Raw genomic sequence first — 114513 nt, forward strand, 5'->3', positions numbered from 1 at the left:
TGCGCAGCCTTTCGTAAGCGCTACGATAACGCCCTCTCCCGCCTGCGGGAGGGGGCTGGGGGGTGGGCCCCCGGCCTCCGCGCGGGGTGCACGAAAATGGATAGCGGGGGCCCACCCCCCGGCCCCCTCCCTAGCGCGGGCGGGGGAGAGGGGACCGCCATGACCAACCCGTTCGATCTTACCGGCCAGGTGGCCGTCATCACCGGCGCGAATACCGGCATCGGCCAGGGCATCGCGCTGGCGCTTGCCGCGGCCGGCGCGGACATCGCGGCCGTCGGCCGCACGCCTGCGGAGGAAACCGTGCGCAAGGTGCGCGATCTCGGCCGCCGGGCCGAGATCCTTTCCGCCGATCTCTCGACCATCGAGCCTGTGCAAAGGGTTGTGGACGAGGCTGTGGATAAGCTGGGGAAAATCGATATCCTGGTGAACAATGCCGGGATCATCCGCCGCGCCGACAGCCTTGATTTCACCGAGGAAGACTGGGACGCGGTGGTCGACACCAACCTGAAGTCGGTGTTCTTCCTGTGCCAGGCCGCGGGCAAGTTCATGGTCCGCCGCTTCGGCGAGACCGGCGAGCGGGGGCGCATCATCAACATCGCCTCGATGCTGACCTTCCAGGGTGGCATCCGCGTGCCGAGCTACACCGCGTCCAAGTCGGGCATCGGCGGCCTCACCAAGCTGCTGGCGAACGAGTGGGCGGCGAAGGGCGTGAACGTGAACGCGATCGCCCCGGGCTATATCGCCACCAACAACACCGCGGCGCTGCAGGCCGACGAGACCCGCAACCGCCAGATCCTGGAACGAATCCCGGCCGCGCGCTGGGGCGACCCGGAGGATCTGGGCGGCGCGGCGGTCTTCCTTGCCTCGCGCGCTTCGGACTATGTGCAGGGCCATGTTCTCGCGGTCGACGGAGGCTGGCTGGCACGATGACCTTCGCATTCTTCGGGGAAATGATGCTGCGGCTGTCGCCGCCGGGCCGGGAACTGCTGCTGCAGACGCCCAAGCTCGACGTGGCGATCGCCGGAGCGGAGGCCAATGTCGCGACCGGGCTCGCTTGCCTGGGCCACGACGTGGCGATGATCAGTGCGGTGGCGGACAATCCGCTGGGCGCCGCGGCGATCGGCGAGCTGCGCCGGCGCGGCGTGGATACGCGCCAGGTGGTGTCCGAAGCCGGTCGCATGGGCCTGTATTTCCTCACTCCCGGCGCCGGGCTGCGCGCGTCGGAGATCGTCTATGACCGCGCGCATTCCGTGTTCGCGGACCGGCCGGCTGCGGCATGGGACTGGGATGCGCTGCTGGCCGGCGTCACCCGGCTGCACCTGTCGGGCATCACGCCCGCACTGGGCCCGAACACCGCCGCTGCCGCCATTGCCGCGGCGGAGGCGGCGAGCGCGCGGGGCATTGCCGTGTCGTTCGACGGCAATTATCGCGCCAAGCTCTGGGAGGCGTGGGACAGCGATCCCCGCGGCGTGCTGACCCGGCTGATCGGCCATGCCGAGATCCTGTTCGGCAATCACCGCGACATCTCGCTGCTGCTCGGCGAGCATTTCTCCGGCGACGGCTCCGAGCGGCGGCGGGAAGCAGCGGAAGCGGCATTCGCGGCCTTCCCCAAGCTGCAGCTGATCGCCTCGACCGCGCGGCATGTCGATGATGTCGACAGCCACCGGATCGCTGCGCGCGTCGACACCCGCGAGGGCCATCACCAGACCGAGGAACTGCGCGTCAGCGGCATTGTCGACCGGATCGGCGGCGGCGACGCCTTTGCGGCCGGCGTGCTTCACGGCCTGCTGGAAGGCGGCGACGCTCGCGCCATGGCCGAAGCGGGGCTGGCGCTCACCGCGCTCAAGCACTCGCTGCCAGGCGATGCGAGCCTGTTCACCCGCGCCGACCTCGCCGCCTTCGCCGAGGGCGGTCTGGACGTGCGGCGGTGACCAGCCGGCGCGCGGTGCTGGCGGGCGGCGTGGCGCTTGCCCTTCCGCTGCGCGCCTGGGCGGCCGGCGACCCCGTCGTCGATGCCCCGGCGGGGCGGTTCACGGGGGCACGGGACGGGGGGCTCTCGCGCTTTCTCGGCATCCGCTATGGCCGGGCGGCGCGGTTTTGTGCGCCGGTCGCCGAACCGCGCGCGGCGCGCGCGACGGCGCAGGCCTTCGGGCCGATCTGTCCGCAGCGTGGGCTGAAGGACGAGCCCCAGTCCGAGGATTGCCTGTTCCTGAACGTCTGGACGCCCGGCGCCGAACGCGCCGTGCGGCGCCCGGTGATGGTCTATTTTCACGGCGGGGCCTATTCCAATGGCAGCGTCACCGATCCGCTGAACGACGGTGCTGCGCTGGCCCGCACCGAGGACGTGGTGGTGGTGACGGTGAACCACCGCCTCAACGCCTTCGGGTATCTGTATCTCGCCCGGCTTGACCCGCGTTTCCCGGACAGCGGTAATGCCGGCCAGCTCGACCTGATCCTCGCGCTGCGCTGGATCCGCGACAATATCGCGGCATTTGGCGGCGATCCGAGCCGGGTGTTCGTGTTCGGCCAGTCGGGCGGCGGTGCCAAGATCGCGACGCTGATGGGCATGGAGGCGGCGCAGGGGCTGTTCCACAGCGCTGCGACGATGAGCGGCCAGCAGGTCACCGCATCGGGACCGATGAACGCCACGGCGCGGGCCCAGGCGTTTCTCGATCGCGTCGGCGGGCTGGAGGCTGCCACCACGCTCCCGGCGGAGAAGCTGGTCGAGGCGCAGGATGCCCGCGATCCGATTCTCGGCGGCGGCGTCTATTTCGGGCCGGTGCTCGACATGCGCTGGCTGGTGCGTCACCCCTTCTGGCCGGATGCGAACCCGCAGTCGCTGGCGATACCGATGATCCTCGGCAACACGCATGACGAGACGCGCGCTTTCATCGATCCCGGGTCCGAGCGTATCCGCACCTTGACCTGGGACAATCTTGCCGCGCGGATGGCGCCCGAGCTGAAGATCGACGTGCTGCCCGAATGGGTGGTGGCGCAGTATCGCGTGCGGTTTCCCGGCGATACGCCGCAGGACCTCTTCTACCGCGCCACCACCGCGGGTCGCAGCTGGCGGGGGCAGGTGATCGAGGCGGATGCACGCGCCGCCGCGGGCGCGAAGGCGACCTGGGTCTATCAGGTGGATTTCGCGTCCCCGACCCACCCTGAACGCGGCGCGCCGCACACGATGGACATCGCGCTGGCCTTCGGCACGCTATCGGCACGTGGCGCCTTCACCGGCACAGGTGCGGCCGCGCAGCGGCTCAGTCGGCAGGTCATGGGCGCCTTTGCGTCGCTGGCGCGCAGCGGCGTGCCCGCGGCACCGGGCCTGCCGGCCTGGACCCCCTATGCGTTGCCCGACCGCGCGACGATGCTGTTCGACGTCGACAGCCGGATGGCGAACGATCCGCGCCGCTGGGAGCGGGAGCTGTTCGCGCGCATCCCTTACATCCAGCCGGGCAGCTGAATGGAACGCCGGTCCGCCGCGCTGGCCCGGCCCCGCTCGGCTATCGCAATCGTTCGCGCCGCCGTGTAGCATCGCGCTATGGAAAAGACGGGAAAGCCCACCATCAACGACGTCGCCCGGCTCGCCGGAGTTTCGAAGAAGACGGTCAGCCGCGTCATCAATCGCTCGCCGCTGCTGAACGAGGATACGCGCGCCAAGGTGGAAGCGGTGATCGCCGACCTGGGCTATGTCCCCAATGTCCAGGCCCGGGCGCTGGCGTTGCGGCACAATTTCCTGCTCGGCCTGATCCACGACAATCCCAACGCGCAGATGGTGATGAACGTCCAGGCGGGCATCCTCGAGGCGATACGCGATACCGAATTCGAGTTGATCGTCCGCCCGATCGATCGCGGTTCCTCGACGATGCTGGCGGATGTGCGCGCGTTTCTCGAGCGGCAGCGACTGTACGGCGTCCTGATCCTGCCGCCCGTTTCCGAGAACGACATGCTTGCCGAGGTGTGCCTCAGCCTGGGCACGCGCTATGTCCGCATGGGATCGGCGCCGCTCGACACGCCCGAGCACATGGTCGCGTCGAACGACAGCGAAGTCGTGGTGGAGGCGGTGCGCCATCTCGTCTCGCTTGGCCATCGCCGGATCGGGCTGATCGCCGGACCGCACGGCTTCCGCTCGGCGCGCGAGCGGCGAAAGGGATTCGAGCAGGCGCTGAGCGATGCCGGGATCAGGCTGCCACGCAGCCTGATCGCCGACGGCAACTACACGTTCGAGAGCGGCCTTGCGGCAGCGGACCGGCTGCTGGACCTCTCGCCGCGCCCGACCGCGATCTTCGCCTCCAACGACGAGATGGCGGCGGCGACGCTGCACGCAGCTCGGCGTCGCGGCATGAGCGTGCCGGAGGATCTGTCGATCATCGGCTTCGATGATACCGCCATTGCGTCGCATATCTGGCCGCCGATGACGACCGTGCACTGGCCGATCATCTCGATGGGCCGCTCGGCGGCGCTCAAGCTGCTCGGCGACTTCTTCGGTGACGATCAGGCGGTTGAGGAGCCCTCGCTGTTCCCCTCGACGCTGATCCACCGTGCCTCGGTCGCGCCGCCGCGCGCGGACTGACCTGCCTGATACGTGTTGCCGCACAGCCGCGCTGGCCAAAAATGTCTCAAGATGGCTTATGACACCGGTTGACATAGGCCCGGACCCTGCAACAATGCACGTCAATCAAGCGTGACGCAACGCTTGCGCCAAGACGAACGCAAGATTCGCGAGGGCGTGGGAGAGGATTGTCGCGACCCTGTTCTTGAGTCGATCGTCGGCGATGGCCGTCTTTCGAATCCTGGTCGTTCAACCACTTGCCCGCCATCCGGTGCAGCCGCGCGCATGCTCAGGCACGAGGACAGGGGAGGTTCGAATGGCGAATTCCGGCGATTTTGGGATCCGTGAGCGCATTGGCTTGCAGTTTGGCGCGTCGATGGGTGCGCTCGGAATGGCGCTCGTGCTTGCCGGTACGGCCCATGCGCAGGCACAGCAGGGCAACCCCGTTGCCCAGACCGACGCGGCGCGCGACGCCAGCGTGCAGGAAGAGCCGTCTCCCATTGATCCGCAGACCAGCGACGAAATCGTTGTCACCGGTTTCCGCGCATCGTTGCAGAACGCCTTGAATCTCAAGCGCCGGTCGAACCAGATCGTCGATGCGATCACGGCCGAGGACATTGCCGACTTTCCGGACGCCAACCTGGCAGAGTCGATCCAGCGCCTCCCGGGCGTGTCGATCGACCGTGACAATGGCGAGGGGCGCTCGATCACCGTCCGCGGCCTGGGCGGCGATTTCCAGTCGGTGCGGCTGAACGGCGCCGATGCGCAGAACGTCGCTGGCGGCAACCAGTCCGACGCGGGCGCCAATCGCAGCCGCGGCTTCGATTTCAACACCTTTGCCTCCGAGCTGTTCGGCGGCGTGAAGATCACCAAGTCCACCGCGGCCGAGAATGACGAAGGCTCGCTGGGCGCGATCATCGACCTGACCACCGGCCGTCCGCTCGCCTACAAGGGCAATCGCTTCGCGCTGGGCGGCGAGGCCGAATATCGCGAAAACGGCAAGACGTGGAACCCGCGCTTCACGGGGCTGGCCTCGGTCAAGCTGAGCGACAATTTCGGCGTGCTCGTCTCCGGCGCGTACCAGAAGCAGGAACAGCAGATCGACTCCTACCGCCGCGGCATCGGCGTGTTCGATTACGTGTACCGGAACTCGCAGATCAACGGCGTGACGCCGCCGGTCTATGGCTTTGCGCGGCCTGGCGGCACCGGGGCAACCTTCGGGTCGGACCCGGCCGCCTATGCGCTGCTGACGCCGACCACGATTATTCCGGGGCTTCCCTCGATTAACCGGCAAAAGCTCAACTACGAGCGTCTCGGCCTGACCGCGACGGCACAGTGGCAGCCAACCGAGCGCACCGAGATCATCCTCGACGGCGTCTATTCCAAATATGATCAGGACAGCGAGCTGGCCGGCATCACGCCGATCGGCCTCAACCGCAACGGGACCAACACCCGCGTCACCCAGAACACGCTCCGCCCGGTGGGCACCACCAACGGCAATGCGGATCGGGTCGCGCTCTATCCCAACTGCGTGCAGAGCGCGATCGTCGATTGCGGCCAGCAGCTCAACGGCACCAGCGTGCTGCCCGGCTATTTCAACAGCTACAATCCCAACAACCTGAGCGCGTTCGACTATTACAACAACACGCGCTCGCCGGGCTATGTCGCGACAAGCAATCAGACCGGCTATTACAACCAGCTCATGGGGCGCCCGAACACGGTGGTGCGCGCTGCCAATGTGAATGCCGCAGGGCAGGCCGATTACCTCCAGCTCGACCGTGTCGATTGGCGCAGCTCGATCGACACCCAGAGCGGATCGACCGAGTTCAAGCAGGCCACACTCAACCTGCGCCAGGATTTCGGCGAGCGGCTGACGATGGAAGGCACGCTCGGCTGGTCGAAATCGGTGTTCAATGCGACGGGCTATCTCGCCGAGGTGAACGCGATCGATCAGAATGGCTACATCTTCGACGAGCGGAGCGGCGGCAAGATGCCGGTGTTCACCCCCGGCTTCAACGTCTCCGATCCAAACGCGTGGACCCTGGTGAAGGGGCTTTCGACGATCCGCGTGTTCAAGAACCAGGTGACCAACGAGTATCGTGTCGGTCGGCTGAACTTCGCCTTCGAAGCGGTTCCGGAGATGACCATCCGGTTCGGCGGCACCTACAAGAAGTTCAAGTATTTCGCCGATCAGCAGCGCCGCGCCCAGTCGATCGAGGCACTGAATCCGACCCTGGCGGAGGCCAAGCTCAACGTTACCGATCTCGGCAGCGTCTATGGCTTTGGCCAGGGGCTGAACGTGCCGGCGGGCACGCCGACCAGCTTCTTCGCGCCGGAAATCGGCAAGTTCGTCAACGCTTTCGGTATCAACTGCAACTGCGTCAACAAATGGGGCGACTTCCGCGTCGTGCCGGACGGTCGCCAGGGCGGCGGGGTCGACGAGCGGGACATTTCGGGCTTCTTCCAGGTCGATTACGACCTGACGCTGTTCGGCGGCCCGCTGCGCGGCAATGCCGGTCTCCGCATCGCCAACACGCGGGTCAACGGCCGCGGCAATGTGGGCGGCGCGGACGGCATTCCCGGCATCGCGGTGGTGGCCAAGAACGAATATTGGGACTGGCTGCCTTCGACCAACATCAACTGGGAGGCGAAGCCGGGCCTGCTGATCCGCTTCGCCGCGGCCAAGGTGATGTCGCGCCCGCAGCTTTCCAGCCTCACGCCGGGCACTACCTCCTTCTCCAGCACGCTGGCGGTCAACGGATCGGCGCCGTCGCTTACCGTCGGCAACCCTTATCTCAGCCCGTTCCGCGCGACCAATCTCGATCTCAGCATCGAGAAATACTTCCGGAACAACGGCCTGATCGCGGTCGCGCTGTTCAAGAAGAACCTGGACAGCTTCCCGCAGCAGCTGGCCGGCGAGGCGCCGCTCTCGACCGTGTTCGAGCCGGCGATCTACAACCAGATCGTCGCTTCGATGACCGATCCGCTACTGCGCGCCTATACGCTGAACGGCGGTACCTGGGGTGTGCGCCAGTTCAAGGATGCGCCGGGTGGCACGATCAAGGGGGTCGAGGTCAATGTGCAGACCGATTTCTGGTTCCTGCCGGCGCCGTTTAACAAGATGGGCGTCACCGCCAACTACACCCACATCGATTCGTCGCTGAGCTACCTCACCGGCACCGTATTGGCGACGACCCAGGCAGGCGGGGCGGCAACCGCGCAGAACAGCTATGCCACCGCGCCGTTCCTCAACACGTCGCCAGATGCGTTCAACGCCACGCTCTACTACGAGAACGAGCTGTGGTCGCTGCGCTTCTCGGGCGCCTATCGCACGCGCTACGTCAATCGCTTCCCGCTGGCGACCGGCACCTGTTCGGTGGGAACGACGACCAATGCCGGCGCTGCGTGCAACTCGCCGGTGTTCGCGGACTTCGGCTACAACGAGAACCAGTTCAATCTCGACGCCGCCTTCGCGATCAACATGACCAAGTTTGCGCGCTTCTCGCTGGAGGCGCGCAACCTGACCAACCAGCCGCAATATCGCACGATGTATGCCGCGAACCCGGTGTCGCAAATCTATGGCAGCACCGGCCGGATCGTCACCGCCGGCGTGCGGCTGAGCTTCTGATGCGGCGGGCGGCGCTTGCGCTGCTGCTGGCCGCGCCCGGACCCGCCCTCGCGCAGGCGAGGGCGGCGGTTCCCGCCTTTCCGGGCGCCGAGGGGGCAGGCGCCCACGCGCTGGGCGGCCGGGGCGGCAAGGTGCTGTTCGTCACGACGCTGAATGATCGCGGCCCCGGCAGCCTGCGCGAGGCGGTGGAGACTTCGGGCCAGCGAACGATCCTGTTCCGCGTCTCCGGCACGATCCAGCTGGAGAAGCCGCTGCGAATCCGCGAGGGGCGGGTGACGATCGCCGGCCAGTCGGCGCCGGGGGACGGCATCACGCTGCGCGACCATCCTCTGGAGGTCGCGGCGGACGATGTGGTGATCCGCTATATCCGCTCGCGGCTGGGCGACGAGAGCCGCACCGAATCCGACGCAATCTGGATCCTCGGCGGCCGCCGCATCATCCTCGACCATGTCTCGGCGAGCTGGTCGGTGGACGAGACGCTGTCCGCCTCGGCCAATTACCGGGAGGCAGGTCAGGGCTTCTGGGATCTGACCGTACAATGGTCGATCATCGCGGAATCGCTCACCCATTCGCTCCACGCCAAGGGCGAGCATGGCTATGGCAGCCTGATCCGCGGCGGGCGGGGGGCGCGGATCAGCTTCCACCACAATCTCTGGGCCAATCACGAAGCCCGCATGCCACGGCCCGGCAACTATAGCGGACCGGAGATCGATCCGGAGGGCGCCTTCTTCGACTTCCGCTCCAACGTCTTCTACAACTGGGGCAAGAGCTGGTCCGGCTACAATGCCGACAAGGCGACGCTGGCGCGCTACAACTTCGTCGACAATGCCTATGTCATGGGGCCGCAGTCGGAGAAGGCGATCGCCTTTCACGAGAGCAACACGCTGGCGAGGGCGTGGTTCGCCGGCAACAGCATGAACGGCACGATCCCCGCGGACCCGTGGAGCCTCGTCGACGGCTTATCGCCGGAGGGCTATCGCCTGACTGCAGCGGTGCCGATGCCGCCGGTGACGCGCGATCCGGCAGCGACCGCGTATGAGCGGGTGCTGGCCAGCGCGGGCGCATCCCGGGTGCGCGACAGCGTCGATGCGCGCGTGGTCGCAGGCGTCCGCGACCGGACCGGCCGGCAGATCGACAGCCAGCGGGACGTGGGCGGCTGGCCGGTCCTCCGGAGCGCGCCTGCGCCGCGGGACAGCGATAATGACGGGATGCCCGATGCCTGGGAGGTCGCCCACGGCCTGAACCCCCACGACCACCGCGACGGCAATGCGGACCGCAATGGCGATGGGTGGACCAACTTGGAGGAATGGCTGGCCGAATGCGCGGCGCCGCACGCCTGACCGCGCCTGCTGCCGGCGGCGCGGCGGCGCGATCCTGGCGCATTGCCGGACTCAAGAACATCGGTTAGCCCTCTGATTCTCTGCGGAAGCAGCCGGGGCAAGGCTGCTGATGTGCGGGAACATTCAAGGGGGAGATTGCATGAAAGTCACTGGATGCGCGCTCGTTGCGCTGGCTGTAGCGCTGGGCGGTTGCAGCGGCGGAGGCGGCGGCGGCGGCAGCAGCGGGCCGGGCTTCATCCCGGTGCCCGCCGCGCCAACGGACCAGCGCAACACGACGCTTACCGACCTGCGCTTCACCGAAGGCTTCGCCGGAGCCGCGGGGCGCATCCGCTACGCGGTCTCGGGGACCGGATCCGCGAGCGACTTCGACGGCACGGTGCCCGTCTCGTCGAACACGGTCGCCGTGCGGTACGACGCAGCGGCGCAGAGCTACACGATATCGCTGTCGCCCTTCACCTCGCCCAGCTTCGGGCCCGGCGATCGGACGTCCAGCTCGAACACGCTCACCAATTACGAAAAGCGCTCGGGCAGCCGGCAGGAGAACCTGTCGCTGTTCAATCCCGGTTCGGGCAATCCCCGGCTGGTGCTCACCTATGCGAGCTATGGCGCCTATCAGGCGATCACCCAGGGAAGCCCGATCGGCGTCGACACGATCTTCTTCGCCTATGGCATCCGCACCGCGCCGTCGGACATGCCGAAGACGGGATCGGCCAGCTATACCACCATCGTCGACGGGCAGTTTGCCGGCGCCAGCGGCGTGTATGCGATGGGGGGCGACAGCAGTTTCACGGCAGATTTCGCCGCCGCCACGGTGCAGGCGACGCTGCAGCTGCGCGGACAGAATGTCGTGACGAACGGCCTGCGCGATTTCGGCATCCACGCGCTCACCGGTACCATCCGTTCGGAGACGACCGGGGCGGTCTTCTCGGCCGCGGGTGGCTCCAACGGGGCGACGGTGTACATGCAGGGCGCGTTCTTCGGCCCGGGTGCGGCCGAAGTCGGGGCGAATTTCGGCATCGTCAACGCCGACGGCCGCGGGGTGGGTGCGCTTGTCGGGCGCAAGAACTGATCGGACCGGAACGAGGCGCGGGGCCTGCAATTGCGCGGCGGCAGGCCCCGTGCCAGACATGCGCGGTCCATTCGTTCCGAGCCATTTGGGGGTACACATGCGCGCACTTCGTCTGGGGCTTCTGCTCGCCACCGCTGCGGTGCTGCCGGCAGCAGCGCAAACGCAAAAGGCCGATCTGCTGACGCCGCCGGCCGAGGCGCGGCATTTCACCATTACCTCCACCGCGGGCAAGCATGGCGACGTCTGGTCCTGGACCTTGCCCGACGGGCGCATCGCCTATCGCATGTCGATGTCGCTGCGCGGCTGGATCACCGAGACCGACGAAGTGGTGCGGCTGGGGCCGGACCAGCGCCCGATCGACATCGCGGTGCGCGGCTTCACCGACACCGGCGACGCCACGGAGACCTTCACTGTCGATCCGGCGGGCATCGCACACTGGAAAACCGCCGTGGATGCGGGCGACAAGCCCTTCGGCAAGGCGCGCTACAGCAGCTATGGCGGCCCGTGGCTGGCCTTCGAGAACGACGTCGATGCCCTTGTCGCGGCAGGACCGGCGGGGATCGACCTGCTGCCGGGCGGCCATGCCAGCATCACCATCGGCAAGGCAGTGGAAATCGACGGGCCGGCCGGCAAGAAGACGGTGAAGCTCGCCTATGTCACCGGCACGGGTTTTTCGCCCTCGCCGGTCTGGCTTGACGCACAGAACCGGTATTTCGGGTCCGCCGGGGGCATGTCGCTGCTTCCCGAAGGCTATGAGGCTGCCGGGCCCAAGCTGAAGGACATTCAGGACAAGGAAGCCGCCGAAATGGTGCGCGCCGTCGCGCATCGTTTCCTCGTGCCCGCCAATCGCACGCCGACGCTGGTGGACCATGTGCTGCTGTTCGATTCCGTCGCCGGCAAATATCTGCCCGACCAGGCCGTGCTGATCGCCGATGGCAAGGTGGCGAAGGTGGGGCCGGCGGGCAGCATCGCCGCGACGAGGGCGATGACCGTGATCGACGGCCGCGGCCGCACGCTGCTGCCGGGGCTGTGGGACTCGCATCAGCATGTGGGCGACGACTGGAATCTGCTGCAGAACGTCGCCACCGGCATGACCAACTATCGCAGCCCCGGCTCGTCGATCGAGGACGCGCAGAGCATCTTCAAGCGGCGCGCAGCGGGCGACCTGCTCGCCCCGGACGGCAAGGTTTCGGTGATCATCGACAAGAAGGATCCGCTGGCGGCACAGGGCGCGCTGACGGTCTCGTCGGCGGCGGAAGCCGTGGCAGCGGTCGACAAGATCAAGGCGGCGGGCATGTGGGGGGTGAAGTTCTACACCTCGATGGACCCGGCCTGGATCGCCCCGGCGGCGGCCGAGGCGCACAAGCTGGGGCTGCACGTCCACGGCCATGTGCCGGCGCGCATGCGGCCGCTCGACGCGGTGCGGGCGGGCTATGACGAGGTCACCCATATCAACTTCATCCTGATGCAGGCGATGCCGCAGGACGTGGTCGACAGGGCCAACACCGCCGCGCGGCTGGAAGGGCCGGCGCAGTATGGCAAGGACCTGAACCTGGATTCGCCCGAGCTGCGCGCCTTTTATGCAGAGCTCGCCAAGCGCAAGACGATCATCGACCCGACGCTGACCGTATGGGAGCCGCTGCTCACCTCCGACGGCAGCACCGTGCCGCCGGAATATGCAGCCTATACCGACATCGCGCCGCCTTCGGTCGCGCGCGGGTGGAAGATCGGCGGCTATCCACTGTTCGCCGGGCTGACCCGCGCCGATTTCCGCAAGAGCTTCGGCAAGATGGTCGAGGTGGTCGGGCGGTTGCACAAGGCGGGGGTGCCGATCGTCGCCGGTACCGATGGCTACGGCCTGGAACTGGTGCGCGAACTCGAGCTTTATCAGGAAGCCGGGCTCACCAATGTCGAGGCGCTGCAGACCGCGACGATCGTGCCCGCGCGCATGGTGGGCATGGCCGATCGGGTGGGCGCCATCGCGCCCGGCAGGACCGCCGACATCATCCTCGTCGAAGGCGATGTTTCAAAGGACATCGGCAACCTGCGCCACGTCCACACCGTGTTCCTCGACGGCTACCGCCTGGAGGGCGACGCGCTGCGCAGGGCCAGCGGGCTGAGCGGCATGCCCAAGTAACATTTCGTTACGGCACCATCACGCAACCGGTGCGTTGGGCGCGTGATGGTCCGTTTCTCCACCTGTGTGCTCGTCCCGGGCAGGAACCGGCGCCTCGCGCTGCCGGTGGCGGTGTGGACTTTCCTATTCGCGCTGCTGTTCGGGGCGATTGCGCCGCTCGGCCCGCCGGAGACGCTGGTGCACGGCGCCGCGTTCAATCCTGCGACGACCAGTGTAGCGATCACCGGCAAGCGCAGCGAGCAGAGCGTCACGCTCGTGGGCGGTCTGCGCGAATCGGGGTTTGATGGGGCGAGCGGCAGCGGCCTCCCGTCGTTCGCACCGGCGCTGGATGCGGTACTCGTCCTTTTCGTCCTCCTCTTTGCCCGGGAGGCCAGCCTTCCGCTCCGCCCGGTGGAGTGTCACGCACACCGCGCGAGGGCGCCCCCATCGCATCGACATGACGCGCTCCCGCGCCTTCGCGCCTGAACTTCGTCATCATCGCCGCTAGACGGCGGAGGAGGACACCATGCGCAAAAATCGAGGCAAGCGGCCCCCTTGGTGGTTCGTCATCGTCCTCTGGTCCGGCATCGCCGGCGCCGCGGCGGTGGTGGCAGCCGCCATCGGCACGGCCCAGCCCTGACGCGCATCGACATCGGCCGCCGTCTGGCGCGGCCGATGTCGAACCAGTATATCCGTGCAAAGGAGAATCGATGCCGCATCATGCGCCCTTGATCGCCACCATCGTGGCCGGACTCGTCGTCGCATTCATTTTCGGGGCGATCGCGCACCGGATCAAAGTTTCGCCGATTGCCGGGTATCTGCTCGCCGGCGTGGCGGTGGGGCCGTTCACGCCCGGTTTCGTCGCTAACTCAGGGCTTGCCAACGAGCTCGCCGAGATTGGCGTGATCCTGCTGATGTTTGGCGTCGGGCTGCATTTCTCGCTGCGGGACCTGCTGTCGGTACGCAAGATTGCCGTGCCGGGTGCCGTGGTACAGATTGGTGCCGCCACTGCCATGGGCATTGGGCTGGCCCATATTGCCGGCTGGGGATTGCAGGCCGGCATCGTCTTCGGCCTGGCGCTGTCCGTAGCCAGCACGGTGGTGCTGCTCCGCGCGCTGCAGGGGCATGACATCGTCCAGACCGCGCGCGGGCGCATCGCGGTCGGCTGGCTGATCGTCGAGGATCTGGCGATGGTCGTGGCCCTCGTGCTGCTGCCAGTACTGGGGGAGGTGATGAGCGGTGAAGGCGGCGGATCGCTGCTCGAGCCCTTGGTCTCCACCTTCCTGAAGGTCGCCGGCTTTGTTGCGCTGATGCTGGTGGTCGGCCGCCGGGTGATCCCGTGGACGCTGCAATGGGTGGTCGGCACCGGATCGCAGGAGCTGTTCCGGCTGGCGGTGCTGGCGATCGCGCTGGGCGTGGCATTCGGTGCGGCGCTGGCGTTCGACGTGTCGTTCGCGCTGGGCGCCTTCTTCGCCGGCATGATCTTGGGCGAGACCTCGCTCAGCCGGCGCGCGACCGAGGAAACGCTGCCGCTGCGCGACGCCTTTGCGGTGCTGTTCTTCGTCTCGGTCGGGATGCTGTTCAATCCCTCCGTGCTGGTCGATCAGCCCTTGGTGCTGCTGGCTGCGGTGGCGATCATCCTCGTCGGCAAGTCGCTGGCAGCCTACGCGATCGTGCGGCTGTTCGGCTATTCCAACCAGACCGGGCTCACCGTCGCGGTGAGCCTGGCGCAGATCGGCGAATTCTCGTTCATCCTTGCCGGCCTCGGCACGGACCTGGGGCTGATGCCCGCGGCGGCACGCGACGTGATCCTCGCCGCGGCGATGTTCTCGATCTTCCTGAACCCCTTCCTCTTCAACTGGGTCGCCACGCGCTACGAGAAGGCGGAGCCGGACAGAGGGGCAATTGCGCCGGTGGACCTGCCGCCGGGCCATGTGATCCTGATCGGCTATGGGCGGGTCGGCAAGATGATCGCGGAGAATCTCCAGCAGCACGGCAAGGCCTTCGCGCTGATCGAGGATCAGGGCGACATGGCCGAGCAGGCGCGCAAGGCGGGCATCACTGTCGTCGAGGGTAATGCGCTGGAAGCGCGGACCCTCGTCGCCGCCGGGATCGGGCAGGCAAGCAAGCTGCTGATCGCGATCCCCGGCGGATTCGAGGGTGGGGCGATCATCCAGCATGTTCGCCTGCTCGCCGCAGGCGTGCCGGTGGTGGTGCGCGCGCATTCGGCCGATGAAGTAGCCCATCTCGAAGGTCTTGGGGCCGACGAGGTGGTGATGGGCGAGCGCGAGACGGCCAACCGGATGATCGAACTTGCGCGGGGGATGCCGGCGGGCTCCGATCAGCCGGCGACGAGGCCGGCGTAACCCGGAAGGTGGTGGAGCGTCGCGCCGTTCAACGCCTCCACCACCGCCAGCCCGTCGAACAGGGAAGGAGGCAGATCCACCGGATCCGCCGCAAGGTTGAAGGCGCAGACGAGCCGCTGGTTTCCGGTGCTGCGCGCGAAGACGAGCAGGGCATCATCCGCGTGCAGCACCGCCATCGCGCCTTCCACCAGAGGCGGATGCTGGCGGCGCAGGGCGATCAATCGGCGCGTCAGCCGCAGCAGGGAAGCGGGGTCCGCCTCCTGTGCGTCGACGGCGCGGCCGAGATGGTCGGGGCCGATCGGCAGCCAGGGGCGGGCAGTCGAGAAGCCGGCATGGTGCGCGTCCGCCACCCAGGGCATCGGGGTGCGGGCGCCATCGCGGCTGAGGGTCAGCGGCCAGTTGGCGATTGCCTCGGGATCCTGCAGGTCCTCGAAGCCGATCTCGACCTGGGTGAGGCCCAGCTCCTCGCCATAGTACAGGATCGCGTTGCCGCGCAGGGTGAGCAGCAGCAGCATCTTCAGCGCGGCGAAGGTGCCGCGGTGCTCGGGCGCTACCCAGCGCGAGAGGGCGCGGGGGGCATCGTGGTTCTCGAACGCCCAGCTCGGCCAGCCGACGCCCGCAGCATCGGGCCATTCGGCGACCGCGTCGCGTACCAGCGCGGGCGTCAGGCGATCTGCGTAGAGGAAGTTGAAGCCATAGGCGCTGTTCAGGCGGGTCTCGCCGGCAGTGAACAGGTGCATCTCCGCCTCGGGCGCAGGGCCGCCGACTTCGGCGACGGTGAAGCGGCCGGGATAGCGATCTGCCAGCGCACGCAGCTTCTCCAGCAGCAGCGGAATGTCTGCATGGCTCTGGTTATAGACATGCTGCTGGAAGTCGAACGGGCGGCTGCGCGGGGCACCCGTGTCCGGCGCGGGCGGATTATCGCGCAATTCCGGATCGTGCATTGTGAAGTTGATCGCATCGAGCCGGAAGCCGTCGACGCCGCGATCGAGCCAGAACTTGGCGGTGGCGAGCGTGGCGACCTGCACTTCCGGGTTGTGGAAGTTGAGGTCGGGCTGCTCGCGCAGAAAGTTGTGGAGATAATATTGGCCGCGCCGCGCGTCCCAGGTCCAGGCGGGGCCGCCGAACACCGACTGCCAGTTGTTGGGCGGGCTGCCGTCCGCCTTGGCATCGGCCCAGACATACCAGTCGGCGCGTGCGTTGGTGCGGCTGGTGCGGCTCTCCTGGAACCACGGGTGCTGGTCCGAGCTGTGCGAATAGACCTGGTCGATCAGCACCTTGAGGCCCAGCGCATGGGCGCGGGCAACCAGCGCGTCGAAATCCGCCAGCGTGCCGAAGACGGGATCGACATCGCAGAAATCGGCGATGTCATAGCCGAAGTCTCGCATCGGTGACGTAAAGAAGGGCGAGATCCACACCGCGTCCACGCCCAGCGCCGCGACATGATCGAGCCGCGCGGTGATGCCCGGCAGGTCGCCGACGCCGTCGCCGTTCGAGTCCGCGAAGCTGCGGGGATAGATCTGGTAGATGACCGCGCCACGCCACCAGGGTCGCGTTTCGGTGGAAAGGGCATGCATCGACATCAGGTTCACTTGGGTGCTCCGGCCGCGCAGACCCAGTAGCCGAACGCGGGAAGGGAAAGGGAGAGGCTGCCGGGGGCAGCGGCGCTGGTGGGGCAGGCGCCCGCCAGGGTATGGAAGGCGGTGGAGCCGGTCTCGACCTGGACGTTGCCGGTCCAGGGCTCCGCGCTGGTGTTAAAGGCGATCACGGTCTCCGCGCCGGTCTTCGGATCGAAGCGCGAGACGGCGAACAGGCCGGGCTTGTCGCTGGCATAGCGGGTCACCTGGCGACCGCGGGTCAGCGCCGGATGGCTGGTGCGCAGCCGGGCGAGCGTGGCAATCTCTCGGAACAGCGGGTGGTCCGCGTTGAAGCTGGGCGTGGCAGTGGTCGCGTCGGTGCCGAGCAGCACGTTGTCGTTGTAGCTCGCCACCTTGCTCCCGAACATGTCCTCGCGGGCATCCTGGTCGTTGCCGTCGCTGACGAAGCCCTGCTCGTCGCCCGCATAGATGGTCGGAACGCCGCGCAGCAGCAGCAGCATCGCCTGGGCGAGCTGGACGCGCTGGAGCAGCTCGGCCTGGCTGATCTTCGGATTTGCCTGCCGGATGAAGGTGGCGGCGCGGCCGGCATCATGGTTGCTCACGAAGGTGGGCAGGCGGTGGGCGGTCTTCTCGCCGCCCTCATACAGCACGTCCGCCGCGAAGACCTTGGCGAGCCGATCGGTGCCCTTGCCCCCGGCGACGTCGATCACCGCCTGGTTGAACGCGAAGTCGAGCACCGCGGGGAATTTGTCGACGCGGGTGTGCTGGGCCAGCGCCGCCACGTCGGGATCGGCGACTTCGCCGAAGATGTGAAAATTGGGGATGCCCCTTGCCTTGGCGCGCGCGAGCATCGCGGGCACGAAGGCCTGCCAGAATTCGGGGTTCACGTGCCGGGCGGTATCGACGCGAAAGCCGTCGACGCCGAAGCGATCGATCCAGCCGCCGAAGATGTCGATCATGCCGGCGACGACCCGCGGATGCTCCGTCATCAGATCGTCCAGCCCGACAAAGTCGCCCATGGTCGAGCTCTCGCCCGTAAAGGTCGAGTTGCCGCGATTGTGATAGTAGATCGGCTCGTTGAGCCAGGCGGGCACCTTCACGTTCCGCTCCGCCTCCGGGACGACGGGCGTATAGGCATAGTCGGGACGGGTGAACCTGGCGAAGTTGGCGGCGCTGTGGTCGTCGTCGCCGGCAAAGCCCGGGTTGATCGCGGGCCCGGCGAGGCCCCCCTTTCGACCGTACGGATAGTCCGCGCGGCCGCGATAGCTGCAGTCGCCGCACTCGCGATACTGGATCACGTCCGCCGTGTGGTTCACGACGATGTCCATATACACCTTGATGCCGCGCTTGTGGGCGGCGTCCACCAGCGCCTTGAAGTCTGCATTGGTGCCGAAATGCGGATCGACCTGCGTGAAGTCGGTGATCCAATAGCCGTGATAGCCGGCGGATTCCTGCCCCTTGGGCCCCTGCACGGGCTTGTTCTTGAAGATCGGCCCGACCCAGATCGCGGTGGCGCCCAGCGCCTGGATATAGTCGAGCCGGTTCAGCACGCCCTTGAGATCGCCGCCATGGTAGAAGCCCTTGGATGCGGGGTCGAAACCGGTGACAAGCCGGTCGCCGGCCAGCCCGCCGCGATCGTTGGCGGTGTCGCCGTTCTCGAAACGATCGGGGAGGAGGAAGTAGAGTATGTCGTCCTCGGGCAGGCGGTCGCGATAGGTTTGCGCCGCAGCCGGCATTGCGGCGAGCGCGGCGGCGAGCAGGGCGAGGGCGGTCGAACGGATCATGCGGCAATCTCCGCGTCCGCGGCGCCATGCGCGCGGACGAAGTCGCTATGGGAGGGCATCTGCGCGAATTCGCGCGCATTGAGCTTGGCGAGAAGGTCGAGATATTCGGCGATCTGCGCGACCGGCGGCTGGTCGGCGAGGGGATGATGTCCCTCTGCGGGGATGCCCTGGCCGGCGAGCACCTGCAGCCAGGCGACGTCGCTGAACAGGTCGCCATCCTCGCGGACGATCTCGCCGCTCCCGCGCCACAGCGCGATCTTTTCGGCCAGGCCGTCGGGCAGGGGCGCTTCGCGGCGTTCGCGCCAGAAGGGCTCGTCCCGGTCGTTCGCGCAGTAATGCAGGATGAGGAAGTCGCGGATGCGGTCCATCTCGTGTGCCGCCTGGCGGTTGTAGCTGGCGCGCAGCGGCGCAAGGGGGCGGGGGCCGGGCAGCAGCTTGAGCACGCGCTCCACCGCCGACTGGATCAGGTGGATGCTGGTCGATTCCAGCGGCTCCAGGAAGCCGCTGGAAAGGCCGAGCGCGATGACGTTGCCGGCCCAGCAGACCTCCCGCCGCCCCGCCAGGAAGCGCAGCGGGCGCGGATCGGCGAGCGCGGGCTCGTCCAGTCCGGCGAGCAGCCGCGCGGCGGCCTCGTCGTCGGAGAGATGCCGGCTCGAATAGACGATGCCGTTGCCGGTGCGGTGCTGGAGCGGGATCCGCCACTGCCAGCCGGCATCGTGCGCGGTGGCGCGAGTATAGGGGGTGAAATCGCGGAGGCGGGCGCTGGGCACCGCGAGCGCCCGGTCACAGGGCAGCCAGTGCGACCAGTCCTGATAGCCGACGCCCATCGCCTCGCCGATCAGCCGGGCGTGGAAGCCGGTGCAGTCGAGGAACAGGTCGCCTTCGATGCGGCGGCCGTCGTCGAGGTGGAGCGCCTGCACATCGCCGTCCGCACCCGCCCGAGCGATGGTTTCGATCCGCCCCTCGTGCCGCACCACGCCGCGCGCCTCGGCATAGTCGCGCAGGAAGCGGGCATAGAGGCCCGCGTCGAAATGGAAGGCGTAGGGCATTTCCGGCAGCACGCGGGCGGTCCGCGCCGGTCCGCGCTGCATCCGGTTGGCCAGCGCGGCGACATTGTTGAGCGCATAGGCGGCGAGCGGCTCGGCCACGCCCTCGGCTACTCCGCGCAGCCAGGTGTGGCGGAAGGCGAGCAAGCCGTTGTCGCGGCCGACATCGCCAAAGGCGTGCATGTAGCGCCCGCTTTTGGTCCAGCCGACGAACTCGATCGCGAGCTTGTAGGTCGCCTGGGTGGCGGCGACGAAGGCGTCTTCGTCGATGCCGAGGCCGGCGTTGAACATCCGGATCTGCGGGATGGTCGCCTCGCCTACGCCCACCGTGCCGATGGCGTCGGATTCGACGAGCGTCACGGTGAAGCCCGGCCCGAGGAAGCGGACCAGCGCCGCCGCGGCCATCCATCCGGCCGTGCCGCCGCCTGCGACGACGATGCGATATGGTGCTGCGGTTGCCATGGCCTACCCCCTCCGGTGCCGATGGAGCGGCCCGGTTCCCGCGCGGGGAACCCGGCCACCGAACATCAGAACTTGTACGTGATGCCGAGATAATAATCGCGGCCGTAGCGCTGATATTCGCGCACCAGGCGGGTATCGCCCGCCTCGGTGGTGATGAACGGCGCGTCGGTCAGGTTCTTGGCCTGCGCCAGGATCGCGAGACCCTTCAGCGGACCGGACTGGAACTCATAGCCGATCTGCGCATCCAGCACGCCTTCGGACTTGCCGGTACGGAACTCCGGATTGGCCGAGAGGCCGGCCAGCTCCGCGAGGAAGCTGTCGCGCCAGCGATAGGTGGCGCGCGCCTGGAAGCCGTTCTTCTCGTAATAGGCCGTGCCGGTGGCGATCCACTTGGACTGGCCGGGCAGGGTGACCGGGCTGTTCGGGTTGCTGCCATAGACGACCCGGCTGTCGACGTACGAGCCGCTGGCGAACACGCCGAACCCGTCGAGTGCCTGTGCGAACATGCTGAACGGCACCGACGCGGTGGCTTCCACGCCGAGGATGTCGCCGCGGCCGGTATTGTCCGGCGTCTTCACCAGGCCGAACTGCGCGTTCTGCGCCCGCACGATCGCCTGTGCGGCCGGGGGCAGGGCGCTCAGCAGCGCGGAGAAGTCGTACAGCGTGCTGTTGTTGGGATCGACGAAGTCGGTCAGGTGCTTGTAGAAACCGGCAACCGACAGATAGCCGCCGCCGCGCAGATACTTCTCCAGCGAGATGTCGATATTGGTCGACTGGTAGGGGCGCAGGCGGAAATTGCCGCCGTCCGAGCTGAACGGGCTGTTCTGCGGCAGGCTGCCGAGACCGAGCTTGGCGAAATCGATGTTCACCGCCTGGGTGATCCGCTCCTGGTCGAGGCGCGGGCGCACCATCGTCTGCGCCGCGCCCATCTTCACGTAGAAGGTGGGGACCAGTTCCAGGCTGAACGTCGCCGAGGGCAGGAAGTTGGTGTACTTGGTGTTGTCGGCAACCGGCGCGGTAGTAACCACGCCCCCCTGCAGCGCCGCAATCGCGCCCGACGAGCCCTGGTCGGTATGCACCACCTGCAGGCCTAGTGTGCCCTTGAGCGACTTGCCGCCCACCGTGCCGTCGATCGTCAGCTTGGCATAGCCGGTATAGACCTTCTCGGTCACCGTGTTGTCGCGCACCAGCGAGCCGGGGCGGTTGTCGAACACCGGGCGGAGCAGGCCGTAGACCTTGAGCGGGTCATAGGTCAGCATCTTCGGCACGCCGAGATACGCAAGCGCCACCTGCTCCCCGAGCACCGCATCGGCCGGAACCGCGAAGCTGGTCGGCGTGCCGCTGGCGATCGTGCAGCCGGTGCCCGCGCCCGGCGGGCAGAGGAAGTAGGAGGTGTAGCGGCTCTGCTTCTCGCGACGGCTGAAGTTCGCGCCGACCTCCCAGCGCGTGAGAACGCTGCCGCTGATCTCACCGTTGAAGCTGGCGCGGAGCGATTTCAGGTCGTCCTCGAAGTCCGGGCGGTTGAGGAAGCCGGCCTGCACCACCGACTGGGTTCCGTTATAGCCCCAGCCGCGCGGATCGGTGAGGCTGATCACGCCCGTGTTGCTGTAGTCCAGCGTCGGCACCATGCTGTAGGTGCCGTTCGCATTCTGGCTGATCTTGATCGTGTCCTTCGCGCCGGTCTGGTTGTAGCCAGTCCCCGAATAGGTCTCGAGCAGGAAGTCGGTGCGGGTCGCGTGGCTCCAGCTCGCGTCGACGACGAAGTGGATGCTGTCGCTGAGCTTGAAGTCGTTGTTCCAGCCGAGCGAGATGTTCTCCGCCTTGCGCTTGTTATAGTCGTTGCGCTGCACGGCCACGACGTTGGAGATCGTCGCGCTCGTCACCAGGCCGTTCTGCACGGTGTACCCCGGCTGGATCGTCGCGTTCGAGCCATAGGCCGGCGCGATCGGGAATTCGATGCCGCGCAGCCGCTGGGTTTCCTCGAAATGCGAATAGAGGCCGTCCAAGGTCGAGTGGAAATTCTCGCTCGGCTGCCATTCCACCGTCGCCACGCCGCCATAGCGCTTGAGCAGGTTGGATTGCACATAGGGCTTGGCACCGCCGAGGAAGAGGTTGTTGCCGGCGTTGGATTCAGCGGGGAAGCCCCAGGCGGCATAGCGCTCGATCTGGGTCGGCGTGTTCTGCGCGGAGACGCCGACGGCAATGCCCAGCGTGTCATTGGCGAACTTGTCGACATAGGTTGCCGAGGCGCGATAGCCGTAGCGCGTGCCATCGGGATTGAGCTTCTTCTGCTCGTTCATCTGGCCGCGGGCAGCGACGACGAAGGTGCGCTTCTGGTCGAGCGGGCGCAGCATGCGCAGGTCGACCGTGCCGGCGATGCCGGCGGCGATCAGCGAGGCGTCGGCCGACTTGTAGACATTGACGTTCTTGAAGAATTCCGAGGGATACTGGTCGAACTCGACGCCCCGATTGTCGCCGACCGTCACCTGTTCGCGGCCGTTGAGCAGCGTGGTGGAGAAATCGGGGCCGAGGCCGCGGATCGAGAGGCGCTGGTCGCGGCCTTCGAGGCGCTGGGCGGTCACGCCCGGGATGCGGGCCAGCGAGTCCGCGATCGAGACGTCGGGCAGCTTGCCGATGTCCTCGGACGAGACCGAGTCCACGATCATCGTGTTGTTGCGCTTGATGTTCGCCGAGCTCTCCAGCGCTGCGCGGAATCCGGTGACGACGATCGGCTCGGCGCTATCCTGCGCCGACGCGTCCGCTGCGGAAGCAGCGTCCTGTGCGAAGGCGGCGGTGGTGAAGCTGAAGGCGATCGCGGCAGCGCTGGCGCCAAGGGCGATGCGGGCGGCTCGACGGCCGCGGAACGTGCTGAATACCATGTCTCTCCCCAATCTTGTCTCTACTCCCGGCTCTTGGGTGGCCGGATGATGCCCGCCCCATGCGGGATGCGCTGAACCTGCGCTGTGCGGCAACCAATCTTGCAAAAGGGGGTATGGAGGCCAGTCGCTCACATACGTATTCAGGCCCGTCGAAGGCCCGCTATGGCCTTTTGGCACCACCGCCGCGATTGACGCGGTGCCCCGTCCGCGCCCATGCATAATATGCGATGCGGCGAAGACGGCCGTACGCGGGGAGGAAGCAGGATGGGCATGCAGCGCAAGCCTACATCGTTCGACATCGCGCAGCTTGCGGGGGTTTCGCAGCCGACGGTGTCGCGCGCCCTGCGCGGGGAGGCCGGTGTCAATCCAGCGACGCGGCTGCGTATCGAATCGATCGCCAAACAGTTGAACTACCGTGTCGACAAGGCGGCTTCCAATCTCCGTACGCGCCACTCACAGACGCTGGCGCTGCTGTTCTTCGAGGATCCCACGTCGGACGATTCACTGATCAATCCCTTCTTTCACTCGATGCTGGGCTCCATCATCCGTACGTGTGCAGAGCACAACCATGATCTGCTGATCAGCTTTCAGCAACTATCCAGCGATTGGCACACCGATTACGAGGATGCCCGCAAGGCAGACGGCCTCATCCTGCTTGGCTATGGCGATTTCGAGCTGTACCGCACGCGGCTGAAGGCGCTGCAAGATGCGGGCACGCACTTCGTACGCTGGGGATCGGTGCTGTCCGAGGGCGCCGGGCTGACGATCGGGTGCGACAATCGCGGCGGCGGCGGCGAAGCGACGCGGCACCTGCTCGGGCTTGGCCGAAAGCGGATTGCATTTCTGGGTACGGCCTCGAGCCATTATCCCGAGTTTCACGAGCGCTACCGCGGCCACGTCGCGGCGCTGGAGGCGGCGGGCTTCGCCGCCGATCCGAACCTGCAGATCGATGCGATCACCACGGAGGAATCCGGGGCGGCCGCGGCACAGGCGCTGCTCGACAGCGGCGCAGATTTCGACGCGATCCTCGCGGCGAGCGACCTGATCGCGATCGGCGCGATGCGGGCGCTCCAGGCGGCAGGCAAGCGCATTCCAGAGGATGTTTCGGTGATCGGTTTCGACGATATTCCGGCGGCCAGTTCGGCGAACCCGCCGCTGACCACCGTGATGCAGGATGCCCGCCTCGCGGGGCGTACGCTGGTGGAGACGCTGATAGGGCGGATCCGTGAGCGGCCGGTGGGTCCGGCGCTACTCTCCACCAAGCTGGTCGTGCGCAAGTCGTGCGGGGCATGAGCGTGGAGAAGCCGCGCCAGTCCTTCGCGGGCCTGTGGAACATCAGCTTCGGCTTTTTCGGCATCCAGATCGGCTTCGCGCTGCAGAACGCGAATATGAGCCGGATCTTCCAGTCGCTCGGTACGCGATTGGATGACCTGCCGGCCCTGTGGGTGGCGGCGCCGCTCACCGGCCTGCTGGTCCAGCCGATCATCGGGCATCTGAGCGACCGCACCTGGCTCGGGCGGCTCGGGCGGCGGCGGCCCTATTTCCTCGGCGGCGCGATCCTTGCGGCCCTTGCCCTGCTGCTGATGCCGGAGAGTCCGGCGCTGTGGTTCGCGGCAGGGCTGCTCTGGGTGCTGGATGCCTCGCTCAACATCTCGATGGAGCCGTTCCGCGCCTTTGTGGGCGACATGCTGCGCAAGGACCAGCACAGCGCCGGCTATGCGGTGCAGACCGCATTCATCGGCATGGGCGCGGTGCTGGGGTCGATCTTCCCCTGGGCGCTCGAGCATCTCGGCGTGTCGAACGCGGCGGTTGCGCACGGCGTGCCGGACACGGTGCGCTACGCCTTCTGGTTCGGTGGGGCGGCGCTGTTCTGCTCGGTTTTGTGGACGGTGCTCACCACGCGCGAATACAGCCCGGCGGAGATGGCCGTGTTCGAGGGCCCCGCAGCGGCAGAAGAAGGCGCGTCGGTGCAGCTGCTCGCGGCCCGCCACCCGGCGGTGGGCGTGCCCTGGATCGTCGCGGGCGGGCTGGTCGTGCTGGCGGTCGCGCGCTTCGGGCTGGAGAAGGAAGTGTATCTGCTCGGCGGGCTGCTCGCTGCCTATGGCCTGGCGCAGATCGTCGCGATCCTCCGGGCGCGGGCGGGCAGGGCGAGCATGCTCGGCCATATCGTCGGCGACTTCGCCGGCATGCCGTCGCTGATGAAGCGCCTTGCGGTCGCGCAGTTCTTCAGCTGGTCGGCGCTGTTCATCATGTGGATCAACACCACGCCGATCGTCGCCGGCGCCTTTTACGGCGCGCCCGATCCGAAGAGCGCGGGCTATCAGGAAGGCGCCAACTGGGTGGATGTGCTGTTCGCGACCTATAACGGCGTGGCGGCACTGGCGGCACTCACCCTGCTGCCGCTGCTTTCGGCGCGGTTCGGCAAGGCGCGGACGCATATCTTCGGGCTGCTCTGCGGGGCGGCCGGCTTTGCCAGCTTCTTCCTGGTGCATGATCCGGCCTGGCTGATCGCCAGCGAGATCGGCATCGGCATCGCCTGGGCGTCGATCCTTGCCATGCCCTACGCGATCCTCGCCTCCAGCCTGCCGCAGGCGAAGCTGGGCATCTATATGGGGCTGTTCAACGTCTTCGTGGTGGTGCCGCAGCTGCTGGTCGCCACCGTGATGGGTTCGATCATGAACCGCTTCTTCCCCGGCGAGCCGATCTGGACGATGGCATTCGCGGCGACCACGCTGCTCCTGGCGGCGGTGGCGATGCTGCGGGTGGCGACACTCTCGCGCGACTGATGAGGGGCGTGGTGCCGGTTGCAGGAATCGAACCCGCGACCTTCGGTTTACAAAACCGCTGCTCTACCAGCTGAGCTAAACCGGCGCTGATGCTGGAGCTGCATCTGAAAGCTTTGGCGCCCGCGGTCAAGCCGGAAGCGCCGGTGCGGAAGGTGGGTCGGCCTATAAAAGTCGTGCTCGCCCACACAGGTGGGCGAGCACGGATAGTTCAGTTTGCAGGGAAGATCAGAACTTGACGGTGGCACCCACCGCTACCTGGCGACCCAGCGAGTCATAGCGGGCCGACAGCGTGTTGTTGCGTGACAGGCCGTAGTTGTACGAGTTGGCAAGGATCGGCGGATCCTTATCCAGCAGGTTGTTGGCCGAGATGCGGAACGAATAGATCTCGTTCACGCGGAAATTCACCGCCAGGTCGAAGTAATTATACGGCGAGATGCGGTAGAAGGTCGTCCGCGCATTGGCGGCCGTTCCACCGAGCGCCGCATCACCCGAGTTGGTGGTGTTGGTCAGCGGGCCCAGGTAGCGCCAGTTCAGCGAGAGCTGGAACTTCTGGTCAGGCGTGGTGTAGGTCGTGCGCAGCGTGTGCGACCATTTCGGGATGAACTGGCTGCAATTGTCGCCGAAATAGCCTTCCGCACAGTTCTTCACCGGGAGGATCGGCGAGTCCTGGCCTCCAAGCAGCGTCGACAGCGAACCGTTGAAGTCGAAGTCCAGCTTGCCGATGCGGTCGCCTAGACGCAGCGCATACTGTGCCTGGAAGTCCCAGCCATGCGCCTTCGACTTGTAGTAGTTGGTCGTGCCCTGACGGATGAAGCCCGTCGAGGGGTTGGTGTTCGGGTTGCTGTACAGCGTGCCGTCCGCATTGCGCACGAACGCCTTGCAGAAGAAGTCGCTGGCAGTCTGGGCGCAACCTGCCGAGAAGTAGGAGTAATCGTTGTAGCCGATCGAGTTGTTGAGATCGATCAGGTAGCGATCCGCCGACAACGTCAGGCCCGGGATGAACCGCGGGCGCAGCACCACGCCGACCGTCTTGGTGTATGCCGTTTCCGGATCCACCGTGAAGCCGCCGCTGCGATAGGTGCAGCCGACGTCGGTCGGGCAGAGCAGCGTCGCGCTACCATACTGGTTGTCGGCAAGGCCGGTTGCACGGCACGCATCACGCGAGGCCTGCGGCGCGCCGTAGACCGGCACCTGCTGCCCGGTGCTCGGGTCGGTCGTCATGCGGACGAGCGTGGGGGCGCACGGGTCGCTATAGGCGGTGGTGATCCGGCCATAGCTGATGTTTGCACCCTGGCTGGCTTCCACCACGGTCGGCGCACGCTGGGCGCGGTTGACGGAGCCGCGGAAGGTGATGTCCCGCACCGGCGCCCAGACCAGTTCGGTCTTCCAGGTCGAGAAGGTCTTCGGGTTGGTGTTGTACTTGGAGAGGCGGAAGGCGCCGTTGAACTGCAGCGTCTCGGCGAACGGCTTGTGTTCCACCAGCGGCGCCTGGATCTCGGTCATGCCTTCCCAGACGTGCTGGCTGAGGCTGGAATCGGTGCCGCCATTGAAGCTGCGATATACCGGGTCAGCGTAGCTCTTGAACCTGTCTTCACGATATTCGGCGCTGAACGCGATCGCGACGCCCTGTTCGGCGAACGGGCTCTTGATGCCCATCTTGCCTAGGTCGCCCTGCACGGTCGCGACACCCTGGTACATCGTGTTGATCGTGGTGGTGGTGCCGTAGGTGCCCTGCGAGAGGTAATTGAACAGCGCCTGGTTGTTGGTTGCCGAAGCCGCGCTGAACGGATCGAAGGGCAGGCAGCCGTCCGCGGTGCCCGAGGCGCATGCCGCCGCGCCGTTGACGAGCACCGTGTCGAGCGACTTGTTCACGCGGCTGAAGTCGACGGCACCGGTGGTGAAATCCTGCCGGTTGCGAGCGTAGACACCGCCAACGTCGTAGCTCCAGCCGTCCGCGAAGTTGCCACGGACGCCGCTGCTGATGCGAAGGCCCTGGTTGATATAGGTGTCGTCCTGGTCCGGCACGCCCGAAAAGCGATAGCGCAGCTCGATCGGGACGGCAGTGGCGGTGCCGGCATTCGCGCCGCAGATCGCCTGCGACTGTGCAGCCGACATGAACGGGTTGTTGCACTTCACCGTGTAGGGCGTCGTGCCCAGGGCGGTGTAGCTCAACACCCGCGCCGGGTAGCCGTTGACCGACTTGTCGCGGAACCACATCGCATCGGTATAGAGCGTCGCTGCGTCGGAAATCTCGAACTGGGCGAAGCCGCCGGCATTCCAGCGCTGCGAATTGCGCTGGAAGGAATAGCCGTCATACGGATTGGCAGCCAGCGCGTCAGAATAGGGCAGGAAGTTACGGCTGCCATCGGGATTGTTCACATAGCCGCTGCCGTTATTCGGGCCGGAAAGCGGCGAGACATACCCCGTCTTGGTGTAGGTCGACGTGGTGCAGCCGAGCGGGCCGTCCTTCACCGACTGGATCAGCTGACAACCGGAGCTTTCGCGCGCCGAATAGGGCACGAGATCACCCTGGCGATAGTTCACATAGCCCTGCAGGCGCAGGCGATCGTCGAACAGCTTCTTGCCGACCGTGAGGTTCACGTCTGCGCGGCCGCCGTCAACGGCAAGCCCGCGCGCGGGCTGCGCGAAGTTGTAGTTGCGGGCAACCTCCGAGATCAGCCCGGGCGTGTTCTGGTGGACGTAGAAGTTGTAGTTACCGTCAAGACGGATGCCCGTGAAGTCGCGGTCCATCACGAAGTTGACGACGCCGGCGACCGCGTCCGAGCCGTAAACGGCCGAGGCGCCGCCAGTGAGAACGTCGATGCGCTTCACCAGCGCGGTCGGGATCATGCCCGTGTCCTGGCCGTTCATCGTGCCAAGGCGCTTGCCATCGACGAGCACCAGCGTGCGCTCGAAGCCGAGATTGCGCAGCTTGATGCGCTGGCGACCGTCGGAGTCCTGATAGTTCTGCTGGCTGTCCGGCGCGACCTGGGGGAGGCGGTTCAGCACGTCTTCGATGTTTACTGCGGCCTGGAGCTTGATCGCTTCCGAGGTGACCGAGGTAATCGGCGCGGCAGCGGCGATGTTGGGACGGCTGATCCGCGACCCGGTGACAACGATGGCGTCCCCGGCCGAGGCCGCGGCCTCGTCTGCGGGCGCCGCATCCTGTGCCATCGCGGGTGCCGCCATGAGCGCGGCGAAGCAGCTGGTGGTTACCAGCAACTTTTGAATGGTACGCATGTAATCCCCTTTACTTCACTGACAACTGGCGCATCGCTGGTGCGACACGCAAATATCGGGAGCGCCGATCCTAGGCGCTGAGCACGTTGACGATCGAGTGGGCCTTGCGCTTCGTCATGATCGAGCCCGCGATGTTCTTGCGGGTGCCAATGACGACAGTCGCCGCTGCGACAGCGGAATTCTGCAGTGGAACCTTGAACGTCATAGTCTTTTCACTCCCCAGAGATCAGTTGTGGCCCGCGCCTCGCAAGCTTTGCGCCGGCAGGACCTTCGTCGCGCCGGAGAGATCGGTAACCGCGTAGGTAAAGCCCGGCTGGAGCGCATAGGCGCCGACTTGGCCATCGCGATCGATTGCGAGGAACGCGACCTGCGCGTCCTTCACGGCATCTCCGCGCAGCTTGGCGATGTGCAGCACCGCCTCGCGGCATGCGGCCATCGGATCCATGCCGGCGCGCATCGAAGAGACGACGCGTGCCGAACCGGCGATCCGCGTCACTTCCTCGCCCACCCCGGTCGATGTCGCAGCACCGACCCCGGGCTCGACCATCAGCCCGCAGCCCGCCTGCGGTGAGTCCCCGACCCGCCCGCGAAGCTTGTATGCCATGCCGGACGTGGTGCAGGCGCCGGCCAGGCGACCATTGGCATCACAGGCGACGATACCAATGGTGTCGTGATCGAGCGACGAACCGCGCTGGTTCTCGATATTGGCAATAGGCTTGTACTTGGCGGTCTTCAGCCATTCGCGCCAGGCGGCTTCCGCCTCCGGCGTGAGCAGGCGCGTCTTCGGGAAGCCCTGTTCGATCGCGAACTGGCGCGCGCCTTCCCCCACCAGGAAGGTGTGCGGCGTCTTTTCCATGACGCGTCGCGCGACCGAGATAGGATGGAGAATGTCTTCGAGCGCGGCAACGGCGCCGACATTGCCGCGATCATCCATGATAATCGCGTCCAGCGTGACATGGCCGTCGCGGTCCGGATAGCCACCCAGACCTACCGAGTGGTTTTCGGCATCGGCTTCGGGCACCCAGCCGCCGGCCTCCACCGCATCGATCAGCGAGCCGGTCTTCTTCCACTGGGCGTAGGCAGCCGCGTTGGCGGCTGCGCCGAAATCCCAGGTGGAAACAATAAGCGCGCGGGGCGCTTCAGCGCGCGCCAGTGCCGAACCTGCGGGTAGCGCCGCTGCGCCCGCCAGCCCCAATCTCAAAGCTTCGCGTCGACCCATTCCCATCGATGCATCCCCCATACGGCGCCGTTGCGCCGCTGTCCCAGCTGAAGGCGGTGCGTCATGATTTCGTCACCGCTTAGAAGGGATGCTGTCATAGGTTCCATTGGTATACAATACCAAATTTGGAAAGTGGTTTTACATATGGCAGGTGCTGGTCTTACCGCCTCCACTTTTCCCGCCGTTGTTGCTCAAACGCAACGCGCCGGAGCTCGGCGGATGGCAGCCCCGGCGCGATCGAGTGTGCAGACGTTTGACGCGGTCACCGCGGCGCGGTGAAGCCGCCGATCTCGGCGATTGCAAGCCTTGGCTGCGGCAGCGCCGTCTCGGCGAAACGAAGACGCAGATACCGCGCGGCTCGCGCTTCCGAGAAGGCGATGCGCTGCGTCGACAAGGCATAGGCGATGTTGCCGAACTCGCCGGTTGCCGCGGGCGTCCACTGCGTGCCGTCGATGCTGGTCTCCGCCTGATAGCCCTTTGGGGGCGCGGCGTCGGTCATCACATGCCGCGAGGGCGTGAGGCTGAACCCGGCGAGCGCAGTTTCCGTGCCAAGGTCGATGGTCACTTCCACCGGGACGCCGGGCTTGGGAGCGGGCACCATCCAGATCGTTCCAGGATCGCGATCGATCAGCGCCTTCGCGCCCGGAGCGCCTGCCGCGATGATCGTCCAGGCGCGCGTGTCGATCACGGTCGGATCGGAGGAGACGATCGGCGCGACCGGGACCGGGGCCACCGCGCGGAACAGCGCGAACTCGGCAATTGCGGGGCAGGCGGGCGCTTCGAGGATGCGCAGCCGCACCCGGCGAGGCGCGATCGGCTGGGGCAGGCGAAGAATGCGCTGGGCGGAGATGCAGACCTTTTCGGCTAGCTGCTGCCACGCCCCGTCAATCTCGGCATCCACGGCGAAGCGAGTCACGCGCACGCCGAGCGGCAGATACTCGCGCAGGCGAATGACGTCGAAGGTGGTGCCAGGCTTCAGGTCCAGCGTGAGCGTGGGCGTGGTGGTGCCGTCGGGCGTGGACCAGTAGGTTTCGCGGTTGCCGTCTAGCACGCGGGCGGCCTCGAAGCCCCGGCCCCGCGTCGCGCTGGCATGGGCCACCGCGCCTTTTGCCAGATCCTGCGCGAAGGTGGCGCGGATCGCGTCGCCGAAGCTCTTGAGGATCTTCACGTCCTGATCGGCGATGCGGCCGCGCCGATCGGGCGGCAGGTTGAGGTTCAGATTGGTCCCACGACCGACCGATTCGTCGTACAGCCGCACCAGCCGCTCGGGGCTTTTCACCCGCGAATCCTCGTCGGCATGATAGAACCAGCCCGGGCGGATCGACACGTCGGTCTCCGCCGGCCACCACAGGGCGCCGCCGCGCACACCCGCATTGCCCTCGCTCTGGACATAGGGGTGGTTCGGCATGGTCGGCCAGCAGGGATCGCCGGCCACGCCGTCCTCATTGCCTACCCAGCGGATGTCTGCGCCCAGCGGATCGAAGGTGCAGGCATCGGGCTGGAGCTGGTGGACCAGCGCCACGATCGACGGCCAGTTGTAATAGGCCGGGGCATCGATCTTCCGCGTTTCGCGCGCGCCGCCATAATAGCCGTCGCCGCCGTTCGCACCGTCGAACCACACCTCGAACAGCTTGCCGTACCGGGTGCAGAGCTCGGTCAGCTGCGCGCGGTAATAAGCGATATAGCCCGGGCGGCCATAGTCGGCATGGTTGCGATCCCAGGGGGAGAGATAGACGCCGAACGGCAGGCCGGCGCGCGCGCAGGCGTCGGACATTTCGCGCACGATGTCGCCCTGGCCGTTCTTGTAGGGGCTGTTGCGGATGCAATGCTCGGTCAGCGTGGTCGGCCAAAGGCAGAAGCCGTCATGGTGCTTGCACACCAGGATCAGGCCCTTCAGCCCGCCCGCCTTGGCCGCGCCCACGATCTGGTCGGCATTGAAGTCGCTGGGGTTGAAGGTCTTGGGATCCTCGTCGCCATACCCCCATTCCTTGTCGGTGAAGGTGTTCATCGAGAAGTGGATAAAGGCATATTGCTCGCGCTGATGCCATTGCCACTGGCGCGGCGAGGGCGTGGCACCGAACGGCCTGGGGGCGGCGGGGCTGGCGGTGCGGGTCGCGTGGGCGAGCGCAGGCGTGGCGAGGCCGGCGGCGACGAGCGCGCGGCGGGAGAGGGTCGTCATTTGCGTTCTCCGGAGAGGGATTCGGGAATATGCCAGGTCTCGGCGACGTGATGGCCGCTGCCGCTGCCGCCCATGCCGGCGGGCCGCCTGTCAAAGTGCAGCGGCCGGGCGCCGGTGCGCAGATACCATCCTGCACCGCAGGCCAGCCCGCGCCTGCCGCGCGCGGCCGCCACCTCGCCGCCGGCGCCGGCGGCGCCGCAGGGCGTCGTCGTCAGGAGCGCGGCAGCAAGCAGCATCAGGCGGGCGCAGGTCCGTTGGAGGGCGGCCGGTCTGCGAGCGCCCGTCCGAAGGCGGGGTTCGGCTTAGCCGACATGGTGAAGCGCAGCGTGCCGCCCTTCACCAGATCGGCATGGGAGATCCAGCTCTTGCGCCACGGCTTGCCGTTCCAGGTGACCGCCGCGACATAGGGCGTGTCCGCGCGGTTGCCCGGTGCTTCGATCACCAGCCGCTTGCCGGGGCCCACCGTCACCTCGGCCCGCTCGAACAGCGGCGAGCCGAAGACATAGGCCGCCTCGACCGGATCGACCGGATAGAAGCCGAGCGCCGAGAAGACGAACCAGGCACTCATCTGGCCGCAATCGTCGTTGCCGATGATGCCGTCAGGATCGTTCCTGTACATCTCGGTGCACAGCCTGCGCACCATGGCCTGCGTCTTCCAGGGCACACCGGCATAGGCGTAGAGATACGCCGCGTGCTGGTCCGGCTCGTTGCCATGCGCATATTGGCCAACCAGCCCCGAAATGTCCGGCGGCGCATTGGCGGGCAGGGTGGATGGCGCGTTGAACAGCGCGTCCAGCTTCGCCTCAAACCGGGCGTCGCCGCCCATGTGCTGGATCAGCCCATAGACGTCGTGCTGGTTCAGGAAGGTCGCCTGCCAGCCATTCGCCTCGGTGTAATCGCGCCACCAGGGCTTGGGCATGTGGCCCAGCTGGATGGGGTCATAGGGCGTCCACCAGCTGCCGTCGGCGAAGCGGGGGCGCGCAAAGCCGATGCTGCCGTCGATCACGTTGCGCCAGCTGGCCGATCGCTTGCGCAGCCGCTCGGCATCGCCCTTCTCGCCGATCGCGGCGGCGATCCGCGCAGAGGCCCAGTCGTCATACGCATATTCCTGGGTGCGGCTGACGCTCTCGAACCACTTGTCCGCAGGCACATAGCCAAGACGGTCGTACAGATCGCGACCCTTGCTGTTGTCCTTGTCCGGCGCAGTGAAATCGAAGCTGCGGCGGCGGATCGCGGGCCAGGCGGCGGCATAGTCGGCGGGGATGCTCTTGGCCTGTGCCTCCGCGAGCGGCACCACGCCGTGCCAGCCGATCATCGTGCCCGTCTCCTTGCCCTGGAGCGGCCAGACGAGCGGGCCATAGGAAGACTGCGCCGTCTGGCGGATCAGATCGTCGATCAGCGACTTGGTGCGCGCGGGCGCGATCAGGGTGAGCAGCGGGTGGAGCGCCCGGTAGGTGTCCCACAGCGAGTAGCTGCTGTACGCCGCGCCGCCCTTGGGAACGGCGTGGATCTGCCCGTCCATGCCAAGGTAGCGGCCGTCAACGTCCGAGAACAGAGTCGGGGCGAGCTGGGCATGGTACAGCGCCGTGGTCAGGATGGTACGCTGGTCCGCCGTGCCGCCTTCGACGCGGACGGCTTCGATCGCGGGTTGCCACCGGGCGGTGGCTTCGCGGCGGGTGCGATCGAAGTCCCAATGTCGCGCTTCGGTGACAAGATTGGCGCGGGCCCCGGCGACATCGACGCCCGAAAGGCCGCAACGCACGATAATCGGCGCGTTTCCGGCATCCGCATAGTGCAGCACCGCCTTCAATCGCCGCCCGGTGACCTTGCGGCTGCCGGCGGGCTGTTCCACATCCTCATCACCGTAGAAGGTGATGCGATCCGGCTGCCGCGAGAGCTGGAGCGCGAAGAAGATCTTGCGGCCCTTCGCCCAGCGGAAAACTTGTCGCTGGCCGGTGATCGTGCCGTCCAGCGCAACTTCCATCACTGCGTCAGCGATCAGCGGCGGACTGTCCGAACTCTCCAGCACAAGGTGCGACAGGTCAAGCAGCAAATGGCCGGCGCCGGCGGGGAAAGTGTAGCGATGCCAACCGGTTCGCTCGGTGACGGTCAGCTCCGCCTGCACGCCGTTCGCCAGCGCGACGCGGTAATAGCCGGGCTCGGCATGCTCGTCCTGGTAACGCTGGCGATAGCCGGTTTCCGGCTTCTCCCGTGTACCCGGCTGCAGCATCACCTCGCCGCGCCCCGGGGCTACGAGCAAGTCGAGCATGTCGCCGATGCCCGTGCCCGACAGGTGCGTATGCGAGAAGCCGAGAATAGAGCCGTCGCTATGATAATAGCCCGAGCAGGTCTCCCAGCGTTCCACGCCGGTGTCGGGGCTCAGCTGCACCATCCCGAAAGGCAGCGTCGCCCCCGGATAGGTGTGCCCCGTTCCGCCGGTGCCGATGAACAGATTGGGTGCGGCGCGCTCAGCTGATTTTGCCATAGCGGTTCGCGCGCCGCCAGCAGCGGCAAGGCCGATGGCGCTGGTGGCGAGCAGGCGGCGACGGGAGAGGATCACAGCGTTTCCTGAAGAAGCTTGGGCTGGGCCGCAGCCAGGTGAAGGATCAGTTCGCCGAACAGGCCATTGGCCCAGGCAAACCAGTCGCGGGTGAATTTGGATGGATCGTTCTGGTCTACCGCCTCATGGATAAAGCCCGTGTTTGCATCGCTATTGCTAAGCATTCGCAGAATTTTGCGAAGCGTTCGCACGTCGCCGTCGTAGCTGAAACCGCGCATGATCAAGGACATGGGCCATACATGCCCAAGCCCGACATGGGGCCCACCGATGCCTTCCACCGCCGTCCCGCGGGACCAATAGGGGTTGGCCTCGCTCCAGGCGGCGGCGGCGGTGCGCTGCCACAAGGGATCGTCGCGCTCGACGCAGCGGAGATAGGCGAGGCTGGAGAGCGACGGCACATTGGCGTCGTCCATGAAGATGGCATTGCCGAATCCGTCGACTTCGAACGCGATCACCTCGCGCCCGTCGCGCAGCCGCATCGTGCCATAGGCGCGCAGTGCCGCGGCGACCTCTTCGGCGAGCGCCTTGGCGTCACTCGCCAGCGCCGTATCCTGCCGCGCCGCCACCGCGAGCACGGCCAGCTCGCGCAGCGTCGCGACCGTGAAGTAATTGGACGGAATCAGAAAGGGATAGACGCAAGCATCGTCCGAGGGACGAAAGCCCGAATGGATCAGCCCCACCGGGCGACTGGGCGGGCCATAGCCGTCGAGCATCAGCGTTTCGGTCGGCCGATCGCTGCTGCGCAGGAAGCGATAGGGCCCGGGGCCGTCCTTCCGCTGCTGCTCCCGGAAGGTCCGGATCGTCGTGCGTGCTGCCTCCGCCCATGTCGCGTCAAAGGGCGTGGTGTCGCCGGTGGCCTTCCAATAATCGTGCGCGAGGCGAATGGGATAGCAGAGGCTGTCGATCTCCCATTTCCGCTCGGCGACGCCCGGCTTCATCTCGGTCTTGTCGTGCAGCGCCCAGCTCAGCTCGGTGCGGGCGTTGGTATCGGCCAAGAAGGCGTTGGCGTAGGGATCCAGCAGGATGCACCGCGCCTGGCGGGCGATCAGACCCTGGTAGAGGCGGCGCAGATCGGCATCTTCCTTCGCCAGATGCAGATAGGGACGCACCTGCGCCGAACTGTCGCGCAGCCACAGCGCGTCGATGTCGCCGGTGATGACGAAGGCGTCGGGCTTGCCGTCCACCACGCCCATTTTCACGGTTGTGTCGAGCGTGTTCGGATAGCAGTTGCCGAACATCCAGCGCAGCTTGGGGTCGGCGATCTTGCTCGAAACGCGTGCGATTTCGCGTTCGACCGCCTTGCTGACGAAGCGGCGGTCGGCAGGCGCCGGGCGCTTGCTGACGAAACCGGCTTTGTCGGCGGAAGCAAAGGCGGGCGTGGCGGCGAGCGCGAGGCCCGAGCCGATGAGGGTACGACGGTCGATCATTTCGGCAGCACCTGTGCGTCTCCGTTCAGGGTGAATTCGGCCCACTGGCCGGCGCCGTCGCCGGGCTGGCCGCCGCCGATCCAGACGCGGTATGTGCCCGGCAGCACCCGGCGGGTGCCGTCGCGCGCGACGCTGCTGATGCTGCGCGGATCCAGCGTGAACGACAGGCTGGCCGATTTGCCCGGCGCCAGCGAAGCCCGCTGGAAGCCGGCGAGCTGGCGCTGGAGCACGGGCGTGGTGAACCCGCCTGGTTTGCCCGCGTCAGGTGTCACGACATAGACCTGCGCCACTTCCTCACCGCTGCGGTTGCCCGCATTGGTGAGCTTCGCGCTGACCAGCACCGGTTGGCCGATGCCGGCCGCCTTCACCGTCACGTCGCCATAGGCGAAGCGCGTGTAGCTCAAGCCATGGCCGAAGCCCCAGAGCGGCTTGCCGGTGAAGAAGCGATAGGTCCGCTCCTTCATGCCGTAATCGACAAAGGCGGGCAGATCGTCGACCGAGGCATAGAAGGTCAGCGGCAGGCGCCCCGAGGGATTGTTCTTGCCGGCCAGCGTCTCGGCGATGGCCGTGCCGCCTTCCTCGCCCGGATACCAGGCTTCGAGAATTGCGTCGGCGAGACCCGGGTCGACTGCGACCGCGCTGCCGCTGGTGAGGACGAGGACCAGCGGCTTGCCGGTCTTGCGCAGCGCCTTGAGCAGCTCGAGCTGCGGGCGCGGCAAGGCGATGTCCGTCCGGTCACCGCCCACGAACCCGGGTATCGAGACGCTGAGCGCCTCGCCCTCCAGATCGGGCGACAGGCCGAGCACGGCGACGATGGTATCGGCGCTCTTCGCGGCTTCTAGTGCCTGAGCGAGCATCGACTCGGCCGGCGGCTGCCACATCAGGCGCACGCCGCCATCTTCGCTGCGATGGTCGACCTCCATGCGGAAGGGCACGGGCCTTCCGTCGCTGGCGACCTTCACCGCTATGCGTGCCTTGCCGAGCGGACCGTCGTGGAGGAGCTTGCCGTCCACCCACAGCCGCACCGCGTCGTGCGTGGTGCAATCCATCCAGCAAGCGGGGATGTCGATCGCGAGCTCATACTCGCCGGCACCCGGGGCCACGAACTCGCCGCTCCAGCGCACCGCGAAGCCGGTGGGGTTCAGCCCCGGCACCGGCACGGCGCGGGTATAGTTGAAGTCGATCCGGCGATCCTGCCGGGTCGCGACCGGCGTGCCGGTCACCGTCGGCGAGGCGAAATATTCCGCCTTGAGGCCCGGCTTGCCCTCGGCGCGGAAGGCGGTTTCCGGCATGATCACCGCGCCGGCCTCGGCCAGCTGCGAGCCCTGCGCATACACCACCTTGTCGGCACCGAACTGGCGGCGGATGCCGTCGAGCGGGGTCACCGGATCCTTGGCGGTGCCGTGGTAATTGCCTTCCAGCACGCCGAGGTCATCGGCATTGGCGCCGATCACCGCGATACGGCCGCCGGGCGTGAGCGGCAGGCGGTCGCCGTCATTCTTGAGCAGCACGATCGCCTTGCGCGCGGCTTCCAGCGCCAGCGCGCGGCGGGCCGGGGTGCCGAGCTCGCTCGGCTTGATCTTGCTCCACGGATTGGCGCCGCCAAAGGCGATGCCGAGCGCGCGGCGAGCATCAAGCGCGCGCTTCAGCGCCACGTCGACTTCCGCCTCGCTGACCAGCCCGCGCTTCACCGCCTCGGGCAGTGCGGCATAGCTATTACCGCAGTTGAGATCGTTGCCGCCCTTGATCGCGACGGCGGCCGCTTCGGCGGCGTCGAGGCTGTAATGGTGGAAGCTGTGGATGTTGGCCACCGCGTCGCAGTCCGAGACGGTGAGGCCGGTAAAGCCCCAGTCCTTGCGCAGCTTGTCGTTGAGCAACCCGCCCGAGGCGCAGGCCGGGGTGCCGTGGATCGAGTTGTATGCGCACATCAGCGACTGCGCCTTCCCCTCGGTGATCGCGAGGCGGAAGGCGGGGGTATAAGTCGATTCCAGGTCCTGCGGGCTGGGATCGACGTCGAAGCCGTCGCGCCCGGCCTCGGGCCCGCTATGCACCGCGAAATGCTTGGGCGTGGCGATCACCTTGGGGTGCGCCGGGTCCGGCCCTTGCAGGCCCTGGATGAAGCCGATCGCCAGGTGCCCGGTGAGGAATGGGTCCTCGCCATAGGTTTCCTGGCCGCGGCCCCAGCGCGGATCGCGGAAGATGTTGATGTTGGGCGACCAGATCGTCAGCCCCTCGTAGATCTTGCGATCTGCAGTGACCGGCTTCGCGTTGAACTTGGCGCGCGCCTCGGTGGCGACGGTGTCGCCCACCTTGTGGAGCAGCGGCACGTCCCAGGTCGCGGCGAGGCCGATCGCCTGCGGGAACACCGTCGCATAGCCGTCGCGGGCGAGGCCGTGCAGGCCCTCGTTCCACCAGTCATAGGCGGGCAGGCCGATCACGGGATCGGCGGGCGCGGTGCTCTGCAGCTGCGCGGCCTTCTGCTCGATCGTCATCTTGGCGATGGCGGCGGCGACCGGATCGGGATCGCCGGCAAGGAGGAGCAGGGGGAGGAGGGGCATCAACGGGGTCCCAGCGTACGAAGGGTGAGGGCGCGGGCGAGCGCGGCGGCATTGGCCTCGGACGTGACGGTAAGCGTGCGGCTCTCGCCGGGCAGCAGGTCGAAGCCATTGTCGCTCGGCTGCGCGACGGTGGCGCCGAAATCGAGCATCACCGCACGGGCGAGTGCGCCGGCGGTGACCGTCACCTGCTTGCCCTGCCAGCGCACCGACAGGCGGGGGGCGGGGTAGGCCATGTCCTTGGGCAGCAACCGCTCCAGGATTGCGCGCGAGACCGGCTTGCCGTCGATCCACAGCTCGGCAACGGCGTAGCTGTCGGCGGGCGCGGCGGCGCCGAACAGCTCCGCATCGGCGATCTTGGCGAGCTCGAGCGCGCCCGGCGACAGGTCGAACTTCTCCGTCTTGGTGCCCAGCGGCTTGCCGTCCATGGTGAAGCCGCGCACCCGCCATTCGGCGGCAATCAGCTTGGCCGCGTCGGACACCGCGGCGAGGCGGGTGGCGCCGTCCTTGTGCTCGGCAACGATCGCCTGGGGCGCGAACATCCGGCGGGCCTCGTACTGGAGCAGCTTCCACTGGCCGTCATAATCGATGCTCGCCCAGCTGATCGCAGGCCAGGCATCGTTGAGCTGCCAGAAGAGCGAGCCCATCGTGATCGGCGCGCAGGCGCGGTGGTGGCGCGCCGCCATGCCGATCGCCTGCATCTGGTTCACCTGGGTGAGATAGACGAGATCGGCGAAGTCGGCGGGCTTGCGCAGCCGCTGGTCGAGATAGAGCTGGAGGCGGCTATTGCCTTCGCCCGCCAGGAACTTCTGGTGCGCCTTGAGCACCGGGCTGTCGATCGCGAGCGGGCCGCCCCCGGCAAAGCCGCGGATCGTCGACAGGTTCGGCATCGCCTGGAAGCCGTACTCGGACATGAACCGCGTGCAGCCGTCGAGATAGTTCTCGACCGGCTTGGACCCCGACCAGACGTCCCAGAAGTGGCGGTCGCCATTGGCGTCGGTATCCGTGGAGCCAGTGTAATCGGTGGACGGGGAGCCTGGCCAATAGGTGGTGCCGGGTGCTTCCTTCAGCACTGCGTTCCGCAGCGTGCGATCGAACAGCACCGCCATGCCGGCGCCGATCCGCTCCTGTTCGTCCGCGCCGACATTCTTCTTGAATGCCTTGCGATCGGACCAGTTTTCCCAGCCGGACAGGATCTCGTTGCCACCGTTCCAGCCGATGACCGACGGATGCGGCTGGAGCCGGGCGACCTGCTCCTCCGCTTCGATCCGCACATTCTCGCGGAACGCCGCATCGGGCGGGGTGATCGAGCCGCCGAACATGAAGTCCTGCCACACCATCAGGCCCAGCTCGTCGGCGGCAGCGTAGAAGGCGTCGTCGAGATAGTATCCGCCGCCCCAGACGCGGATCATGTTCATGTTGGTGTCGCGCGCGTCGGTGAGCATGCGGCGCATGCGGGCCTCGCTCACGTTGTTCGGGAACATGTCGAACGGGATCAGGTTCGCGCCCTTGGCGAAGATCGGCAGCCCGTTGACGCGGAAGCCGAAGCCGCCGCCCTGGGTAATCAGCTCGACGGTGCGCAGGCCGATACGCTGGGAAACGCGGTCGCTGATCGCGCCGTCTTCCTCCAGTACCGCCTCGACCTTGTAGAGCGGATGCGCGCCGTACCCCGCCGGCCACCAGAGCTGCGGCCTGGGCACGGTGAGCGGCACGCTGACGGCGTTCTCGCCCGCGCCAAGCGTGAGCGTGCGCGCCGCCTCCACGGTCTGCCCGTCGGGGCCGGTGATGCGGGTGCGGACGGTGACGGCGCGGGCGCGGTCCCCGAGCAGCTTCCACCGCGCCACGAGGCGGGCCTCGGCGGGGTTGAGCGCTTCCTGGTCGACACGGAAGCCGTCGATGCGGGCGTCGTCCCATGCCTCCAGCCGCACCGGCCGCCACAGGCCGATCTTGACGAGGCGCGGTGCCCAGTCCCAGCTGTAATCGTACTTGGGCTTGCGGATATAGGGCGAGGTCTGCTTGCCCTTGGGCTCGTCGCCGAACGCGGAGTCATATTCGCCGGGGAGCGGGAATTTCTCCGCCAGCACCATCGGCTGCAGTGTCCTGATCGGCGAGGCGATGGTGACGACCAGCTCGTTCGCGCCGGCCCTGAGCGCCTGCTTGGCGTCCACGCGCCAGCGGCGATGGGCGTTGTCGGTCTCGATCAGCTTGCGGCCGTTGAGCGTCACCGTGGCGAAGGTGTCGAGCCCGTCGAACACCAGGTCGAGATGGTCGCGCGCCAGCATTGCGGGCGTGACATTCAGCGTACGGCGGAACTGCCAGCGGGTGAGGCCGGCCCATTGGATCGGCGCCTCGTTGATGCCCCTGTAGGGATCGGGCACCCGCTTCGCCGCGATCAGGTCCTGCTGGACGCTGCCCGGCACCTTCGCGGGGAACCAGACCGCCTCCTTCGGATGTGCCCTGGCGGCGTCGGCGTCGCTGGGGTCGATCCGGACCTCCCAAGCGCCGTCGAGCGACACCGACTGGCGGGGATCGGCCCAGGCCGGAGTGGCAAGCGCCGCGAGCGAGACGAATGCCAGCCCACACGCCTTGGCCGTCATCCCCGCGAAGGCGGGGATCCATTGGTGGGAACGCCGCGGCGCTTGCTGCGAACGCACAGGTTGATGGATTCCCGCCTTCGCGGGAATGACGGCGGTAGAGGTGGAACCGCCGGTCACTTGCCGCCCTCCGTCAGCACGACGCGCTCCACCGTGTAGAACGGGTCACTAAGCGGTGAAGTGAACTGGAAGCACAGATCCTCGTCGCCGTTCAGCTTGGGCAGCGTGCCGGAGAAGCGGAACTGCTGCGGCGCCTTGGCGGGATCGGGCAGCGGGAAGGTGCCGACGACGATCGGCGTGATCGACTTGTCCTTGGCGGCGGCAATGCAGCGCGCGCTGACGATCAGCTCGCCATAGGTGCTGACATTGTAATGCGCCCGCACCTTGTTGAAATCATGCGCCAGGCCGTAGTTGCGCGGCAGGCGGGCAACCTCGACGGTGAAGCCGGTCGCCACGTCGAGCGGTGCTGCCGGATAGGCGGTGCAGGTGTCGAACAGATTGACGTTGAACACCGGCGCATTCTCCTGCGCTTCGGCATTCAGCGGCACGCGCAGGCCGAGTGCGCCCCTGGGGCACGCCACCATGTCCGAGCTGGTGCGGGTGAGCAGGGCGGTGCGGCTCGTCTCGAAGGCGCGCGGCGTCGCAGTGGCCGCTCCAGCGGCATCAAAGGCGGCTGCGGTGATGGTCGTGCCCGGCTTGAGCGTCAGCGGCGCCTTGTACACGGGCGACTTCGCAGTCGGCTGCTTGCCGTCGAGCGTGTAGCGGATCGTGCCGAAGCCGGTCTGGGTGGCAAGTGCCACCTTTGCCTGATTCGTCCGCAGCGCCTCGCCGCGGGTGCCTTGCAGCTTGTAGTCGACCGCGAAGGCGCTGTCGGCGACTTCCATGCCCGAACGGCGCCAGCGCGCCATCTGGGGCTGGAGGCGCGTGACGAACGAGGCGAAGTCGCGCTTCTCCTTGCCGGACCAGGTGATCTCCGCGATCGCTGCGGCGCGCGGGAACAGCATGTGCTGCACCTGGTACGGCGTGATCAGATATTCGCTCCAGGCATTGCCTTGTGCACCGAGCACATGGCTCGCCTTGGCTGCGTCGATGCCCGCGGGCATCGGCTCGTACTTGTAGACATCGGCAAGCGTCTGGATCGAAAGCCGGCCCGGCGGTTCGTCGCGGCGGTCGCTCTGCAGGCTGTCCAGGTATAGCGTGGGCGCGGGCGAGAGCACCACGTCATGACCGGCATTGGCCGCATCCACCGCGCCCTTCTCGCCGCGCCATGACATCACGGAGGCCGATTGCGGCAGGCCGCCTTCGAGGATCTCGTCCCAGCCGATCAGGCGGCGGCCATGCTGCTCGAGATAGGCGCCGAACTGCTCGATCATCCAGCTCTGCAGGCCGTTTTCGTCCTTCAGTCCAAGCGCCTTGATCTGCGCCTGCACCTCCGGCGAGCGCTCCCACTGGTCCTTCACTGCCTCGTCGCCGCCGAGGTGGATATAGGTGCCGGGGAACACCGTCATCAGCTCGTCGAGCACCTCCTTGACGAAGGCGATGCCCTTGGGGCCGGGATTGAACAGATAGGGGTTCACGCCCCAGTCGTGCGAGACTTCGGTGTGGTCGCCGAAGATGCCGAGCTCGGGGTAGGCGGCAACCAGCGCCTGGGCGTGACCGGGCAGGTCGATTTCCGGGACGATCGTCACGCCGCGCTCGGCCGCGTAGGCGACCAGCGCCTTCAGCTGTTCCTGCGTGTAGAAGCCGCCGACCTTGGGGCCCGGCGCGCCGCCGGTGCTCGGCGGGGTGCGCCAGCCGCCGACTTCGGTGAGCTTCGGGTAGCGCTTCACCTCGAAACGCCATCCCTGGTCATCGGTGAGGTGGAGGTGCAGCGTGTTCAGCTTCACCGATGCCATCTGGTCGACAACGCCGTAGACGAACTCGATCGGCTGGAAGTGGCGGGTGACGTCGAGCATCAGCCCGCGCCAACCGAAGCGGGGCGCGTCCTCCACATTCAGCGCCGGCAGCTTCACGGGCTTTCCGAAGTCGTGATCGGGGCTGAGCAGCTGGGCCAGCGTCGTTGCGCCGTACAGCAGGCCGCGGTCGCCAGAGGCGGCGATGCGCACGCCCTTGGCGTCGACGGTCATCCGATAGGCTTCGTCGCCCTTGATGCCCGCGTTGCGCTCGAAGCGGATCGCGCCGCTCGTGCCGGCGGCGCCGAGCGTCAGGCCCCGTTCGATTTTCACATGCGCCGCGAGCAGCTTGGCGGCGGCCGCCGCGGCCGTGTCGCCAGCGGGCACGGCGATGCCGGTGCCGCTCGCCACGGTGAAGCTGCCCTGGCCCAGCGTCACGCTCGCGGGGAGGGGGGTGAGCGGCGGCACGGTCTGGGCAATCGCCGTGGAGGACAGCAGCAACGCTGCCCAGCCGGAATGCCTTGCCTGCTTCAGAAACGCGTGCATCGGAAACTCCCCTCTCGTGCGGCCGCCGAACGGGGCCGGAGCAAGGGTGTAACCAATTTAGATCCTATCGGGCAACAGGCTTGCGCGCAGCGACATAGTTCTTTGCAATTAACCCCTTGACCAAGTCGCTTGAGGCTGTTGGTATCATCGTACCAATGTAGGTCCGTAGGCGAACGTTTGCGCATTACGGGGACCTGCGGTGGCGTCGCTGCTCCGGTTGGGCACCGGTGTCAGACAAGGGGGAGGACGAATGACGTTTTCGGATCAGATTGGCCGGTTCCGCGAAGGCAATCCGTCGCCGCTCTATCTGCAGTTGCAGCAGCTGATCCGCGAGGCGATCAGCGGCAAGATCTTGAGCCAGGGAGACGCGATCCCGCCGGAACGCGACCTTGCCGTCGAGTATGATGTGTCGCGCATCACCGTGCGCAAGGCGATCGGGGGGCTGGTCGAGGAAGGTCTGCTCACGCGCCGCCGGGGTGCCGGCACCTTCGTTGCCGAGCGCGTGGAAAAGAGCTTTTCCAAGCTTTCCTCGTTCAGCGAGGACATGGCCGCGCGCGGTCGCGCCGCCAGCAGCAGCTGGATCGCCCGCTCGGCCGGCCAGGTTACGCCGGAAGAGGCAATGGCGCTGGGCCTTTCGCCGGGCGCGGGGGTGCTGCGCTTCTCGCGCATCCGCTTCGCCGATGGCGAGCCGATGGCGCTCGAATTCTCCACCATCGCGGGATACTGCCTGCCTTCGGTCGATGCGGTGGGGGATTCGCTCTACACCGCACTGGAAGCCGCCGGAAATCGCCCGGTGCGCGCGCTCCAGCGGCTGCGCGCGGTGCCGTTCCTCGGCGAACACGCCAAGATGCTGGGCGTTGATCCCGGCCATGCCGGCCTGCTGATCGAACGCCGCGCCTTTCTTCGCGACGGCCGCCCGGCCGAAGTGACCCGCTCCTATTATCGGGGCGATGCCTATGATTTCGTGGCGGAGCTCAGCGACGTCTGAGCCTGCCGCTTTCCGTTTCGATTGTTGGAGATTGCCGCATGGATCGTCGCCAGTTGCTGCTCGGCAGCGCGGGGTTGGGGGTGCTTGCCTCGCTCGGATTGCCGGAAGCAGAGGCCGCCGCACGCGCGGGGGAAGGTGACGGCTTTCCGATGCCCGCGCCCAAGGCGGCGCTGATGCCGCGCCTGCCGGACGGCGATCCGACGCGTACGCGCATCGAACGCGGCTGGCGCTTCCACGAGGGCGATGTGCTGCCTGCGCCGCTCAAGGACCACGACGATACCTATGGCAGCGTGAAGGCCGGCAACGCTCGCGGCGCGGCCGCACGGGACTATGACGATAGCGACTGGGCGGAAGTGCGGCTGCCCCACGATTGGGCTTCGTTCCAGCCCTTCGAGAAGACGGCCAATGTCTCGCAGGGCTATCGCAAACGCGGCATCGGCTGGTATCGCCGCCGCCTGACGCTGGACCCCGCTGATCGCGGCAAGACGATCGAACTGCACCTGGACGGCGTCGCCACCAATGCGACGGTGTGGGTAAACGGCAGCGTCGTCGCGCATAGCTGGTCCGGCTATGCCAGCATCCTGATCGACATGACCCCCTTCGCGCGCTTCGGCGAGGAGGACAATGTCATCGCCATCCGCGTCGATGCAGAGGCGATGGAAGGCTGGTGGTACGAAGGCGCCGGCCTCTATCGCCACGCCTGGCTGGTCCGCCGCGGGCCGGTGTCGATCGTCACCGACGGCGTGCATTGCGACCCGCGCAAGACCGAAACGGGCTGGAACGTGCCGGTGACGGTGACGGCCGGCACTATCGAGCGCGCGCCGGTGGCAGTTGCGGCCGAGGCGGAACTGCTGGACCCGAGCGGCAAGCGCGTCGCGTTCGGCACCACCGCGGGCAGCGTGCCGGTGCTCGACCGCGCCGAGCTGGCGCTGACGCTGACCGTCGGCAGCCCGCAACTCTGGTCGGTCGAGACGCCAACGCTCTATACGGTCCACACCCGGCTGCTGCGGGACGGCAAGCTGGTCGACGAGCGCCGTACGCAGATCGGCTTCCGCACCGTCCGCTTCGATGCCGACAAGGGGCTGTTCGTCAACGAGAAGCCGGTGATGCTGAAAGGCGTGTGCATCCACCAGGACCATGCCGGCACGGGTGTTGCGCAATATGACGCGCTGCTCGGCTGGCGGCTCGAGCGGCTGAGGGCAATGGGGTGCAATGCGATCCGCATGTCGCACAACGCGCCCACCGCCGAGCTGCTCGACTGGTGCGACCGGATGGGCTTCCTCGTCATGGACGAGAACCGCCACTTCAACCCCGCGCCCGATTACCTGGCGCAGCTCAGCTGGATGGTGCGGCGTGACCGCAACCACCCCAGCGTGATCCTCTGGTCGGTGTTCAACGAAGAGCCGATGCAGGGCACCGAGGCCGGCGTGGAGATGGTCCGCCGCATGGAAGCCGCGGTGCGCAAGCTGGACGATAGCCGCCCGGTTACCTCGGCGATGAACGGGTCGTTTTACAACCCGTCCAACGTTTCCTCCGTCGTCGATGTGATGGGGTTCAACTATTATCAGGGCGAGTATGACAAGTGGCACGCCCTGAACCCCGGCCGGCCCAGCACCAGTTCCGAGGATACCAGCGCGTACGAGACCCGCGGCGCCTTTGCCAGCGATCCCGCCCGCCATGTCATCACCTCCTATGACGACGAGGCTGCGCCCTGGGGCAATACCCACCGCAAGGCCTGGCAGCTGATCGCCGCGCGCGAATTCATCGCCGGCGGGTTCGTGTGGACCGGCTTCGACTATCATGGCGAGCCGACGCCCTATGCATGGCCGACCATCGCCAGCTTCTTCGGCATCATGGACCTGTGCGGCTTCCCCAAGACCGCCTTCGGCATCCACAGCGCCGCCTGGATCGATGACGCGCCGGCGGTATGGCTCGCGCCGCACTGGACCTGGCCGGGCAAGGAGGGCCAGAATATCAAGGTGTTCGTCGCCTCCAACGCCGAGAGCGTGACGCTGCTGCTCAACGGCAAGGCGATCGGAACGCAGAAGGTCGATCGGCTGCAGGGCAATGAATGGCAGGTGCCCTATGCGCCCGGCCGGCTGGAGGCGCAGGCGCTGCGTGGCGGCAAGGTGGTCGCGCGCATGGTGCACGAGACCGCCGGCAAGCCGGTGGCGCTGCGGCTCACGCCCGCGCGCACCGTGATGGCGGGCGACGACGAGGACGTGCAGCCGATCACCATCGACGCGGTGGATGCGCAGGGCAGGCACGTGCCCACCGCCAATCTGATGACCAATTTCACGGTCGAAGGTGCGAGCATCCTCGGCGTCGGCAACGGCGATCCGAACAGCCATGAGCCGGAGAAGGGCAATGCCCGCTCGCTGTTCAACGGCCTCGCCCAGATCCTGGTGCAGGCGGCCACCGGCCGCGGCAAGATCACCGTGCGCGCGACGGGCGAGGGCCTCAAGCCGGCGCTGCTGACCATCGACCGCGCGGATATTGCGCCGCGCCCGCAGGTGGGCGTCACCCCGCCGCTGATGGTGCTGGGAGACTGGCGGCGCTCGGCGACCTTGGCGGACAAGCCCAAGCCGGGCCTGGTGCCGGATAACAACAGCTGGGCCTTCCTGCGCAGCGCCATGCCGACGCCGGCCGAACCGCAGCCCGGGTGGCGCGTCTACAACAACCGCCTGACGCCCTGGAAGCGGATCGCTGCGGAAGGCGGCATGCTGCGCTTCGCGAGCGTCGGCGGCAGGGCGGAACTGTGGGTGGACGGCAAGAAGCTCGCCGAGAAACCGGATCCGGCGCCCGCACCGCTCGAGGTCGCGTTCCCCGCCGGCATGGGGCAGCGCATGGTGGAACTGATCGTCCAGGCTCCGGCGGGCCAGGCATCGGGGCTGCTCGGCAAGGTTGCCCTCACGCCGCGATGAGGATGTCGGGGGAGGCACGTCTGGCTGTGCGGCCGGACGTGCCTTTGCGATCTTAACCATGCCCGTTCACCGCGGGTTGGTACCGCTACCCTAGGGCTCCCTGCCCAGGGGGACGCGATGCACCTATTGATGGGATGGCTGGTCGGCGAGCGCGTCGGACGCGCTTTTCGCGCGCACGACGTCGCCAGCGGCAATGCGCTCTGGGGCCTGTTCCTGTGGTGGGCCCTGGGCTGGCTGGGCGCCACTGCAGCCTATTACAATCTCGGCAGAGAATGGGCGGTGCCCGGTTGCGTGGCTGCGCTAGGAACAGGGCTGGCGCTGTGCCTGCATCGCCCGCTTGCCTCCGGCATCAAGCAGGCGATGCTGAACGCGATCGGGTACACAGCGCGGTGGGTGATGGTGCTCAGCGGCGGCTATGTGGTGGTCCGCATCGCCTGCGCGGTGCTCTTCGGCGAGCTGAAGGCCTATGGGCTCGCGGGAATCCCGTGGCAGAGCCTGCAATCGGCTTCGTTGCTGTGCGTCGCCGGGGGCAGCGTGGCGATGATCGTGGGCCGGATCTTCGCCGCCGATCGGCTGCGCCTGGCGAAGGCGGCGAAGGCGCGCCTCGAATGGCAGGCAGCGGCGCGAAAGGCCGGGGCACAGGCGCGAGCGCCTGCGCCGCCGCCGGCACCCGCCGAGGATGCATGGTGGATCGTTCTGGAACTCGATCCGAACGCAGGGCGCGCCGAGGCCGAGGCCAAAGCGCGCGAGATGCTGAAGCAATATCACCCGGACCGCTGGGTGGCCGCGCCGCGCCACCTCAGGGCACAGGCGGAGCACCAGACAGTCCGCATCCTCAAGGCGCGCGCCGCCGCACGCGCCGCCTGCAAGGCCGATTGCTCGGCTTAGCCGCGCAGCGCAGCCAGCGCCGCGTCGTTGCCGAGCAGGTGCACCACCTTGGCCGAGGGGCGGGCGAGGCCGCGCAGCCCCAGCGCCAGGAGCGCATCCGCGTCGATCTCTGCCGGATCTGCCAGCTCGACGCGCAAACGGTGGTCATGGGCACTTACCGCGACGATGTTCGCGGCGCCGCCGAGCGCGGCCAGCGCCGCCGGCTGCAGCGCGACGGGCAGCGCACCGGCAGGCATTGCGGCGGCAGCGGCGGGAGCCGCTGCACCACCGCTCGCCGTCGCGTCGCGAATTTCGACCGCCACCACATCGGCGATCGGGCCGAGCACCACCTGCAGCGCGCGCTCCGAGGGGCGCAGGATGCCGTGCGCGCCGAGGGCCTTGAGCGCAGCATCATCGACCACGCTCTGATCGGCGACGATCAGGCGCAGGCGGGTGGTGCAGGCGCCGATTTCCACCAGATTGGCCGCGCCGCCGAGCGCGCGGGCGAAGGCTTCGCCACGGCTCGAGGGTGCGGTGCCACCGGCTGCTTCGGCTGCCGCCGGCGCCTCTGCCTCACGCCCCGGCGTCTTCAGGTCGAAGCGGCGGATCGCCCAGGCGAAGATGCCGTAGTAGAGCGCGAAATAGACGATGCCGACGGGGATCAGCAGCAGCGGCCTCGTCGCCTTGCCGAAGTTCAGCACGTAATCGAACAGGCCGGCGGAGAAGCCGAAGCCGAGCTTCACGCCCAGCAGATCCATCACCACCATCGCCGCGCCGGTCAGCACCGCGTGGATGACGTAGAGGATCGGGGCCAGGAACATGAAGCTGTATTCGATCGGCTCGGTCACGCCGGTCAGCAGCGAGGTGAGCGCGAGGCTGAACAGCAGCCCGCCCACGGCCTTGCGACGCTCGGGAAGCGCGGCGCGGTACATGGCGAGGCAGGCGGCGGGCAGGCCGAACATCATCACCGGGAAGAAGCCCGCCATGAACGCGCCCGCGCTGGGATCGCCCGCGAAGAAGCGGCGCAGGTCGCCCGTCGCGCCGTTGTAATCGCCCTGCACGAACCAGAAGACGTTGTTCAGGATGTGGTGCAGCCCGGTCACCAGCAGCACGCGGTTGAGCACGCCGAAGGCGAAAAGGCCGAAGCTGCCCGCGCCCGCGATTCCGCGGCTGAGCCCGTCGACGCCCGCGCTGATGTGCGGGAAGCCGACGCCGATCACCACGGCGATGGCCAGCCCGGCGAGGCCGCTGACGATCGGCACGAAGCGGCGACCGCCGAAAAAGGCGAGATAGGACGGCAGCTTGATCGCCGAGAAACGATTGTAGAAGACGCCGCCGATCAGGCCGGAGGCGATGCCGATCGGCACGTCGAGCCGGGCGACGGCCTTGGCTTTCCACGCTGCTACGGCGAGCGCCGCCTGATCCTTGTCGAGGCCAGCGCCGATCGTGTCGGGTACGGCGAGCAGGCTTTTGCCCGCCTCTGTCGAGACGAGGAAGCAGACGATACCGGCAAGGGCAGCGGCGCCGTTGCCGTCCCTGGCATAGCCGGTCGCCACGCCGATCGCGAACAAGAGGCCCAGATGCGAGAACAGCGCATCGCCGGCCGCGCTGACGAACGCGATGTTGAGCAGGTCCGGCTGGCCGAGGCGCAGCAGGAGGCCGGCGACCGGCAGCACGGCGATCGGCAGCATCAGCGCGCGGCCGAGCGGCTGGAGCGTTTCGAGGATCTGCTTCATGCGGTGAATTCCCGGGCAAGACGGCGGATGTCGGCGGCGGTGGCGCAGGCCAATGCGGCGGCGGCATGGGCGCGGGCGCGCTCCAGCGTGAGGCTGGCCAGCAGCGCCTTCACCTCGGGCACCATGGAAACCGTGGCCGAAAGTTCGGTAACGCCGAGCCCGACAAGGATCGGCACCGCCAGCGGATCGGAGGCGAGGCCGCCGCACACGCCCACCCAGCGGCCCTTTGCAGCGGCACCCCGGCAGGTATCGGCAATCAGGCGCAGCACCGCCGGGTGCAGCCCGTCGATGCCGCTGGCGACTGCCGGGTTTCCGCGGTCCATGGCCAGCGTGTACTGGGTGAGATCGTTCGTGCCGATCGAGAGGAAATCGGCTTCGGCGGCAAGCAGGTCGGCAGTCGCGGCGGCGGCGGGCGTCTCCACCATAATGCCGAGTTCCACCTTCTCGCCGATCCCGAGTTCGCCGCGCAGCCGGTCGAGCACGGCGCGAACGCTGCGTAGCTCGCCAACGCTGGCGATCATCGGCAGCATGATCCTGGCGACGCCGATCGGGCGGACGCCAAGGATTGCGCGCAGCTGGTCCTCCAGCACTTGCCGGTGGGCAAGGCCCACGCGGATGCCGCGCAGACCCAGCGCAGGGTTCTCCTCTGCCGCGATCGGCAGATACGGGGCGGGCTTGTCGCCGCCGATGTCGAGCAGGCGGATGATCAGCGGGCGGCCCTGCAGCGCATCGGCAATCGCCTGGTATTCGGCGGTCTGCTCGGCAACGCTCGGCGGCGTCTCGCGATCGAGGAACAGGAATTCGGTACGCAGCAGGCCGCTGCCTTCGGCGCCGGCCGCCACCGCACGTTCGGCATCGCCGACCGAACCGAGATTGGCGAACACTTCGATGCGAGTGCCGTCCGCCAGCTTCCCCTCGGCGCCGGCGGCGGCGCGCGCCGCCGCAAGGGCTGCCGCGCGCGCATCCACCCGGGCCTGGGCTTCGGCACGCCGGGCATCGTCCGGCGCGACACGGATCGTGCCGGCGCCGGCGTCCAGGATCAGCGTCTCGCCTTCCGCGACGCCGCGAAGCGGCGCCCCCATCGCGACAAGCGCAGGGATGCCGAGGCTGGCGGCGAGGATCGCCACATGCGAGGTCGGGCCGCCGCGCACGGTGGCGAAACCGCGCACCTGCAAGGGATCAAGGGCGGTGACCTGCGACGGCAGCAGGTCGTCGGCCAGCAGGATCGTATCCGGCGGGAAGGTCAGCGGCGCATCTTGCACGCCTTCGATCACCGAGACGACACGCCGTTCCAGATCGACCATGTCGTCCGCGCGCTCGGCGAGGTGGGCGTCCCCGCTCGCGCGCATCGCGTCGGCCTGCGGGCGCAGGGCAAGGCGCCAGGCGTGCCCGGCGCTGGCGCCGTCGAGGATCGCGGCACGCGCCGCCTCCAGCAATTCGGGATCGTCGAGCATCGCGCGGTGCGCGGCGAGGATCGAACGCATCGGTCCGGTGGCGTGGCCGAGATCGGCTTCGATCACGCGCACGACGCGGGCGATGCCGTCTTCCAGCCGCGCGCGCTCGAGGCTCGCACCCTTGCCGACCGGATCGATCGTCAACTCGGGCAGTCGGAAGAAGCGCGCGGTGCCGATGGCCAGCCCCGGCGCGGCGGTCACGCCCGTCAACACACCCGGCTCGTGCGAGACGGGCGCCACGACGGGCGGAGGGGGCGGGGCAGGGGCTGCGGCGGGATCTGCCTTCTCGCCCATGCCGCTTTCGATCAGCGCCGCGAGAGTGGCCGCCGCTTCTTCGGCGCGCCCGCCCTCGGCGGAGATACGGATCGTGTCGCCCAGCTTGATGCCCAGCGTCATCAGCCGCACCGGGCTGCGCGCATCGGCACTCTGCTCGCCCTTGGTGATCGTCACCTTGGCGGCAAAGGGCACCAGCACTTCGCGCAGCTTGGCGGCCGGGCGCGCATGGATGCCGTGCGCCAGCGGCACGCGCACGTCGCGAACGGCGGTCTCGCCGGTCCCCTCGGTTGCCGCGCCGGCGGCGCTGGCGCCGCGCTGGAGGGTGAAGATCGGATCGCCGGGCGCGACCATGCCGCTCCCGCGCTTGCCGGTGAGGATAAGCCCGTCCTGGCTGATCAGCAGCACCGGCGTCACGATCGACGGCGCGCCGCATACCACCGCGTCGAGATCGAAGCGGATCAGCACGTCGCCTGCGCGCACCCGATCGCCCACCTTCACCTGCGGATCGAAGCCCGCGCCGCCGAGCTGCACCGTATCGATACCGATGTGCATCAGCAGTTCCACGCCGTCCCCGGCCCGCAGCGTGATGGCGTGGCCGGTCGGCTGCAGCACCGTCACTTCGCCGTCGCATGGCGCGTAGAGGCACCCCTCGACGGGATCGATCGCCACGCCGTCGCCCAGCATCCGCTGCGCGAAGACGGGATCTGGAACCTCCTCCAGCGGCATCAGCCAGCCGGCCATCGGCGCGCCGATGGCAAGGGCCCCGGCAGTGGCGTCGTCGTGAGAAGAGGGCGGCGCGGTCGTGCTCAGGGCGGGTCTCCGAGGGCTCAGGGGAAGCGGGTTGCGCCGATCCAGCAACCGGCGGGCTGGAAGTCGCGGGTCATCTGCACCCAGTCGGCACGCAGGCCGGGGGCAAGCGTGCCCCGCTCGTGCGACAGGCCGAGGAAGGCGGCGGGGCTGGCCGAAGCCATCATCGCAGCATCCTCCGGCGAGGTGCCGACGCGCGTGACCATGTGGCGGAACGCGCCAGTCATATCGAGCGCGGAGCCGGCCAGGGTGCCGTCGACGCCGAGCAGCCGGCCGCCTTCGACGCGGATGTGCTGGCCGTGCAGATCGAACGACGTCATGTTCGAGCCTACGTTCGGCATGGCATCGGTGACCAGCAGGAAGCGATCGTGCGGGCGGGCGGCGAGCGCGATTCGCAGCGCCGCGTCATGGACGTGGAAGCCGTCCGGGATGATGCCGCAATAGGCGGTCTGGTTTTCCAGCGCCGCGCCGACCACGCCGGGGGCGCGGTGGAGCAGCGGCGACATCGCGTTGTACAGGTGCGTCACGCCGGTCATGCCCGCGTCGAACGCGGCACGGGCGGTCTCGTAGGTCGCGTCGCTATGGCCGATGGCAAGCAGCACGCCGGCATCGGCCAAGCGGCGGACATCGGCGAGATCGACCATTTCCGGCGCCAGCGTCACCAGCACCTTGCCCCGCCGCGGGCGGCTGAGCAGTTCGACCATCGCGGCATCGAGTCCACAGAACTTGTCGGCGTCGTGAATGCCCTTGCGCGCCTTGTTGAGGATCGGGCCTTCGATATGCACGCCCACCACACCGGCCACGCCTGCGGCGATCGCGGCGTCGGTCGCGTCGAGCGCCCGGGCAATCACTTCCGGCACGTCGCTGATCAGCGTCGGCAGGAAGCCGGTGGTGCCGAACTTGGCATGCGCTGCGCCGATCGCCGCGATACCCTCGACGGTGGTCGCGTCGTTGAACAGCACGCCGCCGCCGCCATTGACCTGGACGTCGATGAAGCCCGGCACGATCCATCCACCGTCGAGGTCGATCGTGTCGGCGCCCGTACCATCGGCGGAAATCGAGACGATGCGGCCCTGCTCGACCTCGATGACCGCGTGCGGCAGCGTGCCGGCGGCGGTGACGATATGGCCGTTGACGAAGCGGAAACTGCTCATCGAGTCTCGGTCACCTTGCGGAGATACAGCGGTGCGTCCGGGTTGTTGCCGCGCGCCAGCGAGAGCGCGTTGACCATCGGATAGAAGCTCTGGACCATCAGGATCGGCTCCAGCGCCGGGTGGCCGGCGAGCACCGGCAGGGGCGAGGCATCGCCGGCCTTGGCGTCGGCCAGGCAGAGGCGGGCGCTGCGTGCGGCAAACTCGGCCGAGGCTTCACGAACGCTGTCGCCTGCGACATCGGACGTTGCGAAGGCAAGCACGGGGAAGCCTTCGCCGACGATCGCCATCGGGCCATGGCGGACCTCCGCAGCGCTGAACGCCTCGGCGTGCAGGCTGCAGGTTTCCTTGAACTTCAGCGCAGCTTCCTGCGCGACCGCGAAGCTGTAGCCCCGGCCGATCACGAACAGGTTGGTGGCGTTGCGCAGCGTCTCGACGACCGGGCTCCAGTCCAAGTCGCGCGCCTGCTCCAGCTGTTCAGGCAGCGCTGTCAGCGCCGCGCCCAGGGCTTCGTCCTGCGCCCATTCGGCAACCAGCGCGGCAAAGGCGGCGAGGGCGGTGATGTAGGACTTGGTCGCCGCTACCGAGCGCTCCGGGCCGGCCTTCAGGCCGATGGTCGTGTCCGCGATTTCGGCGAGCGGCGATTCCTCGTCGTTGACGAACGCGACCACGCGGGCACCGGCCTGCTGGTACGCCTTCACGGTGGCGAGCAGGTCCGGGCTGCGGCCGCTCTGCGACACGGCGATGCACAGCGCGCGGGAGGTGGAGACAGGCGCCTCGAACACCGATGCGACGGAGGGCGCGGCGGACGCAACCGGCACGCCGATCATCGTCTCGATCAGATATTTGCCGTAGGTGGCCGAGTGATCGGACGATCCCCGGGCACAGGTGACGACCAGCGCGGGCGGGTTCGCTCGCAAGTCGCGCGCGAGTGCAGCGATCGCGGGCGCATTTGCGTCGAGCAGGCGGCGGACCGCTTCACCAGCTTCGGCAGCCTCGGACGCCATCAGCGTCGCACCGCCTGCGGGCTTTTCGATTTCAGCGATCATGTCCCCCATTGCCTCCACTGGCTATGACCGAGTCAGGGATAAGTTACATATTGGTATTGTTCAAGCGCTAGCTTGCGCTTGGAGCAATTTACCCAGCGCGCAAACCTTTGCCCGATCGGTGGCAAGACGAGGGCCGGCCTGGAAGCCAAAGGCGATCTCTTGGGCATCGCCGCTTTCAAGCGGGCTGCGGCACGAGGCATGCACCTCGCGCACGCCGGTTTCGAGGATCGCGGGCAGCGTCGTCGCGTCGATCCCGCTGCCGGCAAGGATGGTCAGCCGGTCGCCCGCCGCGCGGACGAGCGCCGCCAGCGTCTCGCGCCCGTCGATCGCCTTGGGGGCACAGCCCGAGGTGAGGATCCGATCGAAGCCGAGGCCGATCGCCGTTTCCAGCGCCGCGAGGGGATCGGAGCACAGGTCGAATGCGCGGTGCAGCGTCAGCGACAATGGGTGCCCGGTTCCGCGCGCAACCTCGACCCAGCCAGCGAGCATCGCGGCATCCAGCCGGTAATCGGTGCTGCAGGCACCGATCACAACGCCGGCGAGGCCGGCTTCTGCCGCCGCGCGGATGTCGGCGGCGACCAGCGCCGCTTCGGCGGCGGTATAGCTGAAGTTGCCGTCGCGCGGCCGGGCGAGCAGGTGTACCGGTATCGGCGCCTGTGCGGCGGCCGCGATCAGCGACGCAGGGGGGGTGAGCCCGCCTACCGCCAGCGCGGCGCAAAGCTCCAGGCGGTCCGCGCCGCCTTCGATCGCGGCTTCGATGCCGCCAATGTCTTCCACACAGACTTCGAGCAATCGACGCATGCGGTATTCGGCCTCGTACGGAAGGTTATAAAAAAGTCCTATTCCTTAGCGCACGCCGAAGGTCCAGCCCTCCGTGCGCGCCAGTTCGGGTGTCAGGCCGGCGGGTTCCCACAGGCCGGACTGCCGCGCCGCGACCCGCAGCCAGGCCGCGCTCAGGACGGCGTCGGTGGCATGATCGTCATAGCGGGGGAGCGGGGCGTGCGGTGCCGAGCCGAACGCGGCGAGCATGGTGTCCAGCGTCCCGGCATCCCGAATCTTGGAGATGCCCTTGCGCATCCCGGCCAGCCGCGCGGCAAGCGATGTATAGATTTCCACCAGCACGGGGCCGCGGTCCGGCAGCGGATCGAACGGCCACAGGCCAACCCGGCCGCGGAGCCGGTGCAGCACGCGCATCCCGGTCAGGCTCGATTTGCCCACCTGGCTTGCGCCCACAAGGTTGAAGCAGCTGTACGGCGACAGGGCCATCGCTTCCTGGCCGATCTCGCACACCCGGAACCGACCGCGGCCGCCGGGAAACAGGTCTCCGCAATCGCCCATCTGCCGGAAGTGCCGCCGCGCTTCGGCATGCCGGACGAAGCTGGTGGCCGCCAGATGCGGATCCGCTTCCGACAGGCGATCGACCAACGCCCAGAGCGCGGGGCCATCTGCGGGGCTCTCGGTCCAGCCGGGGAAGTAGGCACCGGCGTCGGCGAAGGGGAAGGCGGGGGAGAGATCGAGCCCGATCAGCGCGCGCGTGCCGGCCAGCGCCAGCTCCTCCAGAAAGCCAAGGATGTCCCCCCGCGACCAGGCGCGGTCGATCAGAATAGGGGCGGCGTCGCCAGTCCGCGCATGCGCGACAGCGAGGCCCTTGGGCCGCTCCACCGCCTGGCCGGACCAGTCGATCGCGATGAAGTCGGTGAAGTTCAGGGGCGTGGCCTCGTGTCGGCGGCGAGGCGCCGCGCCTCCCCGGCACAGCCCCGCTGCGCTGCCACGAACATGTCGGGCAGCGGCATGCCGACGGCGCAGGCATTCTCCCCATCATCCATCGCGTCGCTGCTCCCGCATCGCCGCCCACCAGGCCAGCCGTTCCGACACGCGTTTCTCGTGCCCGCGATCGGTGGGGGTGTAGAAGGTCTGCGGCTCCATCCCCTCCGGCCAGTAATTGTCGCCGGAGAACCCGCCCTCGGCATCGTGATCATAGGTGTAGCCGGTGCCATAGCCGATCTGCTTCATCAGCTTGGTCGGGGCGTTGAGGATGTTCTGCGGCGGCATCAGCGAGCCGGTTTCCTTCGCCACCTTCCATGCCGCCTTTTGCGCCTTGTAGGCGGCATTCGACTTGGGTGCTGTCGCCAGGTAGAGACATGCCTGGACGATCGCCAGCTCCCCCTCGGGCGAGCCGAGAAAATCATAGGTGTCCTTGGCCGCCATGCACTGCACCAGCGCGTTCGGATCGGCCATGCCGATATCCTCCACCGCCATGCGAACGAGCCGCCGCAGCAGGTAGAGCGGCTCCTCGCCGGCAGTGAGCATGCGCGCGAGATAGTAGAGCGCGGCCTGCGGATCGGATCCGCGGACGGATTTATGCAGCGCCGAGATCAGGTTGTAATGCCCCTCGCGGTCCTTGTCGTACACCGCGACCCGGCGCTGCAGGAAGGCGGAGAGCCCGGCCGGATCGAGCGGCGCCTCGAACTGGACGGAGAACAGGGTTTCGGCCTGGTTGAGCAGGAAGCGCCCGTCGCCGTCTGCGCTCGCCACCAGCGCGTCACGCGCTTGCGGCGTCAGGGGCAGGGGGCGCTCCTCTAGCGCCTCGGCGCGATCGAGCAGCTGGCTCAGCGCTTCGTGACCGAGCCTGTGCAGGATCAGCACCTGCGCGCGGCTGAGCAGCGCGGCGTTCAGCTCGAACGAGGGGTTCTCGGTCGTCGCGCCGACCAGCGTGACCGTCCCGTCCTCCACATAGGGGAGGAAGCCGTCCTGCTGGGCGCGGTTGAAGCGGTGGATCTCGTCCACGAACAACAGCGTGCGCTTGCCGATCCGGGCATGATCGCGCGCCTCGGCGAAGACCTTCTTGAGGTCGGCGACACCCGAGAACACGGCGGAGATCGCCACGAAACGCAGCCCCACGGCATCCGCGAGCAGGCGCGACATGGTGGTCTTGCCGGTACCCGGCGGCCCCCAGAAGATGATCGAGCTGAGCTTGCCCGCCGCCACCATGCGACCGATGGCCCCTTGCGGTCCGGTGAGATGCTCCTGCCCGACGACCTCGTCGAGCCTTTGCGGGCGCAGGCGATCAGCCAGCGGTCCGCCGGTGGGCGTGGTCTCGGCGGCGGGTTGTTCGTGGGTCGCAAAAAGGTCGGCCATTGCGGCCAAGATAGGCGGCTGTGCTGCGATTTGCATCCCGCAGGTTGATCGGGCGCAAGGCTGGGCAGCGGCTGCTCCTCCAAATCCTTCGTCATCCCGGCTTCCGCCGGGATGACGGCCGGTGGAGGCGTGGCCGCACCCAATGGGGCGTGGATTCGAGGTTAGGAGGATCGGGCATGGACTGCGACGTCGTCATTGTCGGGGGAGGGCCGGCGGGCCTCGCCTTCGCGCGTTCGCTCGAAGACAGCGGGCTGAGCATCGTGCTGCTCGAGCGCGCGCCGCTGGAAGCCCTGGAGAACCCGCGCTTCGACGGGCGCGAGATCGCGCTGACCCATGGCTCGAAGCGCATTCTCGAACAGCTTGGCGCGTGGGCGCGGCTGCCGGCGGACGAAATCGCGCCGATGCGCGCGGCGAAGGTGGTCAACGGTGATTCGCCCTTTTCCCTCAACTTCACTGCGGGCGAGGGGGACGCGCAGCTCGGCTATCTGGTGCCCAACCACCGCATCCGGGCGGCGCTGTACGACGCCGTGCGGAACCAGCCGAGCGTGCGGCTGATCCCGGGCGCGGAGGTGGTGCATGCCCGTTCCGGCGCGACCGGGCCGCGCGCGGAGGTGTTGCTCTCCTCCGGGGATGTCGTGCGGGCACGCCTGCTCGTGGTGGCGGATTCGCGCCTCTCCAAGACGCGCGAGTCCCTCGGCATCGATGCCGACATCAACCCGCTCGGCCGATCGATGATGGTCGTCCGCGTCCGGCACGAACTGCCGCACGGCGAAACGGCGCTCGAATGGTTCGATCACCGCCAGACGCTCGCCTTGTTGCCGCTGAACGGGAACTTGGCGGGTGCGGTGCTGACGCTGCCGGAAGACGCGGCGCGGCGCGTCGCGGCGTTCGACGATGCGGCACTCGGCCGCGATCTCACCCGCCGGTTCCGCCAGCGGCTGGGGCGCATGGAGGTGGTGAGCGATCGCAACGTCTATCCGCTGGTCACTACCTGGGCGCACCAGTTCGTCAGCGGGCGGGCGGCGCTGATCGGTGACGCGGCGGTTGGTATGCATCCGGTGACCGCGCACGGCTTCAACCTGGGGCTCAGCGGACAGGCGCTGCTCGCGGCCGAGGTGCGCGACGCCGTCCGGCGAGGCATGGATCCCGCGCTGCCGGCGGTGCTGCGGCGGTTCGAGAACGGGCACCGCGCGGCCTGCAAGCCGCTCTATACGGGCACCAACCTGCTGGTGCGGCTGTTCACCGACGAGCGGCTGCCGGCGCGGGCGATGCGGCACGCCGTGCTGCGGCTGGGGGCAGGGCTGCCCTTCGTGCGCCCGACGGTGCGGGCAATGCTGACGCATTGACTGCATTTCTTGGCCCCTTCCCTTCCGGGGGAGGGGTTGGGGTGAGGCTGTGTCTCACCGAGACCGAACTTCTGGTCTGTACGCCCCCCACCCTAAACTCATTCTCCCAGGAGGAGGGGCTAAAGAGAGACTTGCACAATCGCTTTCAAGATATATCTTGTGCGCATCGAGACTCGCACAGGATGCTGAACACCATGTTTTTCCACTTCGGCCGTCATGGCCATCATCACCATCATCACGGCCGTCATTTCGGTCCCCGCGGACGCGGCGGCTGGGGCGGGGGCTTTCCCGGCGGCTTTGACATGGCCTTCGCCATGGGCGAGCGCGGCCAGGGCGGGCGGGGGCGCCGCATGTTCGGCGGCGACGAGCTCCGCCTCCTCCTGCTCAAGCTGATCGAAGAGGCGCCGCGCCACGGCTATGACCTGATCCGCGAGATCGAGGCGCGCTCGAACGGCGCCTATGCGCCCAGCCCCGGCGTCGTCTATCCCACATTGACCATGCTCGACGACATGGACCTGATCGCCGAGCACAAGAGTGAGGGCGCCAAGAAGCAGTTCGCGATCACCGCCGCCGGCACCGCGCATCTCGCGGAGAATGCAGCAGAAGTCGCAGCGTTGTTCCAGCGGCTGGCGGATCTGGGCGAGCGCCATGCCCGCACCAGCGGCGGCCCGGTCCGCCGGGCGATGCACAACCTCAAGACCGTGCTCGCCGCCAGCGTGTTCGACGAGGACGTCGATCCGGAGCGGCTGCACGCGATCGCCGAGATTCTGGACGAGGCCGCGCGCAAGATCGAGCGGCTCTAGGCAACGATGCCGCGGATCGAGGTGTTACGCCGGCGTCTGGGGCTCGTCCCCGCCGCCGCGAAGGAGAGACGAATGACGATTGCCCGCTACACCAGCCACGCGCTCGTGCCGACCGAGCATGCCAGCCGCTACCTTCAGCAGCTGTGCAAGCATTGGCAGCATAATCTGCAGGTGGAGTTCACGCCGGAGAACGGCACGGTGATCTTCCCCAAGGATGCGCGCGGCGCAGACCATCCGGGAGATGCGGTGGTGGCGTTCGACGTCGCCGAGACCGGCCTGGAGGTGCGGATCGACGCGACCTCGGACGAGCAGCTGGAGGGCCTGAAGGGCGCGGTTGCCCGGCACCTTGATCGCTTCGCCTTTCGCGAGGGCGAGCTGCAGTTCGACTGGCAGTAACGTATGAAAAGGGGCGGGAACACGCGGTTCCCGCCCCTTGTTTTCGGCCGTCCGGATCAGAAGCTGAAGCGGACCGAGCCCGTGATCGTGCGACCGGTGAGGGTCTGCGCGGTGGCGACACCCGAGGCCGGCACCGCCGCCGAATTCACCGACACGAACGCCAGCTTGTCGAACACGTTGTAGACGTTCAGACCGAGCTGCAGGCCGTTGACCGGGCGGAACTGCACGAACGGGCTGACGATGGTGTAGCCCGGCTGCTTCAGCAGGTTGCCGTCCTGCGCAAAGCTGCTGGTGGTGCCGATCAGGTTGGTGCCGATGGTGAAGCGCTTGACCTCGAACTGGGGAGTCGCCTGGAAGATTAGGTCCGGCTGGTGGCGCGGGGTGTTGCCGACTAGCGTCTTGTCCGCCTTGTCGGCATCGATCTTCGCCTTGGTGTAGGTCGCGCCGAGGCGCAGGCTCAGCGGGCCATGCTCGAACAGGCCTTCCAGCTCGATACCCTTCGCGCTGTAGTCTCGGTCGATCTGCAGCACGACCGTGCCGCCGCTGGCGTCGGCGCCGACCTGCAGGTTCTTGTCGGTGGTCGAGGCCCAGAAGCCGGTGGCGAACAGCGTCACGCCGTCCTTTCGAAACTTCACGCCCGCTTCGGCCTGCTTCACCGGGCCATAGGCCATGGCCGGATCGGTCAGCGCACCCGAGGCCGGGTTCACCGCCGGCGAGAAATAGAGGCGCTCGGCACTGGCACGGGCGCCGCGGCTGTAGCGCGCGAACACCGAGAGCGGCTCGGCGATGCGATAGTTCACGCCGACCGAGTAGGATGCGTAGTTGTAGCTGTAATCTGCCTGGCCTGGCTGCGACAGCGGCAGCACCGCCACGTTGCGCTCGGGCAGCGAAATGGTGCCGTCGCGGTTCATGTCGACCGGAGCGGTGCCGACGCGGCCGCCGCCGAGATCGGCACCGTAAAGGGTGCCGGTCACCTTGCCGAAATCATAGCGCAGGCTGCCGCCGATCGACAGCGCACCGATCTGGTAGTTCACCGAGCCATAGGGTGCGAACACGCGGAACTGCAGATCGTAACGGCGGCGATAGGCGGCGGTGCCGCGGACGCCATAGGCAAGCACGCCGCCCTGGGTAATCGGAGCGCCGCCAGCGGTGAGCACGTCGACATAGGCGGAGTTGCCGCCGCCGGCGACGTCGAACACGTCGTTGATGAAGTCCAGGTTCTGCACCATCGCCTGCGACGAGGCGTAGAAGCCCGCGGTGGTGGTCAGCTTGGCGTTGCCCATGTTCCAGACGCGGCTGCCACGGAAGTCGTTGGTGAAGTTGTCCAGCTTCTCGAGGTCCGAATGGAGCTCGAGCCCGTACACCAGCAGGCCGTTGCCGTTCAGCGTCGACGGGTTGGCGATCGCCTTGCCGGCATTCGGGCCGGTCGCGTAGCGCAGCGTCGCGCCGGGGCCCGCAAAGCTGGGGGCGAGGGCGGCGGCGGGCAGCAGCGCCAGCGAGCTGCTCTCGTTATAGCTGCCCGAAATCCCCGCGTAGCGCATGCGATCGCTGAACGTCCAACCGGCGACGTCGAACTGCGCCTCCAGGCCGATCGAGGCGACCTTGCTGTGGTTGCCGTCGCGCAGGTCGACATTGCTCACGTTGTTGTTGCCGTCGAGCGCGAGGATCGACGACTTGTAGCGCGAATAGAGCGTGTCCTTGCGCGGATCGAAACCCGCGATGGTGCTGTACGTCGGGTCGGCGTTGGTGCCACGCACCGCCACCGGCACCATTGCGTAGTTCGGCTCGCGGTCGTCGAGATACTTGCCGTACACGCGGATATAGCCGTTGCCGAACGTCTTGGTGACGTTCATCTTGATCTGGCCGCCCTTGAAGGCGTCGTAGCCGGTCGCGCGAGGGCCTTCGCCCTGGCGATAGAACCCGCCGATGTTGAAGCGCACGGTCTTGCTGAGATGGCCGCCATAGTTGAAGTCGGCGCGGCCCAACTCATGGTCGATCCCGGACGAGAGCTGCAGCGTGCCGCCGTCTTCCTCGCCGGTCTTCGAGATGAAGTTCACCAGGCCGCCCGGCGAGTTCGACGCGAACGTGGAGGCCGAACCGCCGCGGATAGCCTGCACCTGCGACAGGCTGAGATCGGTGCGCAGGAACGCGGTGGTCGAGGCGAAGTGGATGTCGCCGAACTCCAGCACGGGAAGGCCGTCTTCCTGGATCTGCAGGAACTTGGAGCCGTCCGCCGCCATCGGCAGGCCGCGAATGGTGACGGCGGTCAGGCCATCGGTGCCCGCGGTCTCGGCGCGGATGCCCGGCATGTTGCCCAGCACTTCCGCGATCGAGCGCGTACCGATCTTCTGGATCTCGTCCTCGTCGATCGAGCTCGCCGAAATCGCCGAATCGAGCAGGTCACGGCCCTTGGCGACGCCCGTGGTGAACGCCTGCTTCGGCGCCTGGGGCGCCGTCGGTGCGGACTTGGCGGCGGGGGCGGGGTCGGCCTTGTCGACGTTCTGGGCGTGGGCGGGAAAGACGAACAGCGCGCACGAGGCGGCGAGCGTCAGGCGAAGGCGATGCGACATGGAAGACCCCTTATCGGTTTGTGCTTGTTGCGGGATCAGTGGCGCAGGCCTCGTTAAGGCTTTGAAATGATGTGTGTAGGTACAAATACGACTGCTCGGCGACGGCCATGACTTTGCTTTGGCATCGTTTGCCAGGGAAGTGCCGGGCGCGCGGGCCGATCCTGCGATTGAGCAGGGAAGCCTTGTCGATATAGATTGTCGAAAAATGCGGTGGCGCAGCGGCGGAGGGGAGAAGACAGATGGTCGATCTACGAATGCACGGCAGTGAAACCAGCGCAGGAGACCGTCGCGAGGCGCGCTTGCTTGGCTTGCTCGCCGACTGCGCGGGCAAAATGCTGGGCGCATCCGATCCAACGGCGATGATCGATTATCTGTTCGGGATGGTTCGCGACGAGTTGCTGCTCGACGTTTATTTCCACTACCGGGCCGAACCGGAGAATCTTCTCGTGTTGGAGGCCTCGGGCGGCCTGACGCAGGCCCAGAGGGAAGCGGGCGCACGCCTGCAGTTCGGGCAGGCCGTGTGCGGCATGGTCGCCCGCGATCGGACGCCGCGCGTCGTTGCCCAGGTGCAGGGCAGCGAAAACCCGATGACCAATTTCATCCGCGACGTGGGGCTCGACAGCTATGCCTGCACGCCGCTCCTGCATGGGGAAGTGCTGCTCGGCACGCTCGGCTTCGGGCGGCGCAGCGGCGTTCCCTTCACCGAAACCGAGCTGCGGTTCCTTCGCACGATCTGCAGCTATGTCGCGGTCGCCAAGAACCGGTTGCTGGTGGAGGCGGAGATGCTCGCGGCGATGAAGGCACGCGACGCGCTAGAGAAGGCGCAGCGGGCGCTGATCGGCAGCATTTCGCGCAGCGGCGCCGAAGAGGAGGCTGCAACCGCGGCGATGCTGGCGCACGAGATGGTGCAGCCGCTATCGGCGGCGTCGAACTATATCGCCACGGTGGAGATGGCGCTGCGCGGCACCGGGGGCCCCGACGTGCTCCGGCAACTGGCGCGGGCGCGGGCGCAGATCAGCCGCTCGTCGGAGATCGTTGCGCGGACGCGCACGCTGGTCGAGCGCGGCGAACTCCATGCCGAGTTCGTTGCTGCAGAAGTGCTGTTCGACGAAGCGCTGGAGCTGTTCCAGGCCGCCTGGGCTCGCCCTGCGCCCACGATCGACGTGGAGATCGAAGCCGGGCTGGGGGCGTTGCTCGCCGACCGGGTGCAGATCGGCCAGGTGCTCGCAAACCTGCTGCGCAATGCCGCGCAGGTGCTGGGCAATACCGAAAGCCCCAGGATCGTCCTTTCCGCCCGTGCCGTGAGCGACGGCATCGAGATCGCCGTCGCCGATAACGGACCGGGCTTTCCCGGCGGTGCCTTCCCCGAGCGGGGGTGCTCGAGCAGCGGCGGCCAGGGAATCGGGCTGGCGGTCACCCGGCGGATCCTGGAGGCCCATGAGACGGCGCTTGAACTGGAGAGCCGCGTGCAGGGCGGATCGAAGCTCCGGTTCGTGCTCGCCGCCCGCGAAGCCCTTGTCTAGGCGCGCCGGGCGAGTACTTCCAGATAGCTGTCGAGCACTGCGCGGTTGACTCGGTCCCACACATAGGCCTGCGCCTTTTCGTGCCCTGCCGCGCCCGCCGATGCGGCGAGCGCCGGGTCCGCGATCAATCGGCCGATTGCGCCGGCATAGGCGTCTACGTCGCGCGGGGGCACGAGGAAGCCGTTCACGCCCTCTTCGACCAGGTCGATCGCGCCGGTTGCGCGTGCCGCGACAATGGGAACGCCGCACGCCATCGCTTCGGAGGTGACGTTGCCGAAGGTCTCCGTGACCGACGGGTTGAACAGCACGTCCATCGAGGCGACCGCGCGGGCGAGATCGTCACCCCGCTGGAACCCGGTGAAGATCGCGCCCGGCACATGCTCGGCGAACCACTGCCGCGCAGGGCCTTCGCCGATCACCAGCACCTTGTGGGGAATGCCGCGCTCGGTGAGCCGGTTGCAGACCTGCGCGAAGATGTCGAGGCCCTTCTCAAGCACCAGGCGGCCGAGAAAGCCGACGGCGAATTCCTGATCGCCGATGCCCAGCGAGCGGCGCCATTCGAGGCTGCGGCGCGCAGGGTTGAAGCGATCATGGTCGACCCCGCGCGACCAGATGCGGATCGGCGTCGTCACGCCCCAGCCGCGGATCAGCTCGGCGGTGGAATCGCCCGGCGTCACCACCTGATCGACGCTATTGTAGAACCGCGTCAGCAGCTTGATCAGCAACGGTTCGACGAAGCCGAGATGGTAATAGGCGGGATAGGTCTCAAAGCGCGTGTGCAGCGACGCCAGCGTGGCGACGCCGTTGCGATCCGCCCATTTCACTGCGCCGTGACAAAGGAATTCGGGAGCGGAGACGTGCACCATGTTCGGGGCAAACGCAGCCAGGTCCGCGCGGATGCTCTTCGGCAGCCCCGTCGCGAACTTGTATTCGGCGCGGCCGCCCGGCACCGGCCAGGCCGGCACGCTCACCAGATCGCCGGTGGGCGGGAAGGCGGGCGTATCGGTTGTCGGTGAATAGACGCGAACGGTTACACCCTGATCGAGAAGGAAGCCGACGAGCTTGTTCAGGGCCTGGTTCGCACCGTCGCGAACATAGTTGTAATTGCCGCTGAAGAGCGCGACGCGAAGATCGGAGGGTTGCATTTGGCTCGGGGCCTTAATCGGCTGGAGCGGGCCCGGCAAGCGGACGCGGTGTCCCAGCGCCGGAACACCGCGCGAATTCGCGCGATTATCGCTGCATGACCAAGCATTTCGCGAAGGGCGCCGCGGTGCGCTGGAACTGGGGCGGCAACCAGGCCCACGGCAAGGTGGCCGAGCGGTTCGATCGCCGCGTGCAACGCACGATCAAGGGCGACAAGATCGTGCGCAACGGCTCCAGGGAAAATCCCGCCTATCTGGTGGAGCAGGCCGACGGGGGCAGGGTGCTCAAGCTGGAAAGCGAACTGGAAGCCGACTGAGGCAAGGAGAGCCCCTCCCGATGAGGAGGGGCTCCTATCCATCATCGCGTATACAGGACGCGGGCGTCGGCCTTGAACGCCTCCGCACTCGCGCGGCGCGAATAGAACATGTGGCCGCCCGGATAGACTCCCAGTTTCACACGCTGCTCCACCCCGAAGCGCGGCAGCTGATCGATGATCAGTCGGGACCCGAAATAGGGGCAGGACAGATCATTGTACCCGTGCACGATCAGCACGCCCATCTTCGGATCGTTCGCGATCGCCTTGCGCAGCTCGCTGACCGGGGCATCATCGGGCGTGCCGCGGTCCCACGCCGCGTTGACCGAGAAGGAGAGCGCATTGTAGCGCGCATCCGTCTTCCAGCCCACCTCGCGGGTGATGAAATCGACCATGGCGCTGGTGGTCGGCGCGATGATCCCTTCGAGGATCGGGTCGCCGGACTTGCGCTCGGCGGCGTGGGGGAAGGGGTCGAACGCGTCGACGTTCGAATCATAGACGCTGCCGATCTTGCCGTCGTCGCGGTGGACTTCGCGCAGATAGGTGCCTTCGTCGATTCGGCCGTCCAGCCGGCTGACCAGCCGGGAGTCAAGCCCGGTGAGCTCGGTGACCTTTGCGCTGAGCCGCGCCGTCGCCTGCGGGTCCGATCGACCGGCCAGGAGATCGGTCGCGAAGGCGCCGCGCGTATAGGCTTCAATGCCGGCCATCGCCTGCGGGGTGAGCTTGCCCTGGCGCTCCAGATGCCCGGCGGCCATCGAGGGAAGAGCAATCATCCACGGCAGCGGCGACAGCGCGTCGGAACCGGAGGTGGCGGCGGGGTCGAGATAGGGGGACACCATCACGATGCCGTTCACCCCCACGCCGAGCTGGGTCTGCAGCTCGTAGGCGATCCGTGGCGCGCGATAGCCGCCATAGCTTTCGCCCATCACGAATTTCGGCGACCGCAGCCGCTCGCTTTTGACCAGCCAGTCATAGACGATGCGCGACAGATATTTGATGTCGGGCTCGTTGGCGTAGAAAGCCTTCTTGGTCGCTTCCTCATCGACCAGGCTGCGGCTGAAGCCGGTGCCGATCGGATCGATGAACACCAGGTCGGTCATGTCCAGCCAGCTGGCGGGGTTGTCGATCAGCAGCGGCGCGTCCGACGGTGCATCGCCCTTGTCGCCGAACTGGACGCGCTTCGGCCCGACCGCTCCCAGGTTGAGATATACCGAGGAAGCGCCCGGCCCGCCGTTGAAGGCGAAGGTTACCGGCCGCTGCGGTCCGCCGCCGGGCACGACATAGGCGGTATAGACCACCTCGCCGATCTTCTTGCCCTTGGCATCGTAGACCGGAAGCTTGCCGATCGTCGCCTGGTAGCGAACCGGCTTGCCGCCGATCACGGCGGTCTGGCTGATGGTCTTGTCGGCGGGCAGCGGCGGCAGTTCGGCCTTCTCGGCCTTGTCCTCGCCCTTTTCGGCGGCGGCGTCTGCCTTCTTGTCCTGTGCCGGCGCTTGCGGCGCGAGGAGAAGGGCGGCGAACGATGCCGCAATCACGATGCTGTGGCGCAAGAATGGATCCCCCGGAAGCGATGATTGGGCAGCCTAACGCCGCGCGCGCGGCGAATCCACACTTCGTCGGTCAAAGCGGCCGCGACATCCACTGCGCGGTGGGCCCGTACTGCGCGACCTTGGCCGCGAGCGCGGGGGAAGTGCTGCCCGTACGGAAGCCGAGGCGCTGCCAGAAGTCGGCCGCGCCTTCCACGGCGATCAGTTCGGCGCGCTCCAGCCCAGCGTCAGCGGCGAGATCGAAGCAATGCGCCACCAGTGCTTGCCCGATACCCATACCCCGCGCCTTCGGGGAGACGGCGAGGTCGTGCAGATACAGCGTGTCTCCGCTCAGCACCGGGTCGAGCACGGCGCCGACCGGTGGCGGCGACTCGCGCGGCCAGCCATGGGCGAGCAGATAGGCCAGCAGCTGTCCCTCCCGCTCGACGACAAGGTTGAAGGGCGCCGCCACGTCCAGCCGGCTTGCAAAGGCTGGCTCCGGCTCGAGCAGAAACGCCGGATAGGCCTGCGACTGCAGGGCCAGGGCCTGCGCAAGATGACGCGGCTGGAACGGAACAGGGACGGGAGCGCGCATGCCCAACGCTCTGCCATCGTCGTGGCGCTACGAACAGCCCGAAGACCCGCGACGCGCCGCATGCGGGAAATTCCGGTACGGCACCGCTAATCTACCAGAACGGCAGAAGAATATACAGTTAACAAGCTATTATCCCTTCCCGATAACCAAGCCGCTAAACCAGATGTTTGCGCCCGATACGACACAAGAGGCCGATCTATTCGGCCGGTCCACGGTCGAAGCACGTGGAGTGTCTTGTGGCTGGTGTGCGTATTGCAGTGCGCGCCATCTTGGCAGGTGGTGCATGCATCCTGATTGCGGCAAGTGATGCGCCGAGCCTTGAAGATCAGGTGCTCGATCGCATCAACCATATTCGCCAGAATCCTGCCGCCTATGCCGAACGCCTGCGCCAGCTTCGGCCGCATTTCCGCGGGAACACGCTGTATCTTCCGGGGCGTGCGCGCGGGCAGAGCACGCGCGAAGGCGTGGATGCGGTGGAGGAAGCGATCGCCTTTCTCGAACTGCAGACGCCGCTGCCGCCCTTGAGCCGCGGGGAACTGCTCGGGCTGGCGGCACGCGACCATGCCGTCGTGCAGGGCGCGCTCGGGACGCGGGGACATTTCTCGCCGGACGGCGCGTCGCCCGGGGATCGTGTCCAGCGGCGGGGCGGCGGCAGGCTGGTGGGAGAGGACATCTCCTATGGCTATGCCGATGCCGATGATGTGGTCCGCCAGTTGGTCATCGATGATGGTGTGCCGGACCGCGGCCACCGGGACCTGCTGTTCAACCGCGAGCTCCGCTATGCCGGGGTCGGCTGCGGCAGCCACACCGCGTATGGTCACATGTGCGTGATCGACGTGAGCCGCACGCGCAACGGAATGTCGATCTATGCGGCTTTTGCCCAGAACGAAGAGCGCGTGACGCCCCTGCCGGGCAAACCCTGACACGCGTCCTCGCATGGGCGCCGCGCATCAGCATTGCCCGCCCTGGGCGTCAGCGCACCCGGCCTTTGAGCGTCAGCGTGCCAAGCCTCGAGCGTCGGCGCATCTTGGCCTGCGCATCAGCGTATCCCGGCCTTGCATATCAGCACCCCGGCCTTGGCGTCAGCGCACCACCGATACCAAGTCGCCGCGTTTCACCACCCCGAACAGGCGCTTCGCAAATTCCTGTGGCACGCCAATGCAGCCATGGGTTGCAAGGCCCTGGCGGACGTTGCTGCCGTGGATCGCAACGCCGTCGCTGGTCAGCCACAGCGTGAACGGCATCATGGCGTCATAGGTGTTGGAACGGTGGTTCCGCTCCATGCCGCGGATCGGGAAATTGCCGATAGGCGTGGGCGTTTCGTCCTGACCGTACAGGACCACGCTGGTCGCGATCTCGTCTTCGCCGCGAAATACCGAGAGGATCTGGCGCGACAAGTCTATGCGCAGCCAGATCCTCCCCGGGGGAACCCCAGCATCGTTCCAGACAAACTCGCCGAACTGCATGCGGTTCGGCACCTGCAGCAGGCTGCGGACCACCCGCGTGCTGCCGTCGCCCAGCCGGAGCTGCTGCTGATCGCTATCGGAGAAACGGATGCGATCGCTGCTTGCTCCGGTGGACATTGCACGCGCAGCCGCGGCCTGCTGCACGGGCTTCGGCACGAACGCCTTGGCCGCGAGCGTGATCAGCAACAGCGAGGCCGCTCCGAGCGAGATCCAGAGTCCGAGTTGGCGCCGCATCCCCATCAAGCCGCGGCTTTGCTCCGGTTACGCCGACGCATCACCCCGCCCATGATCCCGAACGCCGTGACGAGCATAACCCACTGCGAAGGCTCTGGAACGCCCGGCGGGACAGGTGTCGGCGTAGGAGGAGGGGGCGGCGGCGGAGGAGGAGGCGGTGGGGGTGTAGGCGTCGGCGTCGGAACGGGGGTAGGCTGCGGCGTCGGCTGCGGCGTCGGCGTTGGCTGCGGGGTCGGTTGCGGCGTTGGTGTCGGCTGCGGCGTCGGAGTCGGCTGCGGCGTCGGTGTCGGCTGCGGCGTCGGTGTCGGCTGCGGCGTGGGTGTAGGCGTCGGAGTCGCAATGCCGAGCGGCGGCACACCACCGCCACCGCCGCCGCCCATGCCGCTTGGCACGATCGAGTTGCCCGTGAAACTGCCGGGGCCCGGCGCGGGAACAATGTCCGCGAACGGGGACAGCGTGTCGAAATTCGACGCGAGAACCATCATCCCATCGAGCGGAACGTCCGCGGGGAGCGGCAGCGAAGCCGGCACCGGGGCCTGGTCTGCCGAAAGATCAAAGGCCGTGGGGTAGGCCACACCATTCTTGGCGAGCGAATCCGGGGTCACCGAGTCCCGCGGCTTCTTGGCGAGCGCGCTATATTTCCGCTTGCCCTTGACGCTGTGGGCACCGGCCTCCCGTACGCCTGGCGATCGTGCTGTCAGCACGTTGAGAGCCTTGGAAACCTCCTGCACTCCAGCCGCCACCGTGGGCACCGCGATGCCGGCAGAGGTGGCCGAAAGGAGAGTGACCGCTGCAGCCGCAGCGCCCAGCCTGCCTATGGGATTTCGCCCCAGAGAGTCCTTTCCCACCTTCAAGTCAATGCTCCCCACCCGTTTGCCCGCATCTGCGCGCATGTGTTAACTATTCGCAACTGTGGCAAACACTTAACACGGTTGAACTATAAAGATCGTCGAATAGTTCCGGGGGCGTGTGGCGGCAACGTCTAAGCTGCAGACCGTGGCCTCCGGTTATGTACTGGATGTATCAAAACGAGGCTGTTCATACCAGCATAAATACGCATTAATGCAGATATGGAGCTATTTGCCGAGCAGCCGCTCCACCAGCGCGGCAAGGCTTCGGTAATCCGCCACCCGCAGGGGCATCGGTTCGCTCTCCTTGGCGTGGGGAGAGGCGGGTGCAAGCGCCTGCTCGAATCCCAGCTTCGAGGATTCGCGCATCCGCAAGGCGGCATGGGCGACGGGACGCACCTCACCGGAAAGCGCGATTTCCCCAAAGACCACCGCATCGGCGGGGATCGGCCGCTCCGACAAGGCGGAAACGAGCGCGGCCGCGACCGCCAGATCGGCGGCCGGATCCTGGATCCGGTAGCCCCCGGCGATGTTGAGATACACTTCGCACGCCGAGAAGCTGAGGCCGCAGCGCGCCTCGAGGACGGCCAGCACCATCGACAGACGCGCCGAATCCCAGCCGACCACCGATCGCCGTGGCGTTGCGCCCGATCCCAGCCGCACGGTGAGCGCCTGCACTTCCACCAGCACCGGCCGGGTCCCCTCCAGCGCGGGAAAGACGACCGTCCCCGTGACGTTTTCGTCGCGCTGGGTGAGGAAGAGCGAGGAAGGGTTGGCGACTTCGGCAAGCCCCTCGGTCTGCATCGCGAACACACCGATCTCGTCGGTACCGCCAAAGCGGTTCTTTACCGCACGCAGGATCCGGTAGAGATGGCTGCGTTCGCCTTCGAATGCCAGCACGGTATCGACCATGTGTTCGAGCACCCGCGGCCCGGCGATCGACCCGTCCTTGGTCACGTGCCCCACCATGACCAGCGCGGTCCCGCGCTCCTTGGCGAAGCGAATCAGTTCCTGCGCGCTGGCACGGACCTGGCTCACCGTTCCCGGCGCGCCCTCGATCAGGTCGGAATGCATGGTCTGGATCGAATCGATGATCAGCAGGTCCGGCGGCGTGCCCATGCTCAGCGTCGTCAGGATGTCGCGCACCGAGGTGGCGGCGGCGAGCTGCACCGGCGCTTGCCCGAGGCCGAGTCGCCGCGCGCGCAACCGGACCTGGTCCGCCGCCTCTTCCCCCGATACATAGGCGACCGAAAGCCCGCGCATGGCGATCTTCGCGGCCGCCTGGAGCAGCAGCGTCGACTTGCCGATGCCGGGATCGCCGCCGATCAGCGTTGCCGACCCCTCCACGAAACCGCCCCCCAGCGCGCGATCGAATTCCGCGATGCCGCTCGGCATCCGCTCGGGCAGCGCAATTTCGGTATCGAGGCCCGAGAGCAGGATCATGCGCCCGCCCGATTGCAGGTGGTGCTTGGCCTGGAACGGCGTGGCAGGGCCGCCGGCCTCCTCGACCAGCGTGTTCCATTCCGCGCAATCGGCGCATTGCCCCGCCCATTTCGAGGTCACCGACCCGCAGGCCTGACAGACATAGCGCTTCTGGAGTTTTGCCATGCGTTCGCTGTAGCGAAGTGGAAACGAAAAGGGAACGCGGCGCGTGACGAGCGGTGCACGCCACCTCTTCACCGGCGTCGTCACGCTGCTAAGGAGCGGATATGACCGGGCTCGACATCATCACGCTTCTCATCATCGCCGGCGCGGCGATCCTCGGCTTTCTGCGCGGCTTCACCACCGAAGTGCTGGCCTTCCTCGCCTGGATCCTCGTCGTCGTGGCGGTGAAGTTCTTCCATGCCGGCTTCACCGCGCTGCTCGCGCCGATGATCGGAACCGAGGGCGGGGCGGCGGTGCTCGCCTTCGCGCTGCTCGCCGGGCTCAGCTATTTTGGCGGGCGGCTGATCGCCAACACGCTGGGCGGGCAGATGCGCAATTCGATGCTGGGGCCGATCGACCGCGCGCTGGGCGTGGGCTTCGGCGTTGCCAAGGGGCTGATCCTGGTCAGCATGGGCTTCCTGGTGCTGATGCTGGTGCTCGACACCTTCGAGGGCGGGCGGACGCACCGGCCGAAATGGATCACCAGGTCCGTCACCTACCCGCTGCTCGACACCACCAGCGCCGCGATCGGCGACTTCGTCGATCGCCGCCGCAAGGGCGCGCCGGTGTTCGGCATCGACAATGCCAGCACGGAGGCGGCCGAACCGGACGCCGCCCGCCCGCGCCGGCGCAAGGTGGACTGATCCTCCCCGACTCGGGAAAGGCGGGCCGCGCGCAAGCTATACCAAGGAAGGGCAATTCGCGCTCGCAACTGCGGGACGCCTATCCTAGATCACAGGCATGAATGCCCCGCTCTACAACATGGAAATCCTGCGCCTGGCAGCGGCTATCCCCCATCACGAGCGGCTGCTGGAGCCCGGCGGTACCGCCGAGAAGCGGTCGCCGGTGTGCGGTAGCCGGGTGACGGTGGATATCAGCGTCGATCCGTCAGGGCGGGTCGAGCAGGTGGGAATGCTCGTTCGTGCCTGCGCGCTTGGCCAGGCATCGGCGGCGCTGCTGGGGGAGGCGGTGGTCGGCCGCACCCCGGCCGAGATCGCCACCGCGCGCGACCAACTCACGGCCTGGCTCGCCGGCGAACGCGACGCACCGCCCGACTGGCCCGGCATGGCGCTGTTCGTCCCGGCGTTGCCGCACCGCGGCCGCCACGCCTCGATCCGGCTGGCCTTCGAAGCTGCGGCCGAAGCCGCGGCGCAGGCAGCGGAGGCTCGGGTCTGATGGAGCATGCTTCGGATGGTTCGGTGCTGGCGGATGCGGTGCCGATGCTGGGCTTCGCGCTGTTCTTCGTGCTGCTGTTCCGGCGGCTCGGGCTCGGTGCGACCCTGGGCTTTCTCGTCGCCGGCGCGCTGGTCGGCCCGCATGTGCTGCGGCTGGTCGGCGATGCCGAGGGCAAGATGGGCATTGCCGAGCTCGGCATCGCGCTCCTGCTTTTCCTGGTCGGGCTGGAACTGAGCCCGTCGCGATTATGGCGGATGCGGCGCGACATCTTCGGGCTCGGGCTGCTGCAGGTGGCGCTTTGCGGCCTCGCCATTGCGGCGATCGTGTGGGTGGTGACCGGATCCACGCTCGCCGCGGCGCTCGCGCTGGGGTTGCCGATGGGGTTGTCCTCGACCGCGCAGGTGCTCCCCCTGCTGCAATCGGCGGGCCGCCTGCGTACGCCCTTCGGCGAGCGCGCCTTCGCGATCCTGCTGTTCCAGGATCTCTCGATCGTCCCGCTGATCACCATCGTCGCCGCGCTGTCGCGCAATCCGGCCGATCAGGGCGGGCCGCCGGGCTGGCTGCTGGGGCTCTACACCGTCGGCGCGATCGTCGGGCTTGTCGTAGCCGGGCGATTCCTGCTGCGGCCGCTGTTCCGGCTGATCGGCAATCTCGACGAGCGCGAGATGTTCGTCTTCGCAGGCCTCCTGACGGTGATCGCCAGCGCTGCGGTGATGGAGGCGCTGGGCCTCTCCGCCGCGCTGGGCGCGTTCATCGCCGGCGTGATGCTGGCCGATTCGCCGTTCCGGCACGAGATCGAAGCGGACGTGGAGCCGTTCCGGGCGATCCTGCTCGGGCTGTTCTTCGTCGCGGTCGGCATGACGCTCGACCTCCACGCCATCGCCGAGAGGCCCTTCTTCGTCGCCGGCATGGCACTGGCCCTGATCGCCGCCAAGGCCGCGCTGATCATGGGGCTCGCGCTCCTGTTCGGCATGAAGCCGCGTGGCGCCTTCGCGCTCGGCGTACTCTTGTCCCAAGGCGGTGAATTCGGCTTCGTGCTGTTCGCCCAGGCGCAGAAGGCGCTGCTGATCGAGCCGCAGGCCGCCAGCGTGTTCAGCGCGATCGTCACCGTCTCGATGGCGACGACGCCGTTCCTGATGATGGCCACTCGGCGCTTTCGCGCGGAGCCGCCCAAGGCAGGCGCGCTTCCGGACGGGCCGCGACAGGAGGGCGCCAACGCCGTGGTGGTCGGCTATGGGCGCTTCGGCCAGACGGTGGCCCAGATGCTGATCGCGCAAGGCATTCCCGTCACCATCATCGACCGCGACGTCGAGATGATCGAGACCGCCGGCAGCTTCGGCATGAAGGTCTATTATGGCGACGGCACCCGGATCGATCTGCTGCGCCAGGCGGGCGCCGGGGAGGCCGAACTGCTCCTGTTCTGCCAGGATGGCGACGCCGTAGACACCGAGGTGGTGGAAGGCGTGCACGCAGCATTCCCCAAGGCCAGCATCTTCGTGCGCGCCTATGATCGGCGCAGCATCATGAAGCTGAAGGGCGCGCCGCTGAGTGGCGTGGTGCGCGAGGTGATGGAAAGCGCGGTGGTGATGGCGCGCCGGGCAATGGACGCGGTCGGCGTCGACGGAGCCGAAATCGACAAGACCGAGGCTGAATATCGCCGCCGGGACATCGAGCGGCTGACGCAGCAGAAGGAGACCGGCGATCTCTATGCCGGTCGCGACGGCATGTTCAGCCAGTCGGCTGCGGCTGCCGCGGCGGTGCAGGACCGGGGCGATGGTTGAGTTGGGAGCGGAAGCATGAACTGGATCGCAGCGCTGGCGGCGCTGTCGGGTGCGATGGCGGTGACGGCAGGCGCCTTTGGCGCGCACGGTGCACAAGGCGAGGCCGTCGAGTGGCTCAAGACCGGCGGCCAGTATCAGCTGGTTCACGCGGTGGCGGCACTGGTGGCGCTGCAATTCGCCGCGCGGGCGCCGGCGGCGTTGTTCGTCGGCGGCGGGTTCGTGTTCGCAGGAACGCTGTACCTGATGGCGCTGGGCCTGCCGCGCTGGCTGGGCGCGGTGACGCCGATCGGCGGCGCGGGGTTGATCCTCGGCTGGCTGTGGCTGGCCTGGGCGCTGGCATTCAGGGCTCGCGCATGACGGACGCGCAAGCGCCCTGGGACCCGGCACAGGTCCGCCTCTGGCTCGAGCGGCGGATCAAGTCCGCGCGATCGGACCAGGACGTCGCAGACCGCTACGGCCGCGATCGCGAGGACGAGTATGACAAGGCCGCCGCCGAGGAATGGGTGTGCGAGCAGTTCCGCCACAGCGATGCGGTGGACGATCAGGTCCGGCTGGCGGAAGCGCTGAAGGCACTGCTGGCAAAGGATGATTTCTACCGGGCCGGGGTACGCAGCGAGCAGCGCTTCGAGCGCGAGGTGAAGGCCTATATCCGCAAGCTCGCCAAGATGACCAAGACGAATACCGGGTTCGGGAAAACGCTGCGCTATCAGTGATGTCCAAGCCCGTCCCCTTCGGGGGATGGGCTGGGGCGGGGCCTGAACCCGAAGCGAGTCCTTCGCTCGCCGGTCGTCCCCCACCCCAACCCCTCCCCTGAAGGGGAGGGGCTTGATAGATGCTGCTACTTCCCCGCTCGCCGGCAGCGATCGGAGCAGTAGATCACCTTCTCCCAGTCCCGCTCCCACTTCTTCCGCCAGGCGAAGGGGCGCTGGCAGACCGGGCAGGTCTTGGTGGGCAGATCCCGTTTGGCGACGCCGCGCGGCACAGGATCACTCCGCGCCGACGATCTTGGCCACGCCCGCCGCGACGGTGGGGTGGTAGCTCGCCTTCGAGGCCTCGTAGAAGCGCCGCGCGATCGGCTTGCCCCAGTCGCCCTGCGCCACCAGATCCTTGTAGATCGGGTAGATCAGCAGGCCTCGGCCGACGCTGCCGACCAGCTTGCCGATGCTCGGCACCGCGGGATCATAGCGGTTGGCGATCGCCAGCTCGCCCCAGGCGGAGCGGACATAGGCGTTGTTCGAGGCCGACAGACCCAGCGTCTCGTCCAGTTCCTTCAGCCGCGCCGGCGTCTGCTGGCGGTTCAGGCCATTGAGGAAGCGCAGCCATTGCTGGGTCGCCCAGCCCTGCGGGTGCACTGCCGAAACCGGGCCGCCGGCGTTCACCGCCGCCAGCTGTGCGTCGACCGCCTTGAGCGTCGCCGACTCCACATGGACGGCATTGTTCGGCAGCCCGGCGGCATAAGCCCATTTGTCAAGCTGGAGATTGGCCTCCAGCCCGGCATCGCCCTGGATCAGGTTCGCGCGCAGGTCCGCCAGGAACCCGGCGGTGGTCTGGGGCTGGAAGGCGTGGCGATCGAAATAGCCGCGCAGATAGACGTCCCAGCGCGCACGGCCGACCGTCCGCTCGATCGTGCGCAGGAAGGTCGAGCCCTTGAAGTAATCGAGCTGGCCGAAGGTCGCGCCCGGATCGCCGTGCAGCCGCGTCGTGGCGGCCTCCATGCCGCCGGCATTGGCGATGTCCTTCTGGAGGCCGTCCCATTCGAGATCGGCGTCGGTTGCGGCGCGCTCCTTGCCGTACACCGCCTCCATGATGCGGTTCTCGAAGTATGTGGTGAATCCCTCGTTCAGCCAGCTGTCCGACCAGGTGGCGTTGGTGACGAGATTGCCTGACCAGCTATGCGCCAGTTCGTGCGCCACCACGTCCACGTTCGACTTGTCACCGGTGATGATCGTCGGCGTCAGGAAGGTGAGGGTGGGGTTCTCCATGCCGCCGTACGGGAAGCTCGGCGGCAGGACGAGCATGTCGTAGCGGCCCCAGCGATAGGGGCCGTACAGCGCCTGCGCCGCATCGATCATCTTCTCGACATCGGCCACTTCCTTCGCGGCGGCAGCCAGCATGCTCGGCTCGGTCCACACGCCGGCGCGCGGGCCGACGGGCTGGAAGGCGAGGTCGCCGACCGCGAAGGCGATCAGGTACGGCGGCACCGGCTTGTCCATCCGGAAGCGGAACTTGTGCCAGCCCTTGCCCGCCGGCACGCCCTTGGCGCCGTCGATCCGCTCGCCGCTCGCCACTGCTACGAGATCGGCAGGGACGGTGAGCGTCGCGGACCAGGTCTGGCGGATGCCGGGGCTGTCCTGGGTGGGGATCCAGCTGCGGTTGTTGATCGGCTGGCCCTGGCTGAACAGGTACGGCTTCTTCTTGCCGGCGGTCAGCGCGGGCGCGAGCCATTGCAGCGCCGACGCGCCGGGGGCGGTCGCATAATGGAGGATGATCTTGCGCGCGCCGTTCAGCTGAACGTTAAGCGGCGCGCCGAGATCGGGCTTGGCGACCCCGACCGTGAAGGGCAGCGGCTTCCCGGCTGCGTCGGTCACCTTGGCGATCACCAGCCCGTCCTCGTCGAGCACGATCTCCGTCGCGTTCGCGGCGGCGAGAAGGTCGAGCGTAGCGGTTCCGCGCAATGTCTTGGTGGCGAAGTCCGCGCGCAGGTCCAGCGCGACATGGGTTACGCGGGCGACTTCCGGCCGCGCATAGGTCCACACATCCTTCGCCTCGGGTGTGGTGAGGATCGGCGCCGGCGCCGCCTGCTGGGCGAGTGCGGGGGAGACGAGCATGGTCGAAGCGGCGAGGGCCAGGGTCAGGATGCGCATGGCATCGAGCTAGGCCCTGGCGCGGCGGGGGGCAAGGGCAGGTCGGCCCTGTAGGAACGCGCGCAGTCCCCGTGGCGTCACTTGCCGTGGATCAGCCACTTAACCCGCCCGATCGTGGAGCCTCCGCCGGCCTCCCGGCGTTGATGCGGGGATTGATGACGGGGGTATGCATGGGATTGCTGGTGGCGGAACGTCCTGCGGTGTCGGATGCCGAGGCGGTGCTGCAGACGCTGATCGCCTTTCTGAAGGCACAGGATTACCGCTTCATCACGCCCACGCCCGCTACCCATGCGCGGATATTGGCGCGGCCGGATCGGCAACGTGCCGCCGACCTGCGGGACATTTTCGGCTGGAGCCTCCCTTTCGACGCCGACCTGCTCGACGCTTCCCTGTGCCGTGCGCTCGAATCCGCGGACCTGATCGAGACGAAAGGCGCGACGCTGCGGAGCAAGGTGCGCGTGTCGACGCTGGGCCCGGATCTGCTCGTGCATTCCGCCTATCCCACGGAGGACCGGGACGCGGTGTTCTTCGGCCCGGACAGCTATCGCTTCGCGCGCTTCATCGCCGAGGAGCTGCGGCGGTGCCCGGAGCGGGAGGGCGCGACGCTGGTGGATATCGGCACCGGCACCGGTGCGGGAGCGATCGCCGCCGCGCATTGCTGCCCGAAGGTTGAGATCGTGATGACCGACATCAATCCGGCGGCGCTCCGCTTCGCGCAGGCGAATGCGCAAGCCGCGGGCGTGGCGGCGCGGTTCGTGGAGGGCGACGACTTGTCGGGCATCCGCGGCGACCTCGATCTGGTCCTGGCGAACCCGCCCTATATCATCGATCCAGCAGGGCGCGCCTATCGAGACGGCGGCGAACTGCATGGCGCTGGTGTCGCCTTGTCCATGGCGTGCGAAGCGGTGCCGCGGCTCGCACCGGGCGGGCGGTTCCTGCTCTACACGGGCAGCGCGATCGTGCGCGGTGCGGACGGGTTGCACGATCGGCTGGTGCAGCTTGCCGCGGCGGAAGGCTGCCGGCTCCGTTACGGGGAAATCGACCCGGACGTGTTCGGCGAAGAGCTGGAGACGGCGGCGTACGCGGACGTCGAACGCATTGCGCTGGTGACCGCGGTAATCGAGCGGGCGAACCGCTAAAGAGAAAGGTCCCTCCTCCCGGGAGGAGGGGTTGGGGGTGGAGGGATGCCAGACCGGACGTTGGTTCCGGTGAGACACAGCCCCACTCCAATCCTTGCCGGAAGGGTAGGGGCTTAAGATCGGTTCAGCGCTGCGTATCCAGGAACGCTGCGACCTTCTCCAGGTCCACCGTCTTGTCCAGATAGGTCTGCCCAATGCCGCGGGCGAGCAGGAAGGGCAGGGTGTTCCCCTCCATCTTCTTGTCGTGGAGCATGTGGCCGACCAGCGTCTTGCCGTCCGCCGTTACCCCTGCAGCCGCCAGCCCGTCCGGCAGGCCCACCGCGCGCAGATGCGCAGCCACCCGCACCGCACCCTCGGCCGGGCAAAGCCCCTGTTCGGCCGAGAATGCAAAGGCGAGCGCCATGCCTGCCGCGACCGCTTCGCCGTGGAGCAGCTTGTCCGAAAAGCCTGTCTCCGCTTCCAGCGCATGGCCGAAGGTATGGCCCAGGTTGAGCAGCGCCCGGGTGCCCGTGGTCTCGCGCTCGTCGGCGGCGACGATCCGCGCCTTTGCCGCCACCGAATGGCCGATCGCATGCGCCCGCGCGTCGGGATCGCCCGCGAACAGCGCGGCGGCGTTGGCCTCGCACCAGGCGAAAAAGTCGGCGTCGTCGATCAGCCCGTATTTCGCCACTTCGGCATAGCCGGCGCGCAGCTGGCGCTGGGGCAGGCTGTCCAGCACCTGCGGGTCGATCAGCACCACTGCCGGCTGGTGGAACGCGCCGATCAGGTTCTTGCCTGCCCTGGAATTGATCGCCGTCTTGCCGCCCACCGAACTGTCGACCTGCGCCAGCAGCGTAGTGGGGATCTGGACGAAGTTGCAGCCGCGCTTGAGGATGCTGGTCGCGAAGCCGACCAGGTCGCCGATCACGCCGCCGCCCAGGGCGATCACATGATCGCTGCGCACCACGCCCTGATCGAGCAGCCAATCGGTCAGCGCCTCGAGCTGCGCCCAGCTCTTGGTCCCTTCACCCGCCGGCAGCGTGAGGACCGGCGCGGAGACGCCGGCGGCGGCAAGGCTGGCGACCAGCGCTTCGCAATGGGCGCCCAGGTTGGTGTCGGTCACGATCGGCATCGGCCGTCCGCGCGACAGGGGTGCGAGGACCTCGCCCGCACGTGCCAGCAAGCCGGGTTCGATGCGCACGTCATAGCTGCGTGCGCCCAGGGCAACGGGGATAATGGTCACGTGCGGAGAGCCTTCAGGATCGCTTCGACGGTGGTTTCGTGGGGTGCGGCTACGCTGGGCACCCGGATCTCGGCAAGCGCGTAATAGGGATTGCGCACCTGCGCGAGTTCGGTGAGCGTCGCCAGCGGGTCCTTGCCGCGCAGCAGCGGCCGCGTGTCGCGACGCCGCACGCGGTCGGCCAGAACCGCGGGCTCCGCGTCCAGCCAGATCGAGATCGCCTGGTCGAGGATCAGCGCCCGCGTCTCGTCGTTGATGAACGCGCCGCCGCCGGTGGCGATCACCTTGGGCGTGCCGTCGACCAGCCGGGCAATCACCCGCCGTTCGCCGTCGCGGAAATGCGGTTCGCCGAACTTGGCGAAGATGTCCGACACGGACATGCCTGCCGCCGATTCGATTTCCGCGTCGGCATCGACGAATGGAAGCCGCAGGCGCTGGGCGAGGCGGCGCCCTACCGTGGTTTTTCCGGCTCCCATCAGCCCGACCAGTACGATCGGCTTGCCGGTCCAGTGTGGAAGTTGCGCATGCGTTTGTAACATCGTGCGAAGGGCTATACAGCGAGGGACCGTCTCGGGCAAAAGGCCCGTACGCTCAAGGAATGGACTGTTTTTCATGCCGCGTATGCTTGTCGTGTTGCTCGTGATTCTGGTGGTTCTGGTGGGTGGCATGTTCGCCCTGGCCGGCCGCAACACCGTCAAGGAGCCGGTGCGCATGGAGAAGGCGGTCGCGCTTGAAAACCTCGCCAACTAGGGCGTCGCGCCTCGCGATCGCCGCAGGCCTGCTTGCCGCGATCGGGGTGCCGGCGTTCAGCCAGCAGCAGAAAGCGCCCGAATCGCTGTTGCCGCCCGGCTTCGACCAGCCGGCGCCGCGGCAGCAACCTTCCGCGCGCCCGACGCCGACGCCCAGCGCTGCGCCGGCAGCAGTGCCGTCTCCGCGTGGTGATGCGGCGCCAGCCGGTGGCGACATGGGCCCTGACGCGTTCGACGTCGAGGAAAGCAATGCCAGCGTCGCCGCCGCACCGGCGATCGACCTCTCGCAATATGATCTTCCCAAGGGCGTGCGCCGCCCGCTCAATCGCGTCGGCATCCTGGCCGCAGGCAACGCGCCGTTCCCGGCCGATGCGTTCGGCGACGTGCCCGGCGCCACCCAGACGACCCTGATGCGCCGCCTGGCTGCGCCGGTCGCTTCACGCTGGGTTTCGATCGCGCTCCGCCGCGCGCTGATGTCGCCGCTGGAGACGCCGCGCGGGCTCGACGGCGCGGACTATGCGGCCGAGCGCGCCTGGCTGCTGCTTCGCATGGGCGAGGCGACCGCCGCGCGCGGCCTGGTCAGCTATGTCGATATCGACGATTACACCAACGCGCTCGATCGGGTGGCGATGCAGGTGGCGCTCGCGACCGGTGATCCGGCATCGGTGTGCCCGATCGTCGATGATGCAGCCTCCAACATCCCGGATCGCGGCTGGGCGCTCGCCCAGGCGATCTGCGCCGGGCTCGCCGGCAAGCCGAGCGAAGCGGACCAGCGGCTGGACGCGGCAGGCAAGGGCAGGCCCCGCAACGACCTCGATACCCTGCTCGCCACCAAGGTGGTGGGGATGGGCGCCGATTCGCGTCGCGCGGTGACGATCGACTGGGTCGGCGTACCGGCGCTTTCGGCCTGGCGGTTCGGGATGGCGATCGCTGCGGGCGTCGATATCCCGGACAATCTGTTCGCCACGGTCGGCCCGGAGTTTCGCTACTGGCAGGCCCTTTCACCGGCGGTGTCGCCCGTCAACCGGGCCGGAGCAGCCGAACTGGCCGCCGCCGCGGGCGTGCTGTCGAACGCTGCGCTCGTCGATCTCTATGCCGAGCTCGACCAGGCGAGCGACGTACCCGATCCGCTGCAGAAGACGGTGCGCGACCTGCGCGGCGCCTATACCGGTTCGGCCAGCGAGCGGGTGCAGGCGATGAAGAGCCTGTGGGATGCGGCCGAAAGCCCGCGCCTTCGCTATGCCCGTCTGGTGCTTACCGCCAAGGCCGCTGCCTGGATTCCCGCCAACAAGAACGTGGCGGAACCGGATCGGCTGATCGCCTCGATGTTGTCTGCCGGCTATGATTCGGCGGCGCTGCAATGGCGCGGCGTCGTCGCGCCGGGTAGCGAGGGCTGGGCGCTTCTCGCGCTCGCCGAGGGATCGGGCACCGTCGGCTACGGCGATTTCGAGCGCTATGCCGGGTCGGCGAGCCCGCGCAAGGCGGCGATGCTGCTGGCGGGACTGGCGGGTCTGGGGCGGCTGTCGTCGGCGGACGCGCAACGCGGTGCCGAGGCGACCAAGGTAGGCATCGGCGGCGTCAACAGCTGGACCCAGGCGATCGACCGCGCCGGGGCCCGCAACCAGCCCGGCATGGTCGCGCTGCTCGCCGGGGTGGGGATGCAGTCGCCGCGCTGGGACCAGGTGACGCCGGAGGCACTCTACCACATCGTCGCAGCGATGCGGGCGGCGGGGATGGCCAACTATGCCCGGATGATCGCCGTGGAGGCGGTCACGCGCGCCGCGTGAGCGCCGATCGCGACCTGATCGAACGCTTCCTGGAGATGCTCCGCGCCGAATCCGGTGCGGCGGCGAACACGGTCGCGGCCTATGGCACCGACCTGCGGCTTGCATCCGAGGCACTCGGCGGTCACCTGGCGGGTGCGGGCCGGCAGGAGATCGAGCGCCTGGCCGGCGGCTGGGAGGAACTCGCCCGCTCCACCGTCGCGCGCAAGTCGGCGGCGCTGCGACGCTTCTTTGCCTTTCTGGCGGAGGAGGGGCACCGGGCGGACGATCCCGGTAACGCTCTGCCGCGCCCCGGCACTGCGCGGCGTCTGCCCAAGATCCTCAGTACCAGCGATGTCGACGCGATGTTCGCCGCGATCGCCGAGCGGCAGGCGCGGGTGCCGCCCGATCCGCTCGACCTGCGGCTCGCCGCGCTGATCGAGCTGCTGTACGGCTCGGGCCTGCGCGCGACCGAGCTGGTCTCCTTGCCGCGGAATGCCGTCCATCCCGATCGCCCGTTCCTTATCCTCAAGGGCAAGGGCGGTCGCGAGCGACTGGTGCCCATCTCCGATCGCGCCCGCGCGGCGGTGGCGGTGTGGCGCGGACAGGTGCCGCCGGATAATCCATGGCTATTCCCCTCGGGCAAGAAGCACCTGACGCGCGTGCGGCTCTACCAGATTGTCCGCGCGCTGGCCGGCATCGCCGGAATTCCCCCCGAGCGGGTAAGCCCCCACGTCCTCCGCCACGCCTTTGCGACCCATTTGCTGGAAGGGGGCGCGGACCTGCGCGCGCTGCAGGCGATGCTGGGCCATGCCGACATCGCCACCACCGAAATCTACACCCATGTCGACAGCCGCCGGCTGGTCGAACTGGTCAACGAGAGACATCCGTTGGGCGAGGCCCTCGTTGACGCGAAGCGCGGCTCCGCGTAGCGCCACGCCCATGACGACATTCCTCGACTTCGAGAAGCCGATTGCCGAGCTCCAGGGCAAGATCGACGAGCTGCGCAGCGCCGCCCAGGGTGGCGAAGTGGACATCGCCGCCGAGATCGCCCCGCTCCAGGCCAAATCGGACAAGTTGCTGCTCGACACCTATGCCAAGCTGACGCCGTGGCAGAAGACGCAGGTCGCCCGCCATCCCGAGCGCCCGCACTTCAAGCACTATGTCGCCGGGCTGATCGAAGACTTCATGCCGCTGGGCGGCGACCGTGCCTTTGCGGACGACGCTGCGATCATCGGCGGCCTCGGCCGGTTCCGCGGCCGCCGCGTGATGGTGATCGGCCACGAAAAGGGCGACGATACCGCCAGCAGGCTCAAGCACAATTTCGGCATGGGCAAGCCGGAAGGCTATCGCAAGGCGATCCGCCTGATGAAGCTCGCCGACCGGTTCGGGATCCCGGTGATCACGCTGGTCGATACCTCGGGCGCATTCCCGGGCGTGCAGGCAGAGGAGCGCGGCCAGGCCGAAGCCATCGCGCGTTCCACCGAGGCGTGCCTCGCACTCGGCGTGCCGCTGGTCGCCTCGATTCTCGGCGAAGGCGGTTCGGGCGGCGCGGTGGCGCTGGCGGCGGGCAACCAGGTACTGATGATGGAGCACGCGGTCTATTCGGTGATTTCGCCGGAAGGCTGCGCCTCGATCCTGTGGCGCACCGCCGACAAGGCGGCAGACGCCGCCGAGGCGATGAAGGTCACTGCGCAGCACCTGAAGGAGCTGAAGGTGATCGATGGCATCGTGCCGGAGCCGCTCGGAGGCGCGCATCGTGCGCCGGGCCAGGCGGTGCAGGCGCTGGGCGATGCGATCGAGAAGGCGCTGGAAGGACTTTCCGCCATGTCGCCGGAATCGCTGCGCCAGGCGCGTCGCGCCAAGTTCCTGGCGATGGGCCGCATCTGAAACGCAAAAGGGGCTGACGCGTTGCGCAGCCCCTTTTTTCAGCCAGCAGGAACAGCGTCCGTCAAGACGGCTGCATGTTCGAGCTGACGTTGCTGAAGGTGGTGTTCAGGCTGCTGCCCAGACCACGCATGGCAGCAATCGCGGCAACGGCGATCAGCGCGGCGATCAGGCCGTATTCGATTGCGGTCGCGGCCTTGCTGTTCCCAATCAGCTTGCGAAGCGTTCTCATGCGGAAACTCTCCTCTTCGAAGGTCAGGGTGACGGAGATGCCCGGCAGCGCCTCCGTCGACTCACATGGGCGAGCCGTGGCTTAGCCCTTCATGGCCGAGCTGACGTTGCTGAAGGTGGTGTTCAGGCTGCTGCCCAGACCACGCATGGCGGCGATCGCGGCGACGGCGATCAGGGCGGCGATCAGGCCATATTCAATGGCCGTCGCGGCCTTGGAATTCTTGATGAACTTGCGAATCTTAAGCATAGCCGTCTCCATCGTCCCAGAAACTTCAAACACCGGCCCGTCGGCACTCCGACGCGGCAGGGGGACCTTAGAGAAGAGCGGTTAAGAACCGCCTAAATCCAGTACTTAGCGAAAGCTTTACGGGGCTTCGTGGCCCGCCTGCTGGACCTGCTGGGACACATTGTTCCACATCGAGGACGTCGTCTCGCCGAAGACGCCGATCGCGCCCACCATCGCCAGCACGATCAGCGCGACGATCAGGCCATATTCCACGGCAGTGGCACCGCGATCAGCGCAGGCAAGGGTGCGCAAGGCGTGGATCAGGGCTCGCATCGTCAACCAATCTCATACAAAAGCGAAGCGGATTTTCTCAGGATTTGGTTGCGAAGTGATTAGCGAAGCGCGCGCGATACTGTTGGTGGTGGCAGCGGCGATGGTCGATAGAGGCAGGGTGCTGGTACAGCAACGCCCGGAGGGCACGGCACTTGCCGGGCTGTGGGAGTTTCCAGGCGGCAAGATCGAGCCCGGCGAAAGCCCGGAAGCGGCGCTGGTCCGCGAGCTCGAAGAGGAACTGGGCGTAGTGGCCGATCCGGCAGCGTTGACGCCGATCACCTTCGCCAGCGAGCCGCTTGCCGACCGGCACCTGATGCTCTTGCTCTACCGCCTGGACCGGTGGGAGGGCGTGCCGGAGCCTCGCCACGCCAGCGCGCTCACCTGGGCGGACTTGGCGACGTTGCGCGGATTGCCCATGCCGCCGGCGGATCTGCCGTTTATCGATGCGTTGGCGCCGCTGCTGTCACCAACCGGCCATTGAGGCGGAACCCTGCTCAGTCCTTCGGCTTCAGCGCGTCGATCAGCGACGCGGTCGCGCTGCCGGGCCGCGCCGGCTTGGGCTGCGAAGGATCGGGCGCCCAGCCGGTAAGGTACACGATCGAATATTTTTCGGGCGTGCGGCCGTCGGGGTCGGCCCGCTCGGCAAAGGCTGCGGCGGTGCCGAGCAGCGTCTCGCGGCGGAGGGGCGGCGTTTTGGGCAGCAGGTTGGTGGCCGCCATGCCACGCAGATCCCGGATCAGGCCGCCCAGCCCGCCATAGCGCACCGTCAGCGTCTCCACGTCCGCCACCGGCAAGGCAAAGCCGGCGCGGGAGAGCAGGTCGCCTGCCGCGCGCACGTCGATCTGCGGATGGAAGCGCGCCACCGGGCGATCGGCTTCGGCGGCGAGCAGGCAGGCGCGCAGCGTGGGCAGGCTGCCGCCGCCGAGAAACGCGCCGAGGAACAGGCCGTCGGGCTTCAACGCCCGGCGCGCGAGGGCCAGCGCCCCCGGCACGTCGTTCACCGTGTCGAGCACCCCTGCCGAAATCACCAGGTCGAAGCTTCCCTCTGGAAAGGGATGCATGTCCTCGTCGGCATGGATCGCGCCGCTCGCCGCGGCGAAGGCGGGGCCGGCTTCCAGCCGCGTGATCGTCGCGCCGGGCCACACGAAGCTGCCATCCGCGCTGCCGAGGTCGAGCACGGTGCGGAATTCGCGCTTCACGCCTTCCAGCCGTTCGTAGAGGCCGTCCAGCATATGATCGCGAAGGAAGCTTTCGTAGCTGCGGGAGGCGCGATCCCGGCGCTTGCGGCGCAGCGCGCGATCGAAGATTTCGGAGTCGGACACAGGCGGCTTGTGCAGCGGCGCGCGGCTTGGAACAAGAGGGCGTGGATCCGCGCGCGCCCTTCCTCCGGCTGATCGACCTGGCGCTGCCTCCGCGCTGCCCGGGATGCGGCGCGATCGTCGAGGCGGACCATCGCTTCTGTGCAGGCTGCTGGGGCAGCCTCCAGTTCCTGGGACGCCCCTGGTGCGCCGCCTGCCATCTGCCGTTCGACTATGATCGTGGGGAGGCCGCGCGGTGCGGCGACTGTCTCGCGCATCCGCCGCCCCATGACGGCGTGCGGGCAGCGGTGGCCTATGGCGAGGTTGCGCGGCGGCTGGCGCTCAAGCTCAAATATGGCGGTCGGCTGGCGGCGGCGGAGACGATGGCGCGCGCGATGGCGCGGCTGGTGCCGGAAGGCGCGGAGCTGCTGGTGCCCGTGCCGCTCCATCGCTGGCGGTTGTGGTCGCGCGGCTTCAACCAGGCCGTGCTGATCGCGCAAGGGGTGGCCCGGCAGACCGGCCTTCCCGTCGAGACCGATCTGCTGCGCCGCGTGAAGGCCACGCCCAAGCTGCAGGGGCTGGGCCGGCGTGCCCGGGCGAAGGTGGTCGCGGGCGCCTTCGCGCTGGCGCCCGATGCGCGCGCGCGGCTGCACGGACGGACGGTGCTGCTGGTCGACGACGTCCATACCAGCGGCGCGACGGGGGATGCCTGCGCCCGGCTGCTCAAACGCGGCGGCGCTTCGCGCGTTATCCTTCTTTGCTGGGCCCGCGTCCTCGCGGACGATCCCCTGGATTGACAAGCCGGGGCCTCGCGCACACCTCTGGAGACATTATGGCAAAGGTCGAAATCTACACCAAGGCGTTCTGCCCCTATTGCACGCGCGCCAAGCAGTTGCTCACCAGCAAGGGTGCTGCGTTCGAGGAATATGACATCACCATGGGTGGTGCGAAGCGCGCGGAGATGCTGGAGCGGGCACCGGGCCGCACCACGGTCCCCCAGATCTTCATCGACGGCCAGCATATCGGCGGCTCGGACGATCTCGCCGCCCTCGATCGCAAGGGCGGATTGGACCCGCTGCTCGCCGCATGACGCGCGCCGCGCTGCTGCAGATGACCAGCGGGATCGATCCCGCTGCGAACGCCGCGACGCTGGTCGACGCCGTGGCGCAGGCAAAGGCGGGCGGGGCGGCGATGCTGTTCACGCCCGAAATGTCCGGCCTGCTCGACGGCGATCGTGCACGCGCGCAGCCGCACTATCGGCCCGAGGACGAGGATCGGGTGCTCGCGGCGGTGCGGGAGGCGGCGGCGAAGCACGGCATCTGGGTGCATCTGGGCAGCCTTGCGGTGCTGCGCGATGACGGGAAGCTCGCCAACCGCGCCTTCGTGATCGACGCGAGCGGCGCCATCCGCACACGCTACGACAAGATGCATCTGTTCGACGTCGACCTGCCGACGGGCGAGAGCTGGCGCGAATCGAACAGCTACACGGCGGGCGAGGGGCCCGTGGTGGTCGAGACGCCGATCGGCGCGCTGGGGCTCGCAATCTGCTACGACCTGCGCTTCCCGGACCTGTTCCGTACGCTCAGCAACGCGGGTGCGACCGTCCTTGCCGTGCCGGCGGCGTTCACTCGCCCGACCGGCGCGGCGCATTGGCACGTCCTCTTGCGGGCGCGCGCCATCGAGGCCGCGGCCTTCGTCCTGGCCGCCGCGCAGACCGGCGACCATGCCGACGGACGCGCCACCTACGGGCACAGCCTCGCCATCGATCCCTGGGGCGAGGTCCTCATCGACATGGGGGCGCCGGCGGGCCTGGGCTTTGCGGAGATCGACCCGGCGCGGATCGCCGACGTGCGGACCCGGGTGCCGGTACTGCGCCATCGCCGCGCCATTCCAGAGGCGACCGCTGCGTGATCGTCTTCGACCTGAAGTGCAGCGGCGACCATGTGTTCGAGATATGGTTCAAGTCGAGCGGCGCCTATGAGGAGCAGCGTGCGCAGGGGCTGATCGCCTGCCCCTTCTGCGGCGATGTGGCGGTCACCAAGGCCGTGATGGCACCGGCGGTCTCCCCGAAAGGCAACCAGGCTACGGAAAAGGCGCCTGCCGGCGCCGATGCGTTCAAGGCGGCGCTCGCCGCGATGGCGCAGCTCCAGGCCAAGCAGCTCGAAAGTTCGCAATGGGTCGGCAAGGCCTTCGCCGAGAAGGCTCGGGCAATGCACCAGGGAGAGGCGCCGGAAGCACCCATTCACGGCCAGGCGACGCTGCAGGAGGCGAAGGCGCTGGTGGAGGAGGGGGTTCCGGTCGCGCCGCTGCTGGTTCCCGTCGTCCCGCCCGAGGCGCGCAATTGATTTGGTCGGCGCAGGCCTATACGAGCATCTCCGTGGCCCGGTAGCTCAGCAGGATAGAGCAAGCGATTCCTAATCGAGAGGTCGGAGGTTCGAATCCTCTCCGGGTCACCACGCATCACGTCCCACATGGTCCGTCGCGGCCTGACGGTGATGCGCCGAGCATCATGTAGGGATGCGGCCGTCAGCGGCGTCGGGCCTGCACCTATCGTGCAGATCCGGCTGCTCCGCGCGTCCAGTGCGGCGTTGCAGTCGGACCCCATTGCGTTCGACGCGATCTGGGACCGTTTGCTGCGGGTCGGTATGCCGGAGTTTCAGCGGATTAGCGCGAATCGCTGAGCAGGGCGTGGGACAGGCTCGCGCCAGTCTGCGCCGCCACGTGCACGCAGCACCGTCCCGGATTTTTCCTCAAATCTCTATAAACAAGATGGGAGCCGCGACCCTAGATCGCGGCTCCCAGTCGCTCCCCCGCTGGAGGGGTGAGGCAATCACAAGCGGGGGAATTCGACGTCAGAAGCGCGTGCCCACGCCGAAGCCGAACACCAGCGGATTGATGTTGACCTTGGTCTGGTTGATCACGCCCCCGGTATCGAGCCGGGCAGTGGTGCTCATGTCGATGTACTTGACGTCGAGGTTCAGGAAGAACTTCTTGTTCAGGTCGACGTCCACACCCGCCTGCAGGGCGTAGCCGAAGCTGTCCTTCAGCGAGAGGCTGGTCTTGCCCAGGGCCTTGTTCAGCGAGTCGCTGGTCTTGGCCGAATAGAAGGTGGTGTAGTTGACGCCCGCGCCGACATAGGGGCGCACTGCCGCCTTCGGCATGAAGTGATATTGCAGCGTCAGCGTCGGCGGCAGCACCCAGGTGTGGCCGACCTTGCCCAGCGACGAGATCGCCTCGCGACCCTGAATGTCGTGGCGGGTGCTGGAGACGATCAGCTCTGCGCCGATATTGTCGGTGGCCATGTAGGTGAAGTCGACTTCGGGCATCACCGCGTTGCCCACGCCGACCTTGCCGGTGGGGATCCCCGGGTTGATGCCATCGGAAGACTCGTTCGGCGCGACGACGATGCCGCGCAGGCGGACCAGCCAGTCACCGGCCGCGATGCCCGCCTTGTCCTGCGCCTGGGCACTCGCAGTGGAGGCCAGCAGGCCGGCAGCGGCCAGACCGATAAAAAGCGAAGTACGCATGGTTCATTTCTCCTCGTGTTCGACGAGGCACCGGGTACGCCCAAGCGCCGCGCACCGTTTTGATCGGGCGCAACGTTGCGCGTAGGTAATGTTCCCAAGGAGGCGGGTTGCGGACCTATACGTAACGACAGGCTACGCGCGCGCGCGGCATGCAGCGCGCGGAGGCGGATATGTACATGGATCGAAACCAGCCGGATTTGGGCGCAGCAGAATGGACGCTGCCGGCACGTTGCGCGGCCTGCGGCGTGCGGATGGCCTCGTTGTGCGGCGGCATCTCGGCGGGGGCGCTGGAGGCGCTGAACCGCATCGGCCGCAAGCGCGTGCTGCGCCGGGGCGAGGCGCTGATCTGGCAGGGAGACGTGGCCGAACAGGTCGGCATCCTGCACCACGGCCTCGTCAAGCTCTCGGCATCGCTGGAGGACGGCCGCGAGCAGATGCTGGGCCTTGCCTTTCCGGCGGACTTCGTCGGCGCGATCGGCGAGCGCCCGTCCAGCCACTGTGTCACCGCGCTCACCGAGACCGAGCTGTGCGTCTTCCCGCGCAGCGCGCTGCCCGCGCTCGTCGAGGCGCATCCCGAGATCGGCCAGGCGCTGCTCACGCGCGCCTATGACGAGCTGGACCAGCTGCGCCGCTGGATGTTGTTGCTGGGGCGCAAGTCGGCCGAAGAGCGCGTGGCGAGCCTGTTGCTGCAGTTCGCTGCGCGCGGCACCTGCAGCCCCGGCGCCCCGGTTTCGCTGCCGCTCACGCGCCAGCAGATGGCGGAATTGCTTGGGCTGACGATCGAGACCGTCAGCCGCAAGCTGACCGCGATGAAGCGAGACGGCGTGATCGGCTTGCCGGATCTCCGCAGCTTCGTGATCCTGAACTCCGGCGCGCTTGCAACACTTGCAGCCGAGACTCCGTAACTAACCGCATGTCGATGCCCAGTGCATCTGCCTAGCTTGTGCTCATCCGGGAAGAAAACTTGGATGCGATGGAGGCGACCATGAAGAATATACTCGTTCTGATGCATGACGACGCCGGGCAGGAAGCGCGATTCCAGGCTGCCGTCGATTTGACCCGAGGGCTCGAAGGGCATTTGCGCTGTATCGACGTCGCGATCGTCCCGGCCTATGTCGGCGATTATGTGGAATTCGGCGGGGGTGCCGCGCTGCTCGCAGACGAGCAGACCCGCGAGGCGGCCAATCGCCTCCGCATGGAAGCCCGGCTGAAGACCGAGGATGTGCCCTATGACTGGGTAGACGCGACAGGCTTCGCGCGCGAATGCCTGCGCAACGCGAGCGCGCTTGCCGATCTGGTGGTGCTCAATCGCGAGCTCGACAAGATCGACTATCCCGACATGCGGGACCTGATCGGCGACACGATCCTCAAGACCGGCAAGCCGATCGTGGCAGTCCCGGAGAGCGGGCTTGGTTTCGATCTGTACGGGCACGCTGTGGTGGCGTGGGACGGCTCCCGCACCGCCGAGGCTGCGCTTCAGGCAACGGTATCCCTGCTCAAGCATGCGGGCACCGTTACCCTGCTGGTCGTGGATGAGGGGCAGCTGCGGCTGCCCGCGGCCGAGGCGGCGGAGTATCTGTCGCGCCACGGCATCCGGCCGGAAGTGCGGGTCGTCCCCAAGGCCGGCACGGTAGGCGATGCGATCCTCGGCGTCGTCCGGTCGGTGAAGGCCGCCTATCTGGTGATGGGTGGCTTCGGCCACAGCCGCTTCCTGGAGGCGGCGTTCGGCGGCGTTACGCGGCGGATGCTGGCCGAAAGCCCTGTGCCGCTGGTGCTGGCGCACTGATCGGCGCGAATCGCGCACCATCTGGGTGCGCGCCGAAAGCAAAAAAGGGGCAGGCATCGTGGATGCCTGCCCCTTTTGTTGTTCGCTCGGCCTGAAAAGGCCGGCGACCTCGCTTACTTGACGTGCTTCGCGAGGTGCTTGTTCATCTCGAACATGGTGGCCTTGTCGCCGCCGAAGATCGGCTTCAGCGTCTCGTCCGCCAGGATCTCGCGCTTGTTCGCCGGGTTCTGCAGGTTGTGCTTCTTGATATATTCCCACACCTTGCTGACGATCTCGCTGCGCGGCAGATCGGCGGTGCCCACAATCTTCGCCAGTTCGGGCGAAGGGGTAACCGGCTTGGCAATGCCACCGCGTGCTTTGGTCTCGGCCATCGTGTCTAACTCCTGTTCGTACCCCTTAGTGGGGCTATTCCTTCGTCAGCGCCTCGGGATCGAGAGGCTTCCTCCCCCTTGTCGCAACCAACGATGTACTGCGGTTCGTGCGGTGTTGCACGCCCCTGTACGCCTTTGATCGCGGGAAAGGGCTTCTGTCCAGCGCAGACAGCACCGAACTACGCCGAACCGTCATTTTGCGGCGTTGCGGTGGTGCAGGGGCGCAACACTTTGGCGCAGGGACGCAGTATAGTTGCGCTCAGGCGATAGCGCGGGTGCGCACCAGTCCGTCGAACGTGCCGCGGACGTCCGGCGCCGCGTCGGCGGTCAGGCGCTGCACGTCCGCCAGGAAGCCGGCAGCGTCCGCGCCGGGAGCGCGGTGCGCCATTTCCCAATGGCCGAACTCGCGCCGATCGACGATCCGGCGGGACAGCAGGACGATGGCGCGGTGGCGGGGGTCCCGCTCGATCCGGGCATAGGCGGCTTCCACCGCGTCCTCGGGCCCCTCCAGCGCCTGGAGGAAGCGGCCGGTATCGGCGTAGAGGAGGCCGCTGATCCGATCCCGCGCATTGTTGCGGCGGGAAACCGTCAGAATGTCCTGGGTAGGGCAGGGCGCGGCCGGATTGACGGAACTGATATAGACGAGCTGCAGCATGAAATTCCTCTCCTGCGAGCACGCTTCTTCGGCGTCTGATGGTTAATAACCGATCAATGTGCCGAAAGCTCCCTTATTTTGCAGGTATTTAGCCCAAGCTGGACAAGATCGTATAATTCCGGCATTACAGCGGGGTGAACACCGCCGCGCGCCTTACCCTGCGACTTATCCGCCCTTAGGGGCCGATCTCGCACGCGCGCGTCTCCCCTAAGGGCAAACGGAAGCTTCCCTAACGCATATTGGCTGCGCTAGGCGCGGCCCGACCTTGAAGAGAGACACGGCACATGTTGCGCGACCCCAGCGTCAAATATCGTCCCTTCCCGCAGGTGGATCTGCCCGATCGGCAATGGCCCAGCCGCACCATCACCAAGGCACCGCGCTGGCTTTCCACCGACATGCGCGACGGGAACCAGGCGCTGATCGATCCGATGGACGGCGAGAAGAAGACGCGCTTCTTCGAGCTGCTGGTGAAGGTGGGGCTGAAGGAGATCGAGGTCGGCTTCCCGAGTGCCGGCGCCACCGAGTTCGACTTCATCTCCGGCCTGGTTCGCGAGGGCAAGGTGCCCGACGACGTGACCATCCAGGTGCTCACCCAATCCCGCCGTGACCTGATCGAGACGAGTTTCCAGTCGCTGAAGGGCGCCAAGCAGGCGATCGTCCATCTCTACAATGCGGTTTCACCGGCCTGGCGCCGCATCGTGTTCAACATGAGCCGCGACGAAGTGCGCCAGATCGCCATCGAAGGCGCCAAGGTGCTGCGCGACGAAGCGGCCAAGCAGCCCGATACCGACTGGCATTTCGAATACAGCCCGGAAACCTTCTCCACCGCCGAGCTCGATTTCTCGGTCGAGGTGTGTGAGGCGGTGATGGACATCCTGCGGCCAACGCCGGAGAAGCCGCTGATCCTCAACCTGCCGGCAACGGTCGAGGCGGCAACGCCCAACGTCTATGCCGATCAGATCGAATGGTTCTGTCGCAACATCCGCAATCGCGACAGCGTCGTCATCAGCCTGCACACGCACAACGACCGGGGCACCGGCGTCGCCGCGTCCGAGCTGGGCCTGCTGGCCGGCGCGGACCGCGTCGAAGGCTGTCTGTTCGGCAATGGCGAGCGCACCGGCAATGTCGATCTGGTGACGCTGGCGCTCAACATGTACACACAGGGGCTGAACCCGGGTCTGGACTTCTCGAACATCGACGAGGTGATCCAGACGGTCGAATATTGCAACCAGCTGCCTGTCCACCCGCGCCATCCCTATGCGGGCGACCTGGTGTTCACGGCCTTTTCGGGCAGCCACCAGGACGCGATCAAGAAGGGCTTCGCCTCGCAGGCGGCGCGCAACGATCAGGTGTGGGACGTGCCCTATCTGCCGATCGATCCCAAGGATCTCGGCCGCGACTATGAAGCGGTGATCCGCGTCAACTCGCAGTCCGGCAAGGGCGGGGTCGCCTGGGTGCTCGAGCAGGACAAGGGCCTCAAGCTGCCCAAGCGGATGCAGGCGGAATTCTCCAAGCATGTCCAGGCGCTGGCGGACGAGACCAGCCGCGAACTGAACGCCACCGACATCTGGAGCCTGTTCGAGCGGGTGTACCTGCCCGGTGACAAGGATCGGATCGCGCTGGTCGATTACGAGGAAACCGGCAGCGCGGGCAGCCGGGTGTTCGTCGGCCGGATTTCCATCGACGGCACGGCGCAGTCGATTTCCGGACGCGGCAACGGCCTGATCTCGGGCGTGGTCGACGCGCTGGCGGGATCGACCGGTCCGCGGCTCGACGTGGTCGATTACAGCGAGCACGCCATTGGCGGCGGTGCGGATGCGCAGGCGGCGGCCTATGTCGAATGCCGCACCGAGGACGGACGCACCGTGTTCGGTGTGGGCGTCGACGCGGACATCGCCACCGCATCGGTGCGCGCGGTGCTGAGCGCCGCCAACCGCGCCTGAGCGGCGCCGGCGCAGCAGGCTGCGCCGGACTCCCGCACAACAACAACGGGGAGCGGAGCACCGGCGTGCTTCGCTCCCCGTTCACGTTCCTGTGCCTGGAGGCGTGGGACCTAGTGGACCGCGGCGGGGGTCCGCTCGAACGTGGCGGCCTGCCGCGTGCCGCTGCTCCGGTCGAAGCGGAAGGCGCCGGCCCGCTGGGCAAGCGCATTGACTTCGCTGGACAGGTTCTGGATCGCCGCCGAGGTCTGCTCGACCATCGCCGCATTCTGCTGCGTCACCAGATCCATTTCCTTCATCGCCGTCGAGACCTGGCTCACCGCCGTCGACTGGGCATGGTTGTCATGGTCGATGGCGGCGATCAGGTTGTGGACCGCCTCGACGTCGCCCGAAATGGTGTCGAGCGCCGTATCGGTTTCGTGCACGGCGTTGGCCGCCTGCAGGATGGTCGCCTGGGTCTCGCTCAGCATGTCGCGGGCCTGCTTGGCCTGATCCTCTGCGCGCAGTGCCAGGGCGGCGACCAGATCGGCGACGACCATGAACCCGCGCCCCGCCTCGCCGGCGCGGCCCGCTTCCACGGCGGCGTTCATCGCGAGCACGCGCGTCTGGAAGGCGATCTTGTCGACGCCTTCGATCACCCCGTCGATATTCTTGGCGCTGCCGCTCGCCCGGTCCATCGCCTCGACGGCGCGCGCAGTCGTGCCGCGGCCGTCCCGCACCGCGGTGGTCGCTTCGCCGGCGCGCTTCACGGTGGTGTCGGCGGCGATCATCGTGGCACGTAGGCGTTCCTCGATCTTGCTCAGCGCTTCGGTCGCCTGGGCGAGATTGGCGGCGCTCTTCTCGGTGCGGTGCGCGAGATCTTCCGATCCATGCGCCACTTCGGCCGAGGTGTTGCGAATATTGTCGGCGCTTTCGCTGACCAGCTGGACGCGGGCGCGCAGCGAGGCGATCGCCTCGTTGATGTTCTGCCGCAGCACTTCATATTCGGCCGGGAAGCGGCGGTCGATCGTGCGGGTCAGGTCGCCCTCGCGCAGCGCCAGCAGGCCGTTGCCGAGCACTTCGGTGACGTCGCGCTGCTCCGCCAGCTTGCGCGCATCGGCTTCGCTCTGCGCCGCGGCAGCGGCCCGGTAATGTTCGAGGCCAGATGCGATGCGGCCCATCTCGTCGGTGCGATCCTGATAGGGAATGGTCGCCACTTCGCCGCGGGCTAGCCGGTCGGTGAGCGCGGAGAGCGTGCCCACCGGCTCCAGGACCCGGCGATACATGGTGAGATAGAAGTGCGCGGCCTGGCCGCCGACGACCAGCGCCAGCACCACGACGATGCCGATCGCGAGGTAGAATTCAGAGACGCCATCCGCCTCGATGCGCTGCTGCTCGCTCCGTGCCAACGCGACCAGCTTGTCCACTGCGGCGCGATGCTGGCCGTACAGGCCGGTCAGCTTGGCGTAGCTGGCATCCACGGCGGCGCGGTCGCCCTTGCGGGCGGCGGGGATGAGGCCCTGCTCCAGCTCGCTCCAAAAAGCCTGTGCGGCAGGATGGGCCTGCTGGAGCAGCTGGTTGCGGAGGGTCTCGTCGATGCCAGCGATCTGCCAGAACTTGTTACGTTCGGCATAGAGCTTCCGCAGGCCGTCCAGCTTCTCGGCATGGGCGGTCACCGTCTCCGGCGCGCGGGCGATCAGCGTCGCTTCGAGATAGGGCTCGATGATATATTCGGGCGGGGGGAGGATGTCGGCGATAAGGTCAGCGTTCACCTGCTGATGCAGCTGCACGTCGCCGCCCATGCGGATGCGATCCAGCCGCCACGCCGCCAGCAGGCCGCCGGCGACCAGAAGCGCCATCATGGCCAACGCACTGTTGCGAACGAAACTTGCAATCGACATCCACAATCCTCTGGCGGCAGGCGCACGTATCCCCTGATCGGCCCTCCAGCAGGAAGGCCACATCGTAGATTATAGGGGGGCGGAGGAGGGCAGATGGCCCGACGCGGGATTATTCCTGCATATTCGGAAGAATACGGATGATTTCGCAACCAACACGAGCGTCCGGGTAAATGTCCTGCTTGGCGGAGCGAACGCGGACCTGCACGACGCGCGGATCGCGCATCGCAAGCGCGGCCACTTCCTCGCACAACACTTCCTGCAACTCGAAATGCCGCGACCGGACAAGCGCGTGGATGCCTTCGCGCAGGAAGTCGTAGTCCACTACGGCGTCGATCCGATCCTCGGGGACGGCGGGGTAGCGACAGGTCATTGCCACGTCGATCCGCACGCGCTGCGGCGCGGCGCGCTCCTCCGGGTGGATTCCCAGTCCCATCGAGACTTCGAGTGCTTCGAGATGGATCACATAGTCAGGCATCGGGTCGGTGCTCTCGCCCTTCGAACATCACGTCGCTGTCGCGCGCCAGGAAATGCTGGCCGCAATCCACGAAGACATTCTGCCCGGTCATGCTGCGGCATTCGAGCAGATGAGCCACGGTAGCGGCGATGTCGGCGGGATCGACCGGGCGGCGGAGCAGGTTCTGCGCGCCGGTGCGCGCGAATTCCTCCTCGGTCTGATCGAGGCTGGGCAGCGTGAGGCCGGGAGACACCGCGTTCACCCGCACCCGCGGTGCCAGCTTTTGCGCCAGCATATGGGTTGCGCCGTGCAGGGCGAGCTTGGAGCAGGTGTAGCTGAAGAAGTCGGGATTGAGGTTGCCCACCTTCTGGTCGAGCAGATTGACCACCGCGCCCTCGGCCAGGTCCGGTTGCGCGGCGAGCGCCATGGCGAGGCCCACCGGCGCGGCAAGGTTCACATGCATGTGCCGATCAAGCAGCGCATAGTCGGCGATCGGCGCCTGGTCATAGGCGAACAGCGAGGCATTGTTGACCACCGCGTCCAATGGCGCGCCGAATGCAGAGCGGCAGGCCTCGACCAGTGCGGCAGGCGCGGCGGGATCGGCCAGTTCGCCGCAGACGACCGCGACCGTCGCGCCGCTCGCCTGCAGCTCGGCGGCGAAGACTTCGGTTTCCGCCGGCGAGTGATGGTGATGGATCGCCACCGCCCAGCCGCGCGCGGCGAGGCCCCGGCTGATCGCCGCGCCGATCCGCCGCGCACCCCCGGTCACCAGCACCCGCCCGGGCATCAATAGCCCATCAGCTTGAGCACTTCGGCCCGGCTGCGCTCGTCCTCGCGAAACACGCCCATCATCCGGCTGGTCACCATGCCGACGCCCGGCGTGCGTACGCCGCGACCGGTCATGCAGCCATGCTGCGCCTCGATCACCACCGCGACGCCGATCGGGTGCAGATGGTTCCAGATGCAATCCGCCACTTCCGCAGTGAGCCGTTCCTGCACCTGCAGGCGACGGGCAAAGGCGTGAAGGACGCGCGCAAGTTTCGAAATGCCGACAACGTGGTTCCTGGGCAGATAGGCGATCGATGCCTTGCCCGTAATCGGCGCCATGTGGTGCTCGCAATGTGACTGGAAGGGAATGTCCTTCAGCAGCACGATCTCGTCATAGCCACCTACTTCCTCGAACACGCGCGCCAGATGGTGCGACGGATCCTCGGCATAGCCGGCGCAATATTCCTTCCAGGCGCGGGCGACACGCTGCGGGGTATCGAGCAGGCCCTCGCGGCTGGGATCGTCCCCGGTCCAGCGGATCAGGGTGCGAATGGCGTCGGCCACGTCCTCGGGGACGGGAATCTTGGGAGATCCGGAAACGAGATCGCCGTCTTCCGGATCGTGGTGGTGATCGTGCATATTCGTCCTTTCGCTCGCCGCTGCGCCTTCCCTTACGGCAAGCGCGCTTTGCCAGACAGTGATCGGGAACGCCGGCCGAAGTGGCAGAAAACCTGGGATTTCTGCGGTCTTGGTAACGTTTGGCCCGTTGACCCCCGGAAAAGCCGGGCGTTAGCTTGCCCTTGCAGAAACAGCAAAGCCGCGACCGACGCAAGGTCGGAGCAACCAGGGAGAGGGCCATGACCGGACCAAAGGGCGATCTACTCGTCGCGACGGCGCTGATGCTCGTGATTGCGATACCCGCGGCCGCGCAGGATCGGCAGGCCGCGCCTGCGGCTTCTCCGCAGGATCAGGGCTATGTCTCGGCCAACGAGATCATCGTTACCGCCACCCGCCGCAACGAGACGGTGCAGGACGTGCCGGTGGCGATCACTGCCATCGGCCCGCAGCTGCTGGAAAATGCCGGCGTCGACAATGTCCGCGATCTGGAGCAGCTGGCGCCATCGTTGCAATCCTCGATCGGCCAGTCCTCGTCGACGGGGACCACCATCTATATCCGCGGCATCACCACCGGGGGCGACAATCCGGGTTTCGAGCCGGCGGTGGGGGTGTTCATCGACGGCGTGTTCCGTGCGCGCTCCGGCGTGGCGGTTTCCGAACTGCCGGAGCTGGAGCGGGTGGAGATCCTGCGGGGGCCGCAGGGTACGCTGTTCGGCCGCAACACGTCGGCCGGCGCGCTCAGCATCTTCACCGCTCGGCCGATGTTCAAAACCGGCGGCTATGTCGAGGCGGGGTACGGCAACTACAACGCCTATGCCGCGCGCGGCGCGGTCACCGGGCCGGTGGCCGAGCATGTCGCGCTGCGGCTGGACGGCGCGTATCGGAAGCGCGACGGCTATCTGCAAGATGCCAATAGCAGCCGCGCGGTCAACGATATCAACCGTTGGCTGGTGCGCGGCCAGGCGCTGTTCGACAATGGCCCGCTCAGCATCCGGCTGATCGCCGACTATTATCAGACGGACGAGCAGTGCTGTGGCGTCGTCTCGGCGGTACGCGGGCCACTTGCGCCGGTGATCCAGAACATCGCTGCAGCGCAGGGACTTGTGGGCCTCTACACCGGGTCGACCGATAACCGGGTCCAGGCGATGTCGCCCAACCGCGCCTACGGCGAGAAAGTGCGCGACTATGGCGTCTCGGGCGAGCTCGGCTATGATCTGGGCGGCGCCAAGCTGACCGCGATCACCGCCTATCGCCGCTGGCGGGTGCTGCGCTCGCAGGACATCGATTTTTCCGGTATCGATCGCGCCTATCGCGACGGCTATCGGAATGCACTCACCGATCTCACCCAGGAAGTGCGGCTGCAGGGATCGGCGTTCGGCGGCAAGCTCGACTGGCTGGTCGGCGGCTTCTACCTCAACGAGACGAACACGCTGCGCGACACGGTGCGGGTGGGCAACGACTCCAACCGCTATGTGGATTCCATCTTCTCCGCACAGCTGCGGCCGCTGTTCGGCACGCCGGTGCAGTTCTATGGATCGCTGGGGGCGGGGGTGCCGAGCTTCGGCCAGGTGCTGCTCAACCCCGCCGTCCGTCCTGCGGCCTATGGGCAGCTTGCGCCGCTGGTGACGCTGTTCCGCGCCCAGGCCGGTATCGCGCCGCTGCCCGGAATCGCCGTGGTGCCGGGGCTCGCCGCGCTGGCGGTGCAGCCCTTGCCGGGCAACGCCCCCGGCCAGGGGAACAACGATAATGCTTTCCGGGTGAAAACCAGCGCCTTCGCGCTGTTCACCCACAACATCGTGCAGGTGACCGATCGGCTGTCGCTCACGCTCGGCGCGCGCTGGAACCACGAGAGCAAGGATCTCACCGCGACGATCGCCAGCAACACCGGTGCCTGCACCTTCTTCAATCAGGCGCGCACCGGCAATGCGGCGGCGGCGGCCTATGCGAATATCCTGCGCCAGGTGCCGGGACTGTTCAGCAACCTGTTCCTGCTGAGCTGCAATCCTGCGGTGAACAGCGAATTCAACGGCGCCTATGCCGACAGGCGCAGCGAGGACCAGCTGACCGGTACGGCGAAGCTCGCTTACAAGTTCAGCCCGCGTGTGCTCGGCTATGCGAGCTATGATCGCGGCTACAAGTCCGGGGGCTACAATCTCGACCAGGCGACTTTCGACTCCGTGCTGCTCGGCGGCAACGGCGCGCAGGCCGGCGACCTGCACTTCTCGAAGGAGACGGTGGATGCCTTCGAGCTGGGGCTGAAGACGCAGGTGAGCCGAACGTTCACTCTCAACCTGGCCGGCTTCTACTCCACCTTCTACAATCTGCAGAGCCTGGTGTTCAGCGGCACCAATTTCGTTGTGCAGAACGTGCCGAAGACGACCAGCAAGGGCCTGGAGGCCGAGGCGACGATCCAGCCGGTTCGCGACCTGATCTTCCAGCTCGGCTACAGCTATATCGACGCGCGCTACAACGACAATGGCAGGAACTTTGCCGGCACCGCGCTGCAGGGCAAGGGCAATCTGCAGATCGACAACCAGCCGCGTCACACGGTGACGATCGCCGGCACCTGGACCCCGCCGATCGCCCGTGGGGTCAACGGCCTGCTCCATGTCGACATGCGCTACAACAGCGAGGTCAACATCCCCTCCAGCCCGCCCGACGCGAACGGGCGCAACGCGCTCTACAACCAGGGGTATCCGCTGGTCTCGGCGGCGATCGGGGTGCAGAGTCCCGACGGCCGCCGCAGCCTGGCATTCTGGGTGGAGAACCTCACCAACCAGAGCTATTTCATCAGCGGCTTCGGGGTGCCGGAGCAGAACGGCAACTATGCCGGCTATCCGGGCACACCGCGCTTCTACGGCGTGCGCGCCAGGTTCGGCTTCTAGATCAGTGCTCGAACAGGCGGTCCAGCGGGCCGTCGGCGAGGCACCAGAGCAGCGCGACGGCAGCCGCGCAGGCGAGACCGGCCGGGGGCGAGACGATGGCTACGGCCACGCCTGCAAGGTACAGGCCGGAGGCCAGCATGCTCTTGCGCAGCGTGCGGCGATGGTAGCGCTCCGCCTCGGGGGTGCGGGCGCCGGTGCGGCGGATGACCCGCTGCAACCAGTTATAGGCGAAGGACGGGAGCAGCATCACCAGCATGTACAGCAGGGTGGCCTCGCCGCTGAAATGCTGCTCGCCCAGATAGGCGGTAGCGAAGGGCACCAGCGACAGCGTGAACAGCAGCACGATGTTCGCCCAGAGCAGCGCATTGCCCGCCCGGATGGCGAACTGGAACAGTCGGTGGTGATTGACCCAGTAGATCGCCACATAGGCATAGCTGAGCGCATAGGCGAGGAAGACGGGCCATTGCCCCAGCAGCGCCCGCAGCCCCGGGGCCTCGGGGGCGTGCAGTTCGAGCACCATGATGGTGACGATAATGGCGATCACCCCATCCGAAAACGCCTCGACGCGCTTGGCGCCGTCTCGGCCTTCCTGATCCTGCATATCCAACCTCTTGCCTAGCCCGCTGGTGGCGCAGGCAGGAGGTTGGGGCAATCAAACCAAAGGTTTACTTGGCCGTGAATGCCGCGTTGATGTGCAGCTTCACTTCGTCCGAGACGAAGGGGACATACTTGTCCATGCCGAACGCGCTGCGCTGGATGGTGGTGGTCGCCTCGAAGCCGAAGTTCAGCTTCTTCATCATCGGGTTGGTGCCCGCGCCGACCAGGCTGGTCTCGAGCGTGACGGGCTTGGTGACGCCGTGCAGCGTCAGGTCACCGGTGATCTGCGCCTTGGTACCGCTGACGACCACCTTGGTCGAGACGAAGCGGATCGTCGGGTACTTGGCCGCATCGAAGAAGTCCGGCGTGGCGAGGTGCTTGTCGAGCGCCGCGACGGTGGTGACGATGCCGCTGGTCGGGATGGTGATGTCCAGCTTGGCGTCGTTCGGCTTGGCCGGATCGATCGTCAGCGAACCGGTGGCACCGCCGGCCTGGCCGGTGAACTGGCTGAAGCCGAAGTGATTGACGGTGAAATCGACCTGGGTGTGGCCGGTGTCGACCGCATAGGTGCCGGCGGGAACGCGGGCAGCGTCGGCCTGGCCGGGCAGTTCCTGGGCGAAGGCGACCGGAGCGGCCGCGAAAAGGGCGAGAGCAAGGAGAGCGCGCATGGATGTTCCCTTCGGGTGGTTGCGTCGCTCCCGTAATGAGGCCGCCGGCCGCGCATTGCTAGTGCGCAGCCGGCAACCCATGGTTTCCGTGTCTGATCAGTTCTTCGACTGATCGACCAGCTTGTTCGCGCCGATCCACGGCATCATCGCGCGCAGCTCGCTGCCGACCTGCTCGATCTGGTGGCGCTTGGCGGCGATGCGGCTGGCCTTCAGCTCGGGCTGGCCGGCGCGGTTGTCGAGCACGAAGTCCTTGACGAAGCGGCCCGACTGGATGTCGGCGAGCACGCGCTTCATCTCCTTCTTGGTCTCTTCGGTGATGATGCGCGGGCCGGTCTTGATGTCACCATATTCGGCGGTGTTCGAGATTGAGTAGCGCATGTTGGCGATGCCGCCTTCGTACATCAGATCGACAATCAGCTTCAGCTCGTGGAGGCACTCGAAATAGGCCATTTCGGGAGCATAGCCCGCCTCGACCAGCGTTTCGAAGCCGGCCTGGACCAGCGCCGTCGCGCCGCCGCAGAGCACGGCCTGCTCGCCGAACAGATCGGTCTCGCACTCTTCGCGGAAGTTGGTCTCGATGATGCCCGAGCGGCCGCCGCCGACGCCCGACGCATAGGCCAGCGCCACGTCATGCGCGTTGCCCGAGGCGTCCTGATGGATCGCGATCAGGCAGGGGACGCCGCCGCCGCGGACATATTCGCTGCGCACGGTGTGGCCCGGACCCTTGGGCGCGATCATGATCACGTCGATATCCGCCGGCGGCTCGATCAGGCCGAAATGCACGTTGAGACCGTGCGCGAACGCGATCGCCGAGCCCGGCTTCATGTTGCCCTTGAGATCGGCCTCCCAGATGGCGGCCTGATGCTCGTCGGGCGCCAGGATCATCAGGATGTCGGCCCAGGCGGCCGCTTCCTTGTTCGGCAGCACCTTGAAGCCGGCCGCTTCGGCCTTGGCGGCCGAAGCCGAACCCGGGCGGAGCGCAATCGCGACTTCCTTGACGCCCGAATCGCGCAGGTTCTGCGCGTGCGCATGGCCCTGGCTGCCATAGCCGAGAATGGCGATCTTCTTGTCGGTGATCAGGTTCAGATCGGCGTCGCGATCGTAATAGACACGCATGTTGTTGTTCTTCCCTTTCAAATCTGCGGTGCGCGGATGCGCGGAAAACGTCAGGCGGCTTCGCGGCCGCGCGAGATCGCGACGATACCGGTGCGGGCGACTTCGATCAGCCCCACTTCGCGCATCAGTTCGACGAACTTGTCGATCTTGTCGATCGTGCCGGTCACTTCGAACACGAAGCTGGAGATGGTCGCATCGACCACGCGGGCGCGATACACTTCGGCGAGGCGCAGCGCCTCGATCCGGTGATCGCCGGTGCCGACGACCTTGATCAGCGCCAGCTCGCGCTCGACATGCTCGCCCTTGGCCGTGAGATCGACCACCTTGTGGACCGGCACCAGCCGATCGAGCTGGGCGATGATCTGCTCCATCACCGGCGCCGACGCGAAGGTGACGATGGTGATGCGGCTGATCAGATCGTCGTCGCTGACCTCCGACACGGTGAGCGACGAGATATTGTAGCCGCGCGCCGTGAACAGGCCGGCGATCCGCGCGAGGATGCCGGGCTCGTTATCGACGATGACCGCCAGCGTGTGGCGCTCGATGGCTTCTTCCTTGATGTGCATTTCTACCCCTTCGATCCTTGCCCCTTGCAGGGAGGATCCAAAATCCGGTCAAACCAGCGCCTTGGCCTCGTCGTCCATTTCGCCGGAGACTTCGCTCGCCTGGAGCAGCATCTCGGTGTGCGCCGCGCCCGATGGGATCATCGGGAAGCAGTTGGCCAGCTTGGCCACGCGGCAATCGACCAGCACCGGGCCGTCATGGTCGAGCATCGCCTGGATGCCGTCCTCCAGCTCCGCGCGCTTCTCGATGCGGATGCCCTTCCAGCCATAGGCCTCGGCCAGCTTCACGAAATCGGGCAGCGCATCCGAATAGCTTTCCGAATAGCGCGACTGGTAGGTCAGCTCCTGCCACTGGCGGACCATCCCCATATATTCGTTGTTGAGGATGAAGATCTTCACCGGCAGGCGGTACTGGGTCGCAGTCGCCAGCTCCTGGATGTTCATCTGGATCGAGGCCTCGCCCGCGATGTCGATGACCAGCTCGCCAGGATTGCCCAGCTGCGCGCCGATCGCCGCCGGGAGGCCATAGCCCATCGTGCCGAGGCCGCCGCTGGTCAGCCACTTGTTGGGCGCCTCGAAGCCGAAATGCTGGGCCGCCCACATCTGGTGCTGGCCGACTTCGGTGGTGATGATCGGCGCGCGGTGCCTGGTCGCCTCGTACAGCGCACGGATCGCGCGCTGCGGCATGATCGCTTCGCCCGCCTCGGGGAAATCGAGGCAGCGGCGCGCGCGCCAGCCCTGGATGCGGCTCCACCACTCGCCGAGATCGGGCTTGGGATGGCCGCGCGACTTCCAGCTTTCCACCATCGCATCCAGTGCACGGGCGCAATCCGCAATGATCGGCAGGTCGACGCGAACATTCTTGTTCACGCTGGAACGGTCGATGTCGATGTGCACCTTGCGGCTGTTCGGCGCGAAGGCGTCGAGCCGGCCGGTCACGCGATCGTCGAAGCGCGAGCCGACGGCGATGATCAGGTCCGCCTGGTTCATCGCCATATTGGCTTCATAGGTGCCGTGCATGCCCAGCATGCCCAGCCACTGGTCCGACGAGGCGGGCAGGGCGCCCAGGCCCATCAGCGTCGAGGTGACCGGCGCACCGGTCAGCGCCGCCAGCTCGCGCAGCAGGCGCGTGGCCTCGGGTCCGGAGTTGATGATGCCGCCGCCGGTGTAGAAGACCGGACGCTCCGCCGCCGCCAGCATGTCGACCGCTTCCTGGATCTTCGCCGCGTCGGGCTCGGTCTGGGGGCGATAGGTCTTGTGCTGGATCGGGCCCGGTGCCTCATAGCGCGCGGTGGCGACCTGGACGTCCTTGGGGATATCGATCACGACCGGACCGGGACGGCCCGAGGTGGCGATGTGGAACGCCTCATGGACCGTCGCGCCCAGCAACTCCGGACGCTTCACCAGGTAGTTATGCTTGGTGCAGTGGCGGGTGATGCCGACGGTGTCCGCCTCCTGGAAGGCGTCGGTGCCGATCAGCGCCGTCGGGACCTGCCCGGTGATGACGACCATCGGGATCGAATCCATCAGTGCGTCGGTGATGCCGGTGATCGCATTGGTAGCACCCGGGCCCGAGGTGACGAGGACGACGCCGGGCTTGCCGGTCGAGCGGGCATAGCCCTCCGCGGCATGGGTCGCGGCCTGTTCGTGGCGGACCAGGATGTGCTTGATCCGGTCCTGCTTGAACAGGGCGTCGTAGATCGGAAGCACGGCACCACCCGGATAGCCGAACACGACTTCCACCCCGAGGTCGGTCAATGCCTCGATCAGGATGTCTGCGCCGCTCTTCTCGGTCACCTTTGCCTCCACGCATTCGCAAATGAGTTACTGTACGGAAACTATCCGTCGGAGAGGGGCTGCTAACCGCACGAATATGATAGGTCAACCCCTAAAGAAAAAATTTCCTTTCAATCTGCCCTAGATTTTCGTACGTATCTGTCTCCGTCGTCAGCTCCGCCCCCCCTGGAGTCTGGCGGCGGAACCAGGTGTACTGCCGTTTGGCATATTGGCGGGTGGCCAGGGCGCCGGCTTCCTGCGCGGTCTCCTCGCTCCATTCACCGGTGAGAACCTTGCCGACTTCGTGCACACCGATCGCGCGCAGCACCGGCGCATCCGTCGGCACATCGGCGCGGGCGAGCAGCGCGCGCACCTCGTCCTCGGCGGTGGCGAGCATCGTTGCGAAGCGGCGGTCGATCCGCTCGCCCAGCCAGGCGCGATCGGGCAGCAGGATCATCGCCGCGAGCTGGACCGCATTGCCGATGCCGCCCTCACGGCGATCCTGCCAGTCGGCGAGGGTGCGCCCGGTCGAACGGACCACTTCGAGCGCGCGGGCGACGCGGGTGGTGTCCGCAGCGTTCAGCCGCGCGGCGGCGGCAGGATCCGCAAGCGCGAGCGCGGCATGGGCTTCCGCAACGGGCAGGGCGCGAACCTCCGCGCGGATCGCCGGATCGATCTCGGGCACCGGCGCGATGCCGTCGATCAGCGTGCGCAGATACAGGCCGGTGCCGCCGACGAGAATCGGCAGACGGCCTTCGGCATGCGCCTCGGCAATCGCGGCGCGAGCATCGGCGGCCCAGCGGGCGGCGGAACAGGCCTCGGCGCCGTCGATATGGCCGAACAGCCGGTGGGGCACGCGGGCTTCCTCCGCTTCGGAAGGGCGCGCGGTGAGAATGCGGAGATCGGCATAGACCTGCATCGAATCCGCGTTGATGACGGTGCCGCGATGCTTTTCGGCGAGCGCCAGCGCCAGCGCGGACTTGCCGCTGGCCGTTGGCCCTGCAATGAGCGCGACGCGCGGTAGCCCAGGGGAAATCATGTTCATTGCGACGCTGATAGCAGAAGGTCTTTCGTCAGGGCAGCTGGACACGGCGGCCGAGCGCCTCGTGGCGGCGGGGTGCAGCCCGGCGGGCTGGCGCTGGCTGGACGAGGGCATCGCGGCCGATCTGCCCTTCGCCGCGCACCCGGAGGCGGCGCGCACCGCACTCGAAGGCGCGATCCCCGATGCCGACGTAATCGTGCAGGTTGAAGCGCAGCGCGCCAAGAAGCTGCTGGTGGCCGACATGGATTCGACGATGATCACCGTCGAATGCATCGACGAGCTCGCCGACTATGCCGGCATCAAGCCGCAGATCGCCGAAGTAACCGAGCGGGCGATGCGCGGCGAGCTGGACTTTGCCGAAGCGCTCGATGCCCGCGTGGCGCTCCTCAAGGGCCTGCCCGAGACCGCCATCGACCAGTGTCTCGAAGAACGCGTGCGGCTGATGCCGGGTGCGGAGGCGCTGGTGAAGACCATGCGCGCGCGGGGTGCGCACACGATTCTGGTCTCCGGCGGCTTCACCCGCTTTGCCGAGCCGGTCGGCACCCGGATCGGCTTCGATCGCCGCATCGCCAATGTGCTGGAGATTGAAGGCGGCAAGCTCACCGGCACCGTGACGAAGCCGATTGTCGACAGCAGCACCAAGGAAACGACGCTGCTCGGCGCGATGGCCGAACTGGGCCTCGAACCGGAGCAGACCATGGCCGTGGGCGACGGCGCCAACGACCTGGCGATGATCCGCAAGGCCGGCTTGGGCGTTGCCTATCATGCCAAGCCGATCGTCGCGGCCGCCGCCGGCGCGCGGATCGATCATGGCGACCTCACGGCGCTGCTCTATGCGCAGGGCATCGCACGCGCCGAGTGGGTCACCGCCTGAAGCTTAGCGAACGCCCCGCCCGAAGGTGTAGCTGAGCGCCAGGCCGCCGGAGAACTGGTTCTTCGAGCCCAGTCGCTCGGTAACCGGGGAGCGGGCGGCGTCGCCCGTCAGCCGGTCATAGGCGAGGTAGCCATAGAGCCCCCAGCGCGTCGTCAGCTGGCGGATGCCGGTGGCGGCGATGCCTGCGCTGTGCACGACATTGTCGCCGACCTGATAGGTGGGGATGCCCGCGGCGGTTGCGTCCCGCTGGCTCACGCCGAAATAGGCGCGCCGATATTTCGCGTCGGACAGGTTCACGCGCGGGCCGATGGCGAGCAGCCAGCGATCGCCGTCGCGCTGTACATAGTCGAGCGCCAGCATGGCGACGCCGCCCTTGTGCCCGCTCACGCCCTTGCGAAGCTCGCCATAGGCGCGGAGCTGCGAGGTCAGGTAATAGCTGGCGAACACCCCCGGCTCGACCGAGAAGCCGACCTTGCCGAGATCGGCGCCGACGCGCCGCCGGGTTCGCGCGCTCTGCAGGCCGATGGCGATTCCTGCCTCGAAGCCATTGCGATCATAGAGCGAGATGTTCGGGCTTTCGTCGGCCGCTTCATATTCGAACTGCGCGTCGCCGCGGGCGGTGGCGAAGTCGAACAGCGGTCGCACGGCGTTGTGGTCCGCGCCGGGGTAGCTCGGCACGGCCTGCGCGCCGATGGCGATGCGGTACCGCCGCGGCGCATTCTCGCCTTCGGACTGCGCGTGCGCCGGCGCGCCGAACGCCAGCAGAACGGCCGCGCATGCTATGGATCGCTGCATCATCTATCTCCCTGTTATTGCTGGACTGCCATGCAGGGCTTGATGACGCCACAGGCTTTTTGGGCATCGGCCTGCGACGCGAACGGGCCGACGAGCAGACGGGTGATCTTGCCGCTGGCAGGATAGAAGGGGCGGCGTCCCGGAAAGTGCCCGCGGACCTGGCTCCAGAGCCGCTCGGCGTTGCCCGGCATGGCGAAGGCGCCGAGCTGGATGCGCCAGCTACCGGTGACGGGCGTCGCGGGCGTTGCTGCCTTGGGCGCTGCCGGCGCCGTCGGTCGGGCAGTTCGCGCGGCGGCGGGGGCAGGGGGCAGTTTCGATGCCGCTGCCAGCGCCGGTGCGGCCGGGCCGCGCCGGGCGGGGGCGGCGGCAGGCGGCGCCACCGCCACGCGCGCCTCGGCCTCATAGCGTTGGGCGAGGGTGCGACCGGCTTGGCGGTCGGCAGCGGGGATATACTGGTCCATCTGGCCAAGGGTGCGGGTGGCAGCGTCCAGCCCCCCGGCCGAGGCGCGCAGCATCAGCGCATAGGCGCGCACCCAGTTCTTGGCGACGCCATCGCCGTTGAACAGCATCACGCCGAGCAGATACTGCGCGCGCGGCTCGCCACGGCCCACCGCGCGCTCGAGCCACGGCACGGCGGCTTCGCGCTTGCCGTTCTCGAACAGCATCATGCCGTAATTCGCCTCGCCCAGATCATGGCCCTGGAGCGCGGCGAGGCGGTACCATTTCTCCGCCTCCACCATATCGACGGGCACGCCGCGACCCAGCTTGTAGATCTGCCCGACGTTGTACTGCGCGTCCGCATCGCCCTTCTCCGCGGCAGGTCGCCAGGCGCGCAACGCCCCGGCATAGTCGCCGCGATCATAGGCCTCCACGCCGGCCTTCACGGCGGCGTCCTGCGCCCGGGCGGCGGCGGGTAGGCTCAGGCCGGCAAGAAGAAGCAATGCGGCAGGCAAGCGCATGATGTGAGAATCCCCTGTTCGGCCGCGCCTTGCGTGACGCGCCCGTGGCTTAGCGGCTTATCGGGCGCCCGTTAACTCGATCTTATCCGCGCCTGTGCCAAGCATTGCGCGAGTTTCCGTCGATTTCGAGAGGGTGAATGCGCGTCCTGGCGCTGGCTTCGCAAAAAGGTGGATCGGGCAAGACGACCTTGTCCGGCCATCTGGCGGTGCAGGCGCAGCGGAGCGGCGCCGGCCCCGTGGCGATGATCGACCTCGATCCGCAGGGCTCGCTGACCGACTGGTGGAGCGAGCGCGAGGCCGAACTTCCCGCGCTCGCGCAGACGACGATCGCACGGCTCGCCGCCGATATCGAGGCGCTGCGCCAGCAGGGCTTCCGGCTGGTCGTGATCGACACGCCGCCGGCGATCACGCCCGCGATCTTCACCGTCATCCAGGTTGCCGAGCTGATCGTCATTCCCACCCGGCCCAGCCCGCACGACCTCCGCGCGGTGGGGGCGACGGCCGACTTGTGCGAGCGTGCCCACAAGCCGCTCCTCTTCGTCGTCAACGCCGCCACGCCGAATGCGCGGATCACCGCCGAGGCGGCGCTGGCGCTCTCGCAGCACGGTACGGTAGCGCCGATGATGCTGCACCATCGCACCGATTTCGCCGGCTCGATGATCGACGGCCGCACCGTCATGGAGGTCGATCCCGGCAGCAAGTCCGCCGCCGAGGTGGCGAACCTCTGGTCCTATGTGTCCGACCGGCTGGAGAAGAATTTCCGCCGCACGGTGTTCTCCGCGCCCGCGGCCGCCGCGGCCTTCGCCCCGGCGCGGCCGGCGGGCGGCTTTGGCCGCCGGGTGGTGCCGTGAAGCCGGCCGACGATCTTGCAAGCCCCGTCGCCGCGCTGACCGGAGGCCTGCTGGTGCGCAAGGGGCGCGCGCGCAAGCCGGTGCTCGCCTCGGTCGGGGAGGAGGCTGCGGCGACCTCCGATGCGCTGGCGGAGCGGCTCGCCCGCACCGCGCGCGCGACCAAGGACCGGGCGGCCTTCACCCTGCGGCTGGATGCGGAGCGCCGGCTGCGGCTGCGGCTGGCAGCGGCGATCACCGGACGATCGGCCCAGCAATTGGTGACCGAGGCAATCGACACGATGCTGGACGACATGGCCGAGCTGGAACCGCTCGCATCCCGGGTCGCCGCGATCGAAGGACAATGGCAAAGATGAAGTCGCGTACATTCCTCTCGATCGGCGCCGTGCTCCTCGCGCTCGGCAGTGCGGGGGCGACCGGCGTGGTGGTGCATGGCGCCGCCTTCGCAACGGCAGCGCCCAACGCGCAGAAGGCGGCGCACGAGGCCCGCGCGGCGCAGAAGGCGCTTGCCGCGCGCAAGGCAGCGGCCGCCGTTGCCCATGCCGAGCAGGCGGTGGCGAACGATCCCCAGCGCGGCGCGTATCGCGCATTGCTGGGCCAGGCCTATCTGCTAGCCGGCCGCTTCACCTCGGCGGGGCAGGCCCTTCGCGATGCGCTGGCGCTGAACCCGGAAGACGGCCGCGCGGCGCTGAGCCTAGCGCTCGCCAGCATCGGGACCGGCGACTGGGGCGGGGCCCGCGCGTTGCTCCAGACCCATGCGGCGCGCATTCCGGCGACCGACCTGGGGCTCGCCATGGCGCTGGCGGGCGATCCGAATGCCGCGGTCGAGATCCTGGCGCCGGCGGTGCGTGCACCGGACGCGACCGCGCGTACCCGGCAGAACTTCGCGCTGGCGCTGGCTTTGGCCGGCCGCTGGGGCGAGGCCAAGGCCGTGGCGGCGATGGATGTCGCACCCGACCAGCTCAACGCGCGCATGCTGCAATGGGCGAATTTCGCGCGCCCCGCCAATGCCTATGACCAGGTCGCTTCACTGCTCGCCGTACAGCCCGTGCAGGACGGCGGTCAGCCGGTTGCGCTGGCCCTTGCACGCCAGCCGAACCTGGCGGCGCTGACGCCTGTGCCTGCGCCTGTGCCCGCACCGGTCGCGTCGCCGGAGCCGGAACCTGAGCCGTCTGCCGAGCCTGCGGCCATGCCGGTGCCGGAAGCGGCGCCGACGCCCGTGTTCACGCCGGCGCCCGTGCGGGTCGCCGCTGCCAAGCTCCCGAAGCCGCAGCCGCCCAAGGCCGCGCCGGTTCGCGTCGCGGCGGGACCCTTTGTCGTCCAGCTGGGTGCCTTCGCCAACGCCGGGGTGGCGCGCGACGCATGGCAGAAGCTCAGTGGCCGGGTATCCGCGCTGGGCCGCCTGAAGCCGCAAGGCGCGACGGTGCCGAGCGGCGCCGCCAGCCTCTATCGCCTGTCCGTGGGCGGGTTCGCCCGCACGGATGCCGATGCGTTGTGCAAGGCGGTGAAGACCGGCGGCGGCAACTGCTTCGTGCGCATGACGGCGGGCGACGCGGTCGCGAGCTGGTACAAGCCCGCGACCCGCGTCGGTATCGCCGCACGCTGATCCCTCAGACCAGCGTACCGCCCTTGTAGAGCTGCAGCACCCGGCCCTGGGTGGGCAGGCGATCGAACGGCGTATTGCCGGCACGCGCGTTCATCTTGCGCGCGTCGATGATCCAGGGCGTTTCCGGGTCGAGCACGATCAGGTCGGCCGGCAAGCCGGCCTTGAGCGCCCCGCTCTCCAGCCCGAGGATCTTCGCCGGATTGGCGGCGAGCAGCGCGAACAGCCGGTCGAGGCTCAGCTTGCCGTCGCGCACCAGCGTAAGCGACAGCGCGAGCAGCGTCTCGGCACCCGCCATACCGGGTTCGGCATCGGCGAAGGGCAGGCGCTTGGCCTCGGGGCCGCGCGGATCATGGCCGGAGGCGATCACGTCGATGGTGCCGTCCGCCACTGCCGCCAGCGCCGCCTGCCGGTCGCTTTCGTCGCGCAAGGCCGGCGAGAGGCGGGCGAAGGTGCGGAAATCGCTGATCGCGATGTCCGACAGCAGCAGATGCGCGGGCGTGATGCCGCAGGTGACCTGCACGCCGCGGCGCTTGGCGGCGCGGATCAGGTCGAAGCCGGCTGCGGTGGTCACCTGTCGGAAGTGGAGCTTCGCGCCGGTTTCTTCCGCCAGCATCAGGTCGCGGGCGATGGCGAGCGGCTCGGCGATCGACGGCGCGCTCGGCAGGCCGAGACGGGCGGCCGTCTCTCCCGCGGTGGCGACGGTGCCGTCGGCCAGCCCGCCGTCTTCGGCGTGCGCGACCACCGTCAGGTTCAGGTCGCGCGCATAGAGCAGCGCCTTGCGCATCGTGCCGGTGTTCGCAATCCAGCGCCGCCCGGTGGCAATGGCGCGGGCGCCGGCCGAGGCGTTGATCGCGATCTCCGCCAGGTCCTCGCCGTTCAGGCCCTGCGTCGCCGCGGCGAGCGGGTGGACCCAGAGCTGCGGCTTGCCCGAGACGGCGGCACGGCGGACGATGCCCGGATCGTCGAGCACCGGCGATTGATCGGGCATGAGGCCGACGCGGGCAATGCCGCCGAAGCGGCAGGCGCCCTTGTCGACCGCGAACACGCCGAGATCGATCAGCGCCGGCGCGAGCATCTTGCCGGCGACGTCGACCACCTGGGCATCGGCGGGCGCATCGACCCGGCCGACCGCCGTGATGGTATCGCCCTGGACCAGCAGGTCGCCGTCGGACAGGCCGGTCTCGGGGCAGACCAGCTTGGCATTGCGGAAGAAGATGCTGCTCATGCCCAGCCCTCCACGCCGCGCGATCGCCTTGTGAGCACGTCGAGGCAGGCCATGCGCACCGCCACGCCCATTTCCACCTGCTCGGTGATCGCGCTGCGCTCCGGATGGTCGGCGACGATCGAGTCGATCTCGACGCCCCGGTTCATCGGACCCGGATGCATCACCAGCGCATCGGGCTTGGCCCGGGCGAGGCGTTCGGGAGTGAGGCCGTAGCGCATGTGGAACTCGCGAGTCGAAGGGATGTAGCCGCCGGCCATGC

At 67.6% G+C, this 114513-nt stretch carries 97 protein-coding genes and 2 tRNA genes (1 of these 99 cut by a window edge); 46 read left to right on the top strand and 53 right to left on the bottom strand.

Annotated features, from left to right (window positions below; translation table 11 throughout):
• Window positions 1-159: 159 nt before the first annotated feature.
• The 10 genes from kduD (at window position 160) to ybaL (ending at window position 15071) form a co-directional block, all read left to right on the top strand.
• Window positions 160-930, top strand: a complete 771-nt coding sequence (gene kduD / locus V7E00_RS04995; protein WP_333571568.1) for a 2-dehydro-3-deoxy-D-gluconate 5-dehydrogenase KduD — start codon at window positions 160-162, stop codon at window positions 928-930.
• The gene (locus V7E00_RS05000; RefSeq protein WP_333571569.1) at window positions 927-1931 is read left to right on the top strand and encodes a sugar kinase; all 1005 of its coding nucleotides are present in this window, start codon (window positions 927-929) and stop codon (window positions 1929-1931) included. The genes kduD and V7E00_RS05000 overlap by 4 nt, the downstream gene beginning before the upstream one ends.
• A complete protein-coding gene (locus V7E00_RS05005) occupies window positions 1928-3463 on the top strand; it encodes a carboxylesterase/lipase family protein (RefSeq protein ID WP_333571570.1) in 1536 nt (511 codons plus the stop codon). The genes V7E00_RS05000 and V7E00_RS05005 overlap by 4 nt, the downstream gene beginning before the upstream one ends.
• A 78-nt stretch (window positions 3464-3541) precedes the next feature.
• Window positions 3542-4573, top strand: a complete 1032-nt coding sequence (locus V7E00_RS05010; RefSeq protein ID WP_333571571.1) for a LacI family DNA-binding transcriptional regulator — start codon at window positions 3542-3544, stop codon at window positions 4571-4573.
• 355 nt (window positions 4574-4928) lie between these two features.
• Window positions 4929-8180, top strand: coding sequence for a TonB-dependent receptor domain-containing protein (locus tag V7E00_RS05015; protein ID WP_333571572.1), 3252 nt, complete (start codon window positions 4929-4931; stop codon window positions 8178-8180).
• A complete protein-coding gene (locus V7E00_RS05020; protein ID WP_333571573.1) occupies window positions 8180-9520 on the top strand; it encodes a pectate lyase in 1341 nt (446 codons plus the stop codon). Before V7E00_RS05015 ends, V7E00_RS05020 begins: the two co-directional genes overlap by 1 nt.
• A 139-nt stretch (window positions 9521-9659) precedes the next feature.
• Window positions 9660-10589, top strand: a complete 930-nt coding sequence (locus V7E00_RS05025) for a transferrin-binding protein-like solute binding protein (RefSeq protein WP_333571574.1) — start codon at window positions 9660-9662, stop codon at window positions 10587-10589.
• A 97-nt stretch (window positions 10590-10686) separates the two neighbouring features.
• Entirely contained in the window at window positions 10687-12726 is a 2040-nt protein-coding gene (locus tag V7E00_RS05030; RefSeq protein WP_333571575.1) for an amidohydrolase family protein, read from the top strand.
• Window positions 12727-12771: 45 nt separating this feature from the next.
• Complete coding sequence (locus V7E00_RS05035; RefSeq protein ID WP_333571576.1) at window positions 12772-13191, top strand: hypothetical protein; 420 nt, start codon at window positions 12772-12774, stop codon at window positions 13189-13191.
• A gap of 224 nt (window positions 13192-13415) precedes the next feature.
• On the top strand, window positions 13416-15071 hold the full coding sequence (gene ybaL, locus V7E00_RS05040) for a YbaL family putative K(+) efflux transporter (RefSeq protein WP_333571577.1): 1656 nt from the start codon (window positions 13416-13418) through the stop codon (window positions 15069-15071).
• Here ybaL and V7E00_RS05045 read toward each other — a convergent pair.
• The 4 genes from V7E00_RS05045 to V7E00_RS05060 form a co-directional block, all read right to left on the bottom strand.
• Window positions 15047-16654 (bottom strand): alpha-glucosidase family protein, encoded by a 1608-nt coding sequence (locus V7E00_RS05045; RefSeq protein WP_333571578.1) that lies wholly within the window; start codon window positions 16652-16654, stop codon window positions 15047-15049. The genes ybaL and V7E00_RS05045 overlap by 25 nt on opposite strands.
• Window positions 16655-16659: 5 nt before the next feature.
• Window positions 16660-18453, bottom strand: a complete 1794-nt coding sequence (locus V7E00_RS05050) for an alpha-amylase family glycosyl hydrolase (RefSeq protein ID WP_333571579.1) — start codon at window positions 18451-18453, stop codon at window positions 16660-16662.
• Window positions 18450-19961 (bottom strand): tryptophan halogenase family protein, encoded by a 1512-nt coding sequence (locus tag V7E00_RS05055; RefSeq protein WP_333571580.1) that lies wholly within the window; start codon window positions 19959-19961, stop codon window positions 18450-18452. The genes V7E00_RS05050 and V7E00_RS05055 overlap by 4 nt, the downstream gene beginning before the upstream one ends.
• 65 nt (window positions 19962-20026) lie before the next feature.
• Entirely contained in the window at window positions 20027-22840 is a 2814-nt protein-coding gene (locus V7E00_RS05060) for a TonB-dependent receptor (RefSeq protein ID WP_333571581.1), read from the bottom strand.
• Between the two features lie 264 nt (window positions 22841-23104).
• On the opposite strand from V7E00_RS05060, the gene V7E00_RS05065 reads away from it, so the two are divergent.
• The gene (locus V7E00_RS05065; RefSeq protein WP_333571582.1) at window positions 23105-24133 is read left to right on the top strand and encodes a LacI family DNA-binding transcriptional regulator; all 1029 of its coding nucleotides are present in this window, start codon (window positions 23105-23107) and stop codon (window positions 24131-24133) included.
• On the top strand, window positions 24130-25626 hold the full coding sequence (locus tag V7E00_RS05070; RefSeq protein ID WP_333571583.1) for an MFS transporter: 1497 nt from the start codon (window positions 24130-24132) through the stop codon (window positions 25624-25626). The genes V7E00_RS05065 and V7E00_RS05070 overlap by 4 nt, the downstream gene beginning before the upstream one ends.
• Window positions 25627-25635: 9 nt before the next feature.
• Here V7E00_RS05070 and V7E00_RS05075 read toward each other — a convergent pair.
• The 11 genes from V7E00_RS05075 to V7E00_RS05125 form a co-directional block, all read right to left on the bottom strand.
• Window positions 25636-25711 (bottom strand) — tRNA-Thr (locus tag V7E00_RS05075).
• 140 nt (window positions 25712-25851) lie between these two features.
• Window positions 25852-28866 (bottom strand): TonB-dependent receptor domain-containing protein, encoded by a 3015-nt coding sequence (locus tag V7E00_RS05080; protein WP_333571584.1) that lies wholly within the window; start codon window positions 28864-28866, stop codon window positions 25852-25854.
• 70 nt (window positions 28867-28936) lie between these two features.
• Window positions 28937-29071, bottom strand: a complete 135-nt coding sequence (locus V7E00_RS05085; RefSeq protein WP_333571585.1) for a hypothetical protein — start codon at window positions 29069-29071, stop codon at window positions 28937-28939.
• 21 nt (window positions 29072-29092) lie between these two features.
• Window positions 29093-30091, bottom strand: a complete 999-nt coding sequence (locus V7E00_RS05090) for a N(4)-(beta-N-acetylglucosaminyl)-L-asparaginase (RefSeq protein WP_333571586.1) — start codon at window positions 30089-30091, stop codon at window positions 29093-29095.
• A gap of 256 nt (window positions 30092-30347) precedes the next feature.
• Window positions 30348-32264 (bottom strand): alpha-L-fucosidase, encoded by a 1917-nt coding sequence (locus V7E00_RS05095; RefSeq protein WP_333571587.1) that lies wholly within the window; start codon window positions 32262-32264, stop codon window positions 30348-30350.
• Window positions 32261-32500 (bottom strand): hypothetical protein, encoded by a 240-nt coding sequence (locus V7E00_RS05100; RefSeq protein ID WP_333571588.1) that lies wholly within the window; start codon window positions 32498-32500, stop codon window positions 32261-32263. The genes V7E00_RS05095 and V7E00_RS05100 overlap by 4 nt, the downstream gene beginning before the upstream one ends.
• Window positions 32500-34821, bottom strand: coding sequence for a GH92 family glycosyl hydrolase (locus V7E00_RS05105; protein ID WP_333572375.1), 2322 nt, complete (start codon window positions 34819-34821; stop codon window positions 32500-32502). Before V7E00_RS05105 ends, V7E00_RS05100 begins: the two co-directional genes overlap by 1 nt.
• Window positions 34821-36251 carry a glycoside hydrolase family 125 protein gene (locus tag V7E00_RS05110; RefSeq protein WP_333571589.1) on the bottom strand — a complete coding sequence of 477 codons (1431 nt, stop codon included), beginning with the start codon at window positions 36249-36251 and terminating at the stop codon, window positions 34821-34823. The genes V7E00_RS05105 and V7E00_RS05110 overlap by 1 nt, the downstream gene beginning before the upstream one ends.
• A complete protein-coding gene (locus tag V7E00_RS05115; RefSeq protein WP_333571590.1) occupies window positions 36248-38809 on the bottom strand; it encodes a glycoside hydrolase family 3 C-terminal domain-containing protein in 2562 nt (853 codons plus the stop codon). Before V7E00_RS05115 ends, V7E00_RS05110 begins: the two co-directional genes overlap by 4 nt.
• Window positions 38809-41403 (bottom strand): beta-mannosidase, encoded by a 2595-nt coding sequence (locus V7E00_RS05120; protein ID WP_333571591.1) that lies wholly within the window; start codon window positions 41401-41403, stop codon window positions 38809-38811. The genes V7E00_RS05115 and V7E00_RS05120 overlap by 1 nt, the downstream gene beginning before the upstream one ends.
• 113 nt (window positions 41404-41516) lie before the next feature.
• On the bottom strand, window positions 41517-43838 hold the full coding sequence (locus V7E00_RS05125; RefSeq protein ID WP_333571592.1) for a beta-N-acetylhexosaminidase: 2322 nt from the start codon (window positions 43836-43838) through the stop codon (window positions 41517-41519).
• A 250-nt stretch (window positions 43839-44088) separates the two neighbouring features.
• On the opposite strand from V7E00_RS05125, the gene V7E00_RS05130 reads away from it, so the two are divergent.
• The 3 genes from V7E00_RS05130 to V7E00_RS05140 all read left to right on the top strand — a co-directional run bounded on the left by V7E00_RS05130 (window position 44089) and on the right by V7E00_RS05140 (window position 48638).
• A complete protein-coding gene (locus V7E00_RS05130; RefSeq protein WP_333571593.1) occupies window positions 44089-44826 on the top strand; it encodes a GntR family transcriptional regulator in 738 nt (245 codons plus the stop codon).
• Between the two features lie 38 nt (window positions 44827-44864).
• Window positions 44865-47750 (top strand): beta-galactosidase GalA, encoded by a 2886-nt coding sequence (gene galA, locus V7E00_RS05135; protein WP_333571594.1) that lies wholly within the window; start codon window positions 44865-44867, stop codon window positions 47748-47750.
• 117 nt (window positions 47751-47867) lie between these two features.
• On the top strand, window positions 47868-48638 hold the full coding sequence (locus tag V7E00_RS05140; RefSeq protein ID WP_333571595.1) for a J domain-containing protein: 771 nt from the start codon (window positions 47868-47870) through the stop codon (window positions 48636-48638).
• On the opposite strand, the gene nagE is transcribed toward V7E00_RS05140, so the two are convergent.
• The 7 genes from nagE to V7E00_RS05175 all read right to left on the bottom strand — a co-directional run bounded on the left by nagE (window position 48635) and on the right by V7E00_RS05175 (window position 58228).
• A complete protein-coding gene (gene nagE, locus V7E00_RS05145) occupies window positions 48635-50353 on the bottom strand; it encodes an N-acetylglucosamine-specific PTS transporter subunit IIBC (protein ID WP_333571596.1) in 1719 nt (572 codons plus the stop codon). The two genes, V7E00_RS05140 and nagE, sit on opposite strands and share 4 nt — an antisense overlap.
• The gene (ptsP, locus tag V7E00_RS05150; protein WP_333571597.1) at window positions 50350-52824 is read right to left on the bottom strand and encodes a phosphoenolpyruvate--protein phosphotransferase; all 2475 of its coding nucleotides are present in this window, start codon (window positions 52822-52824) and stop codon (window positions 50350-50352) included. The genes nagE and ptsP overlap by 4 nt, the downstream gene beginning before the upstream one ends.
• 86 nt (window positions 52825-52910) lie before the next feature.
• Window positions 52911-54044: an N-acetylglucosamine-6-phosphate deacetylase gene (gene nagA, locus V7E00_RS05155; protein WP_333571598.1), complete on the bottom strand. Its 1134-nt coding sequence runs from the start codon at window positions 54042-54044 to the stop codon at window positions 52911-52913.
• Window positions 54041-55090 carry an SIS domain-containing protein gene (locus V7E00_RS05160; RefSeq protein WP_333571599.1) on the bottom strand — a complete coding sequence of 350 codons (1050 nt, stop codon included), beginning with the start codon at window positions 55088-55090 and terminating at the stop codon, window positions 54041-54043. The genes nagA and V7E00_RS05160 overlap by 4 nt, the downstream gene beginning before the upstream one ends.
• A 60-nt stretch (window positions 55091-55150) precedes the next feature.
• Window positions 55151-55891, bottom strand: coding sequence for a copper homeostasis protein CutC (locus tag V7E00_RS05165; RefSeq protein WP_333571600.1), 741 nt, complete (start codon window positions 55889-55891; stop codon window positions 55151-55153).
• A 45-nt stretch (window positions 55892-55936) separates the two neighbouring features.
• Window positions 55937-56845, bottom strand: coding sequence for a hypothetical protein (locus V7E00_RS05170; protein ID WP_443019172.1), 909 nt, complete (start codon window positions 56843-56845; stop codon window positions 55937-55939).
• A 63-nt stretch (window positions 56846-56908) separates the two neighbouring features.
• Complete coding sequence (locus tag V7E00_RS05175) at window positions 56909-58228, bottom strand: replication-associated recombination protein A (protein WP_333571601.1); 1320 nt, start codon at window positions 58226-58228, stop codon at window positions 56909-56911.
• Window positions 58229-58404: 176 nt separating this feature from the next.
• On the opposite strand from V7E00_RS05175, the gene ubiM reads away from it, so the two are divergent.
• The 3 genes from ubiM to V7E00_RS05190 all read left to right on the top strand — a co-directional run bounded on the left by ubiM (window position 58405) and on the right by V7E00_RS05190 (window position 60773).
• A complete protein-coding gene (ubiM, locus tag V7E00_RS05180) occupies window positions 58405-59574 on the top strand; it encodes a 5-demethoxyubiquinol-8 5-hydroxylase UbiM (RefSeq protein ID WP_333571602.1) in 1170 nt (389 codons plus the stop codon).
• A gap of 194 nt (window positions 59575-59768) precedes the next feature.
• Window positions 59769-60377 carry a PadR family transcriptional regulator gene (locus V7E00_RS05185; RefSeq protein ID WP_443019173.1) on the top strand — a complete coding sequence of 203 codons (609 nt, stop codon included), beginning with the start codon at window positions 59769-59771 and terminating at the stop codon, window positions 60375-60377.
• Window positions 60378-60449: 72 nt separating this feature from the next.
• Window positions 60450-60773 carry a DUF2218 domain-containing protein gene (locus V7E00_RS05190; RefSeq protein WP_333571603.1) on the top strand — a complete coding sequence of 108 codons (324 nt, stop codon included), beginning with the start codon at window positions 60450-60452 and terminating at the stop codon, window positions 60771-60773.
• Between the two features lie 56 nt (window positions 60774-60829).
• Here the strand turns inward: V7E00_RS05190 and V7E00_RS05195 are convergent, their stop codons facing one another.
• A complete protein-coding gene (locus tag V7E00_RS05195; RefSeq protein ID WP_333571604.1) occupies window positions 60830-63343 on the bottom strand; it encodes a TonB-dependent receptor in 2514 nt (837 codons plus the stop codon).
• A 239-nt stretch (window positions 63344-63582) separates the two neighbouring features.
• Here V7E00_RS05195 and V7E00_RS05200 point away from each other — a divergent pair, with 239 nt between their 5' ends.
• Complete coding sequence (locus V7E00_RS05200) at window positions 63583-64866, top strand: GAF domain-containing sensor histidine kinase (RefSeq protein WP_333571605.1); 1284 nt, start codon at window positions 63583-63585, stop codon at window positions 64864-64866.
• Here V7E00_RS05200 and V7E00_RS05205 read toward each other — a convergent pair.
• Window positions 64863-66011, bottom strand: a complete 1149-nt coding sequence (locus V7E00_RS05205) for a glycosyltransferase family 4 protein (RefSeq protein ID WP_333571606.1) — start codon at window positions 66009-66011, stop codon at window positions 64863-64865. The genes V7E00_RS05200 and V7E00_RS05205 overlap by 4 nt on opposite strands.
• Window positions 66012-66106: 95 nt before the next feature.
• On the opposite strand from V7E00_RS05205, the gene V7E00_RS05210 reads away from it, so the two are divergent.
• Entirely contained in the window at window positions 66107-66325 is a 219-nt protein-coding gene (locus tag V7E00_RS05210) for a DUF2945 domain-containing protein (protein ID WP_333571607.1), read from the top strand.
• A gap of 41 nt (window positions 66326-66366) precedes the next feature.
• Here V7E00_RS05210 and V7E00_RS05215 read toward each other — a convergent pair whose 3' ends face one another.
• Both V7E00_RS05215 and V7E00_RS05220 read right to left on the bottom strand, forming a co-directional pair.
• Window positions 66367-67872, bottom strand: a complete 1506-nt coding sequence (locus V7E00_RS05215; protein ID WP_333571608.1) for a S10 family peptidase — start codon at window positions 67870-67872, stop codon at window positions 66367-66369.
• 70 nt (window positions 67873-67942) lie between these two features.
• Window positions 67943-68443: a GNAT family N-acetyltransferase gene (locus tag V7E00_RS05220; protein WP_333571609.1), complete on the bottom strand. Its 501-nt coding sequence runs from the start codon at window positions 68441-68443 to the stop codon at window positions 67943-67945.
• A gap of 236 nt (window positions 68444-68679) precedes the next feature.
• Between V7E00_RS05220 and V7E00_RS05225 the strand changes: the two genes are divergently transcribed.
• Complete coding sequence (locus V7E00_RS05225; RefSeq protein ID WP_333571610.1) at window positions 68680-69366, top strand: CAP domain-containing protein; 687 nt, start codon at window positions 68680-68682, stop codon at window positions 69364-69366.
• A gap of 159 nt (window positions 69367-69525) precedes the next feature.
• Here V7E00_RS05225 and V7E00_RS05230 read toward each other — a convergent pair whose 3' ends face one another.
• Together V7E00_RS05230 and radA are read right to left on the bottom strand one after the other, a co-directional pair.
• A complete protein-coding gene (locus tag V7E00_RS05230) occupies window positions 69526-70095 on the bottom strand; it encodes a L,D-transpeptidase (protein WP_333571611.1) in 570 nt (189 codons plus the stop codon).
• Window positions 70096-71219: 1124 nt separating this feature from the next.
• Window positions 71220-72599, bottom strand: a complete 1380-nt coding sequence (gene radA, locus V7E00_RS05235) for a DNA repair protein RadA (RefSeq protein ID WP_333571612.1) — start codon at window positions 72597-72599, stop codon at window positions 71220-71222.
• A gap of 101 nt (window positions 72600-72700) precedes the next feature.
• Here radA and V7E00_RS05240 point away from each other — a divergent pair, with 101 nt between their 5' ends.
• From V7E00_RS05240 to V7E00_RS05260, 5 genes are all read left to right on the top strand, one after another.
• Entirely contained in the window at window positions 72701-73279 is a 579-nt protein-coding gene (locus V7E00_RS05240) for a CvpA family protein (protein WP_333571613.1), read from the top strand.
• 97 nt (window positions 73280-73376) lie between these two features.
• Window positions 73377-73811 (top strand): iron-sulfur cluster assembly scaffold protein, encoded by a 435-nt coding sequence (locus V7E00_RS05245; protein ID WP_333571614.1) that lies wholly within the window; start codon window positions 73377-73379, stop codon window positions 73809-73811.
• The gene (locus V7E00_RS05250) at window positions 73811-75592 is read left to right on the top strand and encodes a cation:proton antiporter domain-containing protein (protein ID WP_333571615.1); all 1782 of its coding nucleotides are present in this window, start codon (window positions 73811-73813) and stop codon (window positions 75590-75592) included. The genes V7E00_RS05245 and V7E00_RS05250 overlap by 1 nt, the downstream gene beginning before the upstream one ends.
• A gap of 15 nt (window positions 75593-75607) precedes the next feature.
• On the top strand, window positions 75608-75949 hold the full coding sequence (locus V7E00_RS05255; RefSeq protein WP_333571616.1) for a DUF423 domain-containing protein: 342 nt from the start codon (window positions 75608-75610) through the stop codon (window positions 75947-75949).
• Window positions 75946-76305: a hypothetical protein gene (locus V7E00_RS05260; RefSeq protein ID WP_333571617.1), complete on the top strand. Its 360-nt coding sequence runs from the start codon at window positions 75946-75948 to the stop codon at window positions 76303-76305. Before V7E00_RS05255 ends, V7E00_RS05260 begins: the two co-directional genes overlap by 4 nt.
• 125 nt (window positions 76306-76430) lie before the next feature.
• Here V7E00_RS05260 and V7E00_RS05265 read toward each other — a convergent pair whose 3' ends face one another.
• A complete protein-coding gene (locus V7E00_RS05265) occupies window positions 76431-76574 on the bottom strand; it encodes a DUF2256 domain-containing protein (RefSeq protein ID WP_333571618.1) in 144 nt (47 codons plus the stop codon).
• 4 nt (window positions 76575-76578) lie between these two features.
• Complete coding sequence (locus V7E00_RS05270) at window positions 76579-78456, bottom strand: M1 family metallopeptidase (RefSeq protein WP_333571619.1); 1878 nt, start codon at window positions 78454-78456, stop codon at window positions 76579-76581.
• A 170-nt stretch (window positions 78457-78626) separates the two neighbouring features.
• Between V7E00_RS05270 and V7E00_RS05275 the strand changes: the two genes are divergently transcribed.
• Complete coding sequence (locus tag V7E00_RS05275) at window positions 78627-79595, top strand: methyltransferase (protein WP_333571620.1); 969 nt, start codon at window positions 78627-78629, stop codon at window positions 79593-79595.
• A 124-nt stretch (window positions 79596-79719) separates the two neighbouring features.
• Here the strand turns inward: V7E00_RS05275 and aroB are convergent, their stop codons facing one another.
• Both aroB and V7E00_RS05285 read right to left on the bottom strand, forming a co-directional pair.
• The gene (gene aroB / locus V7E00_RS05280; protein WP_333571621.1) at window positions 79720-80817 is read right to left on the bottom strand and encodes a 3-dehydroquinate synthase; all 1098 of its coding nucleotides are present in this window, start codon (window positions 80815-80817) and stop codon (window positions 79720-79722) included.
• Window positions 80814-81353 (bottom strand): shikimate kinase, encoded by a 540-nt coding sequence (locus tag V7E00_RS05285; RefSeq protein WP_333571622.1) that lies wholly within the window; start codon window positions 81351-81353, stop codon window positions 80814-80816. The genes aroB and V7E00_RS05285 overlap by 4 nt, the downstream gene beginning before the upstream one ends.
• 73 nt (window positions 81354-81426) lie before the next feature.
• Between V7E00_RS05285 and V7E00_RS05290 the strand changes: the two genes are divergently transcribed.
• The 4 genes from V7E00_RS05290 to V7E00_RS05305 are packed head-to-tail and all read left to right on the top strand — an operon-like array spanning window position 81427 to window position 85216.
• Window positions 81427-81564, top strand: coding sequence for a hypothetical protein (locus V7E00_RS05290; protein ID WP_164521922.1), 138 nt, complete (start codon window positions 81427-81429; stop codon window positions 81562-81564).
• Window positions 81545-83350 (top strand): hypothetical protein, encoded by a 1806-nt coding sequence (locus V7E00_RS05295; RefSeq protein ID WP_333571623.1) that lies wholly within the window; start codon window positions 81545-81547, stop codon window positions 83348-83350. The genes V7E00_RS05290 and V7E00_RS05295 overlap by 20 nt, the downstream gene beginning before the upstream one ends.
• Window positions 83347-84258: a tyrosine-type recombinase/integrase gene (locus V7E00_RS05300; RefSeq protein WP_333571624.1), complete on the top strand. Its 912-nt coding sequence runs from the start codon at window positions 83347-83349 to the stop codon at window positions 84256-84258. The genes V7E00_RS05295 and V7E00_RS05300 overlap by 4 nt, the downstream gene beginning before the upstream one ends.
• Window positions 84259-84268: 10 nt before the next feature.
• Complete coding sequence (locus V7E00_RS05305; protein WP_333571625.1) at window positions 84269-85216, top strand: acetyl-CoA carboxylase carboxyltransferase subunit alpha; 948 nt, start codon at window positions 84269-84271, stop codon at window positions 85214-85216.
• Between the two features lie 61 nt (window positions 85217-85277).
• Here V7E00_RS05305 and V7E00_RS05310 read toward each other — a convergent pair whose 3' ends face one another.
• The 3 genes from V7E00_RS05310 to V7E00_RS05320 all read right to left on the bottom strand — a co-directional run bounded on the left by V7E00_RS05310 (window position 85278) and on the right by V7E00_RS05320 (window position 86003).
• Entirely contained in the window at window positions 85278-85445 is a 168-nt protein-coding gene (locus tag V7E00_RS05310; RefSeq protein ID WP_333571626.1) for a Flp family type IVb pilin, read from the bottom strand.
• Window positions 85446-85526: 81 nt separating this feature from the next.
• A complete protein-coding gene (locus V7E00_RS05315; protein ID WP_333571627.1) occupies window positions 85527-85691 on the bottom strand; it encodes a Flp family type IVb pilin in 165 nt (54 codons plus the stop codon).
• A gap of 117 nt (window positions 85692-85808) precedes the next feature.
• Window positions 85809-86003 carry a Flp family type IVb pilin gene (locus V7E00_RS05320; protein WP_333572378.1) on the bottom strand — a complete coding sequence of 65 codons (195 nt, stop codon included), beginning with the start codon at window positions 86001-86003 and terminating at the stop codon, window positions 85809-85811.
• 100 nt (window positions 86004-86103) lie between these two features.
• On the opposite strand from V7E00_RS05320, the gene V7E00_RS05325 reads away from it, so the two are divergent.
• A complete protein-coding gene (locus tag V7E00_RS05325; RefSeq protein ID WP_333572379.1) occupies window positions 86104-86484 on the top strand; it encodes a (deoxy)nucleoside triphosphate pyrophosphohydrolase in 381 nt (126 codons plus the stop codon).
• Between the two features lie 13 nt (window positions 86485-86497).
• On the opposite strand, the gene V7E00_RS05330 is transcribed toward V7E00_RS05325, so the two are convergent.
• Window positions 86498-87325, bottom strand: coding sequence for a methyltransferase domain-containing protein (locus V7E00_RS05330; protein WP_333571628.1), 828 nt, complete (start codon window positions 87323-87325; stop codon window positions 86498-86500).
• Window positions 87326-87366: 41 nt separating this feature from the next.
• On the opposite strand from V7E00_RS05330, the gene V7E00_RS05335 reads away from it, so the two are divergent.
• The 6 genes from V7E00_RS05335 to V7E00_RS05360 all read left to right on the top strand — a co-directional run bounded on the left by V7E00_RS05335 (window position 87367) and on the right by V7E00_RS05360 (window position 89982).
• Window positions 87367-88098 carry a ComF family protein gene (locus V7E00_RS05335; protein WP_333571629.1) on the top strand — a complete coding sequence of 244 codons (732 nt, stop codon included), beginning with the start codon at window positions 87367-87369 and terminating at the stop codon, window positions 88096-88098.
• Window positions 88099-88133: 35 nt separating this feature from the next.
• Window positions 88134-88391, top strand: coding sequence for a glutaredoxin 3 (gene grxC, locus V7E00_RS05340; RefSeq protein WP_333571630.1), 258 nt, complete (start codon window positions 88134-88136; stop codon window positions 88389-88391).
• Window positions 88388-89212 carry a carbon-nitrogen hydrolase family protein gene (locus V7E00_RS05345; protein WP_333571631.1) on the top strand — a complete coding sequence of 275 codons (825 nt, stop codon included), beginning with the start codon at window positions 88388-88390 and terminating at the stop codon, window positions 89210-89212. Before grxC ends, V7E00_RS05345 begins: the two co-directional genes overlap by 4 nt.
• Window positions 89209-89646: a DUF1178 family protein gene (locus tag V7E00_RS05350; protein WP_333571632.1), complete on the top strand. Its 438-nt coding sequence runs from the start codon at window positions 89209-89211 to the stop codon at window positions 89644-89646. The genes V7E00_RS05345 and V7E00_RS05350 overlap by 4 nt, the downstream gene beginning before the upstream one ends.
• Before the next feature lie 34 nt (window positions 89647-89680).
• Window positions 89681-89757 (top strand) — tRNA-Arg (locus tag V7E00_RS05355).
• Window positions 89758-89772: 15 nt separating this feature from the next.
• Window positions 89773-89982 carry a hypothetical protein gene (locus V7E00_RS05360; protein WP_333571633.1) on the top strand — a complete coding sequence of 70 codons (210 nt, stop codon included), beginning with the start codon at window positions 89773-89775 and terminating at the stop codon, window positions 89980-89982.
• 171 nt (window positions 89983-90153) lie between these two features.
• Here the strand turns inward: V7E00_RS05360 and V7E00_RS05365 are convergent, their stop codons facing one another.
• Window positions 90154-90828, bottom strand: a complete 675-nt coding sequence (locus V7E00_RS05365; protein ID WP_333571634.1) for an OmpW/AlkL family protein — start codon at window positions 90826-90828, stop codon at window positions 90154-90156.
• Window positions 90829-90998: 170 nt separating this feature from the next.
• Here V7E00_RS05365 and V7E00_RS05370 point away from each other — a divergent pair, with 170 nt between their 5' ends.
• Both V7E00_RS05370 and V7E00_RS05375 read left to right on the top strand, forming a co-directional pair.
• Entirely contained in the window at window positions 90999-91733 is a 735-nt protein-coding gene (locus V7E00_RS05370; RefSeq protein WP_333571635.1) for a Crp/Fnr family transcriptional regulator, read from the top strand.
• An 80-nt stretch (window positions 91734-91813) separates the two neighbouring features.
• Entirely contained in the window at window positions 91814-92614 is an 801-nt protein-coding gene (locus V7E00_RS05375; RefSeq protein WP_333571636.1) for a universal stress protein, read from the top strand.
• 113 nt (window positions 92615-92727) lie between these two features.
• Here V7E00_RS05375 and V7E00_RS05380 read toward each other — a convergent pair whose 3' ends face one another.
• Together V7E00_RS05380 and V7E00_RS05385 are read right to left on the bottom strand one after the other, a co-directional pair.
• On the bottom strand, window positions 92728-92985 hold the full coding sequence (locus tag V7E00_RS05380) for an SWIB/MDM2 domain-containing protein (protein WP_066717263.1): 258 nt from the start codon (window positions 92983-92985) through the stop codon (window positions 92728-92730).
• Window positions 92986-93244: 259 nt separating this feature from the next.
• Complete coding sequence (locus V7E00_RS05385; protein ID WP_333571637.1) at window positions 93245-93640, bottom strand: BLUF domain-containing protein; 396 nt, start codon at window positions 93638-93640, stop codon at window positions 93245-93247.
• Between the two features lie 284 nt (window positions 93641-93924).
• Between V7E00_RS05385 and leuA the strand changes: the two genes are divergently transcribed.
• A complete protein-coding gene (gene leuA / locus V7E00_RS05390; protein WP_333571638.1) occupies window positions 93925-95583 on the top strand; it encodes a 2-isopropylmalate synthase in 1659 nt (552 codons plus the stop codon).
• Window positions 95584-95693: 110 nt separating this feature from the next.
• Here leuA and V7E00_RS05395 read toward each other — a convergent pair whose 3' ends face one another.
• From V7E00_RS05395 to folE, 4 genes are all read right to left on the bottom strand, one after another.
• Window positions 95694-97421 carry a methyl-accepting chemotaxis protein gene (locus V7E00_RS05395; RefSeq protein ID WP_333571639.1) on the bottom strand — a complete coding sequence of 576 codons (1728 nt, stop codon included), beginning with the start codon at window positions 97419-97421 and terminating at the stop codon, window positions 95694-95696.
• Window positions 97422-97569: 148 nt separating this feature from the next.
• Window positions 97570-97935 carry a dihydroneopterin aldolase gene (locus tag V7E00_RS05400; RefSeq protein ID WP_333571640.1) on the bottom strand — a complete coding sequence of 122 codons (366 nt, stop codon included), beginning with the start codon at window positions 97933-97935 and terminating at the stop codon, window positions 97570-97572.
• Complete coding sequence (locus V7E00_RS05405) at window positions 97928-98701, bottom strand: SDR family oxidoreductase (protein ID WP_333571641.1); 774 nt, start codon at window positions 98699-98701, stop codon at window positions 97928-97930. The genes V7E00_RS05400 and V7E00_RS05405 overlap by 8 nt, the downstream gene beginning before the upstream one ends.
• Window positions 98701-99321, bottom strand: a complete 621-nt coding sequence (gene folE / locus V7E00_RS05410; RefSeq protein ID WP_333571642.1) for a GTP cyclohydrolase I FolE — start codon at window positions 99319-99321, stop codon at window positions 98701-98703. Before folE ends, V7E00_RS05405 begins: the two co-directional genes overlap by 1 nt.
• Before the next feature lie 218 nt (window positions 99322-99539).
• Between folE and V7E00_RS05415 the strand changes: the two genes are divergently transcribed.
• Complete coding sequence (locus V7E00_RS05415) at window positions 99540-102185, top strand: TonB-dependent receptor (RefSeq protein WP_333571643.1); 2646 nt, start codon at window positions 99540-99542, stop codon at window positions 102183-102185.
• Between the two features lies 1 nt (window position 102186).
• On the opposite strand, the gene V7E00_RS05420 is transcribed toward V7E00_RS05415, so the two are convergent.
• From V7E00_RS05420 to miaA, 6 genes are all read right to left on the bottom strand, one after another.
• The gene (locus tag V7E00_RS05420) at window positions 102187-102786 is read right to left on the bottom strand and encodes a TMEM175 family protein (RefSeq protein WP_333571644.1); all 600 of its coding nucleotides are present in this window, start codon (window positions 102784-102786) and stop codon (window positions 102187-102189) included.
• Window positions 102787-102850: 64 nt separating this feature from the next.
• On the bottom strand, window positions 102851-103450 hold the full coding sequence (locus V7E00_RS05425) for a YceI family protein (RefSeq protein ID WP_333571645.1): 600 nt from the start codon (window positions 103448-103450) through the stop codon (window positions 102851-102853).
• Between the two features lie 96 nt (window positions 103451-103546).
• Window positions 103547-104566, bottom strand: coding sequence for a ketol-acid reductoisomerase (gene ilvC, locus V7E00_RS05430; RefSeq protein WP_093292976.1), 1020 nt, complete (start codon window positions 104564-104566; stop codon window positions 103547-103549).
• Window positions 104567-104616: 50 nt separating this feature from the next.
• The gene (gene ilvN, locus V7E00_RS05435) at window positions 104617-105132 is read right to left on the bottom strand and encodes an acetolactate synthase small subunit (RefSeq protein WP_066717241.1); all 516 of its coding nucleotides are present in this window, start codon (window positions 105130-105132) and stop codon (window positions 104617-104619) included.
• Window positions 105133-105180: 48 nt separating this feature from the next.
• A complete protein-coding gene (locus tag V7E00_RS05440) occupies window positions 105181-106926 on the bottom strand; it encodes an acetolactate synthase 3 large subunit (RefSeq protein ID WP_333571646.1) in 1746 nt (581 codons plus the stop codon).
• A gap of 91 nt (window positions 106927-107017) precedes the next feature.
• On the bottom strand, window positions 107018-107944 hold the full coding sequence (gene miaA / locus V7E00_RS05445; protein ID WP_443019174.1) for a tRNA (adenosine(37)-N6)-dimethylallyltransferase MiaA: 927 nt from the start codon (window positions 107942-107944) through the stop codon (window positions 107018-107020).
• Between miaA and serB the strand changes: the two genes are divergently transcribed.
• A complete protein-coding gene (serB, locus tag V7E00_RS05450) occupies window positions 107943-108821 on the top strand; it encodes a phosphoserine phosphatase SerB (protein ID WP_333571648.1) in 879 nt (292 codons plus the stop codon). The two genes, miaA and serB, sit on opposite strands and share 2 nt — an antisense overlap.
• 3 nt (window positions 108822-108824) lie before the next feature.
• On the opposite strand, the gene V7E00_RS05455 is transcribed toward serB, so the two are convergent.
• Both V7E00_RS05455 and V7E00_RS05460 read right to left on the bottom strand, forming a co-directional pair.
• Entirely contained in the window at window positions 108825-109619 is a 795-nt protein-coding gene (locus V7E00_RS05455; RefSeq protein ID WP_333571649.1) for a MipA/OmpV family protein, read from the bottom strand.
• Window positions 109620-109630: 11 nt separating this feature from the next.
• Window positions 109631-110575 carry an SPOR domain-containing protein gene (locus tag V7E00_RS05460; RefSeq protein WP_333571650.1) on the bottom strand — a complete coding sequence of 315 codons (945 nt, stop codon included), beginning with the start codon at window positions 110573-110575 and terminating at the stop codon, window positions 109631-109633.
• 137 nt (window positions 110576-110712) lie between these two features.
• Between V7E00_RS05460 and V7E00_RS05465 the strand changes: the two genes are divergently transcribed.
• Genes V7E00_RS05465 through V7E00_RS05475 form a run of 3 tightly spaced genes read left to right on the top strand, consistent with a single transcriptional unit; the run spans window position 110713 to window position 113029 of the window.
• Window positions 110713-111426, top strand: a complete 714-nt coding sequence (locus V7E00_RS05465; protein WP_333571651.1) for a ParA family protein — start codon at window positions 110713-110715, stop codon at window positions 111424-111426.
• Window positions 111423-111779, top strand: a complete 357-nt coding sequence (locus V7E00_RS05470) for a hypothetical protein (protein ID WP_333571652.1) — start codon at window positions 111423-111425, stop codon at window positions 111777-111779. Before V7E00_RS05465 ends, V7E00_RS05470 begins: the two co-directional genes overlap by 4 nt.
• Window positions 111776-113029, top strand: a complete 1254-nt coding sequence (locus V7E00_RS05475; RefSeq protein WP_333571653.1) for an SPOR domain-containing protein — start codon at window positions 111776-111778, stop codon at window positions 113027-113029. The genes V7E00_RS05470 and V7E00_RS05475 overlap by 4 nt, the downstream gene beginning before the upstream one ends.
• A gap of 4 nt (window positions 113030-113033) precedes the next feature.
• Here V7E00_RS05475 and V7E00_RS05480 read toward each other — a convergent pair whose 3' ends face one another.
• Window positions 113034-114254 carry a dihydroorotase gene (locus V7E00_RS05480; RefSeq protein WP_333571654.1) on the bottom strand — a complete coding sequence of 407 codons (1221 nt, stop codon included), beginning with the start codon at window positions 114252-114254 and terminating at the stop codon, window positions 113034-113036.
• On the bottom strand, window positions 114251-114513 hold the 3' portion of the coding sequence (locus V7E00_RS05485) for an aspartate carbamoyltransferase catalytic subunit (protein ID WP_093292956.1). 727 nt of this gene lie beyond the right edge of the window; only the last 263 of its 990 coding nucleotides appear in the window; the start codon falls outside the window, past its right edge; it ends in the stop codon at window positions 114251-114253. Before V7E00_RS05485 ends, V7E00_RS05480 begins: the two co-directional genes overlap by 4 nt.

Source organism: Sphingomonas sp. (assembly GCF_036731925.1).
In the GTDB taxonomy this organism is placed as follows: Bacteria; Pseudomonadota; Alphaproteobacteria; order Sphingomonadales; family Sphingomonadaceae; genus Sphingomonas.

Bases quoted from the DNA above. Each gene is read 5' to 3' on its own strand.
- V7E00_RS05110 (WP_333571589.1), bottom strand. From the start codon at position 36,251: ATGATCGACCGTCGTACCCTCATCGGCTCGGGCCTCGCGCTCGCCGCC.
- leuA (WP_333571638.1), top strand. From the start codon at position 93,925: ATGTTGCGCGACCCCAGCGTCAAATATCGTCCCTTCCCGCAGGTGGAT.
- V7E00_RS05395 (WP_333571639.1), bottom strand. From the start codon at position 97,421: ATGATGGCGCTTCTGGTCGCCGGCGGCCTGCTGGCGGCGTGGCGGCTG.
- folE (WP_333571642.1), bottom strand. From the start codon at position 99,321: ATGCACGATCACCACCACGATCCGGAAGACGGCGATCTCGTTTCCGGA.
- V7E00_RS05165 (WP_333571600.1), bottom strand. From the start codon at position 55,891: ATGCGTCGATTGCTCGAAGTCTGTGTGGAAGACATTGGCGGCATCGAA.
- V7E00_RS05255 (WP_333571616.1), top strand. From the start codon at position 75,608: ATGAACTGGATCGCAGCGCTGGCGGCGCTGTCGGGTGCGATGGCGGTG.
- V7E00_RS05365 (WP_333571634.1), bottom strand. From the start codon at position 90,828: ATGCGTACTTCGCTTTTTATCGGTCTGGCCGCTGCCGGCCTGCTGGCC.
- serB (WP_333571648.1), top strand. From the start codon at position 107,943: ATGTTCATTGCGACGCTGATAGCAGAAGGTCTTTCGTCAGGGCAGCTG.
- V7E00_RS05240 (WP_333571613.1), top strand. From the start codon at position 72,701: ATGACCGGGCTCGACATCATCACGCTTCTCATCATCGCCGGCGCGGCG.
- V7E00_RS05405 (WP_333571641.1), bottom strand. From the start codon at position 98,701: ATGCCCGGGCGGGTGCTGGTGACCGGGGGTGCGCGGCGGATCGGCGCG.
- V7E00_RS05120 (WP_333571591.1), bottom strand. From the start codon at position 41,403: ATGACGGCCAAGGCGTGTGGGCTGGCATTCGTCTCGCTCGCGGCGCTT.
- V7E00_RS05035 (WP_333571576.1), top strand. From the start codon at position 12,772: ATGGTCCGTTTCTCCACCTGTGTGCTCGTCCCGGGCAGGAACCGGCGC.
- nagA (WP_333571598.1), bottom strand. From the start codon at position 54,044: ATGAGCAGTTTCCGCTTCGTCAACGGCCATATCGTCACCGCCGCCGGC.
- V7E00_RS05460 (WP_333571650.1), bottom strand. From the start codon at position 110,575: ATGCGCTTGCCTGCCGCATTGCTTCTTCTTGCCGGCCTGAGCCTACCC.
- V7E00_RS05290 (WP_164521922.1), top strand. From the start codon at position 81,427: ATGCCGCGTATGCTTGTCGTGTTGCTCGTGATTCTGGTGGTTCTGGTG.
- V7E00_RS05160 (WP_333571599.1), bottom strand. From the start codon at position 55,090: ATGATCGCTGAAATCGAAAAGCCCGCAGGCGGTGCGACGCTGATGGCG.
- nagE (WP_333571596.1), bottom strand. From the start codon at position 50,353: ATGAAGCAGATCCTCGAAACGCTCCAGCCGCTCGGCCGCGCGCTGATG.
- V7E00_RS05130 (WP_333571593.1), top strand. From the start codon at position 44,089: ATGACGTTTTCGGATCAGATTGGCCGGTTCCGCGAAGGCAATCCGTCG.
- V7E00_RS05455 (WP_333571649.1), bottom strand. From the start codon at position 109,619: ATGATGCAGCGATCCATAGCATGCGCGGCCGTTCTGCTGGCGTTCGGC.
- V7E00_RS05175 (WP_333571601.1), bottom strand. From the start codon at position 58,228: ATGGCCGACCTTTTTGCGACCCACGAACAACCCGCCGCCGAGACCACG.
- V7E00_RS05200 (WP_333571605.1), top strand. From the start codon at position 63,583: ATGGTCGATCTACGAATGCACGGCAGTGAAACCAGCGCAGGAGACCGT.
- V7E00_RS05345 (WP_333571631.1), top strand. From the start codon at position 88,388: ATGACGCGCGCCGCGCTGCTGCAGATGACCAGCGGGATCGATCCCGCT.
- V7E00_RS05080 (WP_333571584.1), bottom strand. From the start codon at position 28,866: ATGCGTACCATTCAAAAGTTGCTGGTAACCACCAGCTGCTTCGCCGCG.
- V7E00_RS05070 (WP_333571583.1), top strand. From the start codon at position 24,130: ATGAGCGTGGAGAAGCCGCGCCAGTCCTTCGCGGGCCTGTGGAACATC.
- V7E00_RS05010 (WP_333571571.1), top strand. From the start codon at position 3,542: ATGGAAAAGACGGGAAAGCCCACCATCAACGACGTCGCCCGGCTCGCC.
- V7E00_RS05385 (WP_333571637.1), bottom strand. From the start codon at position 93,640: ATGCTGCAGCTCGTCTATATCAGTTCCGTCAATCCGGCCGCGCCCTGC.
- V7E00_RS05325 (WP_333572379.1), top strand. From the start codon at position 86,104: ATGGTCGATAGAGGCAGGGTGCTGGTACAGCAACGCCCGGAGGGCACG.
- V7E00_RS05380 (WP_066717263.1), bottom strand. From the start codon at position 92,985: ATGGCCGAGACCAAAGCACGCGGTGGCATTGCCAAGCCGGTTACCCCT.
- V7E00_RS05115 (WP_333571590.1), bottom strand. From the start codon at position 38,809: ATGCCCCTCCTCCCCCTGCTCCTCCTTGCCGGCGATCCCGATCCGGTC.
- V7E00_RS05220 (WP_333571609.1), bottom strand. From the start codon at position 68,443: ATGCGCGCTCCCGTCCCTGTTCCGTTCCAGCCGCGTCATCTTGCGCAG.
- V7E00_RS05315 (WP_333571627.1), bottom strand. From the start codon at position 85,691: ATGCTTAAGATTCGCAAGTTCATCAAGAATTCCAAGGCCGCGACGGCC.
- V7E00_RS05100 (WP_333571588.1), bottom strand. From the start codon at position 32,500: ATGCTGCTTGCTGCCGCGCTCCTGACGACGACGCCCTGCGGCGCCGCC.
- V7E00_RS05360 (WP_333571633.1), top strand. From the start codon at position 89,773: ATGGTCCGTCGCGGCCTGACGGTGATGCGCCGAGCATCATGTAGGGAT.
- V7E00_RS05190 (WP_333571603.1), top strand. From the start codon at position 60,450: ATGACGATTGCCCGCTACACCAGCCACGCGCTCGTGCCGACCGAGCAT.
- grxC (WP_333571630.1), top strand. From the start codon at position 88,134: ATGGCAAAGGTCGAAATCTACACCAAGGCGTTCTGCCCCTATTGCACG.
- V7E00_RS05025 (WP_333571574.1), top strand. From the start codon at position 9,660: ATGAAAGTCACTGGATGCGCGCTCGTTGCGCTGGCTGTAGCGCTGGGC.
- V7E00_RS05420 (WP_333571644.1), bottom strand. From the start codon at position 102,786: ATGCAGGATCAGGAAGGCCGAGACGGCGCCAAGCGCGTCGAGGCGTTT.
- ptsP (WP_333571597.1), bottom strand. From the start codon at position 52,824: ATGGCCGGCTGGCTGATGCCGCTGGAGGAGGTTCCAGATCCCGTCTTC.
- ilvN (WP_066717241.1), bottom strand. From the start codon at position 105,132: ATGCACATCAAGGAAGAAGCCATCGAGCGCCACACGCTGGCGGTCATC.
- V7E00_RS05375 (WP_333571636.1), top strand. From the start codon at position 91,814: ATGAAGAATATACTCGTTCTGATGCATGACGACGCCGGGCAGGAAGCG.
- V7E00_RS05260 (WP_333571617.1), top strand. From the start codon at position 75,946: ATGACGGACGCGCAAGCGCCCTGGGACCCGGCACAGGTCCGCCTCTGG.
- V7E00_RS05245 (WP_333571614.1), top strand. From the start codon at position 73,377: ATGAATGCCCCGCTCTACAACATGGAAATCCTGCGCCTGGCAGCGGCT.
- V7E00_RS05210 (WP_333571607.1), top strand. From the start codon at position 66,107: ATGACCAAGCATTTCGCGAAGGGCGCCGCGGTGCGCTGGAACTGGGGC.
- V7E00_RS05480 (WP_333571654.1), bottom strand. From the start codon at position 114,254: ATGAGCAGCATCTTCTTCCGCAATGCCAAGCTGGTCTGCCCCGAGACC.
- V7E00_RS05185 (WP_443019173.1), top strand. From the start codon at position 59,769: ATGTTTTTCCACTTCGGCCGTCATGGCCATCATCACCATCATCACGGC.
- V7E00_RS05095 (WP_333571587.1), bottom strand. From the start codon at position 32,264: ATGACGACCCTCTCCCGCCGCGCGCTCGTCGCCGCCGGCCTCGCCACG.
- kduD (WP_333571568.1), top strand. From the start codon at position 160: ATGACCAACCCGTTCGATCTTACCGGCCAGGTGGCCGTCATCACCGGC.
- V7E00_RS05415 (WP_333571643.1), top strand. From the start codon at position 99,540: ATGACCGGACCAAAGGGCGATCTACTCGTCGCGACGGCGCTGATGCTC.
- V7E00_RS05425 (WP_333571645.1), bottom strand. From the start codon at position 103,450: ATGCGCGCTCTCCTTGCTCTCGCCCTTTTCGCGGCCGCTCCGGTCGCC.
- V7E00_RS05090 (WP_333571586.1), bottom strand. From the start codon at position 30,091: ATGGGAATGGGTCGACGCGAAGCTTTGAGATTGGGGCTGGCGGGCGCA.
- V7E00_RS05055 (WP_333571580.1), bottom strand. From the start codon at position 19,961: ATGGCAACCGCAGCACCATATCGCATCGTCGTCGCAGGCGGCGGCACG.
- V7E00_RS05465 (WP_333571651.1), top strand. From the start codon at position 110,713: ATGCGCGTCCTGGCGCTGGCTTCGCAAAAAGGTGGATCGGGCAAGACG.
- V7E00_RS05050 (WP_333571579.1), bottom strand. From the start codon at position 18,453: ATGATCCGTTCGACCGCCCTCGCCCTGCTCGCCGCCGCGCTCGCCGCA.
- miaA (WP_443019174.1), bottom strand. From the start codon at position 107,944: ATGATTTCCCCTGGGCTACCGCGCGTCGCGCTCATTGCAGGGCCAACG.
- ybaL (WP_333571577.1), top strand. From the start codon at position 13,416: ATGCCGCATCATGCGCCCTTGATCGCCACCATCGTGGCCGGACTCGTC.
- V7E00_RS05015 (WP_333571572.1), top strand. From the start codon at position 4,929: ATGGGTGCGCTCGGAATGGCGCTCGTGCTTGCCGGTACGGCCCATGCG.
- radA (WP_333571612.1), bottom strand. From the start codon at position 72,599: ATGGCAAAACTCCAGAAGCGCTATGTCTGTCAGGCCTGCGGGTCGGTG.
- V7E00_RS05125 (WP_333571592.1), bottom strand. From the start codon at position 43,838: ATGCACGCGTTTCTGAAGCAGGCAAGGCATTCCGGCTGGGCAGCGTTG.
- V7E00_RS05285 (WP_333571622.1), bottom strand. From the start codon at position 81,353: ATGTTACAAACGCATGCGCAACTTCCACACTGGACCGGCAAGCCGATC.
- V7E00_RS05060 (WP_333571581.1), bottom strand. From the start codon at position 22,840: ATGGTATTCAGCACGTTCCGCGGCCGTCGAGCCGCCCGCATCGCCCTT.
- V7E00_RS05250 (WP_333571615.1), top strand. From the start codon at position 73,811: ATGGAGCATGCTTCGGATGGTTCGGTGCTGGCGGATGCGGTGCCGATG.
- V7E00_RS05475 (WP_333571653.1), top strand. From the start codon at position 111,776: ATGAAGTCGCGTACATTCCTCTCGATCGGCGCCGTGCTCCTCGCGCTC.
- ubiM (WP_333571602.1), top strand. From the start codon at position 58,405: ATGGACTGCGACGTCGTCATTGTCGGGGGAGGGCCGGCGGGCCTCGCC.
- V7E00_RS05000 (WP_333571569.1), top strand. From the start codon at position 927: ATGACCTTCGCATTCTTCGGGGAAATGATGCTGCGGCTGTCGCCGCCG.
- V7E00_RS05320 (WP_333572378.1), bottom strand. From the start codon at position 86,003: ATGCGAGCCCTGATCCACGCCTTGCGCACCCTTGCCTGCGCTGATCGC.
- V7E00_RS05205 (WP_333571606.1), bottom strand. From the start codon at position 66,011: ATGCAACCCTCCGATCTTCGCGTCGCGCTCTTCAGCGGCAATTACAAC.
- V7E00_RS05140 (WP_333571595.1), top strand. From the start codon at position 47,868: ATGCACCTATTGATGGGATGGCTGGTCGGCGAGCGCGTCGGACGCGCT.
- V7E00_RS05275 (WP_333571620.1), top strand. From the start codon at position 78,627: ATGGGATTGCTGGTGGCGGAACGTCCTGCGGTGTCGGATGCCGAGGCG.
- V7E00_RS05400 (WP_333571640.1), bottom strand. From the start codon at position 97,935: ATGCCTGACTATGTGATCCATCTCGAAGCACTCGAAGTCTCGATGGGA.
- galA (WP_333571594.1), top strand. From the start codon at position 44,865: ATGGATCGTCGCCAGTTGCTGCTCGGCAGCGCGGGGTTGGGGGTGCTT.
- V7E00_RS05310 (WP_333571626.1), bottom strand. From the start codon at position 85,445: ATGAGAACGCTTCGCAAGCTGATTGGGAACAGCAAGGCCGCGACCGCA.
- V7E00_RS05195 (WP_333571604.1), bottom strand. From the start codon at position 63,343: ATGTCGCATCGCCTTCGCCTGACGCTCGCCGCCTCGTGCGCGCTGTTC.
- V7E00_RS05045 (WP_333571578.1), bottom strand. From the start codon at position 16,654: ATGTCGATGCATGCCCTTTCCACCGAAACGCGACCCTGGTGGCGTGGC.
- V7E00_RS05030 (WP_333571575.1), top strand. From the start codon at position 10,687: ATGCGCGCACTTCGTCTGGGGCTTCTGCTCGCCACCGCTGCGGTGCTG.
- V7E00_RS05370 (WP_333571635.1), top strand. From the start codon at position 90,999: ATGTACATGGATCGAAACCAGCCGGATTTGGGCGCAGCAGAATGGACG.
- V7E00_RS05085 (WP_333571585.1), bottom strand. From the start codon at position 29,071: ATGACGTTCAAGGTTCCACTGCAGAATTCCGCTGTCGCAGCGGCGACT.
- V7E00_RS05065 (WP_333571582.1), top strand. From the start codon at position 23,105: ATGGGCATGCAGCGCAAGCCTACATCGTTCGACATCGCGCAGCTTGCG.
- V7E00_RS05305 (WP_333571625.1), top strand. From the start codon at position 84,269: ATGACGACATTCCTCGACTTCGAGAAGCCGATTGCCGAGCTCCAGGGC.
- V7E00_RS05270 (WP_333571619.1), bottom strand. From the start codon at position 78,456: ATGCGCATCCTGACCCTGGCCCTCGCCGCTTCGACCATGCTCGTCTCC.
- V7E00_RS05020 (WP_333571573.1), top strand. From the start codon at position 8,180: ATGCGGCGGGCGGCGCTTGCGCTGCTGCTGGCCGCGCCCGGACCCGCC.
- ilvC (WP_093292976.1), bottom strand. From the start codon at position 104,566: ATGCGTGTCTATTACGATCGCGACGCCGATCTGAACCTGATCACCGAC.